Here is a 106108-nt window from a genome sequence, read left to right on the forward strand (position 1 = left end):
GGCCGAGGTGACCCGGTGACGCGCGGGCGGCGCCTGAGCGGCCCACGGCGCCTGGGGGACCTGATGGGCGCCACCCTGGGTACAGCGCGGCTGGCACGCGGGATTCAGCGGGCGCAGGCCATCTTGCTGTGGCCGCAGGCCGTGGGTCCAGACATCGCGCGCCTGACCCGGCCGCGCACCCAGCAGGGCAGCGTGCTGTTTATCGAGGTGCGCGACAGCGCCACGGCCCACCACCTCAGCATGCAGCGGCACCACTTCCTCAGGGCCCTGAATCCCCTGCTGGACACCCCGCTGACCGACCTGCGCTTTAGCGTGGGCACGGTGCGAGAGCCACCGGCCCCCGTCACGCCGCCGCCCCTGCCCGCCCCGGACCGGGCGCGGGCGCGGCAACTGGTGCAGGGGGTGGGCGACGACCTGAAACCGGCGGCGCTGCGGGCCGCCGAAGCCATTACCCGCGCCCGGAAGTGGCGCGAGGAACAGGGCTGGCGCCCCTGTCCAGTGTGCGGCGAGGCCAGCCGCGAGCAGCCCTGCCGCGCCTGCGACCTGACCCTGGCCGACCCCAACGTGCGCCGCGCCGCGCGCGCCCTGCTGCGCGCTCCCGAACGGCTGGACGCCCTGCGCGACACCATCGGTAACAGTGGTGTCAGCGCCGCGCGCCACCTGGCCCTGGAACAGCTGCGCGGACAGCTGAGCCTGCTGGCGCTGGAATGCGTGCGCAGCCCAGCGCCCGCTGAACAGGAAGACGGCTACCGCGCCTTTCTGGAGCAGCAGGCGCTGGTGTACCTGGCGCTCACGCTGGGCCGGCCCCGCACGGCGCTGCGCCGCTCGGACCGCGCAGCGCTGCCCGAGGCGGTGCGCCATGTCCTGAACGCCGGGCCAGGGCCAGCCGGACGGGAAGAAGGGCGGGCGTGAACGCTGGCAGGGGCGGTCTATGCTGGTGGGCATGACCCAGCCTCGCGGCCCGCAGCAGCCCACCTCTTCCGCGCCCGAGAGCGGCGCACAGTCCCACCGCGCCCGTGCGCCGCGCACGGTGCGGGCCGCCGTGCTGACCGTCAGCGACACCCGCACCCCCGAGACCGACGACAGTGGCGCCTACCTGCGCGCCCAGCTGGAGGCCGGCGGGCATCAAGTGGTGAATTACCGAGTGGTTCGGGACGACGCCGTGGACATCCGCTCGGCGCTGGTGGCCTTTTCGCGTGAGGCGGCGGTGGTGCTGTGCTCGGGCGGCACCGGGATTACGGGGCGCGACGTGACAGTGCCGGTGGTCGAGAGCATCATCACCAAACCCATTCCCGGCTTTGGCGAGCTGTTCCGCATGCTCAGCTACCAGCAGGTGGGCGGCGCCGCCATGCTGTCGCGGGCGGTGGCTGGCCTGGTGCGCGGCGCGGTCGTGTTCGCCATGCCCGGCAGCCTCAACGCCGTGCAGACCGCCTGGGACGGCATTCTGAAAGACGAAATTGGGCATCTGGTGTACGAACTAGAGCGCCAGGGCCAGCCCGGCGTGTTGACTGCCCCTGGACTGGCAACCCCTGGCGCCGCCAGCCCCAGCTTCTCTGGCCTGTCAGCCCCGGCAGCAGTGCCGATGCCCGGCACCGGGGGCGGCGCCGCCGCTGGCCTGGGCCGGCACCGCAAGAGCGACCGCGATGACTGAGCCGGCTTCAGGGCCGGTGCAGCAGCTGGCCGCTTTACTGGCCCCAGGCGAGCTGACCACACCGCTGCTGCTCGTTACGGCCCTCATTGTGGGGTACTGGCTGCTGCGGGTTGGGCAGGCGGCGCGCCGCAGTCTGATTCCGCGCGCGGCCCTGTGGGCCGTTCCTGGCCTGGCCCTGCTATTGCTCGCCCCGGTGCTGGACGTGCCCGCCCTGTTCGGGCTGGGGGCGGCCCTGCTGCTGCTGGCCGAATACTGGCCCGCTGCCTTTGTGCCGGCGACGCGCCGCCTGGATACGGGCTGGCCGCTCGTGGGGCTGCTGGTAGGGGGCGGGGCCACCGTCAGCGCGTGGCGCGGCGGCGACGCTGTGCTGCTGGCCGTGGTGGGCACGGTGCTGCTGCTGAGTGTAGGGGGCCTGCTGAGCGCAGCGCTGTTCCGCGCGCCGGCCAGCCGCGCCCCGCTGGGGTTCGGATCGCGCTGGAAGACGCCGGTCACGCCCCCCTGGCCCGAACTGAGCGTGACCCTGTCCGAGCGGGGCGCGCACCTGCGCAACGTGTCCGGCGGCCGCCTGCGCGTGGCCGGCTGGTCACCCGCTGGGGTGAACGCCTGGTACCGCGTGCGCACCGAGACCGGCGAAGCACTGGCCGAACTGGCGGCCGGCCAGGAAGCGGTGCTGCCGGTCAGCGTCTACGATTCGGGGGTGCGCGTGTGGTACGCCCCGGCCCGCACCCAGGCCACCCACCTGTTCCGCGCTGACTGGACCCCCCCGGCCTACGCGGAGCACCGTGTTCTGAATTGAATAGATAAGCCAACTTGCGCCTGACCGAGACGGCCGCAGAACTGCCAGTGCCTTTTATACGCCTATGGGTGCTCTCCTCTTCCTCGTCTTCAGGCCACCCTTCTCAAACCGACCTCGTCTGTAACGCCAACAAATCGGGAAGACCCGCTGTATAAGCTCCACGCCCGGAACCCGCTTGTTCTCTCCCTCACTTCGCTCGGATCTCATCGCTTATGCAAACGGTTCAATCCGAGTCCGTCGAACAGCCACCCCTGTTCCCCCTCCACATGAGGGACGTCTCACGCCACTCTTCATGAAGCGGGCTATGGTGGACCCATCGTGAGTCTGGTGTTCGAGTGGTCGGCGCTGCGCGCCCTGACAGAAGAAAAGGGCACGGGCGGCCTGCTGCGCCAGGCGCCGGACGACTTCCGGGTCGAGGAGCTGCCGGCCTATCCCCTGTCGGGCGAGGGCGACTTTCTGTATGTGCAGCTGGAAAAAACCGGGCACACCACCGCCCACGTCCTGCGCGAGTTGAGCCTGCAACTGGGGGTCAAAGACCGTGACATCGGCGTGGCGGGGCTCAAAGATCGCCATGCGGTCACAACCCAGTGGCTCAGTCTGCCGGCCAAAGCTGAAGGCCGCCTGGAGCAGTTTGCCCTGGACGGCGTGCGGATCCTGAACCTGACACGCCACACGAACAAGCTGGGCCTGGGGCACCTGCGGGCCAACCGCTTCACCGTACGGGTGCGCGGGGCGGCGGGTCAGGCCGAGGCGGCGGCGGCCCTCCTGGCCACGCTGGAGCAGCGCGGCGTGCCCAACTATTTTGGGCCGCAGCGCTTTGGGCTGGGTGGCCTGAACGCCGAAGAGGGCCTGCGGGTGGTGCGCGGCGAGTCACGGGTCCGTGACCCACGGGTGCGCCGGTTTCTGACCACCGCCCTGCAGAGCGTGGTGTTTAACGCTTTCGTCAATCTGCGTCTGGAAGCCGGGGTCTTTGACGCCCTGCTCGCGGGCGATATGGCCAAGAAACACGACACCGGAGGCGTCTTTCTGGTCGAGGACGCCGCCCTGGAAACGCCGCGCGCCGCACGCGGCGAGGTGAGCGCCACCGGCACGCTGTTTGGCAAGAAGGTGCGGCCCCTGACGGCCGAGGCCGGACAGCTGGAACAGGCCGCGCTGGGCGCCCTGGGCCTGACCCCCGAGATGTTTCTGTCCCGCAAGGGCGACCGCCGCCTGACGCGCGTGTTTTTGCAGGAGGCGACCACGCACCCTGAACCCGACGGCTTTACCGTGGCCTTTACCCTGCCGCGCGGCAGCTTTGCCACCAGCGTGCTGCGCGAAATCATGAAGACCGACGTGGACGCACTCGGTGCTCACCCAGACACGCCAGAGGATGACGCCCTGCTGGACGACGCTGGTGCAGAGGTGCTGGCGTGAGGCGCGCCGCCCTCCTCCGAATGGCGCTGGCCGTACTGACTGGCGTGGCTACCCTGCGGCCCGCGCAGGCCGCAGCCCCCACCCTGACCCTGAAACTGACCCACGGCGGCGCCCTGCTGACCGGCGCCCTAAGTGTGACCCGCGCCGACGAACTAACCGGCGTCTGGAGCAGCGTGGGGCGCGCCCGTATGCTGCGCTGCGCCCCCCGCTGCGAGGTGGTCAGCGGCCTGCCTGTGCAGGGCGTGCTGACACTGGGCGAGTCCAGCGGCTACCGCGTGGTGCTGGGCGGCAACTTCAAGGTGGGCCAGAAGGTCAGCCTGGTGCTGCGCTACCGCAACGCGCAAATTACCAACGTCATGGCCACGGTCGCCCGCTGAGAGGAGCCCCCAGAGCCCTCCTGAGTTTCTCGGCTTGAAGACGAATAATCCGGGTTTAACGGCATTTGCCTACCTTCGGGCAAGACCACTGTGAGGCCTGACGCCCAGCAGCGCCGGGCCTTCCTGGCCGCCGCATATGGCCCACTGGGTCAGCGCGTCTCTCTGGACGGAGAGTCAGCCGGGGTCTGGCCGACCTGGGCCACGCCGGGCACCCGCTGGGCCATCGTGACCGCCTGGAATCCAGGGGGAAAGCGCCAGAGCAACCGAGCCAATGAGACGGCGCAGGCCGCCTTGCGGCAGCAGGTCGCGCGGTGGGCGCCGCTGCCAGGGGTAAACGGCGACGGTCCGTGGCGTGAACCCAGTGTGGTGTTGCGTGGGCTTTCTGTGCGTGAGGCTGCCGCCCTGGGCCGCGCCGCCGGGCAACTGGCCGTGGTGTACGGCGTGGGCCGACGCGCCGCACTGGTGTGGCTAGAACGAGATCAGGTCCGGCTTGAACGGGTCTGGACCCAGCTGGAGGCTACAGGGGCTTGAAGGCGAAGCACCATTCTGTACTGGTCGTGCGAGGTCCTCGCGCCTGTTTCCCCACATTCCTTGCATCTCGCAACGGGTCTGGACGACTGCCGTGGGGCAGTGCAGACCGGGGTACGGCCTCTTGCACCCACACATCAAAGAAGAACGGGATGGTCAACGCTGCGCTGGGACGCCCGTTGTCTTCTCGTCGCTCTGCTGCGCCGCTCGCCCATTCCGGTCGTTTCGGCCAATGCTGAGGTCGGAGCGTGTGCCGTACGGACCCCTCCGATTTCAGTTCAGATCGGATACCCATAGATCTATCGTCAGGTGACCGTCTTCCCCTCTCAGCGAGACTACGCAACCCTCGTCTTTCATTGATCTAGAGAGCCCTTCCAATCACGCGGCCCAACCAGCCACCCCTTCTGCTTCTGGCACCTTCTTGTGCCCCAGCGGTATACTGCCCGCTTGTGACGCTGGACGCGACCGACGCCATCTCGCCGCTGGGGGTGCTGCCCGTGGCGGGGCCGACGTGCATCCACCTGCCCCTCAATATCTCCCCGCAGGAGCTGGCCCGCTACGCCGTGGGGCTGGCCAACGCACGCGGCGGCACCGTGCTGGTGGGCACAGATGTCCTGAATGCTGGCACCCCTGAGCGAGACGCCAGCGAGCTACATCCCCTGATGGTTACCCACGCCATCTTTGAGTTGTCGGGGGGCCGCCTGACCGTCAACGTGCAGCACCACCGTCTGCCCGGCGGCCTGAAGGTGCTGATGGTTTTCGTGCCGCACGCGCCCTATGTGCTGGCGGCGCCCGACGGCTCGGTCATCGCCTGGGACGGCGCGCATCTGGTGCCAGTCACGCCCTCGGCCGCTGAGCCGGTGGCAGACCAGGACTACACGGCAGTCGTGCCGCCCGACGCCTCGCTAGCCGACCTGGACCCCGCCGAGGTGGCGCGGCTGCGCGCCCTGGGACGGCGGGCCAGTGCCTCCAATCTCCCTGACCTGGACTTTCTGCGCGAACTAGGTCTGCTGGTGCCCAGCGGCGGCGCGCTTCGGCCCACGCTGGCGGCCATTTTGCTGGCCGGCACCCCGGCGGCGCTGCGGGCGCACGTCCCCCAGGCCGAGGTCTGCTTTTATCACCACGCGACCCCCGACCCCGAATTTCAGTTCCGGGAGGACCTGCTGCGGCCCATTCCGGCGCTGCTGACGCGCCTGGCCGAACTGATTCAGGCCAGAAACCGCTTTACGCCGGTGCAGGTGGGCCTCTTCCGTATTGAGGTCTGGGAGCAGGACGAGGTCGTGTACCGCGAGGCGCTGCTCAATGCCCTGACCCACCGTGACTACACGCTGCGCGACGCCGTGCATGTCCACTATTTTCCCGACCACCTGGACATCATGAATCCAGGCGGGCTGCCAGGCGGCATCACGCCGGGCAACATCCTGCGTCACCAGCCCAAGCGGCGCAATCCGCTGCTGGCCGAGGTGCTGTCGCGCCTGGGACTGGTGGAGCGTGCAGGCGTGGGCGTGGACAAGATGTACTCGCTGATGCTGCGGCACGGCAAAGAGCCCCCCGAGTTCACCACCTACCCCGACGCCGTGACCCTGTCTTTGCACTCGCCGGGCTTTGACGCCGAGTTCGTGCGTTTTGTGGCCCGCAAGCAGGAAGACATGCAGACCCTGTCGCTGGACATGCTGATTGTGCTGTCGGTGCTGGCCCGCGAGGGCGAGGCCACGCGCGCCTGGCTGGCCCGCGCCCTGCAACTGCCCGAAGACCGCACCCCACGGCTGCTGCGCGGCATGGAAGACCACGGCCTGATTGAGAAAGCTGGGGTCGGGCGCGGCATCGCCTATGTCCTGAGCGGTGAGGTTCAGGCGGCGCTGGGACGCGCGGCGCGGCCTTCAGCTGCGGCAGACCGCCGTATGGACCATGAGCCGCCGGCACCGCCACCTGTTGTGCCTGTGACACCAGCCCCCCCTGTGGAGCCCCGGCCCCCCGTGCGCCTGACGCGCGAGACCAGTGGCCCCACAGGCGCCGAAGTGCGCGCTGTGGCCCTGGCCCTGGCCCGCGAGCAGGGCCGGGTCAGAAATGTCGATGTGCGCGAGGCCTGCGGCCTGAACACCCAGCAGGCCTGGCGTGCCCTGCGGCATCTGGTTCAGGGCGGCCTGCTGCGCAAACTGGGCACTGGCACCCGCGACGCCGCCTATGAATTGGTGGACGCCCCCCGACCGGCCGCCCCCTGAGCAGAAAAGCTGGGTCAAGCCGGTGGGCAAAACCTTCTGGCCGCAGGGTCTCTCGGCTGAGCTGACCGCCCTGGGCCAGATCCTTGCACGCCGCACAGCCCCTTCCTCATTCACTTGAGTCAGGATGGAACTGTTTCCATTGACAGGCCAGAACCGGGCGTGTACGCTGAGCCTCACCAGAATTGAAAGATGTGGAACCGCTTCACAGAAGAGGCGGGCCGGGCCTGACCGGCACCCACCAAGGGGGATGCATGAAGAAAGCTATTGCGTTCATCAGCCTGACGGCGGCCATTGTGGCCAGTTCTCAGGCCAGCGCCGTCACCATCACCCTGGCCTGCGGGGCCGTGGGCCAGGAGCTGCAGCTGTGCCGCGAGGGCGCCGCGCGCTGGGCCAAGAAGACGGGCAACACCGTCAAGATCTTCGAGAGTCCCAACCTCACCAACGACCGCCTGGGCCTGTACCAGCAGCAGCTGGCCGCCAAGAGCAGCGATATTGACGTGTACCAGCTGGACGTGGTCTGGCCAGGCCTGCTGTCGCAGCACTTTGTGGACCTGAAGGGCAAGGTGCCCACCAACGAAATCAACGCCCACTTCAAGGGCATCATTGACGCCAACACCGTCAACGGCAAACTGGTGGCTATCCCCTGGTTTACCGACGCGGGCCTGCTGTACTACCGCACCGACCTGCTGAAGAAATATGGCTTCAGCGCCGCGCCCAAAACCTGGACCGAGATGGCCCTGATGGCCAAGAAGATTCAGGACGGCGAGCAGAAGACCAACAAGGCTTTTGCCGGCTACGTGTGGCAGGGCAAGAACTACGAGGGCCTGACCTGCGACGCTATGGAGTGGCTGGTTTCCTTTGGCGGCGGCACGATTGTGGACGCCAAGGGCAACATCACGATTAACAACGCCCAGGCGGCCAAGGCGCTGGACACCGCTGCCAGCTGGGTCAAGAGCATCAGCCCCGCCGGCGTGACCACCTACGACGAGGAAGCTGCGCGCGGTATCTTCCAGGCCGGCAACGCCGCCTTCATGCGCAACTGGCCCTACGCCTGGGCACTGGGTCAGGGCGCCGACAGCAAGGTCAAGGGCAAGATCGGCGTGGCGCCGCTGCCCAGTGGCGGCAGCCGCAACGCCGCGACCCTGGGCGGCTGGCAGCTGGGCGTCAGCACCTACTCCAAGAACCAGGCGGCCGCCATTGACCTCGTGCGCTACCTGGCCGGCCCCGCCGAGCAGAAGATCCGCGCCATTGAAGGGGCTTACAACCCCACCCTCCAGAGCCTGTACAAGGACAAGGACGTGCTGGCCAAGAACCCCTTCTTCGGCAGCCTGTACAACGTCTTTACCAGCGCTGTGGCCCGGCCGTCCGGCCCCACCAAGAGCAAGTACAACCAGGTGTCGCAGGCCTTCTCCTCTGCCGTCAGCGATGTCCTGAGTGGCAAGAGTAAGGGGCAGGCCGCCGTGACCAAGCTGGCGACCGACATCGCCCGCATCAAGGGCCGGGGCTGGTAAGCCTCTGGCGGTGGGGCTGCCTGGCCCCACCACTGCGGGGACGCCCAGCTGCCGGGTGTCCCCTTTTTCGTTCTGGTCACTGGACTGGCCCTGTCCATCCCCCCCAGGCCGCCGGTGGGGCTCGCCCGGCCGCCCCGTTGTTCACCAGGAGGTTTTCCCGAACATGACTGTTCAAACCACTGCCCCGGCCCGGCCGACCCGCACGCGCGGCATCGAAGCTGCCCGCGCGCGCCAGGCCATCTGGCTGCTGCTGCCCACCCTGATTGCCATTGCGCTGGTGGCGGGCTATCCGCTGTACCGCACCTTCTATTTCTCGCTGTTCGAGGCCAACCTGACCAGCCCCGAGCAGCGCACCTTCCTGGGGCTGGGCAATTTCTGGTTTACCACCGAAGACGGCATTGCGCTGGGCTTCCTGCAAGACCCCAAGTGGTGGGGCGCCGTCAAAAATACCCTGCTGTTTACGGTGGTGTCGGTCTTTTTAGAAACCGTGTTCGGGATGATTATCGCGCTGGTGGTCAACAGCGCCTTCAAGGGGCGCGCCCTGCTGCGCACCGCCATGCTGGTGCCCTGGGCCATTCCCACCGTCGTCTCGGCACAGATGTGGGCCTACCTCTACAACGATTCTTTTGGCCTGATTGGGCGCGGCATGCTGGGCGGCCAGGCGGTGCTGGCCAATACCGACACCGCCATCTGGGCGCTGGTGGCCGTGGATGTTTGGAAAACCACCTCGTTTATGGCGCTGCTGATTCTGGCCGGGCTGCAAAGCCTGCCGGGCGACATGTATGAGGCCGCGGACATGGACGGCGCCAGCAAGTGGACCCAGTTCTGGAGGCTGACGCTGCCGCTGCTGCGCCCGGCCCTGCTGGTCGCACTGGTCTTCCGCAGCCTTGACGCCCTGCGCGTGTTTGACGTGATGTCGGTGATGCTGGGCAATGTAAACGCCGCCGCCACATCTATGACCGGCTACGCCCGTCAGGCCCTGATTGACAACCAGCTGCTGGGCCTGGGCAGCGCCGTGAGCGTGGCGGTGTTTCTCATCATCATGGTGATTGTGGTGATGTACGTCACCGCCTTCCGCGTGAAGTTCGACTGAGGGGCCAGGGAGACACCCATGAATCTGAAAACGACCAACCCGGCCCTGTATTACCTGCAACGCCTGGCCTTTTATCTGCTGGTGCTGGTGATTGCGCTATACCTGCTGGCCCCATTTTTCTGGGCCGTGCTGACCAGCCTGCGCTCAGCGGGCGACCTGTTCCTGACCCCGGCCGAATTCATTGCGGCGCCCACGACTTTTAACAACTACGTGCAAGTCTTTGGCAACCCCAACTTTCAGCGCGGGCTGCTGTACAGCCTGATCGTGGCGGTGGGGTCGGTGCTGGTCAGCCTGCTGCTCGGCTCGTTTGCGGCCTACGCGTTGGGCCGCTTCCGATTTAAGGGCAAAGCCATCGTGCTGTACGTGATTCTGGCGGTCAGTGTCTTTCCGCAGATCGCCGTGCTGGGCGGGCTGTACACCCTGATTGGCAACCTGGGCTTGTACAACAACCCCCTGGGGCTCATCCTGTCGTACCTGATTTTTACTATTCCATTTACGGTGTGGGTGCTGACCAGCTTTGTGCGCGACATTCCCGCCGAATTAGAAGAGGCCGCGCTGGTGGACGGCGCGTCTCCTCTGCAAACGCTCTTTCTGGTGCTGTTTCCGGTCATGATGCCGGCGCTGGTGACCACTGGCCTGCTGGCCTTTATCAACGCCTGGAACGAATACCTGTTTGCCCTGACCTTCACCAGCACCAACCGCACGACGCCTGTGGTGATCGCCAATTATTCCGGCGCCACCCAGTTTGACCAGCCCTGGGGGCCGATTATGGCCGCCAGCATCGTGGTCACGGTGCCACTGATTATTCTGGTGCTGGTGTTCCAGCGCAATATCGTCTCGGGCCTAACCGCCGGTGCTGTGAAAGGCTAAAGACAAACCAGAAAGCGCCGCCCAAGGTAATGGGACGGCGCTTTCCTTCAGTTCAGGTGGCTTTCGGTGACCAGCGCGGCGCCGTAAGCCACCCCCACGTCGCGCAGCAGCTGCCGCGCCAGGGTCAGAAGGGCGTCCTCGCTGGTGTCTTCCAGTCGAAAAACCCCCTCTGACCCGTATTCACCCTGAAAGGCACCATCCAAACGGCGCACCCGCACCAGCACCTCACACAAGCCCAGCCGCAGCCAGGCTGCATGAAAACTGCCGTTGGGCGGAGGCCGGAGGCGCACCGTGGGGTCCAGGGTGAAGTCGAGGGTGACGTTGTTGAGCGGGAGGCCCGGTCCGCTGGCCGTTCGCAGGGCGTGGTAGAGGGCATTGAGGAAGGCCTCGCACGCCCGCTGCTCGGCCTGACGTGCGGCGGCGTGGCGGCGAATAACCGCTTGCAGCTCATCAAATTCGCTCATGGGCGCCAGGCCCGCAGGGGCGGTTTAGCTGTCCTGGCTGTCACTGTCGCCCATGTTGGTGCTGGGCGGGTCGCTGGCGTCCATGCTCTGGGTCATGGCGATGTCCTGCTTGTCCAGCCCCTCCCGGCGGTAATCGGCTGGGGACTTGTTCTCGGCGTCTACGGCGGCGTCAATCTGGGCTTCAGGGTTCTGGCGCCCCATGAACTGCAGGTCCACGTTGCTGATTTCGGTCTCGCTCTTGGTGTGGTCCGTGTGGCCTGTCAGGTCGTCAGCCGTGGGGGCCGTGCGGTCGTCGTGGTTGGTCATGGCGTTACGCTACCGCGCCTGCGCTGGGCGGCAGCTGAACGCCTTCTTCATGCAGCTTTAGACGCATGGTCTAACCAGCAAAAACTGACGGCCTGAGTGAAATCCCCCAGGCGCTTTCCATCTACCGTGTCTACAGATCGGGCAAGCACCCATAGGCTGTCGAGGCGCGCATCCTTTCAACGCCAAAGCTGACAGTGGCAGCCAGTTTTACCCAAGGGATCAAAGCTTCCCCCTGACTTCCACTGCTGCTGTCTGTTGAGGTGAAGCTCGTCTCAGAGCCGTTAAATGTAGCTGCTTTGGGTTCCACTGTGGGCGCCTCTTCTTCCGCAGAGCTGGTGGTACTCCACAATTTTGACCTCAAGACACAACGGCGCCTCCCCTCTTTTCTAGGTGCCTACGCGCCCAGCTTCAGGACGCTCTGGTTGCCGCGCAGCACATATACCAGCACGCCCAGGCCCGCCAGCACGGCGGCGCGGCGTTCGAGGTCGCGCACATCGTCTGGCGGGGCGCTCCACTGGCGCCGGGGCTGTTCGCCGGGTTCCAGATAGAACCCTTCGGGCAGGGCCACCAGACTGACGCGGCTGGCTGTGGCCCGCGCCTGCAGCGCCTGCTCGACCAGCGCCGGGGCCGGGTTGGCGCTCAGAATCACCAGATTGCCCCCAGCCCGGATGGGTGGCAACTGTGGGGGGGCCTGGGTGGGGGCCAGGCGGGCCAGGGTACCCAGAGCCGCGCGGAGCGATTGAGGATCGCGGCCGGTCGGCACCGGGGCCGCGCCTGTCGCCACCGCCACCGGCAGATTCAGGGCCAGGGCCTCCTGCACCAGACTGGCGCCCAGGCGCGCGGCGCTGTCGGCGTACACCTCGCCGCCGCCACTGGTGTCCACAAACACCGTGACGCTGCTGGCGGCCGTGCGGTCCAGTTCGCGCACAGTCAGGGTGCCGCTGCGGGCCGACAGGCGCCAGTGAACGCGGGCCGGCGGGTCTCCAGGCACATACTCGCGCGCGCCTCGCAGGCTGATGGGGTCGTCCAGCCCCAGGGTGCGGCTCAGGCCCCCCTCACTGAGCAGAGGCCGCAGCAGATCGGGCAGCCGCAGGCCGTGGGTGCCGGGAAACACATCCAGGGTCGTGGCGGGCGCCTCCAGGGGCGCGCTGTGCCAGAACAGCCCCAGCGGGTCTGACCAGGCCAGGGTGGCGCCCGGCCAGACAAACGTGCCGCGCCGGTTCAGGCGCACCGTGGTGTGCAGCTCGCGCTCGGTGTGGCCCAGGTGCAGGGCGCCCAGCTGCACCTCCTGCCCCGGCACGACGGCGCGCGGCGCAGGGTCATACACCACCACCCGCAGGGGGCGGCGGCTGCGGACTGTGACGCGCACGGTCAGCGGCCGGCTCTGGCCTTCAAAAGCCGTGGCGACCACCTCACGGGCGAGCGTGACCTGGGGCGGCCGGCGCGACCCCCGCCACAGCGCCAGCACCCCAACCCCCACCAGCGCCAGATACAGCAGGGCGGCCAGCAGCAGACTCATGCGGGCACAGGCTCGCTGGGCGCCCCTCCGGTGGGGGCAGGCTCGGCGGGCACCGGCTCCTGACGCAGCACTTCCTGCACAATCGCCTCTGCGGGCTGGCCCTGGAGGCGCGCTTCAATGTTCAGGCTCAGGCGGTGGGCCAGCACGGCCGCCGCCACGCGCTGCACATCGTCAGGCGTGACGAAGGCGCGGCCCGACAGCCAGGCGAGCGCCTGCGCTGACCCCTGAAGACCCAGGCTGGCCCGTGGCCCGCCGCCCAGAGCGACACTGGCGTGTGCGCGGGTGGCCCGGCTCAGGCGCGCGATATAGTCCTGCACCGCCCCCGAGACAAACACGCCGCGCACGGCGCTCTGGGCCGCCAGCAGGTCAGCGGGTGTCACCACTGCCCGCAGCGAGGTGATGGGATGTTCCCCCTGAAGGCGGGCGAGCATCTGCACTTCCTCCTGCACCGAGGGATACCCCACCGACAGGCGCAGCAGAAACCGGTCCAGCTGCGCTTCGGGCAGGCGGTAGGTGCCCTCGTGTTCCACCGGATTTTGCGTGGCAATCACCACGAATGGCCGGGGCAGCGGGTGGGTCACGCCAGATTCGGTGACCTGTCCCTCGCCCATCGCCTCCAGCAGCGCGGCCTGGGTCTTGGGCGTGGCGCGGTTAATTTCATCGGCCAGCAGCACCCCCGTAAAGATGGGGCCAGGGACGAATTCAAATTCACCTGTGGCGGGCCGGAACACGCTCACCCCGGTCACGTCGCTGGGCAGCAGGTCCGGGGTGAACTGCACGCGCCGGAAGCCCAGCCCCAGCGACACGGCCAGGGCGCGCGCCAGCATGGTCTTGCCGGTGCCAGGCGCGTCTTCAAGCAGCACATGCCCGCCGGCCAGAATGCCGGCCAGCGCCAGGCGGGTCACGTCTTCCTTGCCCACCAGCACCTGGGCAACGCTGCGGAGCACCGCGCGGGCAAATTCGGGGGTAGAAGGCAGAGGGGCAGTCTGGGTCATGGGGTGGCCTCGGGTGGGGTCAAGGTGGGGGCGATGGTCTGGATGGTGTGGGCGGCGGCCTCGGCAGCTTCAGCGGTCTGGTCGGTCAGCTGGCCGCCGTAACGCACCGGTTCGTACGCGGCGGTCAGGGTGTGCAGGGGCGCGGCCAGGCTGGGGTGCCCGCCGGTCAGGCGCGCCGCATACAGGGCCGGGGTTTCGTGGGGGGCGCGGCCCAGGCCGGCGTCGGCCAGGGCACCCAGCGCCGCGCGGTAGGCCTGCCGGACCCGGTGAAGGGGCTGAGCTTCGGCCGGGTCAGCGGGCGTGGCCGCTTCCTCAGTAACGTCGCCGGATAGAGAATCAGGCCGAAGCTTCAGCCGCAGCAGCCAGACGCCCATGGCCAGAAACATGATGGCCGTGAGCCACGGCAGCAGCTGAAGCAGTGGCAGGAGCGAGAATCTGGCGGCTGTCAGCTGCCCTTCTGGCCCACTGCTCTGCCCACCTTGGATTATGGTCGCTGCTGGGGGGATTGCCCCGCCACCAGCCCCGCCGCGCCAGAGCAGCACACCTGTGACCAGCCAGGCTATTCCCAGGACCAGTAACCCCACGATCATCAGGAGCTCGGCTGGGTGGGGGGGGCTCTGGCGCCGTCCCCGCCCCTGAAACAACCGGGCAGCCCCCACAAGGCACAGCAGCCCCGCCAGAAGCGTCAATTCTGCCGGGAAGCCCAATTGTCCCAGGTCCATCACTGGGGAGGGCTGAGCCATGACCTGCCCACCTGTTCCTCCCCTTTCTGCGCGGCCCACTGGACCAGATTGCGGCCGAGTGTCTGTGCGCGGCGGCAGCTCGGAGGTGATGGTGTCCAGCTGAACAGCTGACCACACAGGCGGCGCTGGGGGAAGCAACGCGGCCAACAGGACTAGACCGAGTAACCCGGCCCCCAGCAGACTCCACCAGCCACGGGGGGCCGAAGAGGTCAGGTCTGCCGCTTTCTGGTCTTGCCGCGCCAGGGCGCCGCCAAAAAGAGCCACCAGCACGAATGGCTGAGGAAACAGCGCCCCTATGAGCAGAGGGGCCAGCAAGCCGCGCCGCTGGCCTTCTTCCAGCGTATTGATGCCCCAAGTCAGGACGAAACCCAGGACACTCAGCAGCAAGTACTGTGCGCCCAGCGTCAGCAGATCACTTGGTTGACCTTGGCCTAAGGCGCTGGGCAGCGCGGTCAGGAGGTTCAGACCCAGAATGAGCTGGGTAATCAGCACCCGGCCCTGCGCCCACACCGGCCAGCGCACGCCAGCCGCCAGCAGCGCACACAGCGCCGCAGTGGTCCACAGCGGCAGCGCGCCGGCCAGGCACAGGGGCAGCAGAGCCACGCCGTACCGCAGCCACCGCCCGGCCACAGGCCGCGCCTGCGCGGCGGTCACCACAAGCGTCCAGAGTCAGCACCAATCATGTCTGCCGGAGGATACGCGCTCGGCGGCGCCTTGGTTTCCACACTTGCGGCCCAAAAGGGCGCCGCCCCGACACCAGTGCAGGTGCGGGGCGGCAGAGAATCTGGGGCTTAATCGAGGAAGTCGCGCAGTTTGCGGGTGCGGCTCTCGTGGTACTTGAGCTTGCGCAGCGCCTTGTTTTCAATCTGGCGAATGCGCTCACGGGTCACGCTGAAGCGCTGGCCCACTTCTTCCAGCGTGTGCTCGCGGCCATCTACGAGGCCCTTGCGGAACTTCAGGACCATCGCCTCGCGCTCGGTGAGCTTGGAAAGGGCCTTTTCCAGTTCCTCAGACAGCAGCGTCTTGGCAGCGTTCTCGACAGGGCTGTCGAGGTTCTCGTCGGGAATGAAGTCGCCGTAGAAGGAATCCTTCTCATCCCCGATGGGGGTTTCGAGCGACACCGGCTCCTGGCTGACCTTCTGCACTTCCTCGACCTTGGCGGCGTCCCAGCCGGGGCCCATCGCCTCAGCAATCTCCTCGTAGGTGGCCTCACGGGAGAGTTCCTGCTGCAACTGGCGCGCGGTGCGGGTCAGCTTGTTGATCGTTTCGACCATGTGCACCGGAATGCGGATGGTGCGGGCCTGGTCAGCAATGGCGCGGTTGATCGCCTGACGAATCCACCAGGTCGCGTAGGTGGAGAACTTGTAGCGGCGGCGGTACTCAAACTTTTCCACCGCACGGATCAGGCCCTGGTTGCCTTCCTGAATCAGGTCTAGAAAGCCCAGGCCGCGCCCGGTGTACTTCTTGGCAATCGAGACCACCAAGCGGAGGTTGGCTTCAATCAGGCCCTGGCGGGCCGCGGCGCCGTCTTCCATCTGACGCATCAGGCGGCGGCGGCCCCGGTCATCCAGGTCCAGGTCTTCGTCCAGCACCTTGCGGGCTTCTTCGCCCTCTTCAATGCGGCGGGCCAGCGCAATCTCTTCTTCCAGGGTCAGCAGCGGCACCCGGCCGATTTCATGCAGATACTGGCGCACCGGGTCGTTGGACACCGCGCGCGGCATGTCGTCGAAGTATTTTTCCTCGTCGTCATCCTGCGCGGCGGCGGCTGTGGTGCCTTCCTCGCCTTCCTCGCTCTCGGCGTCTTCCTCGTCATCGTCGAGGTCCTGCACCTCAATGCTCTGACCGGCCAGGAACAGCTGCATGTCCTCGAAGGCGTCGGGGCTTTCGGGGTCCAGCCCCGCCGCTTCCAGGGCGGCGGCCAGGGCTGTGGCGATGTCCTCGCTGGACAGCACGCCCGCTGCGCGGCCCGCCTTCAGCAGTTCCTGAATGCTGGGATGCGCGTAGTAGGGCTTCTCGGCGGGGCCACCCTTGACAGGCACGGCCGGTTTGGCACTCTTGGCTGGTTTGGCGGCCTTGGCACTGGCTTTGGTCGCTGGGGCGGCCTCCACAGGCGCCACAGGGCCCTCAGCAGGCAGGTCAGCGCTGGCCTCTGCGGCAGCCGCCTTGGGCTTGGCCTCTGCTTTCTTCGTGGGCTTGGGGGCCGCCTTGGCGGTGGCCTTGGGGGCCGGCTTTTTGGCAGGCGCCTCGGGTTTTTCGGCCGCCGCGGGCTTGGCAGCCTGTGGGGCAGCCTTGGCCGGAACAGGCGCGCTGTCGGAAGCAGGCTTGGGCGCACCCACACGGGCACGGGTGCGAACAGCGGCGGCTTTGGGCGCGGCGCCGTCAGGCTCGGGCGCGTCAACTTTCTTGCGGGTGCGAACGGGAGAATCTGCCATGCGGCCTCCTGTGGGGGTGCGTCTTGGGGCGGGGACATGCGGGCGGCGCGTGGGCAGGCACCCGGCGTCAGAACGGGTCAGTCTAGCAAACAGCGGCGCAGGGCGGGGGCAGCGAAGAAGCGGCGCGGAGCACAGTCACCGGGAGGCCAGTCAGGGTGGTCATCAGGTCTCCTCTGGCAGAGACGAGCCGCACGCGGCGCAGCTGGTGCGGCCCGAACAACCTGGAGCGCCCTGGGCAAGATGTCAGGCCAGGCGGCAACACTCGGAGCAGGGACAAGAGAGGCGGCGCAACACCAGAGCCGGGGCCAACAGGAAGATTACGAGGGAACCGGTCTACAGGTTCCCACACTCAGGCCGGGCGTGTGACGCTCAGAATCTTAAAGCCGCCTTCACGCCGCCGCTCACTGACTGCGCCGAGAGCCGCCAGGTCGCGCTCGTAAGGCAGCGGCTCGTTGGCCACCAGATACAGGGTGCCGCCGGGGCGCAGGCGGCGGGCAGCGGCCGCCATGAATTCCCGCGCCACATCCAGCACCACGCCGCGCCCCACATGAAAGGGCGGGTTGGTCAGGATGAGGTCGAAGGTGCGCTCTCCCAGGTCGGCGTCCACATCCGAATGAATGACCTCGCCGCTCAGGCCGCTGGCGTGCAGGGTGGCCTGGGCGCTGCGCACGCTGGCCAGGTCGCCATCCACCAGCACGGCCCGCGCGCCGCGCCGGGCGGCCCAGGCGCCGATCAGGCCGGTGCCGCAGCCCAGGTCCAGCAGGTCGCGGTTCTCCACCTCCAAGTCAGCCAGGGTGTCCAGCAGCAGGGCGGTGGCCTTGTCAGGCCGGGCGGCACTGAAGACGCCGGGGCCGCCCACCACCGTGACGCCGTAGGCCTCGTAGCCCTCGGGGGCGGGCAGTGGGGGCGTGGGGCCGGGGCGGCGCACCAGCCGCGCCACCCGCATCCCGCCGTCGCGGGCCACGGTCTCGCCGGCCCCGAAGGCCGCGCCGGCCTGACGGACGTAACGGTCAAAGCCTTTGTCACGGTCGCCGGCCAGGTACAGGGTGCCGCCGGGCGGCGTGCAGGCGTGCGCCCAGGCCACCTGCGCGGCGGCGTAGGCATTGCCCCGGTCCCCGGCCAGCACCAGCGCCACTGTGCGGGCACGTTCGGGCCAGCGCCCGGTCAGGGGGTCGCCGGGCACGGCCGGTTCCGAGTCCAGGCCAGCGGCCCGCAGCGCGCCCAGGGCGGCAGCGCTGCCCTCCACGGCGCGCAGGGTCACGCCGGGCAAGCTGGCCAGCAGCCCGCCCATGGCACTCAGGTCGAGCACCTCGCCCCTCACGCGGTCTTTTTTCATGGTCTGGGCCAGCAGCGCCTGGGCGTCGTCAATGCCGGGAAAGCCGCGCACGCCGCTTTTGGTCAGGGGCGCAGCCAAACCCTCCAGGCGGGGCGGCAGGAGGGCGGGCCGCACCTCGGCGTAGGGATGGTCGGAGGGCACCGGGCGGGCGGAGGGCCGGCCAGGAGCGTCGGGTTTCTGAAAGCGGATTTTCTGCCGGGGCCTGCGGGTCACGGGTACAGAGTGGCACATGCGGGCAGAGGAAGCGGCGGGGCCGCAAGACCAGGGGGCCTGACAGCGGTGTTCCACCGCAGGGAGGGCAGCTCGCCTTTCCAGTTCACAAAGGCCGCCTGAGACGGCGACTCGCTCAGCCGCGCATCTCCGGCGAGGCCTCTCAATTCAATGTCACACTCAAGCCTGCTCGGGGCGGCCCCTTCTGCTAGCGTGCCGGGCAGCATGACCCTTCCTTCTGTCACGCCCGACTGGGCGTATGAACGCGAACACTGGCGGCGCGGCTATTTTCGTGTGGCTGGCGTGGATGAGGCCGGACGCGGCGCCTGGGCTGGCCCGGTGACCGTGGCGGCCGTCATTCTGCCGGGCCTGGCCACGGATTATCCCTTCCGCGACAGCAAGCAGCTGACACCGGCAGTGCGCGAGGCCCTGGCCGTGCAGGTGCGCGAGGTGGCGCTCAGCTGGGCCGTCGAACACGCCTGGCCCGAGGAAATTGACCGCCTGAATATCCTGGGCGCCACCCACGCGGCCGCCTTGCGGGCGCTGGCGCGCCTGAACCCGCCCCCGCAGGCGCTGGTCACCGATTACCTGAAACTGCGCGCGGGCCTGCCCATCAGCGCGCCCCCCAGGGCCGACGCCCTGAGTTACTCGGTGGCGGCCGCCAGTCTGCTGGCCAAAACAGAGCGCGACCGCCTGATGCTGGAACTGGACGGCGAATACCCTGGGTACGGCTTTGCAGGGCATAAGGGCTACGGCGCTCCCGCCCACCGCGCGGCCTTGCAATCGCTGGGGGTCAGCCCGGTGCACCGCCGCTCGTTTGCCCCTGTCCGGGCGCTGCTGAGCCGCTCCGAGCCTTTGTTTGACCCACAATGAGGCCATGACGGCAACGGTTCTGTGTGTGGCCCGTGACAGCACCCACCGCTTTAGCAAGGTGCCCAGCCCGGCTATTACGCTGCTGGCCGGGCTGGGCGTGGCCGGGGACGCCCACGCGGGCCGCACCGTTCAGCACCGCTCCCGCGTGCGAGCCGACCCCACACAGCCCAACCTGCGCCAGATTCACCTGATTCACGCCGAGCTGCTGAACGACCTGGCCCTGCGGGGCTTCGCCGTGCGCCCCGCCGACCTGGGCGAAAATGTGACCACACGCGGCGTGGACCTGCTCGCCCTCCCGCGCGGCACCCGGTTGAGGCTGGGTGAGGCGGTGGTTGAGGTCACCGGACTGCGCAACCCGTGCGCGCAGATTGAGGCGTTTCAGCCAGGGCTCTTGAAAGAACTCGTGGGGCGGGACGAGGCAGGGCAGCCGGTCTTCCGGGCCGGTGTCATGGGTGTGGTGCTGGTGGGCGGCGACGTACAGCCCGATGACCCCATTGAGGTCACCCTGCCCCCGCAGCCGCACGAACGGCTTCGACGGGTGTAGAGGGAGCCTCTCAACGGCGGCACTTGGGGCAACTGGCGCCGCCTGCCGCAGTGCCGAGTGGCGTTCAAGCACCAGGAGAGGACCAACAGGTCCACACCCAGACCCTGCTCCTGCTGACTCTCTGGCGCCGCATGCCCAGTTCGTGCGGCCTGAAGCACTTGGAGGCGGTGGAATCAGAGAGTGCCTCAGTGAGCAGTCGTGAAGGAGACTGGTAGGCTTTCTCCCCGACACCCCTCACCGCAGGCCCCTGTGGTTAACCGCTCCAGGCTTGGTCCTCAGCCAGGCGGCGTTCGATGCCCAGTTGCGTTTCGGTGGGCCGGAACCCCACCCGCTCGTACAGGGCCTGGGCGTGGTAGCCAGGGTCAGCCACAATCACCAGGGTGCGTGTGCCCAGGGTCTGGCGCGCCCACTCGGCGGCCGTATGGACCAGGGTGCCGGCCAGGCCACGCGAACGCGCCTCAGGATGGGTCTCGACACTCTGGTAGCGGGCCACGCCCTGCCCCGCGTCAAAGATGCCCAGGCCGCTCAGCATGGTGCCGTCAGCCTCAAAAGCGCCAAACACCGCGCCCTGACCGGCCGCCTGCATGGCGCGGTAGGACGCCAGCTTGCGCATCGCAAATTCACGGTAAGCCTCAGAGTCCAGCGGCTCTGGGCTGGCCGCATTGACGGCCAGACGCAGCGCCAGGGCCGCGTCCCAGTCGGCCGCGCTGCTCAGTGGCCGCCGCTCGGCGTCACGGTTCAGGCGGGTGGGCGGCACTGTGCGGATGGTGGTGAGCACGGTGTCCTCGTGAACGCCGTACCCAGCGGCGCGAAACTCATCGGCCGCGCCCTCGTCGCCGCCGGGGGTGTCCACCCCGAAGGTGCGGTGGGTGGTTCCCGGATGGGCCGCCACAAAGGCCGCTTCCCAGCGTGTCAGGTCGCCCGGCTGCGGCGGCGCCGGCATCAGCAGAAAGTTCCCCCACCAGAAGGTCGGATTGTGCGGCGAGCGAATGACGGTGGCGGCCGGGCCGCGCTCAATCTGGGCGCCCTCAAGGCGGCGCAGGGCCAGGTCGGTAAAATACGCCAGAGACGTGGACATGGCTGCAGGCTAAGGCAGCCCCGGCGCGCGCCGCATCCGCCGCCTGGCTCAGGGCGTGCCCGGCAAATACTGCCAGTCCACGCCGCTGAGGGCCGCACTGGCGCTGAGGCTGACCGTCACGGCTGCCGAAGTTTGTTCGGTGCGGGTCACCAGGGTGTTCCAGCCGCGCGCCAGGGTCAGGGCCGCCTGCACGCGGCCTGGCACGACCTGCCCACCAGATAGCGTCACGGTGCAGATCCGGGCACCGCTCAAGATGGCGGGGCGCTCGGCGTACAGAAACTGCCGTGTGGTCAGCACGACGTTGACCGGACTTGCCTGCAACGTGACCGCCGAGGTCGCCGGATTCAGGCGGCCAGCCACCTGGCCGCTGGCAAGAAAGCGGCCGGCCCGCAGCAGCAGCAGCCGGGCAGTGGGTGGGCTCAGGATTGGGGCCCCACGGCACTGCGCGCCCTGCACCGCCGCCGGAAAAGCGGTCAGCTCTTCGGCCAGCGTTCCCGTCTGCGGTGGGGGACTGGGCAGGGTCAGGGTATAGGCGCCGCCAGCCTCCACTGCCCCCCGCACGATGTCGCGTTCGGCGCCGTCCAACACCGCAGTCAGAATGACTTCCCCCCGAGCAGGCGGATAAATCACAGTGCCGCCGCCCTGGGCGGGCGGGGCGTAGGCCGAGCAGGCGAACAGGCCTGCCGTCAGCACCATCCGCAGGAACGCCAGGGCCAGCGCATCAACTGACATATGCCAGAAACTTAACACTCTGGGCCGGGAGGAGACCTTAACGGTGGGCAAAAGTAGAGAGACATGAAGTGCTGCCCTGCCTGAGCAAAGACTCGTGTTCGTCTCTCCAAGTAGTCCAGATAAATAGAGCAAACACCTCGCTGCCGTTATTCGGAAGCCACAGAGACACCACGTCTCAAGAGAGCCTTTGAATGCGCCTCTTGTTTGAGACGCCAGAGAGACAGACTCCCACTCACCGAGACTTCACCCTTCGCGTTGCAGGCTTTGCCCCGTCTCGGTGCAGCGGCCTATTCAATCTGATGCCCTTAGTCGCTTTCCACCGCGATACACTGACGCTCTGTGTCCAATCCGCTGCCGCCTCGCCCTGAGCTGCTCCGCGCTCCCCAGTTTCCCAGGTCGCAGGCCTACGATCCGGCGTGGATTATTCAGCACGAAATGGGTCCCCACGCCCTCTGGCTTACAGAATGGCTGTGTGAAGTCATGCACCTGCGGCCGGGCATGCGGGTGCTTGACCTGGCCTGCGGCCGGGCCCTAAGTTCCATCTTTCTTGCACGCGAATTTGGGGTTCAGGTGTGGGCGACCGATCTCTGGATCTCCGCCACCGACAATGCAGAGCGAATTCGGGGGGCGGCCCTTCAGGATCAGGTGTTTCCCATCCATGCGGACGCGCGCCACCTGCCTTTTGCCGACGAATTCTTTGATGCCATCCTCTGCATTGACGCGTTTGAATACTTCGGCACCGACGCCTCGTTTCTGCCTTCCCTCATTCGGTATCTCAAGCCAGGCCATCAGGTCGGCATCGTCAACGCAGGGGTGCAAACGGAAATGGACGAGTTGCCCGGAGAGTGGCCACCTGATTTTGCCGCCTTCCATACGCCGGCCTGGTGGCGCCGCCACTGGACGATGTCACGCACGGTGCAGGTGGAAAGAGCAGAGCAGATGCCAGGGGGCCGAGCGCTGTGGATGCAGTGGAATGAGGCCGTGGGGTCGGAAAACAGCTATCTGACGACAGAGGCTGGAGCGCACCTGGGCTTTCACCGGGTGGTAGCCCGGCGCACAGGCTAGGGTGGCGCGCAGGTAGTGGGCACCTACGGCTTGACGCTCTCGATCAATTCGAACAGCGCAGTCTTCCAATCGCTCTCTCCCGGCGAGTCCAAGGCAACAGCGTCATGTTGAAGCCACTCGAATTCTCCCAACATCTCTTGGCCGCTGTGGGCCGCGCTAGAGTCAACGGGGCAGTCCTCAGTCGGCGCGGCTGGTGGACTACGCCTATGTTTCTTGCGCGCCCCCTGGAGCCGTTATGCCCATTCGAATGATGACCCTCTGCTGCGCCGCCCTTCTGCTCCTGGGCATTTCGGCGGCTCCCCCTGCGCCCCGCACCCTGAGTTTTACAGTGGGCGCTGCCGGACAGGACATTGCGGTGCAACCTGGAGACCTGCTGCGCTTTTCTCTTAGCGCGGCGGCCGGGACAGGCTATACCTGGCGGGCGCTGGAGGTGGACCCGGCCTTTCTGACCCTGGTGGAGAAACGCACATCCAGCGTGGTCCCCGCCCAAGGGGGCGTGCCCGTCGTTGGTGGGCCAGGGCCCCTCACGGTCTACACCTACCGGGTAACCGCGGCCCTCAAGCAGGGAACAACTGACCTCACTGTCCCCCTGTATTTCGCGCACCTCCCACCTGGCCGGGCCTTTACTGCCGATGTTCGACTGGTTCAGTTCAATCTCATCGCGCGCTGACACCGCACAGATGAGACTGGTCACTGCGGCCGGTCTGATCCAGCAGCGTGACAGACCAGACCCAGGGCCCTCGCCTGGAGCCCTCCTTCAGGGCCGTAGGACCGCGTTCTAGCCTGCCCACGGTCACAGAGCCATCTGGAACGCAAGCCTTTCTCCGGCTACAGCTGAATGCGGCCACACAAAAGTGAGGTGTCCCGAGCGCGTCACGCCGCACCCAGAAGGCAGTCAGCAGGGTTAGAAGAAGCTATCTCTCGGTTCACGCCATCCGATGTTGAGTTGCCCAGGCCACAGGCTCAGGGTGAGTGCCCACACCGCAGAGTTGAGCCGCAATCAGAAGCAGCTCAGCTCCGCAGTCCCTGGCCGCTACCGGCAGTTACGGCCTGTAATGCCACAGGGCTCGCGCATGGTAAATGGCGCTTCTAGCGCGGCGTCGGCCAGGCGCCTGGCCAGGTCTGCGGCCTCCTGCACCAGCGCGGGCTCTAGGGTCCGGTCGCGCGGGGAATGGTACGCAGGGTCCTCGCCCCGGTGCAAAAACAGGGTGCGAATCCTCAGGACCTTGAACGCGGCGTGGTCACTGCGGCCAGTGAGATTGAGGCTGCGGCCGAAGGTCTCGCGGGTGCTGACCGGCTCATCCTCGAACAGGCGCACGTCTGGCTGCACCCGGCGCACCAGCGCCCGCAAATCCTCGTGGGCGGCGACCCCCAGCGGCTGGGCAGCCACCCCCACCATGTCCAGATTCAGCACCGCGCGCGTGTGACGCAGAGACGGGCTGTACTGCTGCGCAAACAGGCGGCTGCCGTTAATGCCTGTTTCCTCGTCGTCAAACAGCACAAACCAGGCGCGCTCGGCCAGGGGGGTGCCGGCCGCCTGCCGGGCCAGATTCAGCACGGCCAGCACGCCGCTGGCGTTGTCGTTGGCGCCAGGGCTTCCCGGCACGCTGTCCAGGTGCGCGCCGAACAGCACGTCCGGCGTGGACTCCACCCGCGCGGCCAGCAGGTTGGACGCCGTGACGGTGCGCGTCCTCGTGCGGGTGGTAAACATCACGGTCTGCCCCACCTGCCGCAGCAGCGCGGCGCCGTCCTGGGCCGGCAGTTCCAGCAGCGGCAGCGTGGTGCCGTCCACCCGGCTGGGCTTGGGCGGCTGCGCGCAGTCATTGACAATCGCCAGGCCCAGGCCGCCCGCGTCCACCACAGCGTCGGCCAGCGCCGCCCAGCGCCCGGCCGGGCAGGTGGTCACGGCCAGCTGGCCCAGCAGCTGCAGGCGCTCCAGGGTGGCTGTAGTGGCGTCCGGCGGAATCCGCACCAACCGGGCCTCCTGCTCGCCGCCCTGCGCGCCCCAGAGCGGCTGGCCGCGCAGGACCTGCCCGCCCACGCGCACCTCGGCGCCCAGGCCTTCTAACACCGTGACCTCAAAGGGCTGCCGGGTCACGCGGTAGCCCAGAGCGGTCAGGTGCGCCGCCGCCCATTCCAACGTGCGGGCATGGCCCGGCGTGCCTGGCGCGCGCGGCCCAAAGGTGCGCAGCGCCGCCCAGTCGCCGGCCACGGTGCCCTGCTGCGCGGCAGCTTGCAGCGGCGGATTGACCGGCCGCGTGAGCCAGCGGTAGCCCCACCAGCCCAGCGCCAGCAGCACTAGCACAGGCAGCAGGATTTTCCAGGGGGCAATCGCTGGCCGCGTGGGCAGCGCGCGGGTGCGGGGGAACATAGAGGCAGCATAAGGGGGCGGGACACGGCACGTGAGCGCATCTGACCGCAGAGACCACAGCGGCCACTGACCATCTCCCTTGACCCCTTCTCAGGCAAACGACGTGAGTGTCTGTGACAGACAGCGGCGCCCACACAATTGAGGGGCACCCCTGGTCCTGGGCGAACGGGCAGACGCTAAAACTCAGGCGGGGATCAGCGAAGCCAAGAGGCGACCAAGCGGAGCAGCGAGGAATCCAGGCGGAGTCAGCCCAACTGGGGACCGCGCCGGGCCGCCTGAACAGCACAGGGACATTGGGCCGCGACCCGCTGAACGGCGGCCCTGTGCCGGCCCAGCCTGCCAGAACACGGCCTCAATAGGGCGCCTGACCGCATGCCCTTTGGCGCCGATGCTCTAGACTGCTCTGTGTGAATGTCAGGAATTTTTCCATTATCGCCCATGTGGACCACGGGAAATCGACCCTCGCGGACCGCATTCTGGAGCGGCTGGGCGCCATGTCCGAACGGGACAAGCGTGACCAGACCCTCGACACCTTAGAACTGGAACGCGAGCGCGGCATCACCATCAAGTCCACCCCGGTGCGGCTGTCCTACACACGGGAGAACGGGGAGCAGTACACCTTCAACCTCATTGACACGCCGGGCCACGTGGACTTCAACTACGAGGTCTCGCGCAGCCTGGCCGCCTGCGAGGGCGTGCTGCTGCTGGTGGACGCCTCGCAGGGCGTGGAGGCGCAGACCATCGTGAACGCCTATCTGGCGATTGACAACAACCTCGAAATTGTGCCGGTGATCAACAAGATTGACCTGCCCGCCGCCGACCCCGAAGGCGCCGCCCAGGAACTGGAAGACGTAATTGGCATTCCCGCCGAGGACGCCGTGTTCGCCTCGGGCAAGGCGGGGCTAGGCATCCCCGAGATTCTGGAAGCCATCGTGGAGCGCATTCCAGCGCCCAGCGGCGACCCAGAGGCGCCCCTCAAGGCGCTGATTTTCGACTCGTTCTATGACGCTTACCAGGGCGTGATCCTATTCGTGCGCGTGCTGGAAGGCACCTTGAAGGCCAAGCATCAGATTCTGCTGATGAACGCCGGCAAGACCTTCGAGGTGGACAAGGTGGGCACCTTCAGCCCCGGCCTGGTCGTGGGCCAGGAACTCTCTGCGGGTGCAGTGGGCTGGGTGGCGGCCGGCATCAAAGACATCCACGACGCGCAGGTGGGCGACACCCTGACCGGCAAGGACGTGCAGACGGCCGAGGCCTTCCCCGGCTTCAAACCCGCACAGCCGGTGGTGTTTAGCGGCCTCTACCCCACCGACACCGAGGACTACCGCAAACTGCGCGACGCCCTGGACAAGCTCAAACTCAACGACGCGGCCTTTTCCTTCGAGCCGGAAACCAGTGAAGCGCTGGGCTTTGGGTTTCGCTGCGGCTTTCTGGGCCTGCTGCACGCCGAGATTATTCAGGAGCGCCTGGAGCGCGAATACGACCTGGACCTGATCGCCACCGCGCCCGCCGTGGTGTACCGCGTCACCCTGACCAACGGCGAGATCTTCGAGACCCAGAACCCGGCCGAGTTTCCCACCCGTGACCGCATCACCAGTGTCGAAGAGCCCTACATCAAGCTGAGCATCATGCTGCCCGAGGAGTACGTGGGCACCGTGATGCAGCTGCTGCAAGAGCGCCGGGGCTCCATGATCACCATGAACTATGTCGGCAAGCGCGTGGAGCTGCTGTACGAGGTGCCGTTCGGGGAAATCCTGTACGACTTCCACGACCGCCTCAAAAGCATCTCGCGCGGGTACGCCAGCATGGACTACGAGCAGATCGGTTACCGCGAAGGCGACCTGCGTAAGGTGGACATCATGGTGAACAACGAGGTCATTGACGCACTGGCCGTCATCGTTCACGAGACCAAGACCTACAGCCTGGGCCGCAAGATTGTGGACAAGATGGCCGAGGTCATTCCGCGTCAGATGTTCCCGGTGCCGGTGCAGGCCGTGATTGGCGCCAAAATCATTGCGCGCGCCACCGTCAAAGCCTTCCGCAAGGACGTGCTGGCCAAGTGTTACGGCGGCGACATCAGCCGCAAGAAGAAGCTGCTGGAAAAGCAGAAGAAGGGCCGCGCCCGCATGAAGCAGTTCGGCACCGTGGAAGTGCCCCAGGAAGCCTTCCTGGCCGTGCTGAGCACCGAAGAATAACCGCGCCGACAATTCAGTCCCCAATCTTCTGACCGGCCCCGGCCGGTCAAGTTTTGTTGCCGAGGCCACTGCGGCCCTCTACCCTCTTTCAGTGTGACCTCTTGCACAAAATGCACAGTCAGTGTTACGCTTTAAACGTAAAAGCAGATGGCTTTACGCGGAGGAAAGATGACGACCCACGATGCCCAATCTTTACAGCAGGCGTTCAAACAGCTCCGTCAGGAGCAGACGGCCCTACAAGGCCGGTTTCAAAGCCGCGCCGAGGTGCAACAGCAGCGCAAGAACCGCGAGGTCCTGACCCAGGCGGCTGAATACACGGTGGACAACATCGTGCGCGAATCGGCCGATGTGCAGCTGGAAGTCGGCGCTGTCATGGCGCAGCTGGAACAGCGGCTGTCCGGCGAAGCGACTAAACTGAGCCAGCTCGTGACCGCCACCGAGGTCGCCCAGCGCGAACTGGCCGAACTGCGCCGCCTCCGGGTGGCGGCCGACGCTCTGGCCGCCCTGCAACAGGACAGCCGCGACCGGCTGGCCCGGCTGAACGGTGAACATCAGGCCCGGCTGGACGCCCTGGACCGCGAGCAGGCCGCTGACCGCCGCACCTGGGAACGCGAGGACGCTGAATTTGCCGCCGAGGCCCAGCGCATGCAGGCCGACACAGCCCGCGAACGCCAGCAGGAAGAAGCCGACCACACCTACCGGCGTCAGCGCGAGCGCCAGCACGACGCCGACGCCCAGCACGCCGCTGACCGTGCCCAGGAGCGCGACCTCGCCGAGCGCCGCCTGACCCTGGACCGCGACTGGCGGGAGCGCGAAGCCGCCCTGCAAACGACCGCTGAGCAGTTTGAAAAAGACCTCGCGCGCGTCGAAGCCTTTCCGCAGGTGCTGGAAGAAGAGGTCAGAAAGGCGCGCGAAGAAGGCATCCGGCAGGCAGGTGCCGACGCCAAGGTGCGCTCGGACCTGCTGGAACGCGAATGGGCGGCCAGCAAGCAGGGCTTCGAACTTCACCTTGAGTCGCTTCAGGCGTCCATCACGGCGGCCGAGGCGCAGGTGGCCGAACTCCAGGCCCAGCAGCAGCGCGTGAGCGAACAGACCCAGGGCCTCGCGGCCCGCGCGTTCCGAGGTGAAGCGTGACCCCCAAGCGTCCCGGCGAGACCGCCACCAAAGCCAAGATTCTCGAAGCCTTTGACGACCTTAGCACCGAATACACGCAGCTGGAAGGGCAACTGAGCGCCCTGAAAAGCCAGCTGAACCAGAAAGAAAAAGAGGTGCGCGAGGCCCAGAAACAGGCGCAGCAGCAGACGCAAAAGGCGCAGCAGGCCCCCGCAGGACCAATGGCCGAAGCGGCGAAACCCCTGCCCACCACCCCGGAAGGCAAGCCGGGCCGCATGGAAGTGGCCCTGGGCCTGCTCGCGCAGCTTCAGGCCGGGGCGTCCGGCACGCTGGCCGAACTGTCCGAGCAGCTCAGCGCCGAGGCCGCCGGGCTTCAGGGCGTGCTGAAGCTGGCCCAGGCCGAGCGTGAAGCCCTGAAAGAGTTGTACGACCTGGATGCGGGTGAAGACGCGCTGCGCCACCTGCTGGCCGAATACGACGCGGCGGCCGAAAGCGCCCGCACCGAGGCCGAGACCCGTCAGGCCCAGGTGGCCGAGGACTGGGAAGCGCGCCAGCGCGAGTGGCAGACCGAGCAGGACGCCCGGGAGCGCAGCGTACAGGAGCGCGACCTGACCGCCGCGACCACCCAGGAACGCGAGGACGCCGATTACCAGTACAGCCGCGACCTGGCCCGGCGCCTGGATGACGAAACCTACCGCGCCGAACAGGCCGAGCTGACCCGCACCCGCGCCGAGCGCCTGGACACGCAGGAACGCGAATGGAACACCCGCGAGGCCGAATTGACCCAGCGGGAAACGCACTTCCGCGACGTGACCGATAAGGCCGCCGCCCTGCCCACCGAACGCGAGGCCGCCCTGAAGCGCGCCGAGGCCGAAGGCACTGGCATTGGCAACCGGCAGGCGCGCGTGCGCACCGACCTGCAGGAGAAAGAAATTGACGGCCAGCGCCGCATCTACGAGCAGCGCACCCAAAACTTTCAGACCCGCCTGGACCTGCTTGAAAGGCGCGCGGCGCAGCTGTCCGAGCAGGTGGGGGCTGCCAGCCGGCAGATGCAGGACCTCGCGGTCAAGGCCATTGAGGGCCAGGCCAACGCCAGCAGCCTGAACGCCTTCAAAGAACTGGCCATGGAACAGGCCAAGGCCCAGGGCAAGAGCAAGAACTGAGCGTCAGGGCACGGCCAGGGGCGACCTTCTGCGGAGGGTCGCCCTGTTGCTGTGCCTAGAGCCCTGAAAAGGCAGTAAGTGTCAACCCGTGTAGAGAGCCGCTGGCACGACGCTGATCACACACAGGGGGCTGAGTATTCTGGACAGCGTTGTCTGAGCCGCCTGCTGGCCGACCATTCATACGGATTCCGTCTGTTTCGTTTACAAATCGGAACAGAGCCAATTTGCAAACTCCACGCCCGGAGCCCGTTTTGCTCATTCTCGCTCCGCTCGGATTGAATCGTTTTTGCAAACGATTCAATCGGAGTCCGTATCACAGTGGGGCCGTCACGGCCTCGGGGTGTAGGTCGCCTGCACCAGGCCACTTGGAAACGCGCGACTTCGGCTCAAGTGCCACGCCCGCTGCGGCAGACCACGCTCAAAGAGGGCAATCCCCGAGCCGAGGATGACAGGCACCCAGGACAGCGTCAGGTCTGTGACCACCCCTGCCCGGAGCCCCTGCCGCACCACATCACCACCGTCAAGGTAGATGTGTTCGTGGCCTTCGTGGGCCAACCGGTCCAGCACCTGCGTCAGTTCCCCCTGGCACGCCTCTACACCCTGCCGCGCGTCAAGTGGCCGGTGCGTGAGCACCAGCACCCGCTTGCCCGCGTAGGGCCATTCTGGAAACGAGCCCACCACATCGTAGGTCGAGCGGCCGATGACCAGCGCGTCAACAGACGCCATCAGCTCGGCGTAACCCGTGTCTTCCGGGGGCGTGGTCTGCACCAGATTGAGCCAGTCCAGCCCGTGATCGTCACCCGCAATGTACCCGTCCAGGCTGAGGCCCAGAAAAACTGTCACGCGCAGAGGCTTCGTCATGCTTAAATTCTATAGCGTAGAAATAAAGAGGGGCCAACACGCACAATGGAGTTCAATGACTGCTCCTCTTCCCCCCCGGCGCCGGGGACGACCTGCTCGTGGCGCTGGGCTGACCGAAGACACCGTGCTCAGTGCCGCCCTGGCCCTGCTGGAAAGAGACCGCGCCGCCTTCTCCATGCGCGCCCTCGCCCGCACGCTTCAGGTAGATGTGATGTCGCTCTACCACTACTTTCCAACCAAGGAGGCTCTGCTTGATGCCGCCGTCCTCGCTGCCTTCGCACCCCTGGACGAGGCTGGCCCTTCCCTTGAGGGAGAGCCCACCTGTGCTGGGCGGCTGGAGCGCCTGGCCGCGCTGTATCTCGGTGTGGTGCAGCGCTATCCGGGCCTCACGCTGGAGATTGCAGCTGGCCGCGTGCCTACGGCGCCTGTCGTCGCGCGCTTCGATGCTTTATTCGTGCAGGCGGTCAGGCCTCTTCCCCTGACCGCTGAGGAGACGCAAAGTGCTGGCCAGATGCTCGTGGACTACCTGCACGGCTTCATGCTGGGCGGTCCAGCGGCTGGGGAGGCCTGGCGGTTCGCCGTGCGCGTCTTCGCACAGGGCCTGCGCCATTGGCCGCCGGACGCAACTCAGGACCACTGATTCAGAGACTTTCTGAGGCTTACAGAACTGGTGGCCATAGTGTGCGTCAAGGGTAGACGAGGTTCCAGACCTCAGCATCAGTTGCTTACGAAACCGCTCAACAGAACTTGCCTTCACGCTTGGACAGCGGCCTTGCACGTTCTTCCCCACCCGCTTTGAATCCCCTTTTGCAAGCGATCTAACCGGAGAGGTCTTCAGTCCACTTCTGGCCACCTCAGCCGCCCTGGATGAGCAACGCATAGGCAGGCGCTGAAGCGGGGGCATTCGCTGGGGGTGGGGGTTGACAGACCCGTGAGGGTTCTGTCAGAGGCCGGCCGCTACCTTGGGCGGTATGTCCACGTCTGCGCCCACCCTGCCCCACCCGGCCACCGGGTTTGGTCAGGCCAGTTTGCGGACGCTGCGCGCCCAGTTCACCCTGGTGATCTTTCTGCTGGCCTTTCTGCCCAATGTGGTGCTGACCTTGACGGCCCGGCCCAACGTGGCGCCGCTGACCCTGCTGGCCTGGATGGTGACGGTGGGAGCGCTGTGCGCGGCGGTCGGCTATCTGCTCAGTGGCACCCTGCTGCGGCCCCTTAGCCGCCTTCAAGCCCAGGTTGAGGCCGGCGCCTTTCAGGCCGCCCACGCCGATGATCCGACGGAGATTCGCGCGCTGAGGGGCGCGTTTACGGGCCTACTGTCCAGTCTCGGCACCGAGCAGGCGCGGCGCAACGCCTTCATGGCCACGCTGGTGCATGACCTGAAAACGCCGCTGATCGCCACCGGCCACCTGACCAAGATCCTGACCACCATGCCGCTGCCCGAACCAGAACGCCGCATGATGGGCGAGCAGATGCAAGCCGAAACCGCCCGGCTGCTGGCGCTGGTGCAGCAGATGGCCGACGCCCACCGCTTCGAGCAGGAAGACGTGCAGGTGCAGCTGATCTCCACCGATCTGGGCGCCTTGCTGAACGATGTGGCCCTGCGCGCCGCCCCTCAGGCCGAGGCCCAGGGGCTGACCCTGAGCGTTCAGGGTGAAGGACACGCCCAGACCGATCCGGCGGTGCTGGAACGCGCCGTCATGAACCTCACCACCAACGCCCTGCGTTACGCCCGCAGCGGCGTGACTCTCAGCGTGTCCGCAGATGGCCTGCACGTGACCGACGATGGCCCCGGCCTGGCCGCGCCCCTGGACGAGCTGGCCCAGCCGTTTAACGCCCAGCCCACCACGATTGCCGGGCAGCAGTACACCGCCGGCACCGCTGGTCTGGGCCTTTTCATCGCCCGCCGCATCGCCCAGGCCCACGGCGGCGACCTGCACTACAGCCGCCTGCCCCCTCCCGACGCTTCCTCCGGCCTCTCCTTTTCCGAAGCCCCTGCCGGTGCCGACGCCTGCCTGCCCGCCCTGACCCGCTTCACGCTCTCCCTGCCGGAGGTTTCCCCATGAGACTAGTCATTGCCGACGACCATCCCCTCTTTCGTATGGGCCTCAAGTACGCCCTGATTCACCAGGGCTTTGACGTGGTGGCCGAGGCCAGTGACGGCCTGGCCGCGCTGGAGGCCTGCCGCGCCCTGCAACCCGACGCCGCGCTGCTGGACGTGAAGATGCCCGGCATGACCGGCATTGAGGTCTGCGAGCGCCTGCGTCAGACCAACCCCCGGCTGGTTAGCGTCCTGATCACCACCTTTGCCGAACCCGCCATCGTGCAGGCCGCCCGCGCGGCGGGGGCCCGCGGCTACGTGAGCAAGGAAACCGACCCCGAAAGCCTGGCCCGGCAACTGCGCGACATCGTGGCCAACCCGGATGTGGACCGCCTGCCTCATGTGGACGTGCCCCGCCTGACCCCCCGCGAATCCGAGGTGCTGCCGCTGCTGGCGCAGGGCTACAGCAACAAGGAGATCGCCAAGAACCTGGGCGTCTCGCCCGATACCGTCAAAGACCACCTGGCCCGGCTGTACGCCAAGCTGGACGCGGGTGACCGCACCGAGGCGGTCAGCCGCGCCCGCTCTATCGGCCTGCTGCACTGAGAGTAAGAGCCAGCACCGCTGAGGCGCACCACTGAGTCACAGAGCCCTCAATCAACGTGGGCCAATGCACCTGGGCGGCAGCCTTCCTGACCTGGATGGTGGCGCCGCCCTGACCATCAAGGCCATAGAAGACCGCTGTGAAACTACACAGACAACCGCCGGGTCACCCTTCATTACAGGTGGCCCGGCGGCTCAAGTGAGGCAATCCGGCACATGCCCGGCTGTTAAAGTGAAGGCCACATGAAGACTTGCTGCCTGTTTTCCATGACGCTGCTTCTCGCCGGCACTGCGGCGGCGCAGGGCACATCGCCCGACGCGCGCCTGACCCTCTGGGGCAGTGTGGGGACCGAAGCCTATATCGCGCCGGGCGTTTCACTGGGCCTGAGCGCTCCGCTGGGCCAGATCGGCTCCTTTCAGACCACCCTGCGCGGCACCGCCGGCCTGTATATCCTGCCTATCGCCGACCTGAACGGGCCACTGCCCCTGGTGAACGCCGACGTGCTGTTCTCGGGGACGGCGGGCCAGGTGAACGTCTACGGCGGTCCCAGCCTGGGCACGCTGGCCGGGGCCGTGTGGTTTGCGGGCGTAACAGGTGGCGTACGCGGGCAGTTTGGGGAGAGCAACCTGGGCTGGTTCAGCGAGGCCCGCGTGCGCGCCGGCTTTGTTCCAGGCAGCGGCACGCCGCTCCTGCCCCTGGTGGGCGGCGGGTTTGGCCTCACCTACCGCTTCTAACCTTTTCGCCGCCTTGCCTCCGGGCCGCCTGTACCCTGCGGGGAATGAGCGGCCCTGTTTCTGCCTCCCCTTTTACCCTCTCGGCCCGCGCCCAGAGCCTCAAGCCCTCGGCCACGGTGGCGGTGACCAGCCGCGCCCTGGAACTCAGGCGGCAGGGCGTGGACGTGATTTCCATGAGCGTGGGCGAGCCGGACTTCGACACGCCGCCGCACATCAAGGCCGCCGCCATTCAGGCCATCGAAAGCGGCAAGACGAAATACACCGCCGTGAACGGCATTCCCGAACTGCGCGAGGCCATCAGCGCCAAGTTTGAGTGGGAAAACGGCCTCCGCTACGCCCCTAATGCGGTCACCGTGACCAGCGGCGGAAAACAGGCCCTCTTCAATGCTTTCTTTGCGCTGCTCAATCCTGGCGACGAGGTGCTGATTCCGGCTCCCTACTGGGTCAGCTACCCCGAGATGGTCGCCCTGACAGGAGCGGTGCCGGTGCCGGTGCCTACCACTGCCGAAAGCGGCTTCCAACTGAACCCCGACGACCTCGCCGCCCGCATCACGCCGCGCACCCGCATGATCGTGCTGAACAGTCCGGGCAACCCCACAGGCGCGGTGTTTCCGCCTGAAGTGCTGCAGTCCATTGCCGAGTTGGCCTGGCAGCGCGGCCTGACCATCGTGTCCGACGAGATGTACGAGCATCTGGTCTACGGCGCCCAACAGGTCAGCATCGGCACCTATGCCCCGGAGCACACCTTGACCATTAACGGGGCCAGCAAGGCGTATGCCATGACTGGCTGGCGCATCGGCTACGCCGGCGGGCCAGCCGCCGTGATTGCCGCCATGAACGCTATACAGTCGCAGAGCACCAGCAATGCCAGCAGTGTCAGCCAGTACGCGGCGCTGGCGGCACTAACGCAGCACGAGGCCACGGCGCGGTTTATCGAGGAGGCCCGGCGTGCCTATCAGGTCCGGCGCGACCACATCGTGGCGGGTCTGAACGCGCTGGGGCTCACGACGCCGACCCCGCAGGGCGCGTTTTATGTCATGGCCGATACGAGCCGAATTCACCCTGACGAACTGGAGGCTACGCGCCGCATCCTGGATGAAGCGCGGGTGGCCGTCGTGCCCGGCACCGATTTTGGGGCACCCGGCCAGGTGCGCCTGAGTTACGCGCTGGGCTTGGAGACCATTGAGGAGGTCTTGCGCCGCCTGGGCCAGTTGCTGGCGTGAGAGTGGTGTTCCCATTTTTCCCTGGCTGGGAGTACACCGCACCTCAAATCCAGAGAGGCTACTCCGCCCTGTCACGCCGCCTGGTCACTCTGCCCGCCGCCAGGCGCTCTAAGCAGCCACCGAACTTTTGAAGGATGACTGGGGCGGCCCAGTCCCTAAGCTGCCCCTATGCCTCTGGTCAAAAGCGTTGCGTGCGCCGCTGTGCTGTGGCTCTCCAGCACAGCCTCGGCACTCCTATCCGGCGTGCCTTTACCTGACGGCGGGTGGGCAGGCTGGCGGTGCCTGACGCCAGACGAAGCCCCGGCCTGCCGCGTGCCGGTGTTCGTCCGCCTGGACGCGGCGGGGCGGGTGAAGCGCCAGGCGCAGGTGCCCGAAAGTCGCAGCCTCGGCCCGGTGTTGCGGCACCCTGACGGACGCACCCTGTAGCTGGGCGGCTCAACCCTCGTGGCTCTGGATGCCAACACGCTGAAGGCGCGCTGGCATGTCCAGCTGTCCGCCGCCGCCTGGAGCCTGGAACCCCTGGCCCTCTCGCCGAATGGTCAGCATCTGGCTGTGGCTGGTCAGAACGGCGCCGTGCGGCTGCTCAGTGCCCAGAGCGGGCGGTGGGTCAACACCCTCCAGCATCCGTTCTACAGAGACCAGAAGGACGGCTCCGGCGACTTCTTTGCCACCCCAACCGCCCTGGCCTTTTCGCCTGATGGCCGCACCCTCGCCATTGGCTCTCGGGGTGGTGGGGTGCGGCTGCGCTCGCTGGCCAATGGGCAGGAGCGCCAGCTCTCGGGAGGCTGCACAGCGGCGAGGACCGCAGCACACCTGGGGCCAGTGAGGGGCCTGCTGTTCACAGATGCGGGCACGCTGGTCAGCACCGCCAACGACGAGCAGCTGGTGGCCTGGCCGCTGCGCCCGCCGCGTCAGGCCCGCTGCCTGTCTTTGCCCGGCGGCGCGACCTCGCTGCACCTCTTGCCGCAGGGCCGCCTGCTGGCGCTGGGGGTCACCTCGAGCACCCTACTTCACTGGCCGGAGGTCACGCGACTGGCCCGGCTCGCTCCGCTGGGCTCAGCACTGGTGCGGTGGCAGATCACGGACACCACCCTGGCCCTCAGTGACCAGCACAGCACCCGCCGCTGGGGGCTGCTGAGCGCCGCGCCTTTGCCCAGCACTGCGCTCCCTCTGGCCACCTTTCACCCCACCGGGGCCACCGTCACCATCGGAGATGACCTGAGGGTGCGCGTCAAAGCCGCTGGGCACACACGGGTTCTCTGGCCCCCGGCCGTGGCGCCGGCCAATCTGGACGGCCTGGGCGTCCCTGTCGGCTGGCAGGTGCGCTTGAAAGGCGGCCAACTGACCGTGAGCGCCACCTCTAACGTCCGCACCATGACGAACGGAACGACCGACTTCACCAACAACTACGTGTGGGCCTGGCCGTCAGGCCGCTTTCTGGGCTGCCGCACCCTGCACGGGGACGGAGACAACCTGAGTATCGCCTCTCTTCCGGTGCCCTGCCGCACGCGGGAACCCTGACGCCACTCCTGGCGTACCCTGGCGGTATGACCAACATGCATCCGGGCGGCGACGGCACCTACAGCCTCCGTGACTTTCTGGCCCAGACCGCCGAGCGGGACAACCCCGGCGACGTCTTTGAACTGGAATCCAGCAAGATGCTGGAGGTCAAGGTCAATGGCCGTATCTGGAGCAAGCTGGGGGCTATGGTGGCCTACAAGGGCAACCTCAGCTTCAAGCGCGAGGGCACCCTGGAAGGCGGCCTGATGAAAGCCCTCAAGCGCGCCGTCTCGCAGGAGATGAGCCCCCTGGCCAAAATCGAGGGCCGGGGCGTGGCCTACCTGGCCGACCAGGGCAAAGAGGTGCAGATTCTGCGCCTGCAAGGGGACAGCCTGAACGTCAACGGCAACGACCTGCTGGCCTTTGAAGATAGCGTGCAGTACGACATCACCATGCAGCGCCGCATTGCGGGCATGGCGGCAGGCGGCCTCTTTAGCGTGCGCGTGCAGGGGCACGGCATGGTGGCCATCCTCTCGCACGGCAAGCCGCTGACCCTGCGCGTGACCCATCAGGAACCGATTTTTACTGACCCCAACGCCACGATTGCCTGGAGCGGCAACCTGCAGCCCCAGCTGCGGATGGACGCCAGTCTGCGCAGCATGTTTGGTCGGGGCGGCGGCGAGACCTACCAGATGGTCTTTCAGGGCGACGGCTTCGTGGTCGTGCAGCCTTATGAAGAGTTCGAGCAGGGCCTGGGCGGCGGCAGCGGCCACAGCAGTGGCGGCGTGGGCGGCGCCATCGGGGACCTGTTCGACTGAAGTCAGGAAGTGGGGAGTAGGAAGTAGGGAGTAGAAAAAGCGTAAGGATGGAGGGCGTGGCCTGGACGGCACGCCCTCTCTTTTCTCCACTCATACTGACTCCGATTGAATCGTTCTTGCAAACGATTCAATCCGAGCGGAGCGAGAAAGAGCAAAACGGGTTCCGGGCGTGGAGTTTGCAAATCGGTCCTGTTCCGATTTGCAAACGAAACAGACGGAATCCGTATCACCACTGCCCACTTCCCACTCCCCAACCGCTACACTCGCCCCCAATGAGCTTGGTTGTACTGGCAACGGGAGGCACCGGGGGACACATCTATCCGGCGGTGGCCACGGCGCGCGACCTGGCGGCGCGCGGGCACGAGACGTTGCTGCTGGGCCAGCGCGGCGGCATGGAAGAGCGGGTGGCCGCCGAACAGGGGCTGGCCTTTGAAGGCGTGGACGCCGGCAAACTGGCGCGCAGCGGGCAGGGCCGCCCTGACCCCCGCGAACTGCTGCGCGCCGGGCAGGGGGTCTTGCAGGCCAGGATGGTGCTGGCCCGGCTGCGGCCCAGCGCGGTGGTGGGGTTTGGCGGTTTTGCCAGCCTGCCCGGCGTGCTGGCCGCCCAGAGTCTGGGGCTGCCCACCGTGCTGCACGAGCAGAACGCCCGTCTGGGCCTGACCCAGCGCCTCGCCGTGGGCCGCGCCCGCGCGGTGGGCACCGTGTACGAGCGCGTGCTGGGCCTGGACCCCGCCCGCGCCACCCTGGTCGGCATGCCAGTGCGCGAAGAGCGTCTGCCCCGCGCCGAGGCCCTTTCGCGCCTGGGGCTGCAAGACGGCCCCCTGACCCTGTTCATCATGGGCGGGTCGCAGGGGTCGCTGTTCTTAAACAACAGCGTGCCGGACACCCTGCAGAACATCCTGGGACAGGAGGGACTGCTGCCCGAAGACACGGGGGGCGGCCTGGTCAACCTGGATTTCACTGGCCAGAGAGGACGCGCCGTACAGGTGCTGCATTCCACCGGGCCGCGCTGGCTCTCGGAGGTCGGGCCGCGTGTCCGGGGCCTAGACTGGTACAAGGCCGCCGGCTACGTGGACGCCGTGGCCGCGTGGTCGGTGGCCGACCTGGCCATTACCCGCGCGGGCACCAGCACCCTGGCCGAGGCCGCCTTTCACGGGGTGCCGCTGGTGATGGTGCCGCTGCCCGAGTCCTCAGAAAATCACCAGTACCACAACGCCCTGGCCGTGCAGACGGCTGGAGCCGGGCGCGTGGTCGAGCAAAAGAGCGTGCCAGAAACCCTGGGACAGGCGGTGTTAGAGTGTGCCTCAGCGGGGACGCGCGCCTCCATGAGTGGAGCGGCCCGCCAGCGTGCCCAGCCGGGCGCAGCGGGGCAGTTTGCGTCCCTGATCGAACGGCACCTGCGTTAAGGGCCCCTCCCCTCCCATGACTGACCACGCTCTTCCCATCCCCCCGCCCGGCCCCGCCGAGGCGTTTCAAGCGGCCTCCCCTTCCCTCCACTACCACCTGATGGGCATCGGCGGCATCGGCATGAGTGCCTTTGCCCGCCTGCTCGCGGCGCAGGGCCACCGCGTCAGCGGCTGCGACGAGGCTGTTACCGACCTGACGGCCCGGCTGGGCGCCGAGGGCGTGCCGGTCGCGGCCGGACACGCCGCCGCCCACATCACGGACGCCCCTTACGGCCCCGTGGACATCCTGGTGGCTTCGGAAGCCGTACCCAAAACCCACCCGGAACTGCTGGCCGCGCGCGCCGCTGGCGTGGCGGTGCGCCCGCGCATGGCGCTGCTGGACGACCTTTTGCGCACCGGGCCCAGTGTGGGGGTGATCGGCACACACGGCAAGACCACCACGACCAGCATGATCGCCGTGGCCCTGACCGGGGCCGGCCTGGACCCCTCTGCGTTCGTGGGCGGCATCGTGCCGGAGTTCGGCAGCAACGCCCGGCTGGGGCGCGGCCCGTTCGTGGCCGAGGTAGACGAGTCCGACAAGGGCTTTGCCGCGCTGGGCGCAGGCACCGCCGTGTTTACCAACGCCGAGGACGACCATGTGGGCGGCTCCCAGGCCACTTACTGGGAAACTGTAGAAGAGCAGCACGCGGCCTTTGCGCGCTTTGTGGCGCAGTCGGGCCGCGTGCTGCTGTGCGCCGACTGGCCTGGTCTGGACGCCCTGTGCAGCGGTGCCCGCGAGCAGCTCAGCTACGGCCAGGCCGAGGGCGCCGACTACCGCGCCGAAGGGCTGCAACCCGACGCCGAGGGCACCAGTTTTGCGGTGGTCTACCGGGGGCAGCCGCTGGTGAACGCGCGCGTGGCCCTGCCCGGCACCCACAACGTCCTGAACGCGCTGGCTGCGCTGGCGGTCGTGCATCTGCACGGCGGCGACCTGGCGCTGGCGGCCGCCGCGCTGGCTGACTTCCGGGGGCCTGGGCGGCGCTGGCAGCGCATCGGCGAACTGAACGGCGCCCTGGTGATTGATGACTACGCCCACAACGCCACCAAGGTCGCCGCCGCCGTGCAGGCCGCGCGGCAGACCGGGCGGCGGGTGCGGGTGGTCTTTCAGCCGCACCGTTACCTGCGCACCCAGCAGTCCTGGCCCCGCCTGGCCGACGCCCTGATGGACGCCGACGAGGTGCTGCTGCTGGATATTGCCGCCGCCAGTGAGGCGCCCATTCCCGGTATTCACGCCACCCTGATTTCTGGGCGAATGGCCGACAACGGCCACGCGGGCGTGCGCTACCTGCCTGACCGCGCCGAGGTGCTGCGCGTGCTGCGCGAGACAGCCAGCCGCGAAGACGTGATCGTCACGATGGGCGCGGGGGATGTATGGACCCTGGCGCGCGACCTCGTGGGCGGCGCGGCGTGACCGCCGCAGTCAGCCGCAGCGGCACGCGGGTTGAAAGGCTGCCGCTCTCGCGGTTTACCACCCTGGGCGTGGGCGGCGAGGCCGAGGTCTGGTTCGTGACTTCTCATGACGCCCTGGCCGAGGCCATGGAGCGCCCCTACCGAATTCTGGGCGGCGGCAGCAATCTGGTCATTGCGGACGCCGGGGTGCCCGAGCGCGTGCTGCGTCTCTCCGGCCCCCTGGCCGAACGTGACCTGACGCCCGACCCCTTGCTCAGCACCCCGGCGCGCGTCGTCACTGGCTGGGTGGGCGGCGGCGTCCCCCTGCCAGGCCTGGTGCGGCAGCTGCAGAAACTGGGCCTGAGCGGCCTGGAAGGCACGGTGGGTATTCCGGCGCAGGTGGGCGGGGCCGTGTGGATGAACGCCGGCACCCGGTACGGCGAGATGTTTGACGGCCTGCACACCATCGAGCTGGTCACGCCTGAAGGCACGCGGCAGGTCACGCCAGACGACTTGCCCTGGGGCTACCGCCAGAGCGGGATTCCCCGGAACCATGTGGTCAGCCGCGTGCGCTTGGCCCTGACGGTCAGCACGCCGGACGCTGTGCTGGCCAAGATGGACTTTGCCGATCAGGCCCGCAGGGGGCAGCCCAAGATGAAAACGCCGGGCTGCGCCTTCAAGAACCCTGGCGGGGTCAGCGCGGGTCAACTGATTGACGAGGCAGGCCTGAAAGGAACGCGCATCGGCAACGCCCTGATTGCCCCGGAACACGCCAACTTCATTGTCAATCTGGGGGGGGCGACGGCGGCAGACGTTCACGCGCTGCTGGACACCGTCCGGGCGCGCGTGAAGGTGCCCCTGGAACTGGAATACGAGCTGTGGCCAGGGCAGGCTGAGCCTTGACGCAGCCGGGGCGCAACCGGCGGGTCGGCCCTGAGCCGCAGGAACCTGCCTCTGCTGTGCTCGTGCCTGACCTGATCTTTCCAGCGGTGGCCCCCGACCCGGACCCCCCAGCCCGACCAGCTCGCCGCCGCCTGCGCCGCCGCTGGTGGGGCCTCATCCTGACCCTGCTTCTGGTGGGAGCCGCGCTGGGGCTCTGGTTTGGGCTGCCTATCCGCACCGTCACGGTTGACGGCAACGTGCGCCTGTCGCCCGCGCGGGTGCAGACCCTGGCCGGGCTGAGCCCTGACTTTGGCTGGCTGTATTACGGCGCCTGGCGCGCACGTGGCCTGCTGGGCAGCCCCTGGGTTCAATCGGCCACGGTCACACGCACCTTTCCCGACGCGGTCCATATCCAGCTGACCGAGCGCACCGCCTACGCCCGCCTGCGCCGCCTAGACGGCGTGGTCGTGGCCATCGCTGCCGACGGCACGGTGCTGCCCGGCGCCCTGAATACGGCGAAGCTCCCGCTGATCAGCGGCTGGGGCCCCGACCGCCTGCCCGAAATGCTGCGGGTGCTGCGCGCCCTGTCCCGCTACAATGTGCAGTCGGTTGCTTATTCACCGACAGGCCTGACCCTCACGGTGGCCGGAAAAGAGGCCAGCAGCCGCGTGTGGACAGGCGACGTGCAAGCGTTACTGAAGTATGCTGAGAGCATCAGCATGTATCCAAACCACAAGATTTCGATTTACCCCTGGGGGGTGAGCGTCCAGGAATGAAAGACAACACCATCATTGTGGGCCTGGACATCGGCACCACGAAAATCACGACCGTCATAGGCGAGGTTGCTGCGGGCGGGAGTGTGGACATCATCGGTGAAGGCACCGTGCCCAGCGAGGGCATGAAGCGCGGCTCTGTGGTCAATCTGGAACGCGCCACCCACGCCATCAAACAGTCGGTGCAGGCCGCCGAGCGCGTCAGCGGGGTCAAGGTCGAGAGCGTGTATGTCTCGGTGGCGGGCAACCACGCCAAGGCGATTACCAGCCACGGCCTGGCCGCCATTCGCCGCAACCAAGAAATTGCCCAGCCTGACGTGGACCGCGCCATCGAGAATGCGCGGGCCGTGCCGCTGGACCCGAACCTAGAAATTATCCATACGCTGCCTCAGGAATACGTGGTGGACGGCCAGGAAGGCATTAAAAACCCGGTCGGCATGCACGGTGTTCGGCTGGAAGTGGACGTGCATATCGTGGCTGGCACCGCCGGACCACTGCTGAACCTGCGCCGCTGCGTGCAGGAAGCTGGCCTGCGGGTTGAGGGGTTTGCCCTGCACGCCCTGGCCAGTGGTCTGGCGACCCTGGAAGCCGCCGAGCAGGCCCAGACTGTCGTGGTCGTGGACATGGGCGGCGGCACCACCGACATGGCGGTGTTCAAGCGCGGCAACCTGGCGCACTCGGCCTGCATTCCGCTGGGTGGCGAGCACGTCACCGCCGACTTGGCGCAGATTCTCAAGATTCCCATGGAGGAAGCCGAGAACGTCAAGCGGCGGTACGGCGCGGCCTTGCCGGAACTGGCCGACCAGGACCTGACCCTGGAAATCACCACGTCCTCGGGCAGCACCCACGCCATCACGGCCTTTGAACTGTCGCGCATCATCAAGCCGCGTCTGGCTGAGATCTTCGGCCTGATTCGGGACGAGATTGACCACACCCTCGGGCCGGTGGAGCTGGTGGCCCAGAACGTCATCCTGACGGGCGGCGCGGCGCTGCTGCGTGGAGCGCCCGAACTGGCGCGCGACCGCTTCCGGCTACCGGTGCGGGTGGGCCGCCCGCGCGGTATTGGCGGCCTGACCGACATCGTCAGTGGCCCTGGCCACGCCGGCAGCGTGGGCCTCGTGCTGTACGGCATTGGAGAGGACGGCAAGGTGCCGCATCTGGTGTACGGCGACATGGCCCCGGCGGTAACCGCCCCCAGCACCCCTGACGTGCCGGTGGTCCCAGCCCCCACCCCAGAGCCGGTCGCGGCCACACCCGACAAACCCAAGGACAAAGTCGGCCCCAGCCTGGCCGACCGGGTGCGCGGCTGGTTTAAAGATTGGATGTAAAGCGGAGCGGGGGCCAGCCAGACTGCGGCCCCCGCTGCCCTGACTTCCCCGCCAGACGGGTGCGCTACACTGCGCGGCAGTGCCTCTGGGCTGTGCCCCCCGTGGGCCCGGCGCCAGACCGGAAGGAGACATGATGCAAGCGGCCAGAATTCGCGTGATTGGCTTGGGCGGGGCCGGCAACAATGCCGTGAACCGCATGATTGAATCGGGACTGGAAGGCGTGGAGTTTATCGCCGGCAACACGGACGCGCAGGTGCTGGCCAAGAGCCACGCCGAGATCCGCATTCAGCTGGGTGACCGCCTGACGCGCGGCCTGGGGGCCGGGGCCGACCCCGAAGTGGGCGAGAAGGCTGCCCTGGAAGACCGCGAGCGCATCAAGGAATACCTGGACGGCACCGACATGCTCTTTATTACGGCGGGCATGGGCGGCGGCACCGGCACCGGCAGCGCCCCTGTGGTGGCCGAGATCGCCCGCGAGATGGGCATTCTGACGGTCGCCATCGTCACCCGGCCGTTCAAGTTTGAAGGCCCCAAGCGCCTGCGCGTGGCCGAAGAAGGCATTGGCAAACTGGCCGACCGCGTGGACGGCATGATCGTGGTCAACAACGAGAAGTTGCTGACCGCTGTGGACAAGAAGGTGTCGTTCCGCGAGGCCTTCCTGATTGCTGACCGCGTGCTGTATTACGGCGTCAAGGGCATCAGCGACGTGATTAACGTTGAAGGCATGATCAACCTCGACTTTGCCGACGTGCGCAACCTGCTGGCCAACTCCGGCACGGTCCTGATGGGCATCGGCGCCGGGCGCGGCGAGAAGGTCGCGGAAGAGGCCGCCATGAGCGCCATCCACAGCCCGCTGCTGGAACGCGGCATCGAGGGGGCGCGCCGCATTCTGGTCAATGTGACGGGCAGCTACGACCTGTCCATGACCGACGCCAACGAGATTGTCGAGAAAATCCGCGAGGCCACCGGCTTCGAGGAACCCGACATCCTGTTCGGGATTACCCCCGACGAGGCGGCCGGCGACGAGGTGCGCGTGACTGTGATCGCCACGGGCTTCAACGACATGCCGGTGACGGTGGCGGGGGGCCTGCGCTCCAGCGTCATTGACACGATTGTCAAGCCGGTGCGCGGCGGCACGGCCTACGACCCCAAGGACTACGACATTCCCGCTTTCCTCCGGAACGTGGACCGGGACTGAGGAAAGGCAGACAAGATGAGGCACCTCTCCGGGGGTGCTTTTTTGTCAAAGACTGTGGGCACCCGTGGCGCCGTCCATCTCATGGCGAAAGTTGACCTCACGCATCCCGAACAACGGGTCATTGGCGAGGTGCTGCAAGCGTTCGCTTGTGGTGACTTCGTCCCTGCCGACCTCATGCATACCCTGCTGGGCTACGGCCCACAAGAACTTCAGGCACTCTCCGACTGCTGGGGAACAGTCCACTGGTCGGAGATGCCTCATGAATACATCTGGTTGGTGGGGGCGGTGTTCGATGCCTTGTGCGTTTATCCCCACGACAACTGGGGCCGCTGGTATCAACATGTGCATGTTCCACCGCAACGGGCCGAACGGATTTTCGACAAATGGGCTTATACGGATTCCGTTTGTTTCATTGACAAATCGGGAAAACGTCGATTTGCCAACTCCACGTCCGGAACCCGTTTTTCTCCTTCTCGCTCCGCTCGGATTTCATCGTTTTTGCAAACGATTCAATCGGAGTCTGTATTACCTAGCGGATTCAACCGTTGCTTAATGAAACCGCTCAGCATCACCTCATCAGTTATCTAAGCAAAAACAAGCAGTGCGCCGGATAAAAACATCCGGCGCACTGACTTTTGGCCTGTTTTAGAACTTGATGGTGTATTCCGCGAAGCCGTCTTCACGGGTGCGCAGCAGCTGCGCGCCGGCGGGCAGGAACTTCTGGGCGTTGGGGCTGCTGACATACAGCAGGGTCGCGCCGGGAATGGGCGTCAGTTTCCAGTTGCCGTCGGCCGTGGGATTCACGGTCTTCTGCTCGTTGAAGTACTTGACGAGCGCCTCGCGGGTTTCGTCGGGGGCTTGCAGCACGATGTTCGTGCCGTTCAGGCCGGGGAACGACCCGCCGCCCGAGGCGCGGTAGTTGTTGGTTGCCACGACGAACCGCGCGGCCGGGTCAATGGGCTGGCCCTGATACTGGAGGTTCTTGATTCGGGCCGCAGCGGCGTTCGCCACCTGGCCCTGGCTGGTGTAGCGGCTGGGCTGGGTCACGTCAATCTCGTAGGTGACGCCGTCAATCACGTCAAAGTTGTAGGTGGGGAAGGCCTCGTCCACCAGCGCCTGCGGCTCGGTCTTGCTGGGATCAATCTGCTTGAACTGCCCGGCGCTGCGCTCCAGCCATTCCTTGAGCTGGGCGCCAGTCACGACCACAGCCTGCACCGTGTTGGGGTAGACGTACAGGTCGGCGACGTTCTTGATGGCCAGCGTGCCGGCAGGAATGTCGGTGTAGTAGCTCACGCCGCTGCGCCCGCCCGCCTTGAAGGGCGCGGCGGCCGACAGCACCGGCAGGTCCTTGTACTGGGTGCTGCTCAGGGCGGCCTTGACGTAGGCGGTCTGGGCGTTGCTGACCAGCTGCACGCTGGGATCATCCTGCACCAGCGCCCAGTAGGAGTTGATGGGGGCTGTCAGGTCGGCCACCTTGCCGCGCACGTAGGCCAGCGTGCCTTCATGGGCGGCCTTGACGGCGGCGGCAATGCGGGGGTCGGGGGTCACCAGGTTCTTCTTGGCGGTCTTGTCCCAGATGGGGCGGATGGCGGCGGTGCCGTCCTGCACGGTCCACTGCTGGGTCTTGCGGTCAAAGTTCAGCTTCAGGTCCACGATGCCGAGGTCGTTGCCCCAGAATCCGGCCATGACCACGGGCTTGCCGTTGATGGTGCCCTTGGTGATGTCGGCGCCGGGAATGCTCTTGTAGACCGGGCCAGGAAACTCCTGGTGGCTGTGGCCGGACAGCACCACGTTTAGGCCAGGCACCTTGGTCAGTTCGGCCGCCGCGTTTTCCTGCCCTGGCTGATAATCAGCGCTGATGCCGCTGTGGGCGATGGCCACCACGATGTCGGCCCCCTGCGCTTTCATCTGGGGCACGAACTTGCGGGCCGTTTCCACCATGTCGCGCGTGGTGACCTTGCCTTCGAGGTTGCTCTTGTCCCACTGCATAATCTGCGGCGGCAGCAGCCCCAGGATGCCCACATTGATGTAGTAGGGGCGGCCAGTGGTGTCGTACACCAGCTTGCGCTGAATCAGGTAGGGCGTGAAGGCGTTCTTGTCGTTGTCGGGGTTGCCGTCGCCGTCTTCGAGGTAGACGTTGGCACTGACATACGGCATGGGCGCGCCCTTCAGGACGTTTTCCAGAAAGGGCAGGCCGTAGTTGAACTCGTGGTTGCCCAGGTTGCCGGCGTCGTAACCCAGCACCGCCATTGCGGCGTGGATGGGGTGGCGCTGACCTGCGGCCAGGGGATTCACGCGGGCCACGTAGTCACCCAGGGGGTTGCCCTGAATCAGGTCGCCGTTGTCAAAGAGCATGGTGTTGCGCTTTTCCTTGCGGGCGTTCTGCACCAGCGTGGCGGTGTACTCCAGGCCGAACTCGCCCGTGGGCTTGTCCTGGTAGTAGTCGTAGCCCAGCGCGTTGGTGTGAAGGTCGGTGGTTTCCAGCAGCCGCAGGTCAACGGTCTGCGCGCCCGCTGCACCCAGCAGCAGGGCCGTCATCAGAAAGAGGTGATTACGCACGCCCCTTAGCATACTGAACCGGATGCAAGTTGGGGTGAAGCGCTTCCGCCAGTCCTCATGCGGACTCCGCTGAATTGCAGCACAGCAAAGACAGGCACTGTCTGCGCTTCCATATCGCGAAATCCGCATCTGTTCCTGCTCGCTCTCCTACGGAGCTTTTCAAGTCTGCGGCGCAGCTTTCTAAGTCCGCTCGGATTCCACCCGGCATTCTGCTCGGTTCAATCCGAGTCCGTCTCAGGCAGCCGGCCGCAGCTTGGAAGGGTGCCGGCCACCCAGCGCCCTCTTCGGACAGGCCCTCACCTTCCGCTGAAGCTGACAGGCTCCATCCCGCTACAGCCGGGCGGCCAGGGCACGGAACAGCGCTGGCGGCTCGGGGGCTCTTCCTCCATTGACCCAGCCACACCGCCCGTCGCGCAGCGGCCCCCCCACGCCCACGCCCATCCCATCAGGAAACAGGGCGGTGTAGTCGGGCGGGGCGGTGACGGGCTGGGCGCCGGGCAGGGCTGTCACCGCCTCAACCTCACCCGCATGCCCAAAGTGCAGGCTGTGGATGCCGTCCGGCGCCTGCCAGGTAAACCTCGCCCCGGTGGGCGCTAGGGGACCAGGATGAACAATATGTGCCGCGGCCCGCCCAGGGCGCAGCCGCAGAGTAACTTCCAGCGCTTCGCCCAGCAGGCCGAAACTGCCCACAAAGGGGCGGGTGAGGTCGTAGCCCTGCACATTTTTGACGGTGCGGCCCCCCGCGCGCACGACCCGGCCACTGGGCGCCCGGAAGGTCACGCCCAGCACATCGGCCGCGAAAAAGAAGGTCTGCCCAAAGCCGCCGCGCGTGACCAGCCCGCCCACGCCACCGGGCAGTTCGGCCGGTGGAAACGGGGGGAACAGGCCAGCCGGCAGCGCCGCGTATACCTCCAGCAGCAGTGTGTCCCCGCTGACCGTCACGGTCTGGTCGCCCGGCGACAGATCAAGAATGGGCACAGGGCGCCTCCGGTGCCGGGTGGCCGGAAAAGCGGAGCCGTGACTTCGCGCCTGTCACCCTGCGGGCCCTCACGGCAGCACCTTGCCGGGATTCAGGAGGTCGGCCGGGTCCAGTGTGCGTTTCACGTCGCGCAGCACATCCAGCGTCACGGGGTCCAGGGCGTCGGTCATAAAGTCGCGTTTCATGGAGCCGATGCCGTGTTCACCGCTCAGCACGCCCCCGTGCCGCAGAGCCACCAGGGCAATCTGGTGGGCCAGATGATGCACGGCCTCCGCGTCGTCCTGGCGCGGGTCAAAGAGGATGTTGGGGTGCAGGTTGCCGTCGCCAATGTGCCCAAATTGCACCACCGGAAAGGGGCTGGCGTCGCCCAGCACCCGGATTTCACGGACCACTTCCGGCAGGGCCGAGCGAGGCACGGCGATGTCCTCGTTCATGCGCTGCGGGCGAATGCGGCCCAGCGCCGGGGACACGCTGCGGCGGGCCTGCCACAGGGCAGCGGCCTCCGCGTCGGTTCCGGCCCGGCGCACGGTGCCGCCCGCCGCCACACAGGCCTGCTCGACCAGCGCCCTCTCCTCCTCCACCGTTTCCAGGTCGTCGCCGTCGGTATCCACCAAAAGCACGGCCTCGGCCCCGCGCGGCAGCCCCAGGACGAGATAGTCTTCCACGGCGTTCGTGCAGGCCCGGTCCATAAATTCCAGTTTGCTGGGCACCGCGCCCGCCGCAATGGCCTGGCTGACGGCCTCGGCGCAGGCACCGACCTCAGGGAAATGCGCCATCAGGGTGCGGGTGAAGCGGGGCGGCGGCAACAGGCGCAGCGCCGCCTCGGTCATCAGGCCCAGCGTCCCCTCAGAACCGATCAGGAGGCCCGCCAGATCGTAGGCGTCACGGGTCAGCGTGTGCACCTCGCCGTGCGCGTCCACCACCTCCAGTCCTTTGACATAGTCGCCACTCACGCCGTACTTGAAGCACATGGGGCCGCCCGCGTTCTCGGCGAGGTTGCCGCCGATGGTGCTGGTCCGGAAAGACGCAGGGTCGGGCGGGTAGATCAGGCCGTGGGGCCGCGCGGCGTCGCTGACCGCCAGGGTCACCACGCCGGCCTGCGCGTGGGCTTCGCGGCGCACTGGGTCAAGGCGCAGGCCGGTCATGCGGGTGAACGAGATCACCAGCGACTCGCGCAGCGGCGCCGCCCCGCCCGACAGGCCACTGGCCGCGCCGCGCCCTACGATGGGCACCCCCGCCGCGCGCGCGGCCTTGACGGCCACCACCACATCCGCCGTGCTTTCGGGCAGAACGACGGCCAGCGGCGTCTCACCAAACTGAATCGCGTCGTAGCGGTAGTTACGCCGCTCGGCCAGAGAGGTCAGGACTTGACGGGGAGCGAGGCGGCGCAGGAGGTCCGTGGTGAGCGGTGAGTGGGCAGTGGTGTTTGCTCGTTTGCCACTGTCTCTCACAGCTCCCCCCGGTAGGCCAGGTCGAGCACTTCGACCGTATGCATCACCGGCACGCGGCTGCGTGCGCGGCGAACATGGCTCTGAATCTGGGTGTGGCAGCCGATGTTGCCCGACGCAATCAGGTCCGGCTGAACAGAGAGAATATGGTTCGCCTTGCGGGCGCCCAGTTGGCTGGCCAGCTCCGGCTGTTCCAAGTTGTAGGTTCCGGCGCTGCCGCAGCAGAGGTCACCTTCAGGAACTTCCAGCACACTGACACCCGGAATGAACCGCAGCAGCGCGCGCGGCGCGGCCCGCACCCCCTGGGCGTGGGCGAGGTGGCAGGCGTCGTGGTAAGCCACCTGCAAGGGCCGTGAGGCCGGCAACGGTGGGGCCAGGTCACCCGCTTGCAGCAGCTGAAACAGATATTCACTCACATCCATCACCTTGGCGGCAAAGGCGCGCGCCTGGGGCTCATCCGGCTCGCCGTGCAGGACCGCCGGGTATTCCTTGAGGCCCGCCCCGCACCCGGCGGCATTGGACAGAATGGCGTCGTATTCGCCGGGGTCAAAGGCCGCGAGGTTGGCCCGGATCAGGCTCAGGGCCTCCGCACGCGCGCCCGTGTGCAGCGCCGCCGCGCCGCAGCACCCCTGGCCGTCTGGCACCACGACCTCAATGCCGTTCTGGGCCAGCACGCGCAGGGTCGCCGCATTAAAGTTGGGGGCCAGCGCCTGCTGCGCGCAGCCCACGAGAAAGGCCACCCGGCCGCGCTGCTGGCCCCTGGACCGCGTGACCTTCGGACTGGGGTGCAGGGCAGGCACACTTTCAGGGAGCAGGTCCAGGGGCGCGCGCAGGGCCGCTGGCAGCGCAGGCGCCAGCGGCTTGGCAAACTGCCCCACCCGCGCGGCCAGACTGAACAGTCTGGGCGCGGGGAGCGCCCTGAGAATCGCCCAGCGTTTGCCCCGGTCAAGGGCGCTCCGCTGCCGCTGTGGCTCACTCCAGCCGCGAAAGGCCGTGATGAGTTCGCCGTAGGGCACGCCACTGGGGCAGGCGGTCACGCAGCCCTGGCACCCCAGACAGCGGTCCAGATGCGGCGCGGCGTCGGCCAGCGGCAGCGTGCCTTCCAGCACTTCTTTCATCAGGACGATGCGGCCCCGTGGGCTGTCCATCTCGTCGCCCAGCAGTGTGTAGGTGGGACAGGCCGGCAGGCAAAACCCGCAGTGAACACAGGCGTCTACCGCGTGCGCCATGACCTCGCCCTGCCCGCCCAGAGCAGCCACAGGAATCTCGTTGTTCAAGCGGCGGCCCTCATGCGCCCCAGGATAGGGGGCGGGGCGGGGCGGCGGAGAAGACGGCTAGGTGTGCCGGGAGGCTGAACCGGGCCTGTTCTTATCTCCTAGCCAGCTCAGCACGGCCTGCGCAGTCTGCGCCGGGGTGTGGTGGATGGTTTCCAGCATTTGCCCCGGCCAGAGAGCTTGAGGACCTGTCTGCCACTGCTCCCAGCGCATCCCGTCCCAGCCGCCTTGCATCAGAACGTCGAGCCGCCAGTCGGCAAACGTCCGATGCAACCGCAGCCAGGCCCCCCAATTCAAGGTCTCCTGCGTAGCTTGGGCGTCGCCCCGCGCCCGCAGACGGCGCATCCGCTCGGGGTCGACCACGTCCAGCAGCAAGTGATGAATCCGCGTGAAGGCGGCGGCACTGGACGCCGCCAGAATCTCGCCCAGTGAGCACGGCCCAGGAGGCCGAAGGACCGGCCACTCTGCACCGCGGTCTTAAGCCAGCTCCCCGTCAGTGCCTGGCGCTCCCGTTTGCCGCCCGCCACCCAGCGTTCATCGAAGTCGTGCCACGGCACCTCGGGAACCAATGACTTCCGAAGAGGCAGCAGGGTGGTTTTTCTCGACCCAGAGGCGCCCGCAATGGCAATCAGCAGGGTCAAGCTGCCTGCTCATAGTATCCGCGTTCTGGCGCAGGCGAAGCGCCGCCGAACTAAACGCCTAGCCACGTCGCCCGGCTTGTTCAGGGTCTAGCGCCGCCTCGCCCATCGTCTGCCTTCAGTCGCAGTCCCCTCTGACCGTAACCAGACGCGCCATTTCCTGCGGCCCTGCGGCGCACACTCGGCCTCATGACCTCTTCTCCCCTGCCTCTGTCTGTGCTTGATCTGGTGCCGGTGCCTTCAGGAACCTCGGCGGCTCAGGCGCTTGAGGACGCCCTGACGCTGGTCCAGGAGGCCGAGCGGCTGGGTTACCTGCGCTACTGGGTGGCCGAACACCACAACATGGCGGCACTGGCGTCCAGCGTGCCGCTGGCGGTACTGGCCGCTGCCTCGCAGCGCACGACAACCATTCGCCTGGGCTCGGGCGGCGTGATGCTGCCCAATCACGCGCCCCTGGTGGTGGCAGAAGGCTACCGGCTGCTCTCGGCCCTGGCCCCCGGCCGGGTGGACCTGGGCCTGGGCCGCGCCCCAGGGACCGATGGCCGCACCGCGCGCGCCCTGCGCGGCGCCAATGCCGAGGAACCCTTTGAGCGGCAACTGGCCGAACTGCTGGCGTTCGGAACAGGCACCTATCCGGCTGGGCACCCGTTTGCGGGCACAGTGGCGGCCCCGGCGGGCGAGGGGCTGTTTCCGCCGCTGTGGCTGCTGAGCAGCAGCGGGTACGGCGCGCGGGTGGCGGCCCAGACCGGGCAGGGGCTGGCGTTTGCCTGGCACATCAACCCTGACACGGCGCAGGCCCGCGCGGCGGCCGACCTGTACCGCGCGTCGTTTGTCCCTTCAGCGGCCTTTGCCGCGCCGCGCGTGCTGGTGGCGGCCGGCGTGATCTGCGCGCCCACCACCGCCGAAGCCGAGGAGCTGAGCTTGCCCCTGGGCCTGATGTTCCTGCGCCTGACGCGCGGCGAAATCGCCCCGTTTCCCACGGTGGAGGAAGCCCAGGCTTACCCCTACACGCCGCAGGAGTGGGCGGTGGCCGACGGCCTGCGCCGCCGCACCATCATCGGCGACCCGGCGGCGGTGGCCACGCGCCTGCTGGCCCTGGCCGAGGGCACGGCTGCCGACGAACTGATGCTGACCATGAATATTCCAGACCCAGCCCTGCGCCGCCGCGCCCTGGGACTGGTCATGGAGGCCGTGCAGACCGCCCAGCAGCAGCCTGCCTGAAGAGCAGACCAGGAGGCGAGCAGCGGGGCACAGCCGCGCAAGGTTCTGCCGCAGTGTCCATGAACTCGTCCCAGTCCCTAGCCTCTTCCTCAAACAGCGGAGGATGACTGAAACACACCAGCCCCTTCATTGGCACGCTGACAGCGGCGCGGAAGAGCGAAGCTAGGAGGCACGACAGCGGAATGACGGACATTTCGCCAATCCCCTGGAACAGCCCCGAGAGAATGGCGAAACGCCGGGAATCCGTCTCTGCGTCCCTCGCCCTAACGCAACTCTCCTCTGGCGGGCTCGGGTAGGCGGGCTGCAATCAGGGCGCTCGGAATCAGCAGGGCCAGGCTGACCAGCGCCGCTGTGGTGGGCGCCGTGACATCGGCCAGGGCGCCCACCAGAAACAGCAGCAGCCCGGCAAACCCCCAGGAAAACCCCATCATGACCGAGCTGGCCACGGCCACGTGGCCGGGTGCATATTCCTGCGCGGCCACCACGCCCACCGGAATGCTGGCATTGACCGCCGCGCCCACCACGAAGGTCAGGGGATAGAACCACCAGTTGGCTGGGCTGGACAGAATCAGCAGCGCAAACAGCGGAATGGTGCTGATGATGGCGCCGCGCAGAACAGGCACCCGTCCGTGCCGGTCACTCAGGCGCCCGCCGACAATGCCGCCCACGGCACTGGCCACGGCGAAGGTGGCCAGGGTCAGGCCCACCTCACGCGCGCCGTAGCCACGTTCCAGCAGCATGAACGGCAGCATGGCGTTGTAGCCCATGCTGGCCAGGGAGCGCAGCACCGCCATGCCCCAGAGCCACGCCAGCGGCCCCCGGAAGATGCCGGCGTACTCGGCCAGCGACACGCGCCGGGCCTTCTGGACGCCCGCGGGCGTCACCGCAAAAGTCAGGGCCGCCACCGCCGCCCCAATCAGGGCAAACCAGGGCAGGTGGGTCAGGCCCACCCCGGCAAAGACCGGCCCCAGGGCCATGCCGGCGGTGCCGCCCGCACTGAACAGGCTGGCCCACAGACCGCGTTTGTCTGGGGGGCTGTGCTGCGCCACATACGCCGCGCCCGCCGGATGAAAAAAGCCGCTGCCAAATCCGGCCACCGCCACCAGCAGCACCAGGGCCCCAAACCACGGCATAAAGCCCATCAGGGTCAGGCCCAGCCCAGTCATCAGCGGTCCCAGGGCGGCGGCGTAGCGGCGGTCCAGGCGCTCACCCAGAATGCCCAGCAGCGGCTGCAACACCGAGCTGGTCAGCGAATACACGCTGGACAGAAAGGTCACGGCAGCGATGCTCACGCCGTATTTGGCTTGCAGAGCGGGCGTCAGGGGCGTCAGCATGGCGCCGTAAGCGTCATTGATAAAGTGCCCGGCGGTCACTGCCAGCGCGATGGCGGCGGCGTGCCGGGCGGCGGGAAGGGTGGCCTGCATCGCCGCCAGGGTACTCCTGGGAAGCCCAGGACATCTGGCCTATGCTGCGCCCCAGTCGTTCATCTAGGCATCAGGCGTTTTGTCACAGGAATGTGACAGTTGTGGAAGAGGGGATTCATTAAACTCTGGCCATGCCCGATGTCTTCCGCAACGCCATCGCCAGTGTCCTGCCCAGCGCGGAGGATATGCGGGCGCGGCTGCTGGACCTGCCGGGCGCGGCGGTGCAGGCGGTAGCGGAATACTTCAGCGCGCGGCTGCCCGACGTGGACATTCTGGTGGCGCTGCCCGGCGCCGAGGCGCTGGCCCAGGCCGCTTCGTCGCTGCGCGGGACTTACCTGGTGCACTTTGACCCGGTACGCGGCCTGCACGACGTCCCTCCACTTCAGGACATACGCGGCGTACCCACCGCCGCCCTGGTCACGGCCGAGCTGAGCGACGCTCACACCGAATTGCAGGCCCTGCTGAGCGCCGAACATCTCGGCTGGCAGGTGCGCGCCGTGGCCGCCGCTGTGGAGCGCACCAACGGTCCTGCCCGCGCCCGCCTGGAACTCCAAGGCGTACCGCTGCTGGTGCCGGTGCTGCTGGCCGACACACCGCGCGGTCTGGTGTTCGAGCGCCGCTTCCCGCAAGTGGACTGAGGACAGAGTTCGGGAAGTGAGCCGAAGTCAGAAGGCCTGCTGGACGGCTTTTCTAAGTGAAAAATTTTTGAAGCGGTTTCAGTCTGGGTCGCAGATAGGTTGGCAGGTCGCCGGCCTAGTTCCTTGGGTGACTGGAGAGCTACTCGGCACCCATTCGCCCTGCTGTCTTACTTCTTAAGCACGCTCGACTTCAATCGTCTTTGCAGATGATTGGAGTCGAGTTCGCATGCCTTCCGGGTCGTCAGGAGGCCCCAGCAGCGGGGCCTTTTGACGTTGCCTGGCGTTCAACCTCCAGATAAGTCCGCAGCGCCCGCTCCTCCGCCGGAATGCGGATGCCCAGCAGTAGGGCCGCGTTCAGGAGGGTAAACGCCAGCGCAGTGCGCCACGCGCCCACCGCCAGGGGCGCCGCCGCGAGTTCCAGGGCCACAACCGCGTAATTGGGGTGTTTGAGGTAACGGAAGGGCCCAGCGGTCACGCGCTCACCGCCCGGCACAATCAGGATGCGGGTGTTCCAGTAGCGCCCCAGGGCGCGAATCACCCAGTACCGCAGCGGCTGGGCCAGCAATAGCAGCGTCAGGGCCACCCCGTTGACTCGGCCCCCATTTCGGCGCCCCTCCAGCAGCAGGGCCAGCAGCCAGGCCGGGTGCAGCACAAAAAACAGCTGGTAATGCTCTCGACCATATTCCACCGCTCCCCGCTCCTGGGCCCAGCGTTCGTTGGCGCGGGCCACCCGCAGTTCCAGCAGGCGCTGAACGACCAGGGCGCCCGCCAGCAGCGGCGCGGCGTGGCGGGCCTTCATGCTGGCCCCAGCAGGGCCTCGGCAGCCTGATCAGCGTCGAGTTCGCCGCGCGCCACGCGGGCGTAGAGTTCGCCGCCATGGGCACGGGCGCGGCTCAGCAGGCGTTCTTGCACCAGCGTCCTGACCTCAAATTCGGCCCTGGCCTCGCGGCGGGCCAGCAGACCAGCCTCGCCCAGGTGGGTGCGGTGGGCCTCCACCGCGGCAATCACGGCGTCTATGCCTTCTGCTTTAGAAGCGATTGTCTTGCGAATGGGGGCAAACCACGTGTGTGCGTCGTGGGCGCCCAGGCCCTGCGCCGCCATGAGTTCGCGCATGGTGCGGTCAGCGCCGGGCAGGTCGGCCTTGTTGACGGCAATTACGTCGGCAATTTCCATGATGCCTGCCTTGAAGGCCTGTACACCGTCACCGCCGGCCGGGGTTAGCACCAGCAGCGTGTGGTCGCAGGCGGCGGCAATGTCCACCTCGCTCTGCCCCACCCCGACCGTTTCCAGAATGACCCAGTCAAACCCGGCCCCTTCCATCAGCGACAGCACGCCGGGTGCCCGCGCCGAGAGGCCGCCCAGCGCTCCCCGGCTGGCCAGAGACCGCACAAAGACGCCAGGGTCAGCGTGGTGGCGCAGCATACGAATGCGGTCCCCCAGAATCGCGCCGCCGCTGTAAGGGCTGCTGGGGTCCACGGCCAGCACCGCGACCCGCTGGCCACGCGCCCGCAGAGCCGTAATCAGGGCGTCCACCAGGGTACTTTTGCCGCTGCCAGGGCTGCCTGTGACGCCCAGCACCACTGCCCGCTCACCCCGAGCTGCGCGCTGCCGGGCAAAGCGCAGCAGGGGCCGCGCGCCGTCCAGGCCCGCCTCGGCTAGGGTCACCGCGCGGGCCAGGGCCCGCAGGTCGCCTCCCTCGTAGCGGATAAGCAGGGGGGCAGAGGCCACAGGCGGCGCGGTCACGGCGTCTCCGGGCAACAGGGGAACAGAGGGGTCGTCATCTGGGCTCACCCTAGAGCAGAGGGTCCGGGCGTGTCATCTGATAGGAGGCGAGGCAGATTCCAACCTCGTCGTTGGCGACACAATATTCATTTGAGTGGATGCAGCAACTAAAGACAGAGTCGCAGAGAAGCAGACAGAAGGGCTGGGCATGAAGTGAGCCCATCGAGTCTGATACGAATTCCGTCTGTGTCGTTGCCCAACCGGGAGAACGCCGTTTTGCGAACTCCACGCCTGGAACTCGTTTTGCTCCCACTCGCACTGCTCCGCAGCTTTTCAAGTCCGCCCGGATTCAACCATTTACAAAAGTGGCTGAATCCGAGTCTGTGCGAGGTGTGAACAGTCCAAACAGGAGCGGCTTCCGGTCAACCCCGGACAGAAGGCGAGCAAAGCTCTGGCAGCGGCGAGACAAAGGTGGTAGTGAGCCAGCCGCCAGAGCCAGGCCGCATGACCTCACCGAGAGGCAGGCCCAAACAATCCAGCGGCTAGAAGAGACCCCTGTGCCCAGGCGGCTCAGTCTTCCTGAGGCTCCTCTGCCTTGCGCCGCCGGGCCGCCTGAACGTCCAGCTGCACCTCCACGGTGTCGCCTTCCTCCAGACCTTCCGCTTTGCGAACATTGGCGCGCACCGGCACCAGATAGCGGCCCTCCTGCGGAAACAGCGAGGTCGTCCAGACCGTTTTCCCCACCGTGACCTGCACCGGAATCATGCCCCAGCCGTAGGTCACCAACTTGGACGCCGCCTTGATAGCCTCGCACTCCTCGGGCGGCACCGTCACGAAGTAATGGGGCGCCGGCCCCCGCCAGTACCAGAGTTCACCGCTAAAGGCCAGGCTCATGAAGAAGAGTGTAGGGCAAGGGCGGGAGGGCCCATCCACGCCCTCCCGCCCTTCAATGCCGATCACGCCGCTGCCTGTGCCAAACTCTCATTTCGTTCGCCTGAGACGCTGTGGAAAGTACTTCTCTCAACTCATCTGGGTTCCGCTACGATACAAATTCCGTCTGTTCCACTGACCACTCGGGAAGGTGCCTCCCAAGCAAACTCCGCGCCCGTCAGCCCGCTTCTGCTCCTGCGGCCTGACAGAGCTCTCCAAGTCCGGCCGAATGAAACCGTTGTTGCCAACGACTTCCCCAAAGTTCGGAGGAGACTTACGGCGCCTGGCCCAGCACGTCGTCGGCTTCGGTGGCGTCCAGCAGGTTTTCCAGGTGGGCGTCGTCATTAAAGCCCAACAGCATGCCGCTGCCCTCGCCCAGCAGCACGCGGGTCAGCGAGGTGTTGGACACGCTCAGGCGCGCCCAGGCGTTGGCAGGCACGCCGCCCAGGGCCAGGCCCACCGCCACACGCACCACGCCGCCGTGGGTAAAGACCAGCACCCGCCCGCCAGGATGCCGCGCGCGCAGTTCGGCAAAGGCCGCGCCGCTGCGGGCATACAGGTCTTCCATGCTCTCGCCGCCGGGGCGCCGGGTGCTCCAGGGGTCGGTCAGCAGCGTGGCCAGATACTCCGGGTAACGCTCGCGGATGTCGGCAATCACCAGGCCCGACAGCTCGCCCACATCAATTTCGCGCAGGCCAGGGTGGGCCTGCGGCTGCGGCGCGCCGGTCAGACGTTCAGCCACCAGATCGGCAGTGCGCGCGGCGCGGGTCAGGTCGCTGGTGTAAACGGCGTCAAAGCTCTGGCCGGTCAGGCGCTCAGCGAGGCTGGAAGCCTGCAAGATGCCGATATGGCTGAGGGGCACGTCAGCCTGGCCCTGATAGCGCCCGTCGGCGTTCCAGGTGCTCTCACCGTGGCGCACCACCCAGAACTCGGTGGCCGCTGACCGGTCCGGCGCAGCAAACCCGGTCGGCGGCCGCTGGGACGACGCCGGGCGCCTGGTCAAGAATTGCCCCGGAAACTCACGCCCTGGCCCGCCACCATCTCGCCAATCACCCAGGGCTGCTCGCCAGCGGCCGTGAGGGCCGTCAGGGCCGCCGCCTGCGCCCCGGCAGGCACGATGAACAGGAAACCCACCCCCATATTCAGCGCGCGAAAGGCTTCCTGACGGGGCACGCCGGCGCGCTCCACAATCAGTTCAAAGACGGGCGGCACCGTCCACGAGGCGGTGTCAATCGCCATCCCAATGCCCGGCGGAAACACGCGCGGTGGGTTGTCCACCAGGCCGCCCCCGGTGATGTGGGCCATGCCGCGCACCTCGACCCCCGCCGCCACCAGCGTGTCGTAGGCGGGCAGATAAGCGCGGTGAGGCACAGGCAGCACCTCGCTCAGCGTCTGCCCGCCGAGATCGGCGCGGGCCTCTGTCCAGTCGAGGCTATCCAGGGCCAAGCGCGCCAGCGAAAAGCCGTTCGTGTGCAGGCCGCTGCTGGGCAGTGCCAGAACGGTGTCGCCGACCTGGATGCGCTGGCCGTTAATCAGGGCGGGGCGGTCCACCACACCCACGATGGTGCCCACAATGTCCAGTTCACCGTCCACGTACACGCCGGGCATCTCGGCGGTTTCGCCGCCTAGGAGGGCCACGCCCAGGGCTTCGCAAGCCTGCGCCGCGCCCGTCACGACCTCGGCCACCCGCTCGGGGTGCAGCTTGCCCATCGCCACGTAATCAAGGAAAAACAGCGGTCGGGCGCCCTGCACCAGAATGTCGTTGACGCAGTGGTTCACGATGTCGGCGCCCAGCCCGGCAAACTGGCCCGTACGCACCGCCACCTTGGTCTTGGTGCCCACGCCGTCGGTGCTGGCCACCAGCACGGGGTCGGCCATGTCGCCAAAGGCCGCGCGAAACAGCCCCCCAAAGCCGCCCAGGCCGCCCAGCACGTTGGGGGTGTGGGTGCGCGCCACGGCACCTTTCATCAAGTCCACCGCGCGGTGCCCGGCGTCAATGCTGACCCCAGCCCGCTCGTATGCCGACGCCGAAGCGTCTTCTCTTTTCCCTGTCATGAGCCTCCTGCTGCGCGCCTGTGACAGGCGACACCTTTGTGCGGTCAGTCTACCCGAGTCGCTTCGCCGCGCGCCGCCTCAGGTTCGGCCCGGCGGGCCAGCCACCAGCGCACCAGCACCACCAGACCCACCGCCGCCGACAGCAGGCCCACCCCCCACGCCAGGCGCTCGCTACTGCCCGAGAGCCACACCACCAGCGCCGTGACCGGCAGCGCCCCCAGCGCCGTGGCCAGCATGAAGGGCCGGAAACCCATGCGGGCCGCGCCCGCCACCAGATTCAGGACGTCGGCCGACAGCACCGGCATCAGGCGCACCATCAGCACGCCTTGGGTGCCGTGGCGCTGCGCAAAGTCGTAGGCGGTTTTGCGCGCCCGCTCGCCAGCCAGGGTACGGACCAGGGTATCGCCCAGCAACCGGCCCAGGCCGTAGCCAGCCGCCGCCCCCAGCAGCGTGCCGGCGTACACGATGAAAAAGCCTTCGACCGGGCCATAAGCGCGCGCCGTCACAGCAATCATGACCAGCGCCGGCAGCACCGGCAGCACCGCCTGAAGCACGAAGCCCGCCAGCAGCGCCAGCGGCCCGGCCCAGCCCAGCCCCGACACAAACACCTGGGTCACCTGGGGGTCGCTGCTCGTCAGGGCCTGGTAGGCGCGCACCAGAAAGGCGCGCACCTCGGGCTGAAGGCAGGTGCCCAGCAGCACCAGCGCTGTGACCGTCAGAATCAGCCAGCGCAGGAAGCGGGGGGGATGGGCAGCGGCCATTGCGCGCCCAGTGTAGAGCGTCGCCGTGAGACGGAGGTCCTCAGAAAGTGACAGGCCAGCCGAACAGGTCTAGCCTCGTTCTCCTTCATTGCAAGTTGGGGGTGGATGCGACTCGTCTGACAGTGACGGTTTCACCCTGGGATGAGAGACACCCCTGATTGCCGCTCACGCCGCTATCTCTGGGAGCGGTTGAGGGTTATCACCCTTGGCTGCTCTGGGGTCCACTGTGAGTTCAAGTCAGGCTGACTGCCTTACCGACCTTCCGCTGCCCTGGCCCCTCGGTCACTCTTTCTCGTCCCAGGCAGAATCTAAGCCTGCTGCGTAGAGGGCCGGCCTGACCCTTTATTCCTCAGGGCAGCGGCACAGTCAGGCCGTCGTGGGCGTAGCGCCAGCCGGGCGGCAGATGGGCGACCTGCCGCGCGTCCACCTCATGCGACAGGTGGGTCAGGATGACCTGCTGGGCAGCCTGCGCCCAGGGCAGGGCCAGGGCTTCACGCACGTCGTACACGCTGCGCCCGCTGTGGGCCTGGGCCGATTCGTCGGCAAAGGAGGTGCCCAGGACCAGCAGGTCCAGCCCGGTCAGCCACGCGGCAGCCGTGTTGCCGGGCACGTCAATCGCGTCGGTCATGATGGCCACCGCCCAGCCGGGAGCATCGAGCCGAAAGGCGTGGCTCTCGCCGTTCGCCCCGTGCGGCACGCGGAAGGCGCGCAGGGTCACGCCGCCCACCCGCACCCCCTCGTCGGGCCAGACCTGCACGGGCGACCGCAGCCGGAAGGCGTAGCCAAAGCGCTCGCGGATGGCCGGAATCACGCTGGCCGGGGCATAGACCGGCAAGGTGCCCCCGGCGTACTGCACGTAATCCAGCAGGTCACCCAGCCCTAGCAGATGGTCGTTGTGTGCGTGAGACAGCAGCACCATGCCCGGCACCAGCGGCGCCGGCAGGCGGGCCAGGGCGGCGTGGGTATCGGGGCCCGCATCCAGCAGCGCACTCTGGGCACCCACCCGCAGCAGCGTGGTCGTGCGGCGGCGACGATTCACGCCCCCCGTACGCGCCTCGGTACACACGGCGCAGGCGCACCAGAAGCGCGGTACGCCCTTGCTGTCTCCCGTGCCCAGCAGGGTCAGAGAGGCGGGGGCCGTCACGGTCCCATCATCCCATCAGCGCCCTCATCACAGGGCCATCAGGTCACGGGCGGCGCGTTCCAGATTCGCGCTGCCCGCCAGACTGGTGCCCACCAGCACCGCGTCGGCCAGGCCGCGCACACCCGTCAGGTCAGCTGGGGTGCGGTACCCACTCTCAGCGACCAGCACGCCCGCAAATCCGGCCTCCCGCGCGCGCCGAATGAGGCGGGGGCTGACCTCCAGGTCAATGTGCAGGGTGGTCAGGTCCCGGTTGTTTACCCCGATGATGCGCGCGCCAGCGGCCAGCGCCACGTCCAGTTCCCGCTCGTCATGAACCTCGACCAGTGCGTCCAGACCGAGATGATGCGCCCCTTCCAGAAATTCAGCGGTGGCCTCACCCAGCACACTGACCATCAGCAGCGCCGCCGAGGCGCCCCAGTCGGCGGCCTCGCGCAGCATGGCGGGGTGCACCACAAAGTCCTTGCGCAGGGCGGGCAAGGTCACGCCGCCCACCACGTCGCGCAGCGCCTGGGCGTCGCCGCCAAAATGCCTCGGCTCGGTCAGAACGCTGATGGCCGCCGCGCCGCCCGCCTGGTAGGCCAGCGCCGCCGCTAAGGGGTCCAGTGGGGCGATGGCGCCCTGGCTGGGGCTGGCGCGCTTGACTTCGGCAATCAGGGCCAGGCCGGGAGCCGCCAGCGCCGCCTCCAGGCGCCGCGCGGCGGGCCAGGGCTCCCCCAGCGCTGGGTCAGCCCCCTGGTAATCGACCACGCGCTCGGCCACGATGCGGCCCAGCACCCCCGGCACACGCGAAAAATCCAGCGTTGTTTCACTCTTCACTGCGCCGCCCCTGTCATGAGGGCGAGGATAGCGCGGCCCTCCCTGGCGCGCGCAGGCCGTGTTAGCCTGAGCAGGTATGAGTCTCGCCCCCGGCAACGGCCCCGTCCAGATTACGCAAGAACAGTTGCAAGCCCGCATTCAGGAAATTGCGGCCAAGATTCGTGAGGATTACCGGGGGCTGGAGCCTCACCTGATTTGTGTCCTGAACGGCGCGTTTATGTTCCACACCGACCTCGTGCGCGCCCTGAACATCCCCTGCACCATTGATTTTCTGCAGGCCAGTTCCTACGGCAACGCCAAGCAGAGCAGCGGCGAGGTGCGAATCGTCAAAGACCTCCAGTTTCCCATCAGTGACCGCCATGTGGTGCTGGTGGAAGACATCGTGGACACCGGCATCACCATGAATTACCTGCTGCACTACCTTGAAGGGCGCGGCCCCAAGAGCCTTAAGATTGCCGCCCTGCTGAGCAAACCCAGCCGCCGCAAGGTCGAGATTCCGGTGGAATACCTGGGCTTTACCATCCCCGACGCCTTCGTCTACGGCTACGGCCTGGACCGCGCCCAGTTTGACCGCAACCTGCCGTTTATCACCAGCCAGGAATAAGAGCCGGAGACGGTTCAGGGGCAGAGGAGATGATGCCTCTGCCCGCTCTTGTTGGCGTTGTGAAGTCCTGCTACTGACAGCAGCACCCAGAGCGCTTGGATGAGGAGCCCTCAGCCACTCCGAGACGAAGTGAGCTCAGCAGACAGCGGCAGAGGTGGACCTGAGGGGTGTGCTTTGACCTCAGGGTGGAACGGGCAGCCGCTCTGACCCCACTTAAATCTTTGCCAGCGGTTCAATCTGACCAGAAAAAAGCAAAATCGGGCTGATGGGCGTGGAGTTGACCAATCGCCTTCAGCGCAGGAACGGTTGGCTCAGCCGCCGCGTACCGCCACCCAAGTGACCACGACACCCCCGCCCCTCGTTCTGTCTCATCTGACCCTTCAGGCAGCGGGCCGCCCGCTGGCGTGCCTGCCCCATCTCACCCTGAACAGGGGCGAGGTGCTCCATCTGCTGGGGCCCAACGGCGCAGGCAAAACCACGCTGCTGCGTGTCCTGGCCGGTGAATTACCCGCAACCGGCCGGGCCGAAGTGCTGGGTCCTCCACCGGGAAGTCTGGCCGCCCGCGCCGCCACCGCCTGGGTGCCGACCCACGCTCCCCTACCCGACGACCTGACCGCTGAGGAAAGCCTGCACTTCACGGCGGCCCTGTGGCGCCGGCCCGTTCAGCCGCTGCTGACCCTGGCCGCAGCCCTAGGACTGACACGCTGGCTGGGCGCCTGGCCCACAGAACTGTCTCAGGGCACGCGGCAAAAGGTGGCCCTGAGCGGCGCGCTGGGCCTGCCACTGACCTTGCTGGACGAACCGTTCGGCACACTGGATAGTGCCGCGCGGCAGGTCACGCGAGAGGCCATTCAGACTGCCGCCCGCGCCGGCAACGCCTTTATCATCACCACCCACGGCAACGAACTGGCGACTATGGATGTTCAGACGTTGAGCCTGGACAGCGCGTGAAAAGCGGCACTTCACACCACGCCGTCTGGGCGGCCCAGCACCTGACCACCCGCCGGGCCTGGAGCTTTACTGGGCCGCGCAGCGCGCCAGTGGGGTGCCGCTGCTGGCTGCCTACCTGGGGGCCGCAGGACTGGTCGCCCTGCTGAGCCTCTGGCAGCTGTACCAGCCTGCACCCTTCGCGCTTCCACTGGGACTGGTCACACCGGCTATCTGCACGGTTCTGCTGCTGGCGGTGCTCGTCAGCCGCCGCCCGAATGTCGCCCTGACCACAGCCGAATTGGGCTGGCTCCGTTCGCCCACGCCGCCCTGGGCGGTCCTGGCCTGGCCCCTTCTCCGAACAGCAGCCCCCTGGTTAGGCGCAGGGCTTCTGGGCGGCGCGGCCTTGCTGGCGGTCAGTCTTCCAGCCTGGCCTGTGGCGGCGGCCCTGCCTGGCCTCGCCGCTGCCGTGCCGGTCCTTCAGGCGGCGAGCCACGCGCAGCGACTCACCGCCAGCCGCCGCGTCCGGTTGCTGCTCACGGTGCTCCTGCCCCTTCTGGGACCGCTGCACCCCCTTGGGCTCATGGTCGGCGGGCTCCTGACGCTTCTCGCTGGCGGCTTCATCTGGAAGCAGACGCTGCGTTCAGCCCTGCCCCCACGCCTGCTGCGACTGCTGGAGGTGCAGGCCGTGCAGGCCAGAACCCGGCGGCTGGGCCTGCCGCTCCTGGCGGTCAATGCCGATGGCCTGCGGCCCGCACGGCGGTGGACCGTGAAGCCGCCTGTCCACCCCACGCCAGCCCGGATCCTGCTCTGGCGGGCCACCTTGCCTCTCCTGACCTCTCCAGCGGCGGTGCTGCCGACCCTGCTGGGTGGCCTGGCCCTGGCCGCCGGGCTGCCCGGCCTGATGGGCCCATGTCTGGCCGCCGGACTGCGGGGGCTGCCAGCGCTGCCCCCGCCAGCAGCCCCGGTGCCCGCGTCCAAGGCCCTGTGGTGGAGCCTGCTGCCCAGCGGTCTCACACTAGGCACGGTGTGTGCGGTAGGCGCACTGCTGGCAGGCGCCCACTTGTCCCTGACCTTCAGTGCGGGACTGGCGTCCTGGCTGGCCCTCGCCGTGTTCCACTGGCTGGGGGGCAGCTGCCCCACGGCTGGGGCCGGTGTCCGGATACAGCTGGAACTGGGTGCAGGGTTAACCCCTGGCATTCTGACGGCGACATGCGTAGGCCTGGGCTTACCCGGCCTGGCCCCATTGGCTCTGCTGGGACTGGGCCTGCTGGCACTGCTGGTGAGCCCTCTGACTTGATGCTCACAGCGGAATCCTGAGCGGCCAAGAGTAGCAAAGTCCGTGACAGAAAGAGGCAGCGGCGTAGGCGGAAGTGAAGGGCGAACAGCACCCCTCAACCGAACTGGCCGCCGCTGTCAGGGCACTCGTATGGTCGTCAGCATGGCAAAGTGGTCGCTGATTTTGGGCCTGTCCTGGCGAATGCGGTCGCCCGTGTGGGCCAACCCCGCCGAGTAGAAGAAATAGTCAATGGTGCGGTCGGGTTGCCCCACCGCCGGGTCGTTCGGGAAGTGGGTGTAGTACCTCTCCTCCCCTGTCTCAATCTGCGCCTCGCTGGGAAAGGACTCGTAAGCGTCCATCAGGGGCTTCAGTTCGGTCTGAGGATTGAAATAGGCGCGTTCCCGCTCGCGCAGGCGCGTGTACGCCCCCGCTGTGCCCAGCAGGTTGAAGTCGCCGCCCATCAGCCAGGGGCCTGGTGTGCCGCCCAGCAACTCGCCCACCGCCGCCACCTGCCTGTGCATGGTGTCGCAGCCCTGGGCAAAGGCGTCCATATGCGTCTGGTAGGCGGTCAGGGGCGGGCCGCCCTGAACAGGCAAGGTGACGCCCAGCACGGCGCGCTTGAAGTTAAAGGCCACTGTCACTGGGTCGCCGCAGATGCGCGGCAGGGCGTACCGGGTCGCCCCCTCCAGGCGGAAGCGGCTGAGGGTGCCCAGGCTCAGGCCCACCTCGCCCATGATGCTGGGGTGGGGCACAAACGCAGCGCGGTGATAGTACGCGGTGGCCGCGCAGGGATAGGCCCCGCCCAGCCGCGCCTGAAGCTGGGCCAGCTGGTCGGCGTGGTCGGTGCGCTTGCTGTCGCGGTCCAGCTCCTGGAGCAGGATCAGGTCAGGGTTTTCCTGGTGAATCACAGCCACCACCTCGGTCAGGGTGCGCGCCAGGCTTTCGGGAGTGGGGCGGGTATCGGGACCGTCGCCCGCCAGAGTGTCGTAAAAGAACACGTACCCGCGCCCGGCCAGATACTGCACGTTCCAGCTCAGCACCTTGACCGCCTGACCTCTCTGCAGGGTCGGCGTGGTGGCCGGGCAGGTGAGGTCAGCCGCCTGCACAGCTTTGGGGTGGTCGGTCAGGGCGTAGACCAGGCCCACCAGTGCCGCCACCAGCACCGCCAGACCCAGCAGAGCGCGCGGCCACCACCGCGCCCGGCGAGATTGAAGTCGCATGTTGAGGGCAGTGTAACGAATTTCCTGGCCTTTCCCAGACCCAGGCGGGCTGCTCGGCGGCCTGCTGGCATGAGGTGAATGACGCAGGCTCTACAGTGCAGGCGTGCTGGCCGCGCTGCTTATTCTTGTAACCGTCGGTCTGGTGATCTGGCGGCCCTCTGGCCTGGGACCGGCGCGCGCCGCGACACTGGGGGCCCTGACCGCCCTGATGACTGGCGTGGTCCCGCTCAGCGCTCTGCCCGCGTTGTGGCAGGCCACCTGGAACGCCACGCTGACCCTGGTGGGCCTGATGGTCCTGAGCCTGCTGCTGGACGCGGCCGGCCTGTTCCGGTTGGGCGCGCTGTACGTGGCCCACTGGGGCGGCGGCAGTGGCCGGCGGCTGCTGGCCCTGCTGGTGGGGCTTAGCGCCCTGGTCGCTGCCCTGTTTGCCAACGACGGCGGCGTGCTGATCCTCACGCCCATCGTGCTGGAACTGGCGGCGCTGCTCAGGCTGAACCGGGCCGCCACCCTGGCCCTGGCCCTGGCCGTGGGCTTTGTGGTTGACGCCGCCAGCCTGCCGCTGACGATCAGCAATCTGACCAACCTGCTGGCCGCCGACGCCTTTGGGCTGGGGTTTTCTGGCTATGCCCACGTGATGGTGCCCGTCAATCTGGCGGTGGTGCTGGCCTGTTTCCTGACCCTGCTGCTGGTGTATGGCCGGCAACTCCCCCAGCGTTACGACCCTGCTGACCTGCCTGAGCCGCGCAGCGCCGTTCACTCCTGGGCTGTGTGCCGCGCCGGCGTGGTCGCGGCGCCCTTCTTGCTGGCCGGCGCCTTTCTGGCCGAAGACCACGGCATTCCCATCAGCGCGGTGGTCGGGGCCTGCGCCGCTGGGGTGTGGCTGGTGGCGGCGCTGGGGCGGCAGGTGGACAGCCGCGCGGTGGTCCGGACGGCTCCCTGGAACGTGGTGATGTTCAGTCTGGCCATGTTCACCGTGGTCTCGGGGCTGCGGGAAGCCGGGCTCAGCGGTCACTACGGCGACTGGCTGGCCAGCTGGGCCGCGCGGGGTGAAGGCGCAGGGGTGCTGGCGTCCGGGCTCAGCGTGGCGGCCCTCAGTGCTGGCCTGAACAACCTGCCCGCGCTCCTGATTGCCCTCCTGGGCCTGCAGGAAGCCGGCGTCACCGGGGCGGCGCGGGACGCCCTGGTGTACGGCGCCGTGGTCGGCGCCAACATCGGCCCCAAGCTGACACCCATTGGCAGCCTCGCCACCCTGCTGTGGCTGCACGTGCTGCGCGGGCGCGGCCTGGACGTGAGCTGGGGCGACTACCTGCGCGCCGGGCTGCGCCTCACGCCCCCCGTGCTGCTGGCGGGGCTGCTGGCCCTGTGGCTGCGGCTGGCCCTGGGCTAACCTGAGCGCGTGAAGAGCCGTATTCTGGGGCCCTTGCTGACACTGCTGGTCCTGCTGGCTGGGGCCGCCTGGTGGCAGTCCGGGGCGCGCTGGCGAGGGGCCCTGTACTGCGCCGAGCAGCCGGGCCAGGTCTGGGGCGTGGGCCCTGTCCCTGCCGGTGCCACCCCCCTCTGTCCTGAATCAAGCAGCGTAAGGGCCGAGGTGCGCCGGGGTGACACCCGAATCGAGCAGTATCTGTTCGCCGACTGGCAGCCCGAAACGCTGCTCCGGCTGCTGGAAGCAGGGGGCTTTACCCGCCTGTCCACCCGCCCTGACGACGGCATTCAGTTCGAGGCTGTCCTGACGCGCGGCCGCGAGCGTGTCCTGTATATCGCTGAACACCGGGGCGGGGGCACGCTGGTCAGCCTGGGCAGCACGCCCCTGCGTTAAAAAAGGCCAGATGGCCGATGCCAGCAGGCCGTTTGTGCGCTAAACTGCCTCCCATGATCCGCTCTGCACTTCTCAGCCGGGGACGCCTCGACTAGCCTCACCGCTACGTTCGAGCGTCCCCGGCTGCGTGCCGGGGCGTTTTTTTGCTGATGGCTGAAGGAACAAGTCACGTCCCCTGTCACCCCTCAGTCCCCCTTGCCCTCAAAGGAGCCCTGTCCCATGACCCAGACCAATGAAACCGCCAGCATCAACATTCAGGAGCCGCGCATGGAGCGCTACAACCCCCACGCCATAGAAGGCAAGTGGCAGGAAGAGTGGGCCAAGGCGGGCCTGTACATCTTCCGGGAGGACGCGCCCGGCGAGAAGCATTACGCCCTGACCATGTTTCCTTACCCCAGCGGCAACCTGCACATCGGGCACTGGTACGCCAACGTCGCGCCAGACGCGCGGGCCCGCTGGATGCGGATGCGCGGCTACAACGTGCTGTTCCCGATGGGCTTTGACGCCTTTGGCCTGCCCGCCGAGAACGCGGCCATTAAAAACAACGTCAACCCAGCCACCTGGACCTACAGCAACATCGAGTACATGACCGGGCAGTTTCAGCGCATGGGCACCATGATTGACTGGACCCGCTCGTTTGCCACCTGCGACCCGGACTACTACCGCTGGAACCAGTGGTTTTTCACCGAGTTCTTCAAGCGCGGCCTGGCCTACAAGAAGGGCGGCCTGGTGAACTGGTGCCCCAAGGACCAGACGGTGCTGGCCAACGAACAGGTCGTGAACGGCGCCTGCGAACGCTGCGGCACCCCAGTCGAAAAACGCAATCTGAGCCAGTGGTATCTGAAAATCACCGATTACGCCGATGAACTGCTGGATTTCTCGGCCACTGACATGCCCGAGAAAGTCCGCCTGATGCAGACCAACTGGATTGGCAAGTCGGTGGGTGCCGAGGTGACCTTTCAGACTCCCGCCGGGCCGGAAACGGTGTTCACCACCCGCCCCGATACCCTGATGGGCGCGACCTTCCTGGTGCTGGCCCCCGAGCACAGCAAGGTCTCGGACCTGACCACCGATGAGCAGCGCGCCGAGGTGGAGGCTTACGTCACCGCAGCGGGCCGCAAGACAGACGTGGAACGCCAGCAGGAGGGCGAAAAGACCGGCGTATTCACCGGCAGCTACGCCACGCACCCGGTCACGGGGCACCAGTTGCCGATCTGGGTGGCGGACTACGTGCTGGTCACCTACGGCACCGGCTCGATCATGGCGGTGCCGGCCCATGACGAGCGCGACTTCGCCTTTGCCAGGAAATTTGGTCTGGAGATTAAACGGGTCTTTGAGACGCCAAGATGGTTCATGTTCGTCGAAGAAGAGGATTATTCTTTGATAGAACAGGCAATTGATGATTTATCATTTAAATACATCAAGGTTGAAGATGATTTATATTTGATCTCAGGAGATTTTCATAGTAAAGATAAGGTAGTCGATAGATTAAATTCAATATCAACGCCTCTGCCAAGCAATAATAAAAAATCTAAATGGCATCATAATGGAATGCAATACTCCTCACGAACCGCATTGTTGTTAGGCACAAATTATATCATTTTCCCTGGCATAAACAATAATATTGTATACGCTCATGATGACTATTTAAGCCGTTTGAAAAATTTTGATTGGCCCGAAATAGAACTGGAGAGGTCGTATCCAGAGCCTGGCGAACAGAATCAGTTTTTTAGAAACTTCCCGAGCAGAATCGGCCCCATCATCAATTCCGGCGAATTTGACGGTATGCCCGGTGGCAAGGCCAATATCACAGCGATCATTGAGAAGCTGGAAGCGCGCGGAATCGCCATGGCTAAGACCACCTACCGCCTGCGCGACTGGCTGGTCTCGCGCCAGCGCTACTGGGGCACGCCCATTCCCATCGTGTACTGCGCCGAACACGGTGCCCAGCCGGTGCCGGCCGAGGACCTGCCCGTGCGCCTGCCAGAGACCGTGGAATTCACGCCCACTGGTCAGAGCCCCCTGAAGCTGAACACCGACTGGACCGCCGCCACCTGTCCTGTCTGCGGCGGCCCCGCCGAGCGCGACACCGACACCATGGACACCTTCGTGGATTCCAGCTGGTACATGTACCGCTACCTGAGTCCAGGCAACGAGACCTACCCCTTCGATCCTGAAAAGGCCGGCCTGCTGCCCGTGGACCTGTACACCGGCGGGATTGAACACGCCATTTTGCACCTGCTGTACTCGCGCTTCTGGACCAAAGTCATGCGCGACATGGGCCTGACCACCCAGAGCGAGCCGTTTGCGTGGCTGCGCAATCAGGGCATGATTCTGGGCGAGGACGGCGAGAAGATGAGCAAGAGCCGGGGCAACGTGGTGGACCCCGACGATCTGGTGCGGGAATACGGCGCCGACACAGTGCGGACCTACCTGCTGTTTATCGCGCCGTGGGAACTGGGCGGGCCCTGGGACCCGCAGGGCATCAACGGTCCGGCCAAGTGGCTGGGGCGCGTCTGGAACCTGTATTTCGAGGACCACCCCGTGGGCCCCGCCGAGAAGGTCACGGACGCCGAGCTGCGGTACGCGGTTCACGCCACCCTGAAAAAAGTGAGCGGCGACTTCGAGCGCCTGAGCTTTAACACCATCGTCGCTGCCCTGATGGAGCTGACGAATACGCTGGTCAAGGCCAAGCGCGCCCCGGTGTTCGGCACCCCTGCCTGGGCCGAGGCCCTGCAGATGTTTAACCTGATGCTGGCCCCGGTGGTGCCCCACATCGCCGAGGAAATCTGGACCGAACGCGGCGGCGAAGGCAGCGTGCATACCCAGAGCTGGCCTGCGGTGGACGAGCAGGCCGCCACCCGTGACACCGTGACCCTGGGCGTGCAGGTCAGCGGCAAGGTGCGCGGCGAGATCACGATTTCCAAGACCGCCGCCGCTGAGAAGGCCCTGAGCGCCGCAAAAGCCAACGCCGACGTGGCCCGCTTTATTGAGGGCAAAACGGTCGTCAAGGAGATTTACGTGCCGGGGCGGATTATCAATATCGTTGTGAAGTAAGCCTTTGTTCCGGGCGGCTGTCCTCCAAATCACAGAGGACAGCCGCCTTGTCTTTAGCCCTCTACGCTCAGCAGCACCAGATGGCCGTGGGGTGACCTGGCGGTGGGCTGACCCTGGGTACACACTAGAAACTGGCCGTCAGGACTCCAGGCCGGAAAGCTATGAGGGTCACCAGAGGTCACTTGCGCCCGCGTCCTATCCTGCAAGTCCATGACCCAGATTTGCTCCTGGCCGCTCAGGGCCGAAGTGAAGGCCAGCCAGCGGCCATCTGGTGAGGGGAAAGGCGTGACGTAAGGCGTGCTTTCGTCCTCGGCACTGAGGCATTCACGCAGAGCCCCAGGCACCAACGCCTGCCGGTAAAGTCGGTGGCCGTCCTGATCAGCGCCGTGATAGATGAAACCCTGGCCATCTGCCAGCGGCCAAGGCTGATCCTGTACTCCCGGCGCCTGGGTCAAGCGGTTCACCTGGCCACTTTCGTCCAGGCTGCAGATAAACGCCTCGTCCTCTGACGGCTGCTGAAAAAACAGCAGCGGCCCCTGCCCATCCGGCGGCAGGGCCGGCCCATGACAGGGTGCTGGGCCAGACAGCAGCAGGCTCACCCGGCCGGCCACACTCTGAAACAAAGCGGGCGGCCCCTCCCGGTCACTGACAAACACAAACGCCTCTGGGTCCCGGAAGGCCGCCCGGCCCGTGGTGTTGTGGCCTGGGGTCTCATCCAGCGGCACTTCCCGCAGGTCTGTCCCGTCTAGCGTCAGGCGGTACAGCCGCCGCACCTGGCCCGACAGCCGCTCGAACACGACAGCCTGGCTGTCAGGCGTCCAGATGGTACGCAGGTCTGTTCCGGGACCTGCGGTCAGGGACCTGGGCTCGCCAAAGCGTGGCAGGGGCATACCCGACCCTACACGGACGCCGATCTCATCAGCTGTAAAAACAATAAATTCCGAGTGGGCTTGGAAAGCTGCGGCCAAGAGCAAGAGAAGCGGGTTCCAGGCATGGAACTGGCAAAGAGGTCACTTCTCGATGGGCGAACGACACAGGCGGAAACCGCGTTACCGACTTTCTGGCTGCTCTTGCCTTGAGTGCGGGACAAGAGACCGGGCAGCGCCTGGACACGGCGCCGCCCGGCTCAGGTGCTCCCGCTTACATCAGGCTGCGAATGCGGCCTTCCAGTTCGCGGGCCACCGCGTCAGAGCCGGCTTGCAAGGTCTGGCTGCTCAGGTGCCAGTTGCCTTTGCGCTCCGTCTCGCTGGTAAAGATGCTCGCCATGCCAGTGGCGCGGCGGTCAACCTCTAGAATCACGTCCAGGCCGCCCATCTGCGGGAAAATCATCATCTCGATTTCCGCAATCTTGTACTGGCCGTAGGGCGGGCGGAAGCTGATTTCCTGGGCGATGCGGCCGTGGTGGTATTCCACCTCGCTGCCTGACAGCTGAAATCCCAGCTGCTGCGCGGCCATGAACAGGGTTTCCATCTCGCGGCTGGGCAGAATCTGGAGGGTGTCCTGGTCGCCGGGGTCGGCGGCGCCTGCAATGTCGGCGTCGGTGGCCAGCCAGACCGAGGTGCCGCTGAGGGTCAGGGGCGTGCCCGCAGGCACAGGAATGCTGAAGGGGAATTCGCGGCGCTCGCCTGGGCGCAGGTCGAAGCCCGGCACCACGGCCACCTTGCTGAGCTGGTGGTGAACATAGGTGTCATCGTGCTTGTAGCGGGTCGCCAGGCCCAGGTTAATGCGCTCAATGCGCTGGTCCACGCCTCCGCCCGTCACGACGATCACGCCGTTGACACTCTCGCCAATGCGCACAGCGGGGTTCTGCACCTGGGCGTCCACGCGCGCGCCACCCACACCGACTGCGGCCATCATCCGTTTTAAGAATCCCATACTCCTCCCTGTACGCCCCAGGCGCGTGAATAGTTCCGAAGATGACGTTTGGAGTCTAAGCTTTTTTGGCCGCAGCGCGCGATGACTGGACGGGCGGCGCGAGGAGGGCCGCCTGCATGGCCGCCCCGATGATGCCGGCCTCGTTGAGCAGCTGCGCGGGCACCACACGGCTGCGGTCCAGGGTCAGGTGGGGCGTCCATTTGTCGGCTTTTTTGCTGATTCCACCACCGATAATGAACAGCTCCGGGCTGAACAGCAGTTCCAGATGTTGCAGGTAGGAACAGGCGCGTTTGCTCCACTGTTTCCAGTTCAGGTCGTCGCGTTCCCGCGCCCGGTCAGAGGCCCAGGTTTCGGCGTGTTTGTCGCGCAGCCACAGGTGTCCCAGTTCGGTGTTGGGCACCAGCACGCCGTTATGAATCAGGGCGCTACCAATGCCAGTGCCAAAGGTCAGCACCATGACGGTGCCGTCTTGCCCGGCGCCAGCGCCAAAGCGGGCCTCGGCCAGCCCGGCGGCGTCGGCGTCATTGAGCAGATGCACCTCCTGGCCCACCGCCTCGCTGAGCAGCGTGTCGGCGTCCAGGCCAATCCAGTCTTTATGCACATTGGCCGCTGACAGGGTGCGCCCCCGCTGCACGATGCCGGGAAAGGTCACCCCCACCGGGCCGGGCAGCCCAAAGCCCCGGACCAGCTCGGCCACCACTGCCTTGACGTCGGCAGGCGCGGCGCCTTCCGGGGTGGGGATACGGCGGCGCTCGCCGACCAGCTGCCCGGTCAGGGTGTCCACTGGCGCGCCCTTGATCCCGCTCCCGCCTATGTCAATGCCCAGAGTCACGCTCATATGGGGTACAGCCTAAGCGATAGGCCACGCCCAGCGCCCCTGCCTGGCCGCCCCACTCTGTGAACTGAGTTCCTGTTTGAACAGGGTGCAATTTTGAACCGGGCGCGCTATACCTTGGGGAATCATGGATTCCACCTCGCTGCGCGAACGCCAGAAGGAGCGCCGCCGCGCCCGCATCTATTCTGTCGCCATTGACCTGTTCAAGCGCGGCGGCTTTCAGACGACCACCGCGACGGATATCGCGCGGGCCAGTAACGTCTCGCGCGGCACTTTTTTTAACTATTACCCCTACAAAGAAGCGGTGCTGCTGGACTACGGCAGCGAGGTCATGAACCGCCTGCGCGACCACGCCGAGGCCCGGCTGCACGAAGGCACGCCGCCCCTGACGGTGCTGTACGAGGTCTGGGACCGTCTGGCCGAGGAAAACACCCGCGAGCGCGACCTGTTTCCGCCGCTGGCCTACGAGGTGATGAACCCCAACCCCGAACGCGCCCGCACCGCCTACCAGGCGCTGCCCCTGAGCAAGGTCATTGAGCTGATTCTGCGCCCCATGCACCACGCCGGGCAGATGCGCACCGACCTGAGCCTGCAGCGCATCAGCAACCTGATTGCCGACACCTACCTGATGGTGGCGCTGCGCTGGAGCGCCTACGGCACCGAGCGTCCACTGCGCGAGGAAATGCGCCTCGCCCTGGGCCTGCTGCTAGAAGGTGCCGTGCGCCGCGACCTCCCCCGCCCTTGAGGCCCAGATGGGGCGCAGCGCGCGGTTCCCAGGAGGGCGCCGGGAGTACACTGCGCCGGTGAACGCCCTTCTCTTCCAGTTCCGCCGGCCATGACCCTGCCCGAGCTGCGGATTGGCACCGCGCGCCACGCCTTTCCGTTTAGCCGGGGGCTGCTGGTCGAGTCGCTGGTCAATGCTGGCGCCACCGGTGCGGGTGCGGCGGCGGCGGCGCGGCGCATTGAGCAGCAACTGCGCCTCGCGCGGCGCACCACCGTCAGTCCCAGCGAGCTTCAGGCCCTGATGGTCGAGGTGGCGCGCGACGTGGCCGGGTCAGCCGTGGCGCAGGCAGCGGCGGCCCAGACCCCGGCCTTCGTGGACATTCTGGTGACGGCCAAGAAGGGCGACCTGCCGTTTAGCCGGGGCGTGCTGGCGCGCACGCTGGAAGACGCGGGGCTGTCGGGTAAAGACGCCTACGCCACGGCCAGCACGGTGGATGTGGGCCTGCGCCAGCGCGGCGTGCGGCGCCTGAGCGCCGAGGAAATTGACAACCTGACCGAAGACGCCCTGGCCACCCGCTACGGTGAACATCTGCGCCTGACCTACCGCTACCTGCGCCACAACCGCGGCAAACTGGGCGTGCTGGGCAGCGACAGCAACATGCCCAGCCCGTTTTCCAAGGGCATTCTGGTGCAGTCACTGCTGGCCGCCGGGGTCGCGCCGGATGTGGCCCGCAAGGTGGCGCGCGTGACCCAGCGCGACCTGCGGGGCCGCGACGACCGCGTGGTCGCCCGCCACGCCATCCGCAACAAGGTCGAGGCGCTGCTGCGCGATGAGGTGGGGCCAGATGTCGGGGCGCGCTACCGCCTGCTGCGCGTCATTCGCCGCCCGCCCAGGCCAGTGATCGTGCTGTTGGGGGGCGTGTCAGGCACTGGTAAAAGCTTCCTGGCCGCCGAGATTGCCTACCGCCTGGGCATTGCGCGCGTGGTCAGCACCGATTCTATTCGGGAGGTCATGCGGGCCATGGTCTCCCCCGCCCTGGTGCCCACCCTGCACGCCAGCACCTTCAGCGCCTGGGAGGCCCTGCTCCCGCCAGGGGTGCCGCGTCCCGAGACCCCCACCCGCGAGGCCCTGCTGGCCGGCTTCCGTGACCAGGTGCAGCAGGTGAGCGTCGGCCTGGGGGCTGTGGTGGCCCGCAGCGTGCAGGAGGGCAGCAGCCTGGTGCTCGAAGGCGTTCATCTGGTGCCCGGCTACCTGCGTGCAGAGGCGTTCCGGGGCGCACTGCTGGTGCCCATGCTGGTCACGCTGCCCGACGAGGAAGAACACCGCCGCCACTTTGAAAGCCGCGACTCTGAAACGGCTGCGAGCCGTCCCCTGCACCGCTACATGGCCTATTTCAGAGAGATCCGCGCCATGCAAGATGAGCTGGAAGCCCTGGCCCGCGCCCAGGACGTGCCTCTGCTAGACGGCCTGACCCTGGATGAGAGCGCCGAGCAGGCTGTGGATGTGGTCCTGAAGCGCGTGATGGTGGCCCTGACTCCCGAAGAGCGGCTCAGCCTGCTGGGTGAGGACGGCGCTGAGCTGACTCTGGGTGCCGGAGGATAAGAAGACAAAGGCGCGTCTGCGGCCAGAAGTCTGACAGCGGCTGCCAGTTCCATTGAGGGCCCATCAACGCCCCTCTACTCCACTTTCGCCGCTGTCTCTGACGGACACCCACTGTGTCGGCCTCAGCGTGGTTGAGGGGTATGATCCTCAACCACGCTGAGTTCCGCTATGAGTCAAGAAAGAGAGCGCCAAAGGGGAATCCCGCTGACGCCTTGTGATCTAGACAAAGTGAAAACCCTTTTCAGGAACGGCCCGGTGTGGCCATGATTGAGCGCTGTACTCTCTGTTGCCAAAGCTGCGAGCGGCGCTCAGGTCAAAGCTTTTCTCGGGGCTAGGTGTTCAATTCAAGGGAAACAAGCCGCAAAAGCGGGGGGTGAGTCTGGAAGCAGCCAATCGGCTCTAGGCTATTGTCCTGCCGTGGGAGCCGCTCAGGGCTGACCCTGCCACTGCTCTGGCAGCTGTAATCAGCGCACGCTCAGCAGAACATCCACGTTGCCGCGTGTGGCCACACTGTAGGGGCAAACGGCATGGGCGGCGTGCATCAAGGCCAGGGCGTCGTCCTGGCTCAGGCCGGGGAAATGGCCTTCCAGAGCCACGTCCAGCGCAAAGGCCAGCCCCTCGCGGCGCAGGCCCACGCGAGCCGTTACGGTGCTGTCTGGGGTCAGTTCCAGCTTCTGCCGGCGCGCGGCCACACCCAGGGCGCCCTGAAAGCAGGCGGCGTATCCGGCGGCAAACAGCTGCTCGGGGTTGGTGCCGGGGCCATCGTCGCCGCCGATACCAGCCGGCACGCTCAGGGCGAAGTTCAGGCGGTCATCGCTGCTTGTCACGGTGCCGGCGCGCCCGCCTGTGGCGGTGACTTCTGCGGTGTACAGGTGATTCATGCGGCCCAGCATGGCGCGGGCCGATGCGCCGCAACGGCAAGCCGCCGCACAAAGAAGGTGTTCCTGCGTGAGGGGCAGTGAGAGAGTGAGGCTGCCGGGCTCCAGTTAAGGCCATCAGCCACCTGAGCTGACCAACTGTGCTCTACGGCGGAAGGAGACGAACAAGCGCTGGCGAGCTAGAGGAAGACCCAGCCCACAAGTCTCTGTTCTTCAGGAGATTCATGGGCGCCTCTGAAGCGGCGCAGGAATCTTCTGTTGTCGTGTGGAAAACACCGAACCACCTGTGAATGAGCACAGACTTGTCCCTGCCCAGCAGCTCTACAGAGCCGCGCGCCTTAACGCAACCTCATGGTCAATCTTCTGGCTCTCCTCTTAGAAGACCACCAGACAGACCTATCGCCAGGTCCATCTCTTTTGGTTCAGCGGGATGCAATAGACCTGCCGGCCAGAGCCGAACCCCCTCCCCTCTCACCACACGCGCACGCGTACGTAAGCCCGGTCAGCGTACCCATCCTGGCCAGGGCGCTGGGGCCGCACATAGGGAAAGCGGGTCGTGAGCAGGGGGTCAGCGGCCAGCACGTCTTCCAGGTGGCGCTCGGTGGCCTGGAGGGTGCCCAGCACCGCCGGATACCCGCCCGTGGCCAGGCAGACTTCACGCGGGCCGGGTGGCAGCACATGCACCCGCAGGTGTTCATCAGGCACGGGGCGGCCATCTACCAGACCGTAGCCGAAGGGGCCAGTCGTGTTGGCCAGGGCCGCGTGCGCCGTCAGCAGCGGCGCAATGATGACCTGCGCCGGGTCGTCGTGGCGCAGGGTGGCGGCGGTCTTGGCGTCACCACGGGCCAGCAGGGCGTGCAGAAACACGGCGCGCGCCTGAGCCGCCGCCGCCAGGGAAGGCAGCTGATTGGGCAGGCCGTAGACGCCCTGGCCGGCGGTCCCGCCGTCCCAGTGGGCGCCCACGGCCCCCAATTGCCAGACCTCTCGCCGCGCCGCACTGACGGCCGCCAGCGCAAAGGCCACCTGAAGGCGCGCTTCGCCGTGCCGGGTCCGCCCCAGCGCCGTACTTAGCGCGCGGGTCAGGCGGTCCGCCGCATCCCGCAGGTCAGCGCTGGGGGGCAGGTCCCGCAGGGCCGCCGCGCCCACGACAGCCGCAAAGCGCGCTGGAGGCAGGTCGTGCGGCCGGGCGCCGCCTGTCGTGGCGCCAAAACTCAGCCCGGCCACCAGGGCAATGTGGTGGGGGGTGACCACGAGCAGGTCAGCGCTATCTTCCAGCTGCCCACTGCGGGCACGAATGCTGGATTCCATGACCTGAAGCGGCATGGCGCCATACTAGTGGACCGCGCCCCAGGCTTCTGCCCTTACAGTCGGTGCAAGAACCCCTGAGAGTCAGAGTGATATTTGAAGCCGCCTCAGGGGTTTTCTTAACCGATGTGACGCGGGCGGAGCAGGTGATGGAGAGCGGCTTTTATAGATTTAAGGGCGTGCTGTTCAGAGCAGAACCGTTGTGTAAGGCGTGCCGTGGCCTCTGCTCCTCAAGAAGTCACCACCTGGACAGCTCGCATTCAGTCTGGCCCTTTGGTTGAAACCCTTCCGTCTTCTCGGTGCGTCAGGGCAGCAGGCGCTGCACCTGCCAGCGGTCATCCTGGCGCGCATACCGGAAGCGGTCATGCAGGCGGCTCGGGCGACCCTGCCAGAACTCCCACTCCTGCACGGTGACCCGGTAGCCTCCCCAGAACACCGGACGGGGCACCTCTGTCCCCTCGGGAAAACGGCGGTGCAGGGCGGCAAAGGTGGCGTCCAGCGCTGCCCGGTCCTGTACGGGGGCACTTTGCGGGTCGCTGGCATGGGCGGCCAGCTGGCTCTCGCGGGGGCGGGCGTGAAAGTAGGCGTCGGCCTCCTCGTCCGGGACGCGGGCCACGGGGCCATAGGCGCGCACCTGCCGTTCATGCTCCGCCCAGTGAAACAGCAGTTCGGCTTGCGGGTTAACGGCCAGGTCATGGCCTTTGTGGGACCCGAAGTTGGTGTAAAACGTCAGACCACGTTCATCGGCGCCGCGCAGCAGGACGGTGCGCACACTGGGCCGCCCACTCTGGTCAGCAGTGGCCAGGCTCAGGGCATACGGCTCTCGCAGGCCCGCGTCCAGGGCTTCTTGTAGCCAGACCTGAAACTGCGCCAGAGGCTCGGGGTGCAGGTCTGCGCGGCGCAGTTCGGCGCGGGTGTAAGACAGGCGCAGTCCCGTCAGGTCGGTCACGCGGCCCCCACGGGGCGCAGCGGCTGACACTGAGGGCAGAAGTGGGTGCCTCGCTGGCCCAGCACAATTTTCTCGATGGTCGTGCCGCAGCGATCACACGGCTGGCCGCCGCGCCCATACGCGTGGTGCTGGTGCTGAAACTCGCCGGGCGCGCCGTCGTGCTGGCGGTAATTCCCCACGCCGTCACCCAGGCTGCTGCCCCCGGCTTCGACGGCGCGGCCCATCACTTCGCGCACGGCGCGGTAGAGGCGCCCAGCTTCGTCAGCCGTCAGGCGCGTCTGAGCCGGGTGAATCTGGGCGGCCCACAGGCTCTCGTCAGCGTAGATGTTGCCCACACCACTGACCGGCTTTTGTGACAGCAGCCACGGTTTGACCGGACCACAGTCGGCCGCCAGACGCACAAAGTCATCCTCGCGGAAGTCCTCTGAGAGGGGCTCGGGGCCCATCGCCGCCAGGGTGGGGTGACCTGCATAGTCGCCGCGCGGCACCACCGCCACCTTGCCAAAGCGCCGGGCGTCGTCAAAGTACAGTTCGCCAGCGTCGGTCTTGAAGGTCACGCGGGTGTGCTTGCCGCTTTCCAGGCGAAAGCCGCCCGTCATGCCCAGGTGGACCAGCAGTTCGAGGTTATGGGGCTCGTCCTGCGCGGCGCTTTGCTCGGCCAGGTGCAGCAGCAGATACTTGCCCCGGCGGCTGAGGCCAGTCACGCGCCGCCCCTGCGCCAGATGGGTGTTGCGGTACTTATGAGGCGCGTCGTGGGCGACTTCCAGAATGGTGCGGCCCAGCAGCAGCGGCTCGATTTTGCGGCGGGTGGTTTCAACTTCCGGCAGTTCCGGCATGGGGGCAGCATAGCCCCGGAGCGCCGCACCAGACTGCGGCGAACATGACGGGGGTTAGGGGAAACTGGGTGCCGTTCAGCTCGTTGCCCACTGGGAGGGCACCAGCCTGGCAACTTCACGTTCTGAGCACTCTGCGCGGATTGACTCGTTTGCGACGCCCACTCCAGCCGAGGCTGCCTTACAGAAGTGAAGGCGGAGCGAGGCGCCAACCTCCGCATGCGTGTCTGCCCCCACCTTCGCCTTCTCCCCCACGCCCAAAGCGCAGCGCCACCAAAACCCCAAGCGGGGCTTCGGCGGCGCACAGCGGGTGAGGTAACGGGCAGCCAGCTCGGCCAGCCGCCACCACTCGCTTATCCTGCTTACTTCTGGCGCAGTTCCAGGAAGTATTTGTTCTGAGAACTGTTACTGACGGTGCCGGTGTAGGGGGCCTCGCCGTTCGTGGGGTTCAGGTGCGTGTAGGCACCCACCTGAAGGAAGTACGTCCCCGTGCTGGGCAGCGTGACCGACAGGATGTTGGTGACGGTATTGGGCTTGAGAGGCCGGCCCGAGGCGTCCTTGAGCGTCACACCGGCCGCGTCACGGATGTAGACGACGCCCCACAGGTTGCCCAGCGCCTCGCTGGGGTAATACTTGTCGTGCAGCACGATGTCCAGCTTCTGCCCGGCCGTCCCGCTGAACGAGTAGAAATCCACGTCGTACTTATCCTTGCCGGTTGTGGCGTTGTAATCCTTATTAAAGATGTACGCCAGGTCGGTGGCCTTGCCCACCTCGACGGGCTTGGCGCTGGCCAGGGTGTCGTTGGCCTCGTAGGGGTCGGTGGGGAACGGGTTGTAATAGCCCTTGTCCAGCTGGAAGACGGTGGGGGTGGTGCCTGCGTCGCCGCTCGTGACGGTGACCTCACCGACGTAGGTGCCGCGTTCCTCGGGTTTGCCGCCGGTCACGAGCAGGTCAGGCGTCCCGATGCGCAGGGTGTACTTGCCCGGCGCAATCGCGGCAAACAGCGCCTCGCCCCGGCTGTCGGTCTGGGCGCCGTAGACCATGCCGTCTGGCCCGGCACCTTCCAGAATCACGTCGGAGGCGGTGGTGGCGGCGACGTAGGTGCCAGTGTCGCCCTTGACCTGCACCTGAATACGGACTGTGCCGCCTCTCTCGGGCATGGGGCCGTTCTTCAGGCGCTCGGCCAGGCGGTCCAGGCGAATGGCGCCGTAGCCGGTTTCGCGGTCAAAGCCGCCCGCACTACTCCCCACGCTGGCGTCAGCAGTCTCTTCCATCAGGCGGCGCACCTGGTAGGGGTCCAGGTCGGGGCGCGCCCCCAGAATCAGCGCGGCGGTCCCGGCCGTGTAGGGCCCAGAAAACGACGTGCCGCTGATGAGCTGGTAGCCGCTGCCGCCCGCCGGCGTGGCGCCGCTCTTGCGGCTGCCGTCGTCATTCAGAAAGAGGGGCGCCGCCAGCAGCACGTCCACACCTGGCGCGGCCACACTGATGTGACGGCCAAACGTCGAGAAGCTGGCCTTCTTGTTGTTGATGTCCAGCGCCGCCGAGGCGATGACGCCGGGCAACATGGCGGGGCGCGACCATTCCTCACGCGAGGAATTCCCGGCGCTGGCCACGACCGTCACGTTTTTGCGCAGGGCGTAGTCCACCGCCAGCTTGATGGTGGGGTCGTAGCCGGGGCCGCCCCAGGAGTTGTTGAGCACCTGAGCGCCGTTGTCCACCTGCCACAAAATCGCCTTGGCGATGGCGGCGGTGCCCACGCTGCCCGGCGCGAAAATCATGGAAGGCTGGAACTTGGCGCCGGGGGCCACCCCCACGATGCCCTTGCCGTCCTTGGCGGCCGTGATGGTAGACGCCACCGCCGTGCCGTGCTCGATGCTGGGGTCCACCTGCCCGTTGACCGACCCGTCCAGGCCGTCAATCATGTCCAGCCAGCTCTGGGCGGTGGTGTACACCTTGCCGGCGCCCCGGGGGTCGTAGGCTTTGCCACTCCAGGTGGCTTTCAGGTCGGGGTGAGACACGTCGCTGGGGTCGTCCACGACGCCCACTGTGACGCCCGCGCCAGTAAAGCCGGCGTCCCAGGCGGCCTGAGCGGCCATGTGGTTCTGGTCCAGGGCGTACTGCGGGAGGCTGTCAAACGTCTGGTTAACGGCGGCCTGGGCGCCCAGGGCCGCCTGCTCGGGGGTCTTCTGGTCCGGCTCGCGCTCGGCGAGGTGGTGGGGGGCGGCGTAGCGCACCTCGCCCTCGCGGTTCAGCAGGGCCGCGACTTCCAGGGCGTCGTCTGCGGCGGGCAATTCCAGCACCACCACATCCAGCTGCGGAATGCGGTCAATGATGCGGGCGTTCAGGCGCGCGGCCAGGGCCTCGGCCGCCGGGGCTGGCAGATTCACGACAAGTTGCTGGCGCAGGTAGCGGGCGCCGGTACGCCCGTTGACAGCCACGGGGGCGGCGGGGGACGGCGCCGCAACGCTGGGCGCAGGAACCTGCACCGGGGTGGGCTGACCACAGGCGGCCAGCAGGGCCGTGAGGGTCAGGGCGGCCAGGCCAAAACGGGGGGTCTTCATGGTGGAGCCTCGCAGGGAAAAGGGGGACATCAGGGGCGCGTGGTGAAGTCGTACACGTCGGTGTAGCTCTGGGTGACGCCGCCGGGCACCACTTTGGTGGTGTCGGGGTCGCTGTACACGGCGTAGGCCACGATGGGGTTGGTGGCCGACTGCGGCTGGGCCGGGTCTTGCAGGCGGTAGGCGTAACCCATATGCACGTACCAGCTGTAGCGGCGGTTGGCCTGCAGCGGCGCAGGCGTCAGCTTGAGGGCCACGCGGTCCAGGCTGTGCGGCAGGCTCAGCAGGTCCGTGGCGGCGTCGTAATTCACCACGTTGCCAGCGGCGGCACCCGCACTGTCGAAATACACGCGGCCACTGCTGGCGTCCGTGACAGTCGTGGAGGTGGTTTTTTGCAGGACCACTGAGGGCATGGTCAGGCGCCCGGCCCCGGTGAACACGTCGTCGGTGCGCAGGGTAAAGCGCGCGCCCGTGGCCCCGGTGGCAAAGGCGTTCGTGCGCAGGGTGTAGGTAGGGAGCAGGTCGGCGCCCAGGCTGTCTTTGGCCGGGCTGACCAGCTGCGGCCGGAAGGGCAGCAGCGTGTGGGTGCTGGGCAGAGCAGGGGCGTCGCTGGTGGCTTCGGCCGCGCCCACGGCGGTCACGCGGTAAAAGTAGTCCCGGTCGGCTTCCAGGGTGCTGGTGTTGTCGCTGACCGTGCAGCGCTTGGTGGCCGCGCTGCACTGCGCCGTGTCGGCAAAGGCGACCTGGGTGTAGGGTCCGCCCGCCGCCGCTGCGCGCAGCACCCGGAAGCCGGTGAGACCCTCGGTGCTGGCCGGCTGGGCCCAGGACACGCTGACCCACAGATTGCTGCCCTGCGGGGCACCCTGCGGCCCGACGCCCATGATGTAGCCGATGCGCTCGCTGAGGGTGTACGCCACCGCCGCCACACCGGTCGGGGCGGTCACGGCGCCGGGCGTGCCGCTGCGGCGCAGCGTGACGGGCACGAGGTACGCCACGCGGTTGTAGTTAAAGTCCAGCGCCGAGACCTGCACGTAAATGTCGCCCTGCAGCCCAGCAGCAGGCAGAGACACCAGGCCGCTGTCCTGCTGGCCCTCGCCGGGCGCCGTCACGCCGGGGTCCAGACTGGTCAGGCCGCCGCGCAGGTCGGCCATCTGTCCGCTGGCATCCACCGTCACCAGCGAGAACATGAAGTAGCGCATCAGGCGCGCGCCGCCCGTGGTGTAGGCGCGCAGGTTCACGGCGTCGTTAAACACAGCGCCGGGTGCCAGAGTTTTCCAGGCCGCGCCGTCGGGGGTCATCAGCTTAAGCTGCGGCACGTCCGTGGGGGCGTTGGGGTCGGCGGCGCTGAACTGCCCCACCTTCAGGCGGGTGTTCAGGGTGCCGCGCGCCGCCGCCCCGTTGATTTCCGAGCCGGCCATGCCCGCCTTGCTGAAGACCAGATCGTAGGTGCCTTCAGGGATAGCAGCGAATTCCACATACCCAGCGGCGGAGGTGGTCCGCTCGGCCAGCACAGTCTGGCGGTCGCCGCTGCGGTAAATCCGCACGGTGCTGCCGCCCACGCCCTCGCCCCGGTTGGACCGCACCACATCGGCCGACAGGGTGGCTGGACCAGACCCCAGGAACGGGCCGGGAGCTGCGGGGATGTCCACCGTCAGGGTGGTGGTGGTCTCGCCCCGGTTGCCGGCGGCGTCGGTCGCCACGGCTTTCAGGGTGCGGGTGCCATTCTCGGCGGCCGTGTAGGCCTGCGTCCACTCGTAGGGAGCGGTGCTGTCGGTGCCCAGCAGGCGAGCGCCGTCGTAGAAGCTCACGGCCGTTACGCCCACGTTGTCGCTGGCCTGGGCCCGCAGGGTCACGTCGCCCGCAGCGCGCAGCGGGTTCGGGGTGGCGCTCAGGGCGCTGACGGTGGGGGCAATGGTGTCGGCGGTGTCGCCGGCCGGCACCTTGAGGTCGGCCGTCATCTCGTTGCCGGCCGCGTCCTTGACCAGCAGGGTCAGCGTCTGCTCGCCGGGGCGCACGCCGGGCACGGTGGCCGTAAAGGTGGTGCCGGTAAAGTCGCCCGCCGACAGCTGACGCAGCAGGCGGGCGCCGCTGTAGATGCGCGCACTGACCACGCCCACGTTGTCCTGCACGGCGCCGCGCAGCGTGACCTGCTCGCCGCTGCGGCCCAGCAACTCGAAACTCTGGATGGTCGGGGCCACCAGGTCGCTGCCCACCCCGACATTCACGGCAAAAGGGGCACGGGCCGTGACCGTCATCTGGCCTTCCACGGCGTCGTCCTGGCCAGCGGCCAGCAGCCCCGTCACATTAGCCGTGACCAGCAGGTCGCCAGTGGGCTGGCTGTCGGCGCGCACCAGGACGCCGCGCTTGGGCTCGGCGGTGCCGAGGTTGGCGCCGTTTTGCACCGTGTAGACCACCTGAAAGTCGTCCTGCGGCACGCGCAGATCGTCGCGCCCGTTAGCGCTCAGGCCCAGCACGTATTCCACTTCCTGCCCAGGCACCACCATATTCAGGGGCAGGCTGGTCAGACGGCCGCCCCCCAGCACGCTTTTCAGGGGCAGCGCCAGCGTCTGGCCCGAGGCCGTAAAGCTCTGACTGACCTTGCCAAACGCCAGCAGGTGCCGCCCGGCATTGGTGACGCCCAGGTCGTAGGCGCGGCTGGTGAAGGTATAGGCCACGCCCGCCACCAGCGACAGATTCAGCTGGCTCTTGCCGGGCGTCAGGACGAAGTAGGTTTGCTGGCCCTGCGGGTCGGCGGCGTTGTCACCGTTAAAGCGCACTGGCTGGCCCTGGCCGTCCAGCACGCTGACCTTGACCTCCTGCACGCCCGCGCCGCCCGGCGCATACGGCAAGCCCTGAGCGCCCAGGGTGCGGAGCTGGGGAAGATTGAGGGTGACGCTCAGGCGGTCCTGAGGACGGGGCGGCTCGCTGCCAGGCTGGCTACAGGCGCCAAGTATCAGCGCCAGACTCAGGGCGGAAAGGGAAATTCTCCGGTGCATATCACTCCTTGAACGTGAGGGGCCGCGCCAAGACGGCGGACAGGAAAAAAGGCCAGGACAAACCGGACAGTGCCCGGAGGCACTGCCACTTCTGTGCGTTCGTTGTGAACGGCTCAAGACGCACGTCGCCCCCGACCACTGGGGCAAAAAGCCCCGGTGACACACCGGAACGAGGCTGTGAACTGAACGCCCGGACTATACACACAAAGCTCATGGACGCCGGTCAAGGCTGGCAGGGGCCCTATATAGACAGACTGTTAGACAGATCTCTAGGGCCTGGTTCAGTAACTGACACGATTCGCGCCGACGGGGAGCAAACCGGTTACGTCCTAAGAAGCTCCTTGAATCTGACAACAGGTAGAGATTTCAATCAGCCAGTTGCCAATACTTATTTCGTCCCTGCCAGTTGGACACGAGGGTGATTGGACCAGGTTCAGACAGTGGAGCGACCTCTTCCTTTCTTCATCTGACCACTTGTTGGCCCTTATGTGGCGCGGGAAATGGCTGTTAGATCGGTTGGCGACCTATTGCGATGCCAGGGCGTAGAGAGTACAAAGACCAGCCCTCAGACGCTGGCTGCAGGTCTGTTCTCTTTTCTTCAGGGGAAATAAACCTGACTGACCTTCAAGACCCGCGTGCCGTCTAATTGCAGGCGTACCGTCCTTTCTTGAAACGGCCAGCAGGGTTTCGAGTTGCCCTGCCACGACCCCACAAACTGGTTGAGAGGCACAGACTTGGACACCACCGCTGAGGCGGCCGCATTCATGCACGACAGCTCAAAGGTGGTGCGGGCGTCTGTTTTCAGGGTACGCAACTGCGAATTGACGTTGCGAATATAGATGCCAGCGGGCACGCTGTTGTAAAAAGTCTCGGCATCTGGAAAGTACCCCAGGTCAACGGCGCGTGCGGCGTCTTTTGGCGTATCAGAGAAGACCTCGACATAGTCCAGTGACATGGTCACGACCTTGCCCTGCACCTTGAGTGCTTTCAGCACGGCGTACTGCGTGACCGGCGCCGCGACAGCAAAAGAGCCGACAGCCACCAGCATGAGCGCCACGAAATGGTTCATAACTGAGCCTATCCTGCCTGACCTGCGGCCCACTATCCTCCGCCTATGCCCACCCTCCTCCTGACTGGCTTTGAGCCGTTTCATACTCATCCGGACAACCCCAGCGCCCAAGCGGCGCAGGCGCTTCACGGGCGTGTCGTGGGCAGCTGGCAGGTGGAGTCGGCGCTGCTGCCGGTCGAGCCCCATGCGGCGGGGCGGCAGCTGGCCGGGCTGCTGGAGGCCCACCAGCCTGGGGCCATTCTGCTGACGGGCCTGGCGGCGGGGCGTCCGCAGCCCACGCTGGAACGGGTGGCCCTGAATGTCATGGACTTCAGCATCCCCGATAATGCCGGGCAGACCTACCGCGACGCCCCCGCCAGCCCCGAGGGCAGCCCCGCCGCGTACCTCAGCACCTGGCCCCTGAGGGCCACCCTGGCGGCGTGGCAGGCCGCAGAGATTCCAGGCCATATCTCGAACACAGCAGGTCTGTATGTCTGCAATTTTGTGCTGTACGCCGCGCTGCATGCGCTGGACAGGGGCGGCCGTGCCCACATTCCCTGCGGCTTTCTGCATGTCCCGGCCAACGCAGCGGTGGCGCTGGCCTGGCCCGAGGAGCGCCCGCCACTGCCGTATTTGCCGCAGGTCGAGATTAACCGCGCGGTGGAAGTGGCGCTGGAGGCTGTTGCGCACGAAGAGGTTTGATAGTGGAGATTAGCAGAGACAAATGGAGCGCTGCACCTCGCTCTGACGGATGCCGCCCAGGATCAGCAGGCTCAAGCTGTCAGACTTTCATCGCAGGCCTGTTGAGCCGCGCCGCATGACAATGTACTTTGAATCGGAAACCTATTGAGAGACCACAGGGCGAGAACGCAGGTAAAATATGCGTGATTTCAGAGTGTTTTCCCCGTGTGGGCGGGGATGTTCCGAACTCGCGCAGCAGCGCCACGTTGCCTTCGGCATTTTCCCTTTTCTAGAAAGGATGTTCTGCAGCAGGTTTGCTGCACCGCCATCATGCGAGCATTTTCCCCGTATAAGCGGAGATGTCCCAGTGACCAAGCCGCTCACGAATCAGCCCCTGCAACTTTTCCAGTGTGAGCATGAATACTCCCATGCCATTTCTATGGCCGCAACAGACAGTCAAACCTCGCTCCATTTCAACACCACCCAGCCCGTTATGGAAATGGCGCGCGGCCTGGTTGCCAGTCTCCCCCTTCCCCTCCAGCCCAGTGCCACACCCCTTCACCCGCAGGAGCGGCCGCCAGCGCCGCCTTCACAGCTTCCAGTGGCACGCGGCGGGCAAAACGGGTCCGGGCGTGCCAGGCCGCCAGCGCCGCTTCGGGCTGGGTGGGACGCAGGCCCCGCAGCGCGGCGTGGGCGCGGTTAACCGCCAGATCAAACAGCGCCGGTGGAACAGCGCCGCCTGCCGCCTCACCCGCCGGGCTGGGGTCAGTCAGGAAGGGCCGCTCCTGGGGCATGTCAGGCCAGTCGGGGCCGGTTGGCCAGGGCGGCCATCTGCCCGGCGTGCCAGAGGGTGTGGCGGGCCAGCGCACGCAGCAGCTCAGCCACCGTGGAGGTCGCGCCAGCATGATTCACGGAGAGCGAGAGGCTGCCCGGCGACAGCGCCCTGATAGCCCCGACCTCCCAGGTCATCAGGCGGGTCAGGCCGGCGTCGGCGGGCGGCGCCGCAGCGCCCGTGGCTGCCGACACGGCGGCCCAGACGTCCTGCTTCACCGCCGTCAGGTGGGCGGCCAGCGCAGCAATCCGGGGGTGAGGTTGGCCGTCCACGCGCGCGAGCGCCGCCCGAACGCTGTAGGTGGGGGCATGGTTGGCCTCATCCAGCAGCGTGGCCAGCTGGTCCGGTGTCATGAGAGCCGGAACCCCTCGCCGTCGCGGGTCAGCCGGCCCAGGTCGAGCAGGCGGGCCGTGACCGCGCGCGCCTGCTCGTCATTCAGAGGGCTGGCGGCCCGCAGATCGTCCAGGGTAAAGCGGCCTCCGCGGCGGTGCGCCAGGCGGTACACCATGCGCTCCTGCACGTCGGGGCGGGCACTGCCCAATTCACGGCGCGCAAAGGTGCGCCACACCAGATAAGCCACGAGCGCGCCCAGCAGCAGCGCCAGCGGAATCAGGCTGGCGGCAAAGGCCGGGTCGCCCACCCGCTCGCCCAGCGCATGAAGCTGCGCCTGGGCGGCCGTGACCTCGGCCTCCGTGCCCGTTTCGCGCAGGCGGCGCAGCGCCCCGCGCGCCCGCAAGTAGGCCATGACGCCGCCCAGATCGCCGCGCACATACAAGGCGCTGTAGGCGATTAGGGCCGACGAACACCCGGCAATGACCGCAAGGAAAAGCTTCTGGACATTCACGCCTTCCATGCTAAGGGAGGCCCGCCGGAAAAGACGGTGAGCCGCCTCCTTTACCGCCGCACCTGGCGCACCGCCGCCTTCAGGTCACGCAGGGCCCCTGCCGGGTCGCCAGGGGCGTAACGGGCGGTGTGATAGGCCAGCAGCACCCGGCCCAGCGGCTCGGCCAGGTCCGGGCGGGCTTGGGTCACGCGGGCGGTGTAGTCAGCGGCGGTTTCGCCGGGGGCGCGTGGCAGGCGCAGACGCGCGCTCAAATCGTGCAGCGCGCCGGCCGCCGGGTCTACCGGGCGCCCCCGGCGCCGCAGCACCAGCAGGGCGGGCAGCAGGGTCAGCGCCACCACCACCGGCAGCAGAATCAGATACGCTGGCTGACCCACGCCACCCAGTCCCGCGCGGGTCAGCAGATCGCTCTGGCGCTCGCCGTCATAGTCCACCACGAGGTCGTTCCAGCGGTTTTGCAGCGTGTCCAGCCGCAGCCGCAGCTGGGCCAGGGGGCCGGGAGGCAGCGCCGCCGTGGCCAGGGGCTGCGTGAGGGCCGTCTGCACCCCGGCGCTCAGCCGCGCGGGGGCGATGGCCGCCGTGGGATCCACCCGCACCCAGCCCTGACCGGGCAGCCACACCTCGGTCCAGGCATGCGCGTCGCGCTGGCGGATAATCAGGTAGTCGCCGTTGGACTCGCCGCCCTGATAGCCGCCCACCACGCGGGCGCTCAGGCCACTGGCGCGCATCAGGAAGGCAAAGGCGCTGGCGTAATGCTCGCAAAAACCGGTGCGCGTCCCAAACAGGAAAGCGTCCACCCGGTCCTGCGCGGGCAGGGTGGGCGGCGACAGGGTATAGGTAAAGCCGCCCCGGCGCAGAAAGTTCAGTGCGGCGTCCACGCGCGCGGCCGGGGCCAGGCCCTGCCAGGTCTGGGCCAGGGCGCGGGCGCGCGGACTCTGGCTACTCGGCAGCAGCTGATTAAAGGCCAGGCGGTTGGCATCTTCCTGGCGGCCCAGGCGGGCGGGGCGGCTTTCCAGCTCCACCCGGCGCCGGGTGGTCACGGGACGAAAGGTCACCGCCTGAAACGCGCCCGTAATAGACGCGCCGGCCGGCACACGCGACGGCACGTCCAGCGCCAGCAGCCAGGGCGTCCCGCTGGGCTCCAGGGTCAGGGTGTACGCCTGGGCTGGGCCCGTCGGCTCCACGCTGGCGGGCGCGCCTCCGCCCCGCACCTGACGCCAGGTTTCGCCGTCGTAGGCCTCGTACACGGGGCCACGCCAGTAGCGGGCGGATGAGGCAGGCGGCTCGCCCTGAAAGTCGGCGCGGAAGGCCACCGCGTCACTCTGGGCGAGGTTGCTAAATTCCCCGGCGCGAATCTCACTTGACAGGCCGGTGGTGGCCTGGCCCTGCACCGGCAGCTGCCACAGCGGCGCTTCGGGGCGTGGAAACAAGACGAACAGTGCGGCCGCCAGCGGCGCGGCCAGGGCCAGCAGGCCGCCGGCCCGGCGCAGCGCCGCCCGTGTGAGGGTCAGGCCCGCCGCCGTCCACCCCGGCGCGGCGGCCAGCAGCAGGGCTGCACACAGCAGTGTGTGCAGCGCGGTCAGCGGCCCCTGGCTGAAAAAGTAATGGGTGCTGGTCGTAAACAGGCCAAGCAGAATGAGCAGGCGACCGTCGCGCACGTCGCGGCTCTCAGCGGTCTTGAGAGCCACCAGCAGCGCCAGAAAGGCCGTCCCTGCGTCGCGGCCCAGCAGGGTGCCGTAAACTGCGTTCAGGGCGGCGCCGCCGGCCACAGCCAGCAGGCCCAGCAGCCAGGTCGGCAGCGGGGCCAGGGCCTGCGTCCCCGGCGGGGTGGGGCGGGTGCGCCACGCGGCGTGGGCCAGCAGCGCGGCCACCAGGGCCGTCAGCCAGACCGGGGCGCGCAGGGCCGTAGGCGCCAGGGTGACCGCTAGGGCCAGCAGCGTGCCGCGCAGGGCCAGCGCCTGGGCCAGAGACAGCGACCGGGCCGGAGCAGCGGTGAGGGCCAGACCCGGGCGACGCGGTGGGGTAACGGCCTGCGGAAAGGGCGCGTGCAGCGCCAGCGTCCGGCGAGCCGCCAGGGCGTGTGCCTCGCCGCTGTCCACCGGCAGGCGGGCACCGGGCAAGTGGAGGGCAAAGGGCAAGCCAGTGGCCGTCAGCTCGGTGACCCAGGCGCTCAGGCGCGAGAGGCGAGCCTCGGGGTCACCCGCTGTATCGGCCCAGTCCAGCAGGCGGGCGCGGCCCTGCGGCGCGTCCGTTTCGCGGGTCAGCAGGGTGCCGGTGCGCGCCACATGCCGCCACGACACCTGCCGGGGCGAGTCACCGGGGGCGTAAGGCCGCAGCCCTGCAAATTCCTCGTCACCGCGTGTGCGCTGGGCGCCGTCGCCGCTGCCCGCCACGGTGCGGGTGGGGGCCGGCGGGACGCCCTGTTCGGTCGCCGGATGAACCAGGACCGTCTGAGGGTCGGGGGCGGGCAGAGCCACCCGCCACAGCCCCAGCCGGTCAGAGACGCGCAGCGCGCCCTCCACGCTCAGGGGGCCACGGTGCCGGGCTAGCACAGAGAGCGTGCCGCTCGACACGCCGCCAATCAGCGGCCACGCGCCCACTGCCTGCGCGCCGCCCCCCCGCAGGGTCAGGGCCAGCACGCCCTCAGCCCCGCCCGAGAAGGACACGCTGAAGTCGGCCAGCCCGCCTGCCGTGACGGCCACGGGCGGCGCCAGCGACACCCGGACGCCCCGCGCCGCCCGCAGAGCCTGTGTGGCGGTCATGACCCAGACGCCGCCCAGTAGAAAAGTCAGACCGTACCCCAGACTGAGACCGTAGTTCACGCAGCCAATCAGGGTGAGCAAAATGACCAACAAGAAGGTCAGCCCAAACCCGGTGGGCCGCAGAGCAAGGGGCGGCGCGCGCATGCCAGCCGCCTTACGGAATCGGCGTGTCGGCCAGGACGCCGCGCAGGACGCTGGCCACCGACACGGATGGGTCACGCAGGGTCAGGCGGTGCGCGGCCAGCGCCGGAAACACCGCTTGCACGTCCTCGGGCAGCACCATGACGCGCCCGGCCAGGTACGCCCAGGCCCGCGCCGCCGAGAGCAGCGCCAGCAGGCCACGGGGACTGAGGCCCGCCGAGAGGGCCGGGTGTTCGCGGGTGGCGCGCGCCAGCACCTGCACGTAGTCCAGCAGTGGGGCGGCAGCGTGAACCCGGTCCACCTCGGCCTGCATGGCCAGCAGCGCCGGCGCACTCAGGACGGCCGGCAGGTCGCGCACCGAGATGCTGCGCCCTCCCGTTTCGAGCAGTTGCCGTTCGGCGCGCGGGTCGGGGTACCCCAGGGTAACCGTCATCAGAAAGCGGTCCAGCTGCGCCTCGGGCAGGGGGCTGGTGCCCACGAAGGCCGCCGGGTTCTGGGTGGCAATCACGAAAAAGGGGCTGGGCAGTGGCCGGGTCACGCCCCCTTCAGAGACCTGACGCTCTTCCATCGCCTCCAGCAGCGCCCCCTGGGTACGGGGCGTGGCCCGGTTAATCTCGTCGGCCAGCAGAAGCTCGCTGAACACGGGCCCTTCCAGAAAGCGGAACGACGCGCTGGGGGCGTCCCAGACCGACACGCCCGTCAGGTCGGCGGGCAGGAGGTCGGCCGTGAACTGAACGCGGCGAAAATGCAGGCCACAGGTGCGGGCCAATGCCTGCGCCAGTGTGGTTTTCCCCACCCCTGGCTGGTCCTCAATCAGGAGGTGTCCGCGCGCCAGCAGGCAGCTCAGCGCCAGGCGAAGCTGCGGGCCCTTGCCCAGAATCACCCCTTCCAGCTGGGTCAGGGCCGCCTGAAGCGCCGCCGCATGGCTGGCGTGCGCGGGGGGTGGGGGCAGGGTGGTCATGCGGGTCAGCTTAGGGGGCGGCCTCTGACAAAACTGCAACCCTGCGCTCAGGCTTCAGAAGAGGTAAAAAGGGGGTGTAGAACGTGGGGCGTAGGACGTGGGAAAAGCGACTAGAGAAGGCAGCCGATTTGCCTTTCAAACGGGTCCTGGCCAGGGAATGCCAGGTTCAGCCCTGATCTGGAGACCCGCACATAAGGGGGCGACGCGGGGAGTGAACGCCTATGCTCAGCAGGTGAAGCCCTTTCCTCAGGCCCTCAGTTGGTCGGCCATTTTGCTCGGCTGGGCCGACAGGTGGATGACCGTTCAGGAACTGGCGGCTTTGGCAGAGAACCGGCTGCTGGCGGCGTCTGGTGATGAGCTGACGCTGCTCTCTGAACTGGTGTCTTCCCGCAGTGACACGCCCAGAGCAGAGGTGCGGGACCTTCTTCAGCGCCTGGCCGATAGGGAGAACTGGCCGAGGTTTTTCGCCCTCAGAGAGTGGCAGGTCGTGCGCCTGAGGTGGGCGCTGGCCCACCTTGACGACATCCGGGCCAAGGACGGGTTAGAGACGTACTATCAACTGCGCGAACTGGAAGCGGTGTGGGAAGACACCGGCACGCCTCTGGATATGCCCCTGCTTCACCCGTTCCTGTACTCCTGCGCCGAGATGGACGACGCAGAGGGCGGCCTAGAGCTGACGCGCGCTCAGCTTGAACGGTGGTTGCAGGGGCAAGAACAGCTCCTCATCACCGCTCGCGCGCTGCATGACGCCGGCCAGCACACCGCCCTTCAGACGCTGGCGGCGGCCTTTGAAACCTTCCAGGCCAACGGGCAAGGGCGCCTTGACCTGTTGCAGTCGGAAAAGGCGCTGCTGGAAAGCCTGAATCACCACCGGCACCAGGAGTTGAACCTCCGGGTGTCGGCGTTCAATGCCGAGCAGCTCAGGCGGCGCGTGCAGCAGGCGAGGGCCGAAAAGGCAGCTCCCCTCTAAACCGTTAGCCCTTCCACTTGGTTCAGGCGTCTGGCTCGTCGGTTCCGGCCTCCTCTCGCCCCGCGCCCGCCCAGCTGCCCAGCCACGCGCCGGCGGTATCGAATAGCCAGTCGGTCACGCCTGCCTCGCGCGGCGGCACGAAGGCCTGGTGCACCTCGTCCAGCGCCCCAAACCACGCGGCCAGCACCCAGGCCAATCCCGGCCGCCCCGTGGCCCGCCCCAGCGCAAAGCCCAGGGCCAGGTACACCAGAAAATGCACCCCCCAGTCCAGCGGATGCACCAGGCGAGGGCCAGGTGTCTGCGGCTGCGCGCTGAAATACCAGATGGCCGCCATCAGCGCCAGCGCCGGCCCCCACCACAGCGGGCGGGCGCGGCGGGTCAAGGGTGGCCCCCGCCCTGCGGGTGTTCCACCAGTTCAATCAGGGTGCCCTGGCCCCACTTGGGGTGCAAAAAGGCCACCCGCGATCCGGCCCGGCCTGGCACCGGGGCCGCCTGCAAAAAACGGGCGCCCTCAGCACCCAGGCGGGCCATCTCAGCGTCCAGGTCAGCCACGCGGTAGGCCGTGTGGTGCAGGCCCGGCCCCTTTTTGTCCAGAAAAGCCGCAATGGGGCTGTCGGGCCGGGTGGGCATCAGCAGTTCAATCAGGGTATCGCCCACCTGATAGGCGCGCACCCGCACGCCCTGGGTGGGCACCTCCTCGTCGGGCCCCTCGGCCTTCAGGCCCAGCGCCACGTAAGGTGCAGCCCCAGCGTCCAGGTCCGGGGTGGCAATCGCAACGTGATCCAGCAGCAGCGCAGTCATGCGCGCAGGCTAATACGAAACAGCAGCGGGACAACAAGAGGGGGGCGCGGCACCCAGCAGACAGCACGACAGGAGGACGCAGCCGGCCTGAAGATCAGGCCAGCCAAGACACTGGCACGTTACCAAGGCTGGCCTCATAGCCGCGACGCCGAAGGTGAGCCGGCGCCCTGCCCTCTCCAGGCAACGGCCTCCCCTTGTTAGAAATCCGCACTGCGCCGTTCACAGTCCCCAACATCAGGAACACACCGGGGAAGCAAGGCTTTGCTGCTTCCGACTACCCCTGCTGAGGCCGGGCGCGGATGTACCAGTGGGCCACAGCGCGCATGACTTCCTTGTTTTCGCCGTCCTGCACACTGATATTCAGCACCAGACGGGCCTTGCCCTCGCGCGCGAAGTCGGCGTGAGCCTGGGGCAGGGCGGCGGGGTCAGCCGCCTCGGCACGGGCCGTCAAGTCGCCCTGAGCACGGCCCACATAATGGGTTTCCAGCTTTTCAATCAGGGGCACAGCCGTCATCAGCTGCGCGGCAAAAGCGCCCGCAAAGGCCGCGCCACTGACCGCCTCGGCCAGCAGAAACTGCACGCCCGCATGGATGGTGCCCAGGTGGTTGCGAAACGGCGCGGTGTCCGGCGCCTCGCCAGTGGCCCAGCCCACGCCCACACCGGTAATCTGCACGCCCACGGTGGCGTTCATGGGGATATCGTGCAGGGCTTTTTTAACGGCCTGGACAGCAAAGGCGGGGAGAGCAGCAGTTTGGGTCATGCAAAAACCTCCAGGAGAACACCAGATTTTGAACTGGGTCCAAGTATAGCGGAGGCCGCAGACCAGCTCAGCCGGAGACAAGGACGACCTGATCTTTAGTCAGGTCGCACGCTTCTTGCCCGAACGTGGGTCAGGCTTGGCTATGGCAGACAACGACCGCAACGGCACGGACAGGGACGAGAACCGGGGCCAGGGCGAGGGCCACCAGCAGGTCGGCAACCAGCAGCAGCCCAGTGGCGGCGCCCGCTACCGCGAGGACGACACTCCGTCTCACATGGAGGGCGGCCCTGGTAACGAACGCGGCCAGGGGCAGGGCAACGCCAATCAGAGTGGCGACCGGGGTCAGGGCAGCGGGCTGGATCATAGCCCCGACAGCAACTCGGACTAGGCTCAAGCACTCCCCTAAGCTCAGCAGCCTGCCGTCTCCACGGTCTATTCGGATTTCACCATTGGTCAGGGCAGTTGACTCCAAGTCTTGAGAACCTCCAGTGAGAACAAGCGGGCTGGGCAAACGCACCCTCAGAGGTGCCGTGTCCCAGCCTGCCTGGCTCTGCACTCAGGTGTAAGGGTCTTCCAGATACCGCCGCAGCACCGTGAGGGGCGCGTAGGTGCCGGCCAGCAGCTCGGCCCTGATCTGCCGGGCGTGGGTCCAGGTGGCCTCGGCCTGCGCCTCTGTCACCAGCCCGGCGGCCACCGCTGCCTGCAAGTCCTCCCCATCGATGATGTGCGCCTCGGTCACGCTACCGTGCCCGGTCTCCCCCACCACCCAGTTGCCAATCACATCCAGATAGAGGTCGTCGTGCCAGGGCAGCCCATCCTCGCCCACGCCTTCACCACCGTGCAGGTCCACATAGAGTTGCCGGGGGAAGCCAGTCCCGTCCAGCATGGCGCTCAGGGCGCTGCCCAGCACGCCTTCACCGCTGCCTGTGGGGTGAACGCGCACCCAGCGAAAGCCGTGGTCCAGAATCCGCACCGTCTGGTCACCAAAGGGCACGTCCTGAGGCCGCGCGACCTCGTGGGCAGTGAAATCCACGATGACGTGACCAGGCACGCGCACCACGCTCTGACTGTGGCGCACAGCACGCGACCAGGGCCGCAGGTCAAAGACCTTGCGCTTCATGTGGGTGACAGGGCACTCGGCGCTGCTAGGCCCTGCACCGCACGCAGCATCAGGTCGCCTTCAATGGCCTGCACGCGGGCTTTGAGGCTGTCCAGCGTATCGCCGGGCTGCACTGGAACGCGCGCCTGGGCCAGCACTGGCCCCTCATCAATGCCGGCCGTGACCAGATGCACTGTCGCGCCGCTTTCGCTGTCCCCAGCGGCCAGCACGCTTTCATGCACGCGGTCGCCGTACATGCCGCGCCCGCCGTGCCGGGGCAAGAGGCTGGGGTGGATGTTGAGCAGCCGCCCGGAAAAGTGGGTCAGCACACGCGGCCCAATTTCCCGCATATAGCCGCTGAGCACCAGCGTGTCGGCCCCGGCGCCCACCAGAAACGCCAGGATCGCCGCGTCCAGTTCGTCGGGGTCAGGGTACCGGGCGCTGCTCAGGTGGGCGGTCTGCAAGCCCGCCGCCTGTGCCCACGCCAGAGCGGGACTGCGGCTGTTGTTGCTGACCAGAGCGGCGGGCGTGGCAGCCAGTTCGCCGCGCTGACACGCGGTCACGAGTTGCCGCGCCGCGCTGCCGCCGTGTGAGGCGAGAAAGGCGAGGTTCATGGGCGCTCCCAACGGGCCGTGGCCAAACAGGGAGTGGAGAGTGGCAAGGAGGAAGTGGCCAGCAGCACAAGCTCTCCACTCCCCCCTGACCACTCGCTACTCACTGGCCCAGCTCCTCAAGCAGATAGGCGCTCGTCAGAATCCCGTTGTGGTAGTCCTGCACAGCAAAGCTCTCGTTGGGGCTGTGCGGGGCGTCCTCGTTCAGACCCATGTCCACGAACAGCACCGGCGCGCGCAGGATGTCGGCAAAGGCGGCCACAATCGGAATGCTGCCGCCCGTGCGGGCAAACACGGCCTCGCGGCCATAGACGCGCTTCAGGGCGCGGTTGGCGGCCTGGTTGTAGGGGCTGTTCAGGTCAAACTTGAAGGGTTTGCCGCCGTGGTGCGGCACCACCCTGGCTGTTACGCCCGCCGGGGCGATGGTGGGCACGTAGTCGGAAATCAGCCTCGTAATCCGCTCGGGGTCCTGGCCGGGCACCAGGCGCATGCTGACCTTGGCGCCCGCTTTGGCGGCAATCACGGTCTTGCTGCCCTCGCCCTGGTAACCGCCCCAGATGCCGTTCACGTCCAGGGTGGGGCGGCCCCACAGGCGCTCCAGGGTGGAATACCCCTCCTCGCCGGGCAGCGCGGGCACACCGATGCTGCCCGCAAACTCCTCATCGCTGTGGGGAAGGCTGGCCCACATCTCGCGCTCCTCGGCGGTCAGTTCGTCAATACCGTCGTAGAACCCCGGAATGGTGACGCGGCCCTGGTCATCCTTGAGGCGGGTGATGATTTCCGCCAGCGCGTTAATCGGGTTGGGCGCCGCGCCACCGTAGCTGCCGCTGTGCAGGTCGCGGTTGGCCCCCTGAACGTGAATCTCCACATAGCTCAGGCCGCGCACCCCGTAGGTGATGGTGGGAATCTCAGGCGCAAAGCGGCTGCCGTCGCTGATGACAATCACGTCGGCGGCCAGTTCGGCCTGGTGGGCCTGCAAGTAGGCTTCGAGGTTGGGGCTGCCAATCTCTTCCTCGCCTTCCAGCAGGAACTTCACATTGACGGGCAGGTCTCCCTGCGACAGCAGCAGCTCGGCGCCCTTGACGTGGGCGTAGGCCTGGCCCTTGTCATCGGTGCTGCCGCGTGCGTAGATGCGGCCATTCCGCACCGTGGGCTGAAAGGGCGGTGTCACCCATTCTTCCAGCGGCGCCTCGGGCTGCACGTCGTAGTGCCCGTAAATCAGGACGGTGGGCTTGCCCGGCGCCTTCAGGTGCTCGGCGTACACGACGGGGTGGCCGGCGGTGGCGTCCACGCGCGCGGCAAAGCCCAGGCCCGCCAGCTTGGCCCGCAGAAACTCGGCGGCCTGGCCCATCTCGGCCTTGCGGGTGGGGTCGGCACTGACGCTGGCAATTCGCAGGAGGTCAAAGAGTTCGGCGTCGGCCTGCTCGCGGTTGAGCAGCGCACTCAGGTCAGCAGTGGTCATAGGGCGACTATAAGGGGTGAACCAGAACGGGTGTCCAACCCTGACCCAGAGAGGGCGAAGAGGGGAGGTGCCCGGCGATCTGAAGGGGTGAACTGCCGGAACGTTCGGGGTGGCTCGGCGCGACTTCGCGCCCATGATGTTCAGGGGCGCAAGCCGCTCTGGGCGGAGTTGGCACACATCAAAGGGGTGCAGGCTCCTCCCCGCTCTTCTCCCCTCCTCAATCAACCTGCGCCCTCTGACTCAGGCCTCTGCCGCTTCACGGTTTCATAAACACTGCCTCCGGTATACTCAAGGGACGTTATGCCCTCTGACGCCAAACATCGGCCCGTATACGTCATCTCCGTGGCGGCGGAACTGGTGGACATGCACCCCCAGACCCTGCGGCTGTACGAGCGCAAGGGCCTGATTCGGCCGGGGCGCTCCAGCGGCAAGACCCGGCTGTACAGCGAACGCGACATCGAGCACCTGCGCGAGATTCGCCGCCTGACCCAGGAACTGGGCGTCAATCTGGCGGGCGTGGAAGAAGTGATGCGCCTGCAACACGAACTGGACGACCTTCAGGGCGAGTTTGAGGCCGAGATTGAGCGCATTGAGGGCGAGCTGCGCGAGCAGGCCAGGCGCCCCGAGGCCCTGCCCGCCGAGGGCGGTCGCCTGGACCCCCGCGACCGGCCGGTCTACGTGATTTCTATTGCCGCCGAATTGGTGGACATGCACCCCCAGACCCTGCGGCTCTACGAACGCAAACAGCTCATCCGGCCGGGGCGCTCCAGCGGCAAGACCCGGCTGTACAGCGAGCGCGACATAGACCACCTGCGCGAGATTCGCCGCCTGACCCAGGAACTGGGCGTCAATCTGGCGGGCGTAGAAGAAATCATGCGGCTGCGCCACCAGCTCGACGCCGCGCGCCTGGGTCTGGAAAGCAACGTGCGGCGCATCCAGGAAGACATCACTGAACGCATGACCAAACTGCGGACCCTGCCGCAGGGCGAGGCCGAGAGCGACCTGGACACGAAGACTGGCGAAGGAGACCCTCTTTGAGACCGCCGCCGAACGGTACACTTCGGCATGATCTGCGCGGCCCCCGGCCACCCTGCACCCCGCAGGAGGCACCCATGAGCGCCCTGTCCCGACCCCCGGCGGCCGCATGAGACCGCTGTGGGTGGTGGGCGATATCCACGGGGCCTATGACAAGGTGCGCGCCCTGCTGCTGCGGGCCGGCCTGATTGACTTTTCTGACCGCTGGACAGGCGGCGACGCCCATCTGGTCTTTCTGGGCGATTACGTGGACCGTGGCCCCAATGGCGTGGGCGTGATTCGCCTGATTCGCAACCTCGAAAGCCAGGCGCGCGATGCGGGCGGCCTGGTGAGCGCCCTGCTGGGCAACCACGAGGTCATGTTTCTGGCGGCCCTGGTGTTCCGGCAGGGCGACCCCCACGACCGCCTGGGCTTCCGCGAATACTGGCTGGACAACGGCGGCCAGCCCAGAGACGCCGATCAGCTGGAACCCAGTGAGATGGGCTGGCTCTCCGAGCGGCCCGCGATGCTGCGCGTGGGCGAGTGGCTGCTGGTTCACGCCGACAGCACGGTGTATCTGAAGATGGGCAGCACCATAGACGACGTCAACGCCAGCGTGAAGGCGGTGATGGCCCACCCCAACCCCGACGACTGGGGCGTCTTTATGAACGCCTTTACCGAGCGCTTCGTGTTCGTGCTGGGCGGCGGCGAGGCCAAGGCCCGGCGAATGCTCGACACCTTTGGCGGCGCGCGCATTGTCCACGGCCACACGCCGGTTTACATCCTGCTGGACGAACATCTGCACGGCCCCACGCTGGGCGCCGGCGCGCCGATTCCGTATGCCGGGCGCCTGTGCTTGGCTGTGGACAGCGGAATGGCTTACCGCGAAGACGCCGGCTTCATCGTGCGCCTGGACCCGGACGGCCTGGCTGACGTGGTGCCCTTTCCCAGCGGGGCGTCCCTGTACTGAAGAGGGCAGTTCAAGAGCGAGTTTGAACACAGAGAAGCGGCGCCAGACGAAAAGAGTCGTGGCGCCGCTTGTCGGTGATTTACCAGATTACTGGCGTGTGCGGCTGGGCAACGGTCCCGAGCTGCTCTCGGTCCAGAAGAGAAATTTTTTCTTCCGCTCTGCCTGTAACACTCTTTTGCCTCAATGACGGGAGTGCTTCACCAGCCATTCCACGAAGGCCACCGGCTGGCCGCAGAGCCTCGCCCTGCTCAATAGCTTCCCAAACCAGCGGTCAAACCCAGGATAAAGCTGGGTGGTCCTTCCAAAGAGCCAGTGGGCGACCCCGAATTGCCCGCTCTGCCATGTCCAGGACGCTATGCCGGCTGGGCCAGCAGAAATGGTGGTGGCTGCTGCCGCAGGTCACTGCGGGTCAGGCTCAGATGCAGCTGCTGATAGGCCACTGGATGCCACTCGAAATCGCTGGGCGGCAGCCACTGGGCGTCGGGAATCTCGCCGTCCAGCAGCGCTTCCAGGGCCTCGGAGCGCAGCAGCCAGGCACTGACCATCAGCAGCGCGGGCAAGGTGTCCGGGGTCAGCCCCTGTGCCCGCAGCGCCTCGTCACTCTGGGCCATCAGCGTCACGGTGCTGGCGGGCTCGTGGTGCCGCAGAGCCGCCAGGCGCACGGCGCCGTAATGCACGTACTGCTCCAGAGGCAACCCGAACGGCTGGCGCAGCAGTTCGTGAAACCACAGCACGCGGCCATCAGGGTGCCGGGCGCACAGAGGGGTCAGCCGCTCCGAGGAACACTGGCTCACCTGGCCGCGCGTCAGGGTAAAGCCCGCATCATTCAGTTCGGGGTGCAGGCCCAGATATTCATCGGCGCAGAGGGTGGTGTGCGCCACGGTCTGAAGCAGCAGGTGGCGGTGGGACGGCGAGAGCAGGTTAAAGCTGCCGCCCCGGCCAAAGGCGCGCGGGCCGTGAATCACGAAGGTTTCTGTGCCGGCCGGACCACTCAGCGTGAAGGCGTCCACGCGCTCGGGCAGCTGCCGCAGGTTCACTGGCCCTGTCAAGGGGTGCAGGCGGTAGGGGCCAGGCTGGTCACTCAGATCATTCAGAAGGTAGCGAAACGGGTTGTGTGTCATGTCACGTCGCTCCTGGGCCAGAGCAGAGAAATCCAGAGTGGAAGACGGAGGATACAGGGCACTGCGGCGTTTCGTGGAGGATAACGCCCGGTTTCTTACAAAGTTGTGGAGTGTCTGAAGACTAACAGAAGCAGCCGGCTTTTCTGGCGAGTTCTGTCTGGTCGTGAACCCTACGGAGAAGCACGGTTTGTTCACTTCCACGCCCACGAACTCGCCGTGCGCCTGCCCTCTCCTGCGGAACTATCACGCACTCCGAATCCACTCGGCTCGACCTGCTAGCAAATGCTGAGGCTGGCCTCCCGCTCACCCCCAGGACGGTTGCCGAAAGATCACTGGATGACCTGCCCCAAACCGTCTGCCTGCTCCCGCTACGACACTGCTCCCCAACTTCAGGCGGATGACATCCAGCTTGCCCCTCCGTGCGCCCTTGCCTGCTCTAACTGCCACGCTGGACGGCTGGCTGTGCCACGATGACCCGGTGACCGACTCTGGAGCGCCGCCTCCCCCACCCGACGCCGCGCCGCCCGCCCTGCGCCTACTGGGCGTCACCAAACGCTTTCCGGGCGTGGTGGCCAATGACCGGGTGGACCTGACGGTGCAGCCCGGCGAGGTGCTGGCCCTGCTGGGCGAGAACGGCGCAGGCAAAAGCACCCTGATCTCCATGCTGTATGGCCTGTATCAGCCCGACGAGGGCCACATTGAAGTCGCCGGCCGCGCTGTACGCATCGGCAGCCCAGCGCAGGCGCGGCGGCTGGGCATCGGGCTGGTGCCGCAGCATCCCCTGTTGGTGGCGCGGCATACCGTGGCCGAGAATCTGGCCCTGGGCCGCGCGGGCGGCCTGTTTCCGGCGCGTCGGGTGGCCGGGCATATCCGGGCGCTGTCGGCCCAGTACGGCCTGGAGGTAGACCCCGGCGCCCGCGTCTCGGACCTGTCGCCCGGCGAGAAACAGCGCGTAGAAATCATCCGGGCGCTGCTGGGCGGCGCGCAGGTCCTGATTCTGGACGAGCCCACCAGCGTCCTGACCCCACAAGAAGCCCAGGGACTGTTCCGTGTGATGCGCGAATTGCGCGCGGGGGGCCGCAGCCTGATTTTCATTTCTCACAAGCTGGACGAGGTGCTGGACGTGGCCGACCGGGTGACCGTGCTGCGTAGGGGTGAGGTGGTGGGCGGCGTGCCCACCGCCGGCGCCACCCGCGAGAGCCTGGCGGCCCTGATGGTGGGCCGCGCCGTGGACTTCACGCGCAAGCGGGCGCCAGGGGCCGGGTCACCCGACCCACTGCTGAGCGTCCGTGGCCTGAACGCGCAGGGCACACGCGGTCTGCCGGCCCTGCGCGGCGTGTCCTTCGATCTGCACCGAGGCGAGGTGCTGGGCGTCGCTGGCATTGCCGGCAACGGTCAGAGTGAACTGGTGGAGGTGCTGGCCGGGGTGTGGCCCGCTGCAGGCGAGGTCAGCCTGAACGGTCAGCCGCTCAGCGGCAGTGCCGCCGAACGCTCGCGCGCTGGCGTGGCCCACATTCCTGAAGACCGCCTGCACAGCGGCACAGTGCCCAGCATGACGGTGGCCGAGAACCTCTCGCTGCGGGACTACGACCGCGCGCCGCTGGCCCGTGGTCTGGCGCGCAACCTCGCCGCCGAGGGCGAACGCGCCCGGCGCGACGTAGAGGCATACGCCGTGGCCACCCCCAGCATTCATACCCCGGTGCGCCTGCTCAGCGGGGGCAACATCCAGAAACTCATCCTGGCGCGCGAACTGGCCGGGGCGCCGCAGGTCATCCTGGCCGTTCACCCCACCTATGGGCTAGACATCGGCGCCGCCGACCAGGTTCACCGCGCGCTGCTCGACCGCACCGGAGCGGGCGCTGGCGTGCTGCTGGTCAGCGAAGACCTGGATGAGCTGCTCAGCCTGTCTGACCGGGTAGGGGTCATGGTAGGCGGCGCGCTCCTGGGGCCGTTCCCGGTGGCCGAGGTCACCCGCGAGTCCCTGGGCCTGCTGATGGGCGGCGCCCATCCCCACAGCCTGCCGGGTGCCGGGCAGGGCGTGGCCGCGCTAGGGGCCGGCGCATGAGGCTCGTGCCTCTGGCCGCGCCCTCGGCCACCCGCGCGGCGCTGGTCACGCTGGGGTCGGTGGGGGTCGCCCTGCTGCTGTGCGCGCTGGTCTTCGCGCTGGCTGGGCAGTCGCCCGCCGAGGTCTACAGCACCATGCTGCGCGGCACCCTGGGCGAGGCGGGCGGCCTGGCTGAGGTCGGGCGGCGCACCATTCCGCTGCTGCTGATTGGTGCGGGGCTGGCGCTGGCCTTCCGGGCGCAGTTCTTTAATATTGGCGCCGAGGGACAGCTGCTACTGGGCGCGGTGCTGGCGGCCGGGACCGCCCTGTTCATGCCGCTGCCGGGCCCGCTGCTGCTGCCAGCCATGTTCGCGGCCGGGTTTCTGGGCGGCGGGCTGTGGGCGCTGCTGGCGGCAGGGCTGCGGCGCCTGAATGTCAACGAAATCCTGTCCACGCTGATGCTCAATTACGTGGCGGTCGCCCTGGTCACCTACCTGATTGCCGGGCCGTGGAAAGGCAAAGACGTGCGCGGCTACATCTATACCGATACCTTTGTGCCGGCTGGCTGGCTGCCCACCCTGGGCGGCACGCAGGTGCACTGGCCCACGCTGGCGCTGGGCGTGGCGCTGGCGCTCGGCCTTCAGTGGCTGCTCAGCCGCTCCACGTTTGGCTACGCCCTGCGGGTGGTGGGCGAGAACCCCGGCGCGGCGCGCTACGCGGGCCTGAGCAGCGCGCGCGTGGCCACGCTGGTCGCCCTGCTGACCGGCGGCCTGGCGGGCCTGGCCGGAGCGGGTGAGGTGGCGGGCATTCACCACCGCCTGCTGGAAGCCGGGCAGGTCAGCCTGGGCTACGGCTTTACAGCCGTGATCGTGGCGTGGCTGGCGCGCGGCCACCCGGCCCTGTGCCTGGTCACGGCACCCCTGATGGGCGTCATTCTGGCAGGCGGCGACCTCCTGAAAATTGACCTGAACCTGCCCTACCGCGTCGTGGACATCTTTAGCGGCGTCATCCTGCTGTGCCTGATTGCTGGCGAGGTATTCGTGCGGCACCGCGTCGTGTGGGGCCGGGCATGAGAGCGCCGCTGGCCGCTGACATCGAGCTGAAAGCCATCCGCACTCCACCTCTCGTTCCCTCTTCACTCACACGCCCCTCAATCCCCGCGAGGTTCTCCTGATGGACAACGCCCTGCTCGACACCTTGCCCCGCGCGCTGGCGGTGGGCACCCCGCTGCTGCTGGCCTGCCTGGGGGCCATCCTGAACGAGCGGGCCGGGGTGGTGAATCTGGGCCTGGAAGGCGTGATGGCTGTGGGCGCCCTGGCCGCCTTTGCCGTGGCGGCCTCAGCTCCAGACGCCAACCTGTGGCTGGCGGTGGGCGCGGCCCTGCTGGCGGGCGCGGCGCTGGCTGGGCTGCACGCCCTGGCCACGGTCACCCTGCGCGCCAACCAGTTTGTCAGTGGGCTGGCCCTGGCCCTGATCGGCACGGGGGCAGCGGGCCTGCTGGGCAAGCGCTTTGAGGGGCTGCCCCTGTTTAACAAGGTGCCGGACTGGACTGTGGGTGGCATTGCCCTCAGCCCCTTTACCCTGGCAGCGCTGGGCCTGGCCGCGCTGCTGGCGTTCTGGCTGGCCGCCACGCGCACAGGCCTGACCCTGCGCTCGGTGGGCGAGAACCCTGCCGCCGCCGACGTTCTGGGGGTCAACGTGGGCCTGGTGCGCGTACTGGCGGTTCTGGGCGGCGGCGCGCTGGCCGGGCTGGCGGGGGCCTTCCTGGCCCTGTCCTACCGCTCGTCGTGGGCTGACAACATGACCGCCGGGCTGGGCTGGATTGCGGTGGCCCTGGTGATTTTCGTGGGCTGGCGGCCGCTGCGGGCGGTGGCTGGCGCACTGTTTTTTGGGCTGCTGTACGCCCTGCAATTCCGGCTTCAGGGGGTCAGCGCCGTGCCCAGTGAGGTCTGGAGCGCCATGCCGTTCGTGCTGGTGCTGGTGGTGCTGGCCGTGGCCGGGGTGCGGGGGCAGGCCGGTGACGCCCCCGCCGCTCTGGGCCGCCCCTACGTGCGCGGCGAGCGCTAAAGATTGCCCGAACAGCCCGGTCATCCCCCAGACTGGCCAGCCGCCTACGCTGCCCCCATGACGCTCAAAACAGGGGACCGGGTGCGGTGGAACAGTCACGGCGGCCACGCCGAGGGCAAAGTGGTGCGCGTGGCCCACGAGGACGGCGAGGTGGGCGGCTTTGAATACCGCGCGTCGCGCGACGACCCCCGCTATATCGTCGAACTGGACGACGGTCGCCTGGCCGCCCACACCGAGAGCGCCCTCAAGAAGGTCTAGCGGCAGCACACCGATGCACTGAAAGGCAAGAGCAGGCCCGTCAAGTCCAGCTATTGCCTGCGGCAGACACTCACTCTGCTCTGTAGCTTTACAGGACCAGTCAGCTCAGACCGGCTGGTGGACTGGAGACTCGCGCGGTAAAGCAAAATGGCCGCAGAGCGTTACAGCGATAGGGCGGGCGCCTTGCCGATGGAGTAGAAAAGCG

Annotated in this window: 100 protein-coding genes (1 of these 100 cut by a window edge); 52 read left to right on the forward strand and 48 right to left on the reverse strand. The window is 67.3% G+C overall.

The features are described from left to right. The 11 genes from recF to GO986_RS04705 form a co-directional block, all read left to right on the forward strand. Nucleotides 1–19, forward strand: partial view of a DNA replication/repair protein RecF gene (recF, locus tag GO986_RS04655; protein ID WP_369409149.1) — the end only. 1070 nt of this gene lie to the left of the window's left edge; the window shows 19 of its 1089 coding nt (coding positions 1071–1089); its start codon lies beyond the left edge, outside the window; it ends in the stop codon at nt 17–19. Beyond that, the gene (locus GO986_RS04660) at nt 16–912 is read left to right on the forward strand and encodes a DciA family protein (protein WP_369409150.1); all 897 of its coding nucleotides are present in this window, start codon (nt 16–18) and stop codon (nt 910–912) included. Before recF ends, GO986_RS04660 begins: the two co-directional genes overlap by 4 nt. A 31-nt stretch (nt 913–943) precedes the next feature. Further along, on the forward strand, nt 944–1651 hold the full coding sequence (locus GO986_RS04665; RefSeq protein ID WP_157458103.1) for a MogA/MoaB family molybdenum cofactor biosynthesis protein: 708 nt from the start codon (nt 944–946) through the stop codon (nt 1649–1651). Further along, nucleotides 1644–2447: a hypothetical protein gene (locus GO986_RS04670; protein ID WP_157458104.1), complete on the forward strand. Its 804-nt coding sequence runs from the start codon at nt 1644–1646 to the stop codon at nt 2445–2447. The genes GO986_RS04665 and GO986_RS04670 overlap by 8 nt, the downstream gene beginning before the upstream one ends. Nucleotides 2448–2765: 318 nt before the next feature. Then, complete coding sequence (gene truD / locus GO986_RS04675; protein ID WP_369409151.1) at nt 2766–3860, forward strand: tRNA pseudouridine(13) synthase TruD; 1095 nt, start codon at nt 2766–2768, stop codon at nt 3858–3860. Beyond that, nucleotides 3857–4237, forward strand: a complete 381-nt coding sequence (locus GO986_RS04680; protein ID WP_369409152.1) for a hypothetical protein — start codon at nt 3857–3859, stop codon at nt 4235–4237. Before truD ends, GO986_RS04680 begins: the two co-directional genes overlap by 4 nt. Before the next feature lie 90 nt (nt 4238–4327). Beyond that, complete coding sequence (locus GO986_RS04685; protein WP_369409153.1) at nt 4328–4768, forward strand: DUF3293 domain-containing protein; 441 nt, start codon at nt 4328–4330, stop codon at nt 4766–4768. A gap of 446 nt (nt 4769–5214) precedes the next feature. Further along, nucleotides 5215–6987, forward strand: a complete 1773-nt coding sequence (locus GO986_RS04690; protein WP_369409154.1) for an ATP-binding protein — start codon at nt 5215–5217, stop codon at nt 6985–6987. A gap of 251 nt (nt 6988–7238) precedes the next feature. Further along, on the forward strand, nt 7239–8498 hold the full coding sequence (locus GO986_RS04695) for an ABC transporter substrate-binding protein (protein WP_157458105.1): 1260 nt from the start codon (nt 7239–7241) through the stop codon (nt 8496–8498). Between the two features lie 163 nt (nt 8499–8661). Continuing rightward, on the forward strand, nt 8662–9591 hold the full coding sequence (locus GO986_RS04700; RefSeq protein ID WP_157458106.1) for a carbohydrate ABC transporter permease: 930 nt from the start codon (nt 8662–8664) through the stop codon (nt 9589–9591). An 18-nt stretch (nt 9592–9609) separates the two neighbouring features. Further along, nucleotides 9610–10461: a carbohydrate ABC transporter permease gene (locus GO986_RS04705; protein WP_157458107.1), complete on the forward strand. Its 852-nt coding sequence runs from the start codon at nt 9610–9612 to the stop codon at nt 10459–10461. Nucleotides 10462–10508: 47 nt separating this feature from the next. Here GO986_RS04705 and GO986_RS04710 read toward each other — a convergent pair whose 3' ends face one another. The 7 genes from GO986_RS04710 to GO986_RS04740 form a co-directional block, all read right to left on the reverse strand. Beyond that, nucleotides 10509–10925 (reverse strand): hypothetical protein, encoded by a 417-nt coding sequence (locus GO986_RS04710; RefSeq protein ID WP_157458108.1) that lies wholly within the window; start codon nt 10923–10925, stop codon nt 10509–10511. Between the two features lie 24 nt (nt 10926–10949). Then, nucleotides 10950–11231 (reverse strand): M-like protein, encoded by a 282-nt coding sequence (locus GO986_RS04715; protein ID WP_232337411.1) that lies wholly within the window; start codon nt 11229–11231, stop codon nt 10950–10952. Between the two features lie 394 nt (nt 11232–11625). Continuing rightward, the gene (locus GO986_RS04720) at nt 11626–12750 is read right to left on the reverse strand and encodes a DUF58 domain-containing protein (protein WP_157458109.1); all 1125 of its coding nucleotides are present in this window, start codon (nt 12748–12750) and stop codon (nt 11626–11628) included. Further along, nucleotides 12747–13745 (reverse strand): AAA family ATPase, encoded by a 999-nt coding sequence (locus GO986_RS04725; RefSeq protein WP_157458110.1) that lies wholly within the window; start codon nt 13743–13745, stop codon nt 12747–12749. The genes GO986_RS04720 and GO986_RS04725 overlap by 4 nt, the downstream gene beginning before the upstream one ends. Next, on the reverse strand, nt 13742–15142 hold the full coding sequence (locus GO986_RS23375; RefSeq protein ID WP_157458111.1) for a DUF4129 domain-containing protein: 1401 nt from the start codon (nt 15140–15142) through the stop codon (nt 13742–13744). Before GO986_RS23375 ends, GO986_RS04725 begins: the two co-directional genes overlap by 4 nt. 137 nt (nt 15143–15279) lie before the next feature. Beyond that, the gene (gene rpoD, locus GO986_RS04735; protein WP_157458112.1) at nt 15280–16920 is read right to left on the reverse strand and encodes an RNA polymerase sigma factor RpoD; all 1641 of its coding nucleotides are present in this window, start codon (nt 16918–16920) and stop codon (nt 15280–15282) included. A 349-nt stretch (nt 16921–17269) separates the two neighbouring features. Further along, nucleotides 17270–18469, reverse strand: a complete 1200-nt coding sequence (locus GO986_RS04740) for a class I SAM-dependent methyltransferase (protein WP_369409155.1) — start codon at nt 18467–18469, stop codon at nt 17270–17272. Between the two features lie 222 nt (nt 18470–18691). Here GO986_RS04740 and rnhB point away from each other — a divergent pair, with 222 nt between their 5' ends. Further along, on the forward strand, nt 18692–19339 hold the full coding sequence (gene rnhB / locus GO986_RS04745) for a ribonuclease HII (protein WP_157458113.1): 648 nt from the start codon (nt 18692–18694) through the stop codon (nt 19337–19339). A 4-nt stretch (nt 19340–19343) separates the two neighbouring features. After that, complete coding sequence (locus GO986_RS04750; protein ID WP_157458114.1) at nt 19344–19883, forward strand: MOSC domain-containing protein; 540 nt, start codon at nt 19344–19346, stop codon at nt 19881–19883. A 253-nt stretch (nt 19884–20136) separates the two neighbouring features. Here GO986_RS04750 and GO986_RS04755 read toward each other — a convergent pair whose 3' ends face one another. Together GO986_RS04755 and GO986_RS04760 are read right to left on the reverse strand one after the other, a co-directional pair. Continuing rightward, nucleotides 20137–20961 (reverse strand): GNAT family N-acetyltransferase, encoded by an 825-nt coding sequence (locus tag GO986_RS04755; protein ID WP_157458115.1) that lies wholly within the window; start codon nt 20959–20961, stop codon nt 20137–20139. A gap of 48 nt (nt 20962–21009) precedes the next feature. Further along, entirely contained in the window at nt 21010–21693 is a 684-nt protein-coding gene (locus GO986_RS04760; protein ID WP_157458116.1) for a hypothetical protein, read from the reverse strand. 339 nt (nt 21694–22032) lie between these two features. Here GO986_RS04760 and GO986_RS04765 point away from each other — a divergent pair, with 339 nt between their 5' ends. Beyond that, complete coding sequence (locus tag GO986_RS04765; RefSeq protein WP_198170407.1) at nt 22033–22758, forward strand: SAM-dependent methyltransferase; 726 nt, start codon at nt 22033–22035, stop codon at nt 22756–22758. A gap of 235 nt (nt 22759–22993) precedes the next feature. Beyond that, complete coding sequence (locus tag GO986_RS04770; protein WP_157458117.1) at nt 22994–23428, forward strand: protease inhibitor I42 family protein; 435 nt, start codon at nt 22994–22996, stop codon at nt 23426–23428. 363 nt (nt 23429–23791) lie between these two features. On the opposite strand, the gene GO986_RS04775 is transcribed toward GO986_RS04770, so the two are convergent. Further along, the gene (locus tag GO986_RS04775; protein WP_157458118.1) at nt 23792–25129 is read right to left on the reverse strand and encodes a M28 family metallopeptidase; all 1338 of its coding nucleotides are present in this window, start codon (nt 25127–25129) and stop codon (nt 23792–23794) included. A 407-nt stretch (nt 25130–25536) separates the two neighbouring features. Between GO986_RS04775 and lepA the strand changes: the two genes are divergently transcribed. The 3 genes from lepA (at nt 25537) to GO986_RS04795 (ending at nt 29600) form a co-directional block, all read left to right on the forward strand. Next, complete coding sequence (gene lepA / locus GO986_RS04780) at nt 25537–27324, forward strand: translation elongation factor 4 (protein WP_369409156.1); 1788 nt, start codon at nt 25537–25539, stop codon at nt 27322–27324. Between the two features lie 168 nt (nt 27325–27492). After that, nucleotides 27493–28458, forward strand: coding sequence for a coiled-coil domain-containing protein (locus GO986_RS22535; RefSeq protein ID WP_198170408.1), 966 nt, complete (start codon nt 27493–27495; stop codon nt 28456–28458). Continuing rightward, a complete protein-coding gene (locus GO986_RS04795; RefSeq protein ID WP_157458121.1) occupies nt 28455–29600 on the forward strand; it encodes a coiled-coil domain-containing protein in 1146 nt (381 codons plus the stop codon). Before GO986_RS22535 ends, GO986_RS04795 begins: the two co-directional genes overlap by 4 nt. Before the next feature lie 327 nt (nt 29601–29927). Here the strand turns inward: GO986_RS04795 and GO986_RS04800 are convergent, their stop codons facing one another. Beyond that, on the reverse strand, nt 29928–30461 hold the full coding sequence (locus tag GO986_RS04800; protein ID WP_157458122.1) for a dihydrofolate reductase family protein: 534 nt from the start codon (nt 30459–30461) through the stop codon (nt 29928–29930). 55 nt (nt 30462–30516) lie between these two features. Here GO986_RS04800 and GO986_RS04805 point away from each other — a divergent pair, with 55 nt between their 5' ends. The 15 genes from GO986_RS04805 to GO986_RS04875 all read left to right on the forward strand — a co-directional run bounded on the left by GO986_RS04805 (nt 30517) and on the right by GO986_RS04875 (nt 44981). Beyond that, complete coding sequence (locus GO986_RS04805) at nt 30517–31101, forward strand: TetR/AcrR family transcriptional regulator (protein ID WP_198170409.1); 585 nt, start codon at nt 30517–30519, stop codon at nt 31099–31101. A gap of 331 nt (nt 31102–31432) precedes the next feature. After that, the gene (locus tag GO986_RS04810; protein ID WP_157458124.1) at nt 31433–32524 is read left to right on the forward strand and encodes a sensor histidine kinase; all 1092 of its coding nucleotides are present in this window, start codon (nt 31433–31435) and stop codon (nt 32522–32524) included. After that, a complete protein-coding gene (locus tag GO986_RS04815) occupies nt 32521–33105 on the forward strand; it encodes a response regulator transcription factor (protein WP_107136771.1) in 585 nt (194 codons plus the stop codon). The genes GO986_RS04810 and GO986_RS04815 overlap by 4 nt, the downstream gene beginning before the upstream one ends. A 264-nt stretch (nt 33106–33369) precedes the next feature. Further along, nucleotides 33370–33837, forward strand: coding sequence for a hypothetical protein (locus tag GO986_RS04820; protein WP_157458125.1), 468 nt, complete (start codon nt 33370–33372; stop codon nt 33835–33837). A 44-nt stretch (nt 33838–33881) separates the two neighbouring features. Beyond that, nucleotides 33882–35060 carry a pyridoxal phosphate-dependent aminotransferase gene (locus tag GO986_RS04825; protein ID WP_157458126.1) on the forward strand — a complete coding sequence of 393 codons (1179 nt, stop codon included), beginning with the start codon at nt 33882–33884 and terminating at the stop codon, nt 35058–35060. A gap of 168 nt (nt 35061–35228) precedes the next feature. Continuing rightward, nucleotides 35229–35486, forward strand: coding sequence for a hypothetical protein (locus GO986_RS04830; RefSeq protein WP_157458127.1), 258 nt, complete (start codon nt 35229–35231; stop codon nt 35484–35486). An 18-nt stretch (nt 35487–35504) separates the two neighbouring features. After that, nucleotides 35505–36581 carry a WD40 repeat domain-containing protein gene (locus GO986_RS04835; RefSeq protein WP_198170410.1) on the forward strand — a complete coding sequence of 359 codons (1077 nt, stop codon included), beginning with the start codon at nt 35505–35507 and terminating at the stop codon, nt 36579–36581. A gap of 26 nt (nt 36582–36607) precedes the next feature. Next, nucleotides 36608–37378 carry an AIM24 family protein gene (locus GO986_RS04840; RefSeq protein WP_157458129.1) on the forward strand — a complete coding sequence of 257 codons (771 nt, stop codon included), beginning with the start codon at nt 36608–36610 and terminating at the stop codon, nt 37376–37378. A 272-nt stretch (nt 37379–37650) separates the two neighbouring features. Then, complete coding sequence (murG, locus tag GO986_RS04845) at nt 37651–38784, forward strand: undecaprenyldiphospho-muramoylpentapeptide beta-N-acetylglucosaminyltransferase (protein WP_157458130.1); 1134 nt, start codon at nt 37651–37653, stop codon at nt 38782–38784. Nucleotides 38785–38884: 100 nt separating this feature from the next. After that, nucleotides 38885–40234, forward strand: a complete 1350-nt coding sequence (gene murC, locus GO986_RS04850) for a UDP-N-acetylmuramate--L-alanine ligase (protein ID WP_232337445.1) — start codon at nt 38885–38887, stop codon at nt 40232–40234. Next, nucleotides 40231–41115: a UDP-N-acetylmuramate dehydrogenase gene (locus tag GO986_RS04855; RefSeq protein WP_369409158.1), complete on the forward strand. Its 885-nt coding sequence runs from the start codon at nt 40231–40233 to the stop codon at nt 41113–41115. Before murC ends, GO986_RS04855 begins: the two co-directional genes overlap by 4 nt. Nucleotides 41116–41177: 62 nt before the next feature. Then, nucleotides 41178–41870: a cell division protein FtsQ/DivIB gene (locus GO986_RS04860; RefSeq protein ID WP_369409159.1), complete on the forward strand. Its 693-nt coding sequence runs from the start codon at nt 41178–41180 to the stop codon at nt 41868–41870. Beyond that, entirely contained in the window at nt 41867–43195 is a 1329-nt protein-coding gene (gene ftsA / locus GO986_RS04865; protein WP_157458134.1) for a cell division protein FtsA, read from the forward strand. Before GO986_RS04860 ends, ftsA begins: the two co-directional genes overlap by 4 nt. Before the next feature lie 133 nt (nt 43196–43328). Next, on the forward strand, nt 43329–44393 hold the full coding sequence (gene ftsZ / locus GO986_RS04870; protein ID WP_157458211.1) for a cell division protein FtsZ: 1065 nt from the start codon (nt 43329–43331) through the stop codon (nt 44391–44393). An 81-nt stretch (nt 44394–44474) separates the two neighbouring features. Beyond that, nucleotides 44475–44981, forward strand: coding sequence for a hypothetical protein (locus GO986_RS04875; RefSeq protein ID WP_157458135.1), 507 nt, complete (start codon nt 44475–44477; stop codon nt 44979–44981). Between the two features lie 57 nt (nt 44982–45038). Here the strand turns inward: GO986_RS04875 and cpdB are convergent, their stop codons facing one another. The 5 genes from cpdB to GO986_RS04900 all read right to left on the reverse strand — a co-directional run bounded on the left by cpdB (nt 45039) and on the right by GO986_RS04900 (nt 51028). Continuing rightward, complete coding sequence (gene cpdB / locus GO986_RS04880) at nt 45039–46964, reverse strand: 2',3'-cyclic-nucleotide 2'-phosphodiesterase (RefSeq protein ID WP_198170411.1); 1926 nt, start codon at nt 46962–46964, stop codon at nt 45039–45041. Nucleotides 46965–47282: 318 nt separating this feature from the next. Further along, nucleotides 47283–47930: an FAD-binding oxidoreductase gene (locus GO986_RS04885; RefSeq protein WP_369409160.1), complete on the reverse strand. Its 648-nt coding sequence runs from the start codon at nt 47928–47930 to the stop codon at nt 47283–47285. A 69-nt stretch (nt 47931–47999) separates the two neighbouring features. Continuing rightward, the gene (locus tag GO986_RS04890) at nt 48000–49382 is read right to left on the reverse strand and encodes an FAD-binding oxidoreductase (protein WP_369409161.1); all 1383 of its coding nucleotides are present in this window, start codon (nt 49380–49382) and stop codon (nt 48000–48002) included. Next, entirely contained in the window at nt 49379–50608 is a 1230-nt protein-coding gene (gene glcF, locus GO986_RS04895) for a glycolate oxidase subunit GlcF (RefSeq protein ID WP_439648701.1), read from the reverse strand. The genes GO986_RS04890 and glcF overlap by 4 nt, the downstream gene beginning before the upstream one ends. Before the next feature lie 105 nt (nt 50609–50713). Then, entirely contained in the window at nt 50714–51028 is a 315-nt protein-coding gene (locus GO986_RS04900; RefSeq protein WP_157458139.1) for a hypothetical protein, read from the reverse strand. 452 nt (nt 51029–51480) lie between these two features. Between GO986_RS04900 and GO986_RS04905 the strand changes: the two genes are divergently transcribed. Next, nucleotides 51481–52512 carry an LLM class flavin-dependent oxidoreductase gene (locus GO986_RS04905; protein ID WP_157458140.1) on the forward strand — a complete coding sequence of 344 codons (1032 nt, stop codon included), beginning with the start codon at nt 51481–51483 and terminating at the stop codon, nt 52510–52512. 263 nt (nt 52513–52775) lie between these two features. Here GO986_RS04905 and GO986_RS04910 read toward each other — a convergent pair whose 3' ends face one another. Beyond that, the gene (locus tag GO986_RS04910; RefSeq protein ID WP_157458141.1) at nt 52776–53936 is read right to left on the reverse strand and encodes an MFS transporter; all 1161 of its coding nucleotides are present in this window, start codon (nt 53934–53936) and stop codon (nt 52776–52778) included. Nucleotides 53937–54067: 131 nt separating this feature from the next. Between GO986_RS04910 and GO986_RS04915 the strand changes: the two genes are divergently transcribed. Further along, nucleotides 54068–54574 carry a hypothetical protein gene (locus GO986_RS04915; RefSeq protein ID WP_157458142.1) on the forward strand — a complete coding sequence of 169 codons (507 nt, stop codon included), beginning with the start codon at nt 54068–54070 and terminating at the stop codon, nt 54572–54574. Nucleotides 54575–54815: 241 nt separating this feature from the next. Here GO986_RS04915 and GO986_RS04920 read toward each other — a convergent pair whose 3' ends face one another. From GO986_RS04920 to trpC, 8 genes are all read right to left on the reverse strand, one after another. Next, on the reverse strand, nt 54816–55373 hold the full coding sequence (locus GO986_RS04920) for an isoprenylcysteine carboxyl methyltransferase family protein (RefSeq protein WP_157458143.1): 558 nt from the start codon (nt 55371–55373) through the stop codon (nt 54816–54818). Continuing rightward, nucleotides 55370–56317, reverse strand: coding sequence for a methylmalonyl Co-A mutase-associated GTPase MeaB (meaB, locus tag GO986_RS04925; RefSeq protein ID WP_369409162.1), 948 nt, complete (start codon nt 56315–56317; stop codon nt 55370–55372). Before meaB ends, GO986_RS04920 begins: the two co-directional genes overlap by 4 nt. A 549-nt stretch (nt 56318–56866) precedes the next feature. Continuing rightward, on the reverse strand, nt 56867–57190 hold the full coding sequence (locus GO986_RS04930; protein WP_157458144.1) for a DUF1905 domain-containing protein: 324 nt from the start codon (nt 57188–57190) through the stop codon (nt 56867–56869). A gap of 310 nt (nt 57191–57500) precedes the next feature. Continuing rightward, nucleotides 57501–58229 carry a histidine phosphatase family protein gene (locus GO986_RS04935; protein ID WP_157458145.1) on the reverse strand — a complete coding sequence of 243 codons (729 nt, stop codon included), beginning with the start codon at nt 58227–58229 and terminating at the stop codon, nt 57501–57503. Continuing rightward, nucleotides 58226–59281 (reverse strand): phosphoribosylformylglycinamidine cyclo-ligase, encoded by a 1056-nt coding sequence (purM, locus tag GO986_RS04940; protein WP_157458146.1) that lies wholly within the window; start codon nt 59279–59281, stop codon nt 58226–58228. Before purM ends, GO986_RS04935 begins: the two co-directional genes overlap by 4 nt. Before the next feature lie 44 nt (nt 59282–59325). Beyond that, on the reverse strand, nt 59326–60042 hold the full coding sequence (locus tag GO986_RS04945; protein ID WP_157458147.1) for a TVP38/TMEM64 family protein: 717 nt from the start codon (nt 60040–60042) through the stop codon (nt 59326–59328). 349 nt (nt 60043–60391) lie between these two features. After that, nucleotides 60392–61186, reverse strand: a complete 795-nt coding sequence (locus tag GO986_RS04950; RefSeq protein WP_369409163.1) for an MBL fold metallo-hydrolase — start codon at nt 61184–61186, stop codon at nt 60392–60394. A gap of 27 nt (nt 61187–61213) precedes the next feature. After that, complete coding sequence (gene trpC / locus GO986_RS04955) at nt 61214–62002, reverse strand: indole-3-glycerol phosphate synthase TrpC (protein WP_439648699.1); 789 nt, start codon at nt 62000–62002, stop codon at nt 61214–61216. A gap of 76 nt (nt 62003–62078) precedes the next feature. On the opposite strand from trpC, the gene hpt reads away from it, so the two are divergent. The 3 genes from hpt (at nt 62079) to GO986_RS04970 (ending at nt 64833) form a co-directional block, all read left to right on the forward strand. Beyond that, on the forward strand, nt 62079–62606 hold the full coding sequence (gene hpt / locus GO986_RS04960; protein WP_157458149.1) for a hypoxanthine phosphoribosyltransferase: 528 nt from the start codon (nt 62079–62081) through the stop codon (nt 62604–62606). Between the two features lie 336 nt (nt 62607–62942). Continuing rightward, entirely contained in the window at nt 62943–63557 is a 615-nt protein-coding gene (locus GO986_RS04965) for an ABC transporter ATP-binding protein (protein ID WP_198170412.1), read from the forward strand. 94 nt (nt 63558–63651) lie between these two features. Beyond that, the gene (locus GO986_RS04970; RefSeq protein ID WP_157458151.1) at nt 63652–64833 is read left to right on the forward strand and encodes a hypothetical protein; all 1182 of its coding nucleotides are present in this window, start codon (nt 63652–63654) and stop codon (nt 64831–64833) included. A 116-nt stretch (nt 64834–64949) separates the two neighbouring features. On the opposite strand, the gene GO986_RS04975 is transcribed toward GO986_RS04970, so the two are convergent. Next, nucleotides 64950–66032, reverse strand: a complete 1083-nt coding sequence (locus tag GO986_RS04975; RefSeq protein WP_157458152.1) for an endonuclease/exonuclease/phosphatase family protein — start codon at nt 66030–66032, stop codon at nt 64950–64952. A gap of 103 nt (nt 66033–66135) precedes the next feature. Here GO986_RS04975 and GO986_RS04980 point away from each other — a divergent pair, with 103 nt between their 5' ends. The 3 genes from GO986_RS04980 to GO986_RS22820 all read left to right on the forward strand — a co-directional run bounded on the left by GO986_RS04980 (nt 66136) and on the right by GO986_RS22820 (nt 70905). Further along, a complete protein-coding gene (locus GO986_RS04980) occupies nt 66136–67419 on the forward strand; it encodes an ArsB/NhaD family transporter (protein WP_369409164.1) in 1284 nt (427 codons plus the stop codon). Nucleotides 67420–67428: 9 nt separating this feature from the next. Beyond that, the gene (locus GO986_RS04985) at nt 67429–67848 is read left to right on the forward strand and encodes a hypothetical protein (RefSeq protein ID WP_369409165.1); all 420 of its coding nucleotides are present in this window, start codon (nt 67429–67431) and stop codon (nt 67846–67848) included. Between the two features lie 219 nt (nt 67849–68067). Then, nucleotides 68068–70905, forward strand: a complete 2838-nt coding sequence (locus GO986_RS22820; RefSeq protein ID WP_232337415.1) for a leucine--tRNA ligase — start codon at nt 68068–68070, stop codon at nt 70903–70905. Nucleotides 70906–70958: 53 nt separating this feature from the next. Here the strand turns inward: GO986_RS22820 and GO986_RS05000 are convergent, their stop codons facing one another. From GO986_RS05000 to ppgK, 3 genes are all read right to left on the reverse strand, one after another. Then, complete coding sequence (locus GO986_RS05000; protein WP_232337417.1) at nt 70959–71795, reverse strand: TolB family protein; 837 nt, start codon at nt 71793–71795, stop codon at nt 70959–70961. A gap of 250 nt (nt 71796–72045) precedes the next feature. After that, the gene (locus GO986_RS05005; RefSeq protein WP_157458153.1) at nt 72046–72780 is read right to left on the reverse strand and encodes a sporulation protein; all 735 of its coding nucleotides are present in this window, start codon (nt 72778–72780) and stop codon (nt 72046–72048) included. Nucleotides 72781–72835: 55 nt separating this feature from the next. Beyond that, nucleotides 72836–73618 carry a polyphosphate--glucose phosphotransferase gene (ppgK, locus tag GO986_RS05010; RefSeq protein WP_157458154.1) on the reverse strand — a complete coding sequence of 261 codons (783 nt, stop codon included), beginning with the start codon at nt 73616–73618 and terminating at the stop codon, nt 72836–72838. 124 nt (nt 73619–73742) lie between these two features. Here ppgK and GO986_RS05015 point away from each other — a divergent pair, with 124 nt between their 5' ends. After that, complete coding sequence (locus GO986_RS05015; RefSeq protein ID WP_157458155.1) at nt 73743–74360, forward strand: TetR/AcrR family transcriptional regulator; 618 nt, start codon at nt 73743–73745, stop codon at nt 74358–74360. Between the two features lie 90 nt (nt 74361–74450). Further along, entirely contained in the window at nt 74451–75941 is a 1491-nt protein-coding gene (locus tag GO986_RS05020; protein ID WP_157458156.1) for a 2-phosphoglycerate kinase, read from the forward strand. 464 nt (nt 75942–76405) lie between these two features. On the opposite strand, the gene GO986_RS05025 is transcribed toward GO986_RS05020, so the two are convergent. The 7 genes from GO986_RS05025 to GO986_RS05055 form a co-directional block, all read right to left on the reverse strand. Next, entirely contained in the window at nt 76406–76822 is a 417-nt protein-coding gene (locus GO986_RS05025; protein WP_157458157.1) for an organic hydroperoxide resistance protein, read from the reverse strand. Between the two features lie 468 nt (nt 76823–77290). Beyond that, on the reverse strand, nt 77291–78142 hold the full coding sequence (locus GO986_RS05030; RefSeq protein WP_157458158.1) for a hypothetical protein: 852 nt from the start codon (nt 78140–78142) through the stop codon (nt 77291–77293). A 286-nt stretch (nt 78143–78428) separates the two neighbouring features. Further along, entirely contained in the window at nt 78429–79073 is a 645-nt protein-coding gene (pdxH, locus tag GO986_RS05035; RefSeq protein ID WP_369409166.1) for a pyridoxamine 5'-phosphate oxidase, read from the reverse strand. Then, complete coding sequence (locus GO986_RS05040; protein WP_157458160.1) at nt 79070–79909, reverse strand: DNA-formamidopyrimidine glycosylase; 840 nt, start codon at nt 79907–79909, stop codon at nt 79070–79072. The genes pdxH and GO986_RS05040 overlap by 4 nt, the downstream gene beginning before the upstream one ends. Nucleotides 79910–80268: 359 nt before the next feature. Beyond that, nucleotides 80269–82467, reverse strand: coding sequence for a S8 family serine peptidase (locus GO986_RS05045; RefSeq protein ID WP_157458161.1), 2199 nt, complete (start codon nt 82465–82467; stop codon nt 80269–80271). Between the two features lie 29 nt (nt 82468–82496). Continuing rightward, nucleotides 82497–85460 (reverse strand): Ig-like domain-containing protein, encoded by a 2964-nt coding sequence (locus GO986_RS22540; RefSeq protein ID WP_198170413.1) that lies wholly within the window; start codon nt 85458–85460, stop codon nt 82497–82499. Nucleotides 85461–86058: 598 nt separating this feature from the next. Next, nucleotides 86059–86529: a hypothetical protein gene (locus tag GO986_RS05055; RefSeq protein ID WP_157458162.1), complete on the reverse strand. Its 471-nt coding sequence runs from the start codon at nt 86527–86529 to the stop codon at nt 86059–86061. Between the two features lie 45 nt (nt 86530–86574). Between GO986_RS05055 and GO986_RS05060 the strand changes: the two genes are divergently transcribed. Then, nucleotides 86575–87210: a pyroglutamyl-peptidase I gene (locus GO986_RS05060; RefSeq protein ID WP_157458163.1), complete on the forward strand. Its 636-nt coding sequence runs from the start codon at nt 86575–86577 to the stop codon at nt 87208–87210. A gap of 470 nt (nt 87211–87680) precedes the next feature. Here the strand turns inward: GO986_RS05060 and GO986_RS05065 are convergent, their stop codons facing one another. Genes GO986_RS05065 through GO986_RS05085 form a run of 5 tightly spaced genes read right to left on the reverse strand, consistent with a single transcriptional unit; the run spans nt 87681 to nt 92726 of the window. Further along, a complete protein-coding gene (locus tag GO986_RS05065; protein WP_157458164.1) occupies nt 87681–87983 on the reverse strand; it encodes a hypothetical protein in 303 nt (100 codons plus the stop codon). Nucleotide 87984: 1 nt separating this feature from the next. Beyond that, on the reverse strand, nt 87985–88374 hold the full coding sequence (locus tag GO986_RS05070; RefSeq protein ID WP_157458165.1) for a hypothetical protein: 390 nt from the start codon (nt 88372–88374) through the stop codon (nt 87985–87987). Then, nucleotides 88371–88874, reverse strand: a complete 504-nt coding sequence (locus GO986_RS05075) for a hypothetical protein (protein ID WP_157458166.1) — start codon at nt 88872–88874, stop codon at nt 88371–88373. Before GO986_RS05075 ends, GO986_RS05070 begins: the two co-directional genes overlap by 4 nt. 41 nt (nt 88875–88915) lie before the next feature. After that, nucleotides 88916–91768 carry a transglutaminaseTgpA domain-containing protein gene (locus tag GO986_RS05080; protein WP_157458167.1) on the reverse strand — a complete coding sequence of 951 codons (2853 nt, stop codon included), beginning with the start codon at nt 91766–91768 and terminating at the stop codon, nt 88916–88918. A 10-nt stretch (nt 91769–91778) separates the two neighbouring features. After that, on the reverse strand, nt 91779–92726 hold the full coding sequence (locus GO986_RS05085) for an AAA family ATPase (protein ID WP_157458168.1): 948 nt from the start codon (nt 92724–92726) through the stop codon (nt 91779–91781). A gap of 232 nt (nt 92727–92958) precedes the next feature. Here GO986_RS05085 and GO986_RS05090 point away from each other — a divergent pair, with 232 nt between their 5' ends. After that, nucleotides 92959–93696: a DUF2247 family protein gene (locus GO986_RS05090; RefSeq protein ID WP_198170414.1), complete on the forward strand. Its 738-nt coding sequence runs from the start codon at nt 92959–92961 to the stop codon at nt 93694–93696. Nucleotides 93697–93718: 22 nt separating this feature from the next. Here the strand turns inward: GO986_RS05090 and GO986_RS05095 are convergent, their stop codons facing one another. From GO986_RS05095 to GO986_RS05105, 3 genes are all read right to left on the reverse strand, one after another. Continuing rightward, nucleotides 93719–94078, reverse strand: coding sequence for a VanZ family protein (locus GO986_RS05095; protein WP_439648700.1), 360 nt, complete (start codon nt 94076–94078; stop codon nt 93719–93721). Further along, the gene (locus tag GO986_RS05100) at nt 94075–94497 is read right to left on the reverse strand and encodes a VOC family protein (protein ID WP_198170415.1); all 423 of its coding nucleotides are present in this window, start codon (nt 94495–94497) and stop codon (nt 94075–94077) included. Before GO986_RS05100 ends, GO986_RS05095 begins: the two co-directional genes overlap by 4 nt. 274 nt (nt 94498–94771) lie before the next feature. Next, on the reverse strand, nt 94772–95257 hold the full coding sequence (locus tag GO986_RS05105; protein ID WP_157458170.1) for a PaaI family thioesterase: 486 nt from the start codon (nt 95255–95257) through the stop codon (nt 94772–94774). 142 nt (nt 95258–95399) lie between these two features. Here GO986_RS05105 and GO986_RS05110 point away from each other — a divergent pair, with 142 nt between their 5' ends. Continuing rightward, nucleotides 95400–95645: a hypothetical protein gene (locus GO986_RS05110; RefSeq protein WP_157458171.1), complete on the forward strand. Its 246-nt coding sequence runs from the start codon at nt 95400–95402 to the stop codon at nt 95643–95645. A gap of 168 nt (nt 95646–95813) precedes the next feature. On the opposite strand, the gene GO986_RS05115 is transcribed toward GO986_RS05110, so the two are convergent. The 3 genes from GO986_RS05115 to GO986_RS05125 form a co-directional block, all read right to left on the reverse strand. Beyond that, the gene (locus GO986_RS05115) at nt 95814–96377 is read right to left on the reverse strand and encodes a DUF402 domain-containing protein (protein WP_157458172.1); all 564 of its coding nucleotides are present in this window, start codon (nt 96375–96377) and stop codon (nt 95814–95816) included. Further along, entirely contained in the window at nt 96374–96970 is a 597-nt protein-coding gene (purN, locus tag GO986_RS05120) for a phosphoribosylglycinamide formyltransferase (RefSeq protein WP_157458173.1), read from the reverse strand. The genes GO986_RS05115 and purN overlap by 4 nt, the downstream gene beginning before the upstream one ends. A 100-nt stretch (nt 96971–97070) precedes the next feature. Continuing rightward, complete coding sequence (locus tag GO986_RS05125) at nt 97071–98429, reverse strand: dipeptidase (protein ID WP_157458174.1); 1359 nt, start codon at nt 98427–98429, stop codon at nt 97071–97073. Nucleotides 98430–98729: 300 nt separating this feature from the next. Between GO986_RS05125 and hspR the strand changes: the two genes are divergently transcribed. Both hspR and GO986_RS05135 read left to right on the forward strand, forming a co-directional pair. Beyond that, nucleotides 98730–99467, forward strand: coding sequence for a heat shock protein transcriptional repressor HspR, fused homodimer type (gene hspR, locus GO986_RS05130; protein WP_157458175.1), 738 nt, complete (start codon nt 98730–98732; stop codon nt 99465–99467). Between the two features lie 106 nt (nt 99468–99573). Then, complete coding sequence (locus GO986_RS05135; RefSeq protein WP_157458176.1) at nt 99574–100413, forward strand: metallophosphoesterase; 840 nt, start codon at nt 99574–99576, stop codon at nt 100411–100413. A gap of 353 nt (nt 100414–100766) precedes the next feature. On the opposite strand, the gene GO986_RS05140 is transcribed toward GO986_RS05135, so the two are convergent. After that, nucleotides 100767–101534 (reverse strand): hypothetical protein, encoded by a 768-nt coding sequence (locus tag GO986_RS05140; RefSeq protein WP_157458177.1) that lies wholly within the window; start codon nt 101532–101534, stop codon nt 100767–100769. A gap of 427 nt (nt 101535–101961) precedes the next feature. Here GO986_RS05140 and GO986_RS05145 point away from each other — a divergent pair, with 427 nt between their 5' ends. The 4 genes from GO986_RS05145 (at nt 101962) to GO986_RS05160 (ending at nt 105903) form a co-directional block, all read left to right on the forward strand. Continuing rightward, nucleotides 101962–103599 carry an ABC transporter ATP-binding protein gene (locus GO986_RS05145; RefSeq protein WP_232337419.1) on the forward strand — a complete coding sequence of 546 codons (1638 nt, stop codon included), beginning with the start codon at nt 101962–101964 and terminating at the stop codon, nt 103597–103599. Continuing rightward, nucleotides 103596–104651 (forward strand): ABC transporter permease, encoded by a 1056-nt coding sequence (locus GO986_RS05150; RefSeq protein ID WP_157458179.1) that lies wholly within the window; start codon nt 103596–103598, stop codon nt 104649–104651. The genes GO986_RS05145 and GO986_RS05150 overlap by 4 nt, the downstream gene beginning before the upstream one ends. 100 nt (nt 104652–104751) lie before the next feature. Next, entirely contained in the window at nt 104752–105645 is an 894-nt protein-coding gene (locus tag GO986_RS05155; protein WP_157458180.1) for an ABC transporter permease, read from the forward strand. A gap of 57 nt (nt 105646–105702) precedes the next feature. Beyond that, on the forward strand, nt 105703–105903 hold the full coding sequence (locus GO986_RS05160) for a hypervirulence associated TUDOR domain-containing protein (RefSeq protein ID WP_157458181.1): 201 nt from the start codon (nt 105703–105705) through the stop codon (nt 105901–105903). The last annotated feature ends 205 nt before the right edge of the window (nt 105904–106108 follow it).

The organism is Deinococcus arboris (genome assembly GCF_009755355.1).
In the GTDB taxonomy this organism is placed as follows: Bacteria; Deinococcota; Deinococci; order Deinococcales; family Deinococcaceae; genus Deinococcus; species Deinococcus betulae.

Excerpts from the sequence above, each read along its gene's own strand:
- GO986_RS04665 (WP_157458103.1), top strand. The coding sequence starts at position 944 with ATGACCCAGCCTCGCGGCCCGCAGCAGCCCACCTCTTCCGCGCCCGAG.
- GO986_RS04670 (WP_157458104.1), top strand. The coding sequence starts at position 1,644 with ATGACTGAGCCGGCTTCAGGGCCGGTGCAGCAGCTGGCCGCTTTACTG.
- GO986_RS04695 (WP_157458105.1), top strand. The coding sequence starts at position 7,239 with ATGAAGAAAGCTATTGCGTTCATCAGCCTGACGGCGGCCATTGTGGCC.
- GO986_RS04700 (WP_157458106.1), top strand. The coding sequence starts at position 8,662 with ATGACTGTTCAAACCACTGCCCCGGCCCGGCCGACCCGCACGCGCGGC.
- GO986_RS04705 (WP_157458107.1), top strand. The coding sequence starts at position 9,610 with ATGAATCTGAAAACGACCAACCCGGCCCTGTATTACCTGCAACGCCTG.
- GO986_RS04710 (WP_157458108.1), bottom strand. The coding sequence starts at position 10,925 with ATGAGCGAATTTGATGAGCTGCAAGCGGTTATTCGCCGCCACGCCGCC.
- GO986_RS04715 (WP_232337411.1), bottom strand. The coding sequence starts at position 11,231 with ATGACCAACCACGACGACCGCACGGCCCCCACGGCTGACGACCTGACA.
- GO986_RS04720 (WP_157458109.1), bottom strand. The coding sequence starts at position 12,750 with ATGAGTCTGCTGCTGGCCGCCCTGCTGTATCTGGCGCTGGTGGGGGTT.
- GO986_RS04725 (WP_157458110.1), bottom strand. The coding sequence starts at position 13,745 with ATGACCCAGACTGCCCCTCTGCCTTCTACCCCCGAATTTGCCCGCGCG.
- rpoD (WP_157458112.1), bottom strand. The coding sequence starts at position 16,920 with ATGGCAGATTCTCCCGTTCGCACCCGCAAGAAAGTTGACGCGCCCGAG.
- rnhB (WP_157458113.1), top strand. The coding sequence starts at position 18,692 with ATGACCCTTCCTTCTGTCACGCCCGACTGGGCGTATGAACGCGAACAC.
- GO986_RS04750 (WP_157458114.1), top strand. The coding sequence starts at position 19,344 with ATGACGGCAACGGTTCTGTGTGTGGCCCGTGACAGCACCCACCGCTTT.
- GO986_RS04755 (WP_157458115.1), bottom strand. The coding sequence starts at position 20,961 with ATGTCCACGTCTCTGGCGTATTTTACCGACCTGGCCCTGCGCCGCCTT.
- GO986_RS04760 (WP_157458116.1), bottom strand. The coding sequence starts at position 21,693 with ATGTCAGTTGATGCGCTGGCCCTGGCGTTCCTGCGGATGGTGCTGACG.
- GO986_RS04770 (WP_157458117.1), top strand. The coding sequence starts at position 22,994 with ATGCCCATTCGAATGATGACCCTCTGCTGCGCCGCCCTTCTGCTCCTG.
- GO986_RS04775 (WP_157458118.1), bottom strand. The coding sequence starts at position 25,129 with ATGTTCCCCCGCACCCGCGCGCTGCCCACGCGGCCAGCGATTGCCCCC.
- GO986_RS22535 (WP_198170408.1), top strand. The coding sequence starts at position 27,493 with ATGACGACCCACGATGCCCAATCTTTACAGCAGGCGTTCAAACAGCTC.
- GO986_RS04800 (WP_157458122.1), bottom strand. The coding sequence starts at position 30,461 with ATGACGAAGCCTCTGCGCGTGACAGTTTTTCTGGGCCTCAGCCTGGAC.
- GO986_RS04805 (WP_198170409.1), top strand. The coding sequence starts at position 30,517 with ATGACTGCTCCTCTTCCCCCCCGGCGCCGGGGACGACCTGCTCGTGGC.
- GO986_RS04810 (WP_157458124.1), top strand. The coding sequence starts at position 31,433 with ATGTCCACGTCTGCGCCCACCCTGCCCCACCCGGCCACCGGGTTTGGT.
- GO986_RS04815 (WP_107136771.1), top strand. The coding sequence starts at position 32,521 with ATGAGACTAGTCATTGCCGACGACCATCCCCTCTTTCGTATGGGCCTC.
- GO986_RS04820 (WP_157458125.1), top strand. The coding sequence starts at position 33,370 with ATGACGCTGCTTCTCGCCGGCACTGCGGCGGCGCAGGGCACATCGCCC.
- GO986_RS04825 (WP_157458126.1), top strand. The coding sequence starts at position 33,882 with ATGAGCGGCCCTGTTTCTGCCTCCCCTTTTACCCTCTCGGCCCGCGCC.
- GO986_RS04830 (WP_157458127.1), top strand. The coding sequence starts at position 35,229 with ATGCCTCTGGTCAAAAGCGTTGCGTGCGCCGCTGTGCTGTGGCTCTCC.
- GO986_RS04840 (WP_157458129.1), top strand. The coding sequence starts at position 36,608 with ATGACCAACATGCATCCGGGCGGCGACGGCACCTACAGCCTCCGTGAC.
- murG (WP_157458130.1), top strand. The coding sequence starts at position 37,651 with ATGAGCTTGGTTGTACTGGCAACGGGAGGCACCGGGGGACACATCTAT.
- murC (WP_232337445.1), top strand. The coding sequence starts at position 38,885 with ATGGGCATCGGCGGCATCGGCATGAGTGCCTTTGCCCGCCTGCTCGCG.
- ftsA (WP_157458134.1), top strand. The coding sequence starts at position 41,867 with ATGAAAGACAACACCATCATTGTGGGCCTGGACATCGGCACCACGAAA.
- ftsZ (WP_157458211.1), top strand. The coding sequence starts at position 43,329 with ATGCAAGCGGCCAGAATTCGCGTGATTGGCTTGGGCGGGGCCGGCAAC.
- GO986_RS04875 (WP_157458135.1), top strand. The coding sequence starts at position 44,475 with ATGGCGAAAGTTGACCTCACGCATCCCGAACAACGGGTCATTGGCGAG.
- cpdB (WP_198170411.1), bottom strand. The coding sequence starts at position 46,964 with ATGCTAAGGGGCGTGCGTAATCACCTCTTTCTGATGACGGCCCTGCTG.
- glcF (WP_439648701.1), bottom strand. The coding sequence starts at position 50,608 with ATGGCGCACGCGGTAGACGCCTGTGTTCACTGCGGGTTTTGCCTGCCG.
- GO986_RS04905 (WP_157458140.1), top strand. The coding sequence starts at position 51,481 with ATGACCTCTTCTCCCCTGCCTCTGTCTGTGCTTGATCTGGTGCCGGTG.
- GO986_RS04910 (WP_157458141.1), bottom strand. The coding sequence starts at position 53,936 with ATGCAGGCCACCCTTCCCGCCGCCCGGCACGCCGCCGCCATCGCGCTG.
- GO986_RS04915 (WP_157458142.1), top strand. The coding sequence starts at position 54,068 with ATGCCCGATGTCTTCCGCAACGCCATCGCCAGTGTCCTGCCCAGCGCG.
- GO986_RS04920 (WP_157458143.1), bottom strand. The coding sequence starts at position 55,373 with ATGAAGGCCCGCCACGCCGCGCCGCTGCTGGCGGGCGCCCTGGTCGTT.
- GO986_RS04930 (WP_157458144.1), bottom strand. The coding sequence starts at position 57,190 with ATGAGCCTGGCCTTTAGCGGTGAACTCTGGTACTGGCGGGGGCCGGCG.
- purM (WP_157458146.1), bottom strand. The coding sequence starts at position 59,281 with ATGACAGGGAAAAGAGAAGACGCTTCGGCGTCGGCATACGAGCGGGCT.
- GO986_RS04945 (WP_157458147.1), bottom strand. The coding sequence starts at position 60,042 with ATGGCCGCTGCCCATCCCCCCCGCTTCCTGCGCTGGCTGATTCTGACG.
- hpt (WP_157458149.1), top strand. The coding sequence starts at position 62,079 with ATGAGTCTCGCCCCCGGCAACGGCCCCGTCCAGATTACGCAAGAACAG.
- GO986_RS04975 (WP_157458152.1), bottom strand. The coding sequence starts at position 66,032 with ATGCGACTTCAATCTCGCCGGGCGCGGTGGTGGCCGCGCGCTCTGCTG.
- GO986_RS22820 (WP_232337415.1), top strand. The coding sequence starts at position 68,068 with ATGACCCAGACCAATGAAACCGCCAGCATCAACATTCAGGAGCCGCGC.
- GO986_RS05000 (WP_232337417.1), bottom strand. The coding sequence starts at position 71,795 with ATGCCCCTGCCACGCTTTGGCGAGCCCAGGTCCCTGACCGCAGGTCCC.
- GO986_RS05005 (WP_157458153.1), bottom strand. The coding sequence starts at position 72,780 with ATGGGATTCTTAAAACGGATGATGGCCGCAGTCGGTGTGGGTGGCGCG.
- ppgK (WP_157458154.1), bottom strand. The coding sequence starts at position 73,618 with ATGAGCGTGACTCTGGGCATTGACATAGGCGGGAGCGGGATCAAGGGC.
- GO986_RS05015 (WP_157458155.1), top strand. The coding sequence starts at position 73,743 with ATGGATTCCACCTCGCTGCGCGAACGCCAGAAGGAGCGCCGCCGCGCC.
- GO986_RS05020 (WP_157458156.1), top strand. The coding sequence starts at position 74,451 with ATGACCCTGCCCGAGCTGCGGATTGGCACCGCGCGCCACGCCTTTCCG.
- GO986_RS05025 (WP_157458157.1), bottom strand. The coding sequence starts at position 76,822 with ATGAATCACCTGTACACCGCAGAAGTCACCGCCACAGGCGGGCGCGCC.
- GO986_RS05030 (WP_157458158.1), bottom strand. The coding sequence starts at position 78,142 with ATGCCGCTTCAGGTCATGGAATCCAGCATTCGTGCCCGCAGTGGGCAG.
- GO986_RS05040 (WP_157458160.1), bottom strand. The coding sequence starts at position 79,909 with ATGCCGGAACTGCCGGAAGTTGAAACCACCCGCCGCAAAATCGAGCCG.
- GO986_RS05045 (WP_157458161.1), bottom strand. The coding sequence starts at position 82,467 with ATGAAGACCCCCCGTTTTGGCCTGGCCGCCCTGACCCTCACGGCCCTG.
- GO986_RS22540 (WP_198170413.1), bottom strand. The coding sequence starts at position 85,460 with ATGCACCGGAGAATTTCCCTTTCCGCCCTGAGTCTGGCGCTGATACTT.
- GO986_RS05055 (WP_157458162.1), bottom strand. The coding sequence starts at position 86,529 with ATGAACCATTTCGTGGCGCTCATGCTGGTGGCTGTCGGCTCTTTTGCT.
- GO986_RS05060 (WP_157458163.1), top strand. The coding sequence starts at position 86,575 with ATGCCCACCCTCCTCCTGACTGGCTTTGAGCCGTTTCATACTCATCCG.
- GO986_RS05065 (WP_157458164.1), bottom strand. The coding sequence starts at position 87,983 with ATGCCCCAGGAGCGGCCCTTCCTGACTGACCCCAGCCCGGCGGGTGAG.
- GO986_RS05070 (WP_157458165.1), bottom strand. The coding sequence starts at position 88,374 with ATGACACCGGACCAGCTGGCCACGCTGCTGGATGAGGCCAACCATGCC.
- GO986_RS05075 (WP_157458166.1), bottom strand. The coding sequence starts at position 88,874 with ATGGAAGGCGTGAATGTCCAGAAGCTTTTCCTTGCGGTCATTGCCGGG.
- GO986_RS05080 (WP_157458167.1), bottom strand. The coding sequence starts at position 91,768 with ATGCGCGCGCCGCCCCTTGCTCTGCGGCCCACCGGGTTTGGGCTGACC.
- GO986_RS05085 (WP_157458168.1), bottom strand. The coding sequence starts at position 92,726 with ATGACCACCCTGCCCCCACCCCCCGCGCACGCCAGCCATGCGGCGGCG.
- GO986_RS05100 (WP_198170415.1), bottom strand. The coding sequence starts at position 94,497 with ATGACTGCGCTGCTGCTGGATCACGTTGCGATTGCCACCCCGGACCTG.
- GO986_RS05105 (WP_157458170.1), bottom strand. The coding sequence starts at position 95,257 with ATGACCCAAACTGCTGCTCTCCCCGCCTTTGCTGTCCAGGCCGTTAAA.
- GO986_RS05110 (WP_157458171.1), top strand. The coding sequence starts at position 95,400 with ATGGCAGACAACGACCGCAACGGCACGGACAGGGACGAGAACCGGGGC.
- GO986_RS05115 (WP_157458172.1), bottom strand. The coding sequence starts at position 96,377 with ATGAAGCGCAAGGTCTTTGACCTGCGGCCCTGGTCGCGTGCTGTGCGC.
- purN (WP_157458173.1), bottom strand. The coding sequence starts at position 96,970 with ATGAACCTCGCCTTTCTCGCCTCACACGGCGGCAGCGCGGCGCGGCAA.
- GO986_RS05125 (WP_157458174.1), bottom strand. The coding sequence starts at position 98,429 with ATGACCACTGCTGACCTGAGTGCGCTGCTCAACCGCGAGCAGGCCGAC.
- hspR (WP_157458175.1), top strand. The coding sequence starts at position 98,730 with ATGCCCTCTGACGCCAAACATCGGCCCGTATACGTCATCTCCGTGGCG.
- GO986_RS05135 (WP_157458176.1), top strand. The coding sequence starts at position 99,574 with ATGAGACCGCTGTGGGTGGTGGGCGATATCCACGGGGCCTATGACAAG.
- GO986_RS05140 (WP_157458177.1), bottom strand. The coding sequence starts at position 101,534 with ATGACACACAACCCGTTTCGCTACCTTCTGAATGATCTGAGTGACCAG.
- GO986_RS05150 (WP_157458179.1), top strand. The coding sequence starts at position 103,596 with ATGAGGCTCGTGCCTCTGGCCGCGCCCTCGGCCACCCGCGCGGCGCTG.
- GO986_RS05155 (WP_157458180.1), top strand. The coding sequence starts at position 104,752 with ATGGACAACGCCCTGCTCGACACCTTGCCCCGCGCGCTGGCGGTGGGC.
- GO986_RS05160 (WP_157458181.1), top strand. The coding sequence starts at position 105,703 with ATGACGCTCAAAACAGGGGACCGGGTGCGGTGGAACAGTCACGGCGGC.